Origin of the sequence: Streptomyces sp. NPDC047515 (assembly GCF_040643055.1) — a bacterium.
In the GTDB taxonomy this organism is placed as follows: domain Bacteria; phylum Actinomycetota; class Actinomycetes; order Streptomycetales; family Streptomycetaceae; genus Streptomyces.
Genome location: NZ_JBEYTM010000009.1, coordinates 54459 through 166966 on the forward strand (window position 1 = coordinate 54459; position 112508 = coordinate 166966).

Consider the following 112508-nt stretch of genomic DNA (forward strand, 5'->3'; position numbering starts at 1 on the left):
CAGCGGGTCTCGGCGACCTGGCCGTCGTCGTCCTGCTCGCCACGCTGCTGCTTCTGCGTCCGCGCGGACTGACCGGGAGGCTCGCGTGAGCACCGCCACCGAGACACACGACGACCGCACGGGCGACCGGCACACGGCCGTGCCGGCCGCCGGGAACACCGCCCGGCTGCTGCGCCGCTGGTGGCCCGCCGGCGCGCTGCTGCTCCTCGTCGTCGCGCCGTACAGCGCACTTCCGCTGCCGGGCCTCCTGGACGGCCCGCTCGGCAGCCCGGGAAGTCTGCAACTCCTGGCCACCTGCCTGCTGTTCGGTGCGCTGGCGACCGGATACGACCTGCTGCTCGGCCGCACCGGGCTGCTCTCCTTCGGGCATGCGCTCTACTTCGCCGCGGGCAGCTACGCCACCAATGTGTTCCTGCTGGAGGCGGGCCTCCCGTTCGCCGTCTCCGCGCTGCTGGGCCTCTGCTCCGGGATCGTGCTCGCACTGGTGCTGGGATCGGTGAGTCTGCGGGTCACCGGCATCGGCTTCTCCATGGTGACGCTGGCCTTCGCGCAGGCGTACTCGATCCTGGTCTCGCGCAACCCCGGCGGCCTCACCGGCGGCGAGGAGGGGCGGGCCGCCCCCGCCGATCTGCTGCCGTCCGGGCTCGTGGGCATCGAACACACCGCGAACCTCTACTGGGTGGCGCTCGCCTACCTCGTCCTCACCCTCGCCGTCGTGCACTGGGCGGTCCGCTCCCCCACCGGCCGCGTCTGGGAGGGGATCAGGGAGAACGAGCGCCGGGTGGAGGTGCTGGGGCTGAAGCCGTACGGCTTCAAGCTGACGGCCTTCGTCCTGGCGGGTGCGCTGGCCGCACTCGGCGGCCTCGTCCACCTGCTGCTCACCGGCGGCTCGACCCCGCAGACGACCACCTCCGACTTCACGCTGTCCCTGCTGGTGATGGTGGTGCTGGGCGGATCGGGCACCCGCTGGGGCCCGATGGTCGGCGGCATCCTCTACACCTGGGCCGATCACCGGCTCGGCGATCTGGCCGGGTCGGGCGCGGTCGCCGACCTGCCCGCGGTGCTACGGGTGCCGCTCTCCCAGCCGCTGTTCCTGCTGGGTGTGCTGTTCGTGGCCGTGGTACATCTGCTACCCGGCGGCCTGGCCCGGCTGCCGTCCCGGCTGGCCGCGGTTCGCCGCGGGCCCGCCGCCACCGAAACGCTCCCGGCCGAGCAGGCCCGGAAGGAGAACGGACGCCCGTGATTCCGTACGAAGAGATTCAGGTCCCCGTGACCGGGGGCGAGCTGACGGTACTGCGGTGGCCGGCCGGTGATCCGGGCGCGCCGACTGTCGTCGCTTTGCACGGCATCACGGCCAACGCGCTGTCCTGGGCCGCGGTGGCGAGGCGGCTGGCGGGCCGCCTCACCCTGATCGCCCCGGATCTGCGCGGCCGGGCCGGGAGTTCGGCCCTGCCGGGTCCGTACGGGATCGCCGCGCACGCCGATGACGCCGCCGCACTGGCCGGGGCGCTGGGCCTGGACCGGGTGGTGCTGGCGGGCCATTCGATGGGCGCGTTCGTGGCGGCGCTGGCCGCCGTACGGCATCCGGAACGGTTCGGGCCGCTGCTGCTCGTCGACGGCGGCATCGGCTTCCCCGCCCCCACCCATCTCTCCCCGGACGAACTGATGACCGCCGTGATCGGCCCGGCCATGGACCGGCTGTCGATGACCTTCCCCGACCGGGCCGCCTACCGCTCGTTCTGGCAGGCGCACCCCGCGTTCGCGGGTGCCTGGTCGGCCGAGGTGGACGCGTACATCCAGCGCGACCTGACCGGGGACGAACCCGCCATGCGCTCGACCTGCCGGATCGAGGCGGTACGCACCGACGGCATCAACCTCTTCGACGAGGAGGTGCTGACGGCGGTACGGAGGCTGCCGGCCCCGGCAACGCTGCTGTGGGCGCAGCGGGGACTGATGGACGAGGAGCAGGGCCTGTACGACGAGACCCGCCTAGCGGCGGCCGGTCTCGGCGAAACGGAGGTGACGCCGGTGCCGGTACGGGACGTCAACCACTACACGCTGCTGACGGGCGACAGGGGCGCCGACGAGATCGCCCGCCGCCTGCCGGCTCTGTCCGGGGCCCCGAGCGCGTCCGACGTCACCGCCCCGACCGGGATCTGAGCCCCCACGGACCCACCCGTGCGGGACCCGGCCCCACCATGCGGCATCGAGCCCGTCCGGTGGGGCAGGACATCGTTCCGGCCAGTCGGCGGTCGAGGACATCACGCCGGAACCGGAACCCGCACCGGGCACCGGGCTGCCGCTACCGCTCCCGACCGCCCGCCAACCGATGCAGACGCAGGGCGAGTTGGATCTCCAGCGCCCGCCCCGGCTCGTTCCAGTCCCGCCCCAGCAGCACCTGCACCCGGTCCAGGCGCTGCACCACCGTGTTGACGTGTACGTGGAGTTCGTCCTTGGCGCGGATGAGACTGCCCCCGGAACCGAAATAGGCGCCGAGGGTCCGCACGAGCTGCGTGCCGCGCTGCGCGTCGTACTCCAGCAGGGGTCCCAGCGTCGCCGCGACGAACCCGTCGACGTTTTGGCCATTGCCCAGCACCACGCCCAGGAAGCCGAGTTCGTCGACGCACGCGCCTTCTCCCGTACGCCCCAGGACCCGCATGGCGCGCAGACAGCGGGCGGCCTCCCCGTACGCGGAGGCCAGTTCCCGGGCGCCACGCGCCGGTCCGGTGGCGGCGACGGTGACAGGGGCCTGGATCAGCTGCCCGAGCTGGGCGGCGGCCGAGCGCGCCGCGTCACCGGCGGCCGGGGCGGGGTCGCCGCTCGCTATCAACAACACCACGTTCCCCGCGTGTTCGGCGCTCGCCCCATGGATGTCCCCGCCGAACAGATAGCGCATCGCGGCGGGGGCCAGCCGCTCCCGGGTTCCGCCCTCGGCCACCAGCAGCAGGTGCGGGCGGTCGAGGTCGATGCCGAGGCGCCGGCCGCGTTCGGCGAGTCCGGCCGGGTCGCGGTCCGGGTCGGTCAGCAGGTCGGTGATCAGCTCGCCGCGGACCCGGTTCTCGGTCTCGGCGACCGTGCGGCGCAGCAGCAGAAGGAGCCCGGTGACGACCGAGGCCCGTTCGAACAGCCGCCGGTCGGAGTCGTCGAGCTGTTCGCGCCGGTGCAGGACCAGACCGGCCAGGAGTTCCTGTCCGGCGAGGACGGCACAGATCCACCGGCCGTCGCGGTGCACGGCACGGGCTCCGGTGCGGGACGCCTCGGCAGTCTCGGCCAGCCATCCGGCGTCCGTGCTGTCGGCGGCGAAGTCCGCGCCGTCGGGCCGGACCGCCGCCAGGAGCCGGCCGCCCGGGTCGTGAATGGTGAGCGGGGAGTCCAGCAGCCCTGCAACCGCCTCGGCGACGTCCTTGACGTCACGGCCGCGCAGGACCAGGTCGGTCAGCCGGTCGTGGGACTCCTCGGCCCGCCGCATGGCCGCCGAGTGGGCCCGGACGGCCGCGTTCGCCTCGGCCAGCTCGGCGTTCGCCCCGGCCAGTTCGTCCAGGGCGGACCGGGTGTCGGCGAGAGCGCGGGCGGTGTCGATGGCGATGGCGGCGTGTGCGGCGAGGGAGCACAGCAGGGCGACCTCGTCGGGGCTGAAGACGCGGGGCGCGCGGTCGGCCGCGAAGAGGACGCCGATGACCTTTCCCGTACCGCCGCGGCTGGAGCCCAGGAGCAGCGGCACGCCCAGGATGGCGACGAGCCCTTCGTCCAGCACCCCGGCGTTGATGTTGCGGGTGTGGTGGAAGCGGTCGTCGGTGCGGTAGTCATGGGTCGCGTACGGGCTCGCTGTCTGCGCCACCAGACCACCGAGCCCATGGCCGAGCTCCAGCCGCAGCCGCTGGAAGAGCACCGACACCGACCCGTCGGTGACCCGCATATAAGTGTCCCCCGCCTCCTCGTCGGGGAGCGTGAGATACGCCGTGTCCGTGCCCAGCAGCATCCTGGCCCGGCGGACGATCGCCTTCAGCACCTCGTCCAGGTCGCGGGAGGCGGCGAGATCCCCCGCGGTGTCGAAGAGCGCGGTGAGCTGGAGCTCGCGGCGCCGGTGCTGCCGCAGGGCGCCCCTGATCCGCAGGGCGGTGGCGGTGGCCCGCTCCACCTCCGCCAGATCGCCCGCGGGCACGCCGGCAGCCCGCGCCTGCGAGGAGACGGCGCCCAGTGCCTCGGCGGGGGCGTCGTCGGCCAGCAGATCGAACAGGCGCCGCAGATGGGGCGCGGCGGAGGCGGACGGTTCAGACATGGGCGGCCAGCGTTCGTAGGGGGCGGAAGGTCAGTTGGCGGTCCAGCCGCCGTCCATGGAGAGCGAGGTGCCGGTGATGTGCCCGGTTCGCGGTCCGCAGAGCCACAGCACGGCCTCGGCAACCTCGTCGGGTTCGATCAGCCGCTTGATCGCGCTGCGCTCCAGCATGATCCGGCCCACCACCTCCGCCTCGGAGATGCCGTGCGTACGGGCCTGGTCCGCGATCTGGTTCTCGACCAGGGGGGTGCGTACGTACCCGGGGTTCACGCAGTTGCTCGTCACCCCGTGTTCCGCCGCTTCGAGCGCGACCACCTTGCTGAGTCCCTCCAGTGCATGCTTGGCCGTCACATAGGCCGATTTGTAGGGGCTGGCCCGCAGTCCGTGCACGGACGAGATGTTGACCACGCGCCCCCAGCCGCGTTCGTACATGCCCGGCAGGGTCCGGCGCAAGATGCGGAACGGGGCTTCCACCATGACGCGCTGGATCAGCGCGAAGCGGTCCGGCGGGAATTCATGCACGGGGGCGACGTGCTGCAGCCCGGCGTTGTTGACCACGATGTCCGCGTCCGCGGGCAGCGTGTCCACCGCCTCGGGCACCGACAGATCGACCACCCACGCCGTCCCGCCGAGCGCCTCGGCCAGGTCCCCGGCGGCGCGGGCGGCCTTGTCCACCACATGGACGTGGGCGCCCGCGGCGGCCAGGGCCTGTGCGCAGGCCCGCCCGATACCGCTCGCACCACCGGTCACCAGGGCGGTGCGGCCGGCGAGGGGCCGGTCTGCGGGTGCCGGCGAGGAGCCGGTGGCGGGCGACGGGACGGTGAGCGGGGCGGCGTGCACGCCTGGCCCGTGGTCCGGGCTCTGAGGAGTCTCCATGGTCGTCACCGTAAGGAGACCGAAGCCCACGTCACACGGGGTCGGTGCACACACCGGCGTACTCCGGCATGGTGGCGGCGTACATGGTGCGAGCCCGGTCGGTGGCCGTCAGTGAGCCGCGTCCAGCGCCGCCCGCTGCTCCGCGGTCAGCTCCAGGTCCACCGCGGCCAGGCTCTCGTCCAGCTGCGCGACCGAGGAGGCCCCGACCAGCGGGACGAACGGGATGTCGCCGCGGCAGAGGTGCAGGAGGGCATGGTGGGTGCCGGGGCCCCGCCGAGACGAGACGGGGGGGCAGGGCGAGTCCGTCGCGTACCGCCGGCTCGTGCCCCGGCCCGAGGTCAGCCCGCCGCCTCCACCGCCCGTCGTGCCTCGGCCACCACTTCGGGGTCGGTGACGAAGTGGGTGTCCTGCTCGGCCGACGCGCCCCCGGCGCCGAGCGGTATCCACTTGCCGCCGCGCCGGGGCAGCGCCCGCGCCTTGGCGGAGAGGTGGACAGCGGCCACGCCGACTGAGGTCAGGGCCGGGATGTCGGCGGGGCGCACGCCGCCGCCGGCCATCACCTGCACCCCGGGTGCGGCGGCGGCCATCGCGGCGATCGCCGCCAGCCCGTCGGCCGCGGCGGGAGCGCCGCCCGAGGTGAGGACCCGGGTGAGACCGAGTGAAGGCAGCAGTGCGGCGGTGGCCACCGGGTCGGCGGCCTGGTCGATGGCGCGGTGCAGGGTGATGTCCACCGGGCGGCCCGGGGCGCGGGCCGCTTCGGCGAGCCGGGCGACCGCCACGGTGTCCAGGGCGCCGTCGACGGTCAGCGCGCCGATCACCACACCGGAGGCACCGGAGGCGATGACGGACCGCACCTCGGCGGCCATGAGCTCGATCTCCTCCGCGTCATGGACGAAATCGCCGGGCCGGCACCTGACCAGCACCTGCACCGGCAGCCCTTCCGCGGCGACCGCCTCCACCAGGGCTGCCGACGGGGTCAGGCCGCCCAGCTCCAGGGCGGCGCAGAGTTCGACCCGGTCGGCGCCGTGCTCCCGGGCGGTCCGGGCGCCGGCCGGTGAGGTGACGGCAATCTCCAGGGCGGGGCGCGCGGTCACTCGTCGTTCCCGGTCAGCGGCTGGTCGGAGGCGGAGATGATGCGGGCCGACAGATCCGGGTCGGCCATCTCGCGGTCGAAGGGGAACATCGGGCGGCGGATGCGGTGGTGGCCCAGGCGCACCAGGTCCTGGTCCACACCGCCGGGGGTGAGCGCCATCTTCCACCCGACCGACATGTCGAAGAGTTCGGGCTCCAGGTAGCCGATCTTCACGATCACGATGTCGGCGCCGCGCGGGTCGAGGTCCAGGTCGGTGAAGTCGTGCTCGTGGTGGTAGGGCTTGCGCAGCTCGGTGAGGATCGCGTACACGCTGCCGACCCGGATCACGACCTCGGTCCGGGCGTCGCGGTCGCCGTGCCGGATGGCGTGCACCGTGCCGGTCAGGGTGACCGGGCCCGCGTGCCGGTCGTCCACCTCGGCGCCGGCGGTGACCGTGACGGTGGCGCCGACCCCCGCGGCGACGGCGGTCTCGACCGCGGCCGGTCCGGGCACCGAGGCGTAGACGACGGTCGGACCGTCGTCCTTCTGGAACTCCGGGCGGGCCAGCAGCCGGGTCAGGCCCCAGGTCACGTCACCGGCGCCGCCGGCGGTCGGGTTGTCCCCGGTGTCGCTGATGAAGTACGGGCGCTGGCCGGAGTCCAGGGCCTCGTCCAGGATGCCGTCGAAGGTGCCGGTCGGGGCGACGAAGTCGAAGTCGTCGCGGGCCTTCCAGAAGCCCTGGGCCAGGCGCTCGGCACCGGCCGACACGGCGGCCCGGTCGGTGCCGGTCACCACCACCACGGCGCGGTTGCGCGGTTCGTCGGCCCAGGCGTAGCCGACCCATATCGCGGCGTCGATCACGCCGTCCGTGGCCTCGACCTCGTCCACGGCCGCGTACACGCTCCTGGCCGGCTCGATCCGGGTGGAGGTCTGCTCGCCGGCCAGCAGCACCGGCACCGGCACCCAGGCCTTGACCGGGCGGGGCGCGCCGGAGACCAGCAGGTCCACCAGGTTGCGGACGGCCCGCTCCTTGGTCTCCATGTGATCCTCGTGCGGGGCCATCCGGTAGCAGGTGATCAGGTCGCTGCCGTGGGCGAGTTCGCGGGAGACGTTGCCGTGCAGGTCCATCGAGGTGGAGATGATCACGTCGGGGCCGACGGTGGCGCGGATGCGCTTCAGCAGCACCGCCTCGGCGTCGTCGACGCCCTCCACGGTCATCGCGCCGTGGATGTCGTACCAGAGGCCGTCCGGCCGGGGAAGCGCGGCGAGCCGTTCGATCAGCTCGTCGGTCAGCTCGGCCCAGGCGGCGGCGGTGACGGTGCCGCCCGGCAGCGACTTGCCGACCAGGGCGCCGTGCCAGTCGGCCGCCTCGCGCAGTTCCTCACCGGGGGCCAGGAAGGGGTAGCGGTCCAGCACTTCGGCGCCGCGCGAGGGGTGGAAGGCGGCGGCCTGGGTGCGAGCGGGGGAGAAGGTGGACGACTCGATGCCGAGTCCGGCGATGGCTATGACCGGGCGGGCTGCGGCGGTGCGGGATTGCGACATGGCTCCTCGTAGGGGTGGGGCGTCAGACGTGACGGGGCGCTGGGGTGCTGAACCGGTCGGCGGCGCCGACCTCGCTCAGGGCGCGGGCCAGGGCGCGCTGCAGGGCGAACTGCCCGGCGCCGACCAGTCCGGCGTCGGCGCCGAGGCCGGCCCGCTCGATGGTGAGGTGTTGGGTGACGAGCGGGTGGCAGCTCTCGTAGAGCTGGCTGCGCACGGCGGCGACGAACGGTTCCAGGGTGGAGAGGATGCCGCCGAGGTAGACGGCGTCCGGATTGAAGAAGTTGACGTTGGCGGCGAGCACTTGGCCGAGGTAGTCGCCGGCCCTGCGGACCGCGCGGGTGGCCTCCGGGTCGGCGTCCATGGCCAGCCGGGCCACATCCTCGGGGCTGCTGACGTCGGCCCCGCGCTCGCGCAGGATGCGGACCAGGGCGGCACCGGACGCCACGGTTTCCAGGCAGCCGGTGTTGCCGCAGGAGCAGGGGGTGTCGGCGCCGGCGTCGATCCGGATGTGGGTGATGTCACCGGCCGCGCCGGTGCCGCCCCGGTAGAGGCGTCCGTCGACGATGACGCCGGCGCCGATCGCGGAGCCGATCTTCACCATGATCGTCTGCCGGTGCTCGGCAGGCCGTACGGTGTGCTCGCCGACCGCCATGCAGTTGGCGTCGTTGTCCACGGCGGCCGGGACGCCGAAGCGTTCCTCCAGCCAGGCGGTGACCGGGAAACGGTTCCAGCCCGGCATCCGCGACGGCAGGACGACCGACCCCGACGCGATGTCCACCGGCCCGGGCAGCGAGAGCCCGACCCCGCGCAGCCGACCACGTCCGCGCTGCTCGGCCAGCGCCTCGAGGGTCTCGGCGAGCCGGGGCAGAGCCGCCTCGGGGCCGTCGGCGATCACGAAGGGGACGGTCGAGACATCGGTCAGACCGCCGCCGGGCAGCACCACACCGATCCGGGCGTGCCGACTGCCGAGGTCGGCGGCGACCGCGAACTCGTCGTTGCTTCCCAGTCTCAGCACTTTGCGGGGGCGCCCGCCGGTGGAGGACTGGGTGCCCTCCTCGGCGATCAGCCCGCGCTCCACCAGATGGGCCACGGTGAGAGAGATGGTGGAGGCGGCAGCCCCCAGCAGGCCGGCGAGTTCGGCGCGTGACGAGGCCTGGCCCGATGCGACGAGTTCCAGGACCCGCGCGGCGAGAGCTGGAGCGCCTTTTGCGGCCCTGCGGTCCCATGCACTTATTTCAGTCATGTACGAAGTAACTTCCGCAACGGTGGGTGTGGCGAAGACAATACGCCCGCGCTCGGCGCGGGGGAACAGCTTCGCGAAGGAAGTAGGCCCTACCTGAAACCCATTCAATCCACCCAAATGCCCCTAATGGAGAGGAGCGATCGAGGCGAGAGGGCTTTTGTCAGAGGTGCAGTAACTTACTTTTTACTAATTCTTGTTTGTTTCTTCGGCGTGTCCGGCGTTAGCTGTCGTGAACGCAGTGCCGGTCCCGGACATACGGGGTCCTTTCACTCTGAGGAGAGTCATGTTCCTTGCTCACACGGCGAACAGCCGCCGCTGGGCCCTTGTCGCGGGCGCCGCTGTCACCGCGGGTGCTCTGCTGGCCGGTTGTTCCGGGGGCGGCACCTCATCGTCGTCCGCCTCCGGCTCGTCGGACACCATCAACTACGCGCTGCCGGCCAACTTCACGCCGAACTGGATCCTCCCGGTCGGTACCGCCGCGCACCTGAACACCAACAACTCCTCCATATCCCAGTCCCTCTGGGAGCCGCTGATCGCGTACGACGGCTCCACCGGCAAGGTCGGCTGGAACAAGGACAACTCGCTCGCCACCGCCGCAGACTTCGCCAAGGACAGCAAGAGCGTCACGATCACGCTCGGCGACCGGCACTGGAGCGACGGCAAGCAGATCACCTCCCGCGACGTGGAGTTCTGGTTCAACCTGGTCAAGGCCAACAAGGCCGACTGGGCCAGCTACAGCCCGGGCAAGGCGCCGGACAACTGGACCTCGCTGAAGGTCGTCGACGACACGCACTTCACCATCACCTTCGACCAGGCGTACAACCAGCAGTGGATGCTCGCCAACGAGTTGAGCATGATCCGCCCGATGCCGCAGCACGTCTGGGACAAGACCAGCGACTCGGGCAGCGTGTCGGACCTCGACCGCACCGCGGCGGACGCCAAGAAGGTCTGGGCGTACCTGAACGACGCCGCCAAGAAGATCTCCGGTTACGCCACCGACCCGCTCTGGAAGACGGTCAGCGGCCCGTACACCATCAAGTCGTTCTCCACGGCCGGCAAGGTCCAGCTGACGGCCAACGCCAAGTACGACGGCGTCGGCAAGGCCAACATCAAGACCGTGAACCTGCTGCCGTTCACCACCACGGACGCCGAGGAGAACGCGCTCCGGGCAGGCACGGTCGACTACGGCTACATCAACGCCACCAACCTCAGCCAGGAGTCGTCCTTCACCGCCAAGGGCTACACGGTGAAGCCGTGGTCCGGCTGGGCCATCACGTACATGCCCTACAACTTCAACAACCCGGCCATGGGCGCGGTGTTCAAGCAGCTCTACGCCCGCCAGGCGATCCAGATGTCGGTGGATCAGACCACCCTCTCCAAGGTCGTCTTCAACGGCACCGCGGTCCCCACCTACGGCCCGATCCCGCAGGGCCAGAGCTCGTCCTTCGTCTCGTCGGAGCAGGAGAACAACCCGTACCCGTTCTCCACCTCCAAGGCGAAGCAGCTGCTGACCGACCACGGCTGGACCGAGCAGAACGGCACCATGGTGTGCACCGCGCCGGGCACCGGCGGCAACCAGTGCGGCGCCGGCGTGGACAAGGGCACCAAGTTCCGGATGCAGGTGCTCTCGCAGTCCGGTTCGACCGTGACCGACAACATGATGAGCGCCCTGCAGTCGTCGTTCGCCAAGACCGGCATCGACTTCACCATCAAGACCGCCCCGGTCAACTCGGTCCTCTCGCAGGCCGGCCAGTGCAAGGCCGACCAGGCCGGCTGCAAGTGGCAGCTGTCGTTCTTCGGCACCGCGGGCAGCTGGTACTTCCCGGCCTACCCGAGCGGTGACTCGCTCTTCGCCACCGGCGGCGGCTCCAACTTCGGCAGCTACTCCAACTCCGCCGTGGACAAGCTGGTCACCCAGACCACCACCTCCGCCTCCGACGAGGCGGTGCAGAAGTACAGCGCGGCCCTGGCCAAGGACCTCCCGGTCATCTGGCTGCCGGAGCCGGACTACCAGGTCTCCGTGGTCAAGAAGGGCCTGGGCGGCTTCGCCCAGGACTCGCTCGCCAACTTCCACCCCGCCATGTGGAAGTGGACGACCAAGTGAGCCCGGCCGGTGACCCCGCGTACCACTGAGCCGAAGCGACCGGAAAACACATGAGCACTTCCTCGTACCTGATCAGGCGAGTCCTCCAAGCCGTCGTGGTGATCGTCATCGTGACGATCGTGGTCTTCGGTCTGCTGCACGCCCTGCCCGGGGGTCCCGCTCGCGGGATCCTCGGTCCGCAGGCCACGGCGCAGCAGATCGCGTCCTTCAACCACGAGCAGGGCCTCGACAAGCCACTTCCCGTGCAGTACTTCTACTACCTGAACCAGCTGCTGCACGGCGACCTCGGAACCTCGTACACCCTCAATGAGCCGGTCTCCCAGCTCATCACCGAGCGGCTGGCCAAGACCCTGCTCCTCACCGCCCTGTCGGCGATCGTCGGCCTCGTGCTGGCCATCCCACTGGGCATGTGGCAGGCCGTCCGGCGCAACAAGCCGGTCGACTACGTCATCACCACGCTGAGCTTCATCGCCTACTCCACGCCCGTGTACTTCCTCGGGCTGATCCTGGTGCTGGTGTTCAGTCAGGCGCTGCCGTGGTTCCCGTCCCAGGCCCCGCAGGGGGACACGCTCGCCCAGGTGTTCTCCGAACCGCAGGCGCTGGTGCTGCCGGTCGTCGCCGGTGCCGCCTCGATGATCGCGGTGTTCAGCCGCTACATGCGGGCGGCCACCCTGGAGAACCTCTCCGAGGACTACGTCAGGACGGCGCGGGCCGGCGGTTCCCGCTCCCGCGCCATCCTGTGGCGGCATGTGTTCCGCAACTCGCTGACGCCGGTGGTCGCCATGCTCGGCTACTACGTGCCGGTGCTGTTCGGCGGCGCCCTGGTGGTCGAGCAGCTCTTCAACTACCCCGGTATGGGGCTGCTCTTCTGGACCGCCGCGCAGTCCTCCGACTACCCGGTGCTGCTGGGCTGCGTGCTGGTCATCGCGACCGCCACGGTGGTCGGCACGCTGCTCGCCGACATCGTCCAGCGGATCATCGACCCCCGAGTGAAGGCAGGCCGGGCATGAGCGCCGCCATCCAGCCGGGCCAGGTGCCCGGCACGGCCACCGCCGTCGCCACGGCGTCCGGCTCCCGCCTCGCCGTCCGGCGCTTCCTGCGCAACCGGCTCGCCGTGGTCGGGCTCGGCGTCGTGGTGTTCTTCTTCCTGCTCTGCTTCGCCGGTCCGCTGGTGTACTCCACCGACCAGACCCACACGATGCTCCAGCAGGTCAACCTCGCCCCCAGCGGTTCGCACTGGCTCGGCACCGACGCGGTCGGCCACGACGAGCTGGGCCGACTGATGTACGGCGGCAAGGTGTCGCTGATCGTAGGCCTCGCCGCAGGCGTCCTGGCCACCGTGATCGGCACCCTGTGGGGCGCCGTCGCCGGCTACGCGGGCGGCTGGGTCGACGCGGTCATGATGCGGATCGTGGACGCGGGGATCGCCATCCCGGCGCTCTTCATCCTGCTCGTGGTTTCCGCCATCACCACCCCGGGCCTGACCGGACTGATCGTCATCCTGGGCTTCGTCTCCTGGCTGGTGCCGTCCCGGCTGATCAGGGCTGAAACGCTCTCCCTGAAGAACCGCGACTACGTCCTGACCCTGCGAGCCATCGGCGGGACGCACGCCCGGGCGATCACCCGGCACATCCTGCCGAACTCGGTCTCGACCATCATCGTCGCGGCCACCTTCCAGATCGCCGACGCCATCCTGCTGGTCGCCTACGTCTCCTACCTGGGCCTGGGCGTCCAGCCGCCGGCCACCGACTGGGGCGGCATGCTCTCGGCCGGTCTCACCGCCGCCTACTCCGGCTACTGGTGGCTCATCCTGCCGCCGGGCCTGGCCATCATCCTGGTGGTGTGGGCGTTCAACGCGATCGGGGACGGACTCCGCGACGCATTCGATGTGAGGGGACGCGGATGACCGCCACCCAGGGCTCCGCCGCCCCGCCGGCCGGGCCGATTCTCGAACTCGACGACCTCGGTGTCGTCTTCGCCACCGAGACCGGCGAGGTGCCGGCCGTCCGGGGTGTCTCCCTGCACGTCCGCCCCGGCGAGACGCTCGCCCTGGTCGGCGAGTCGGGTTCCGGCAAGTCCACCATCGCGCTGGCCGCGATGGGCCTGCTGGCCGGCAACGCCCGTGCCACCGGCAGCGCCACCATCGCCGGCAACCAAGTGGTCGGTGCCCGCGAGGCCGATCTGGCGGCGCTGCGCGGCCGGACCGTCTCCATGGTGTTCCAGGAGCCGGCCACCGCGCTCGACCCGCTGACCCGGATCGGCAGGCAGATCGCCGAGGTGATCCGCAACCACCGCAAGGTGTCCGCCAAGGAGGCCGCCGCCGAAGCCGTCGAACTCCTCCGCAAGGTCGGCATCCCCGAGCCGGAGAGGCGGGCCACCGCCTACCCCTTCCAGCTCTCCGGCGGACAGCGCCAGCGGGTGGTCATCGCCATGGCCATCGCCAACGAACCGGCCCTGCTGATCGCCGACGAGCCGACCACCGCGCTGGACGTCACGGTGCAGGCCGAGATCCTCGACCTGCTGCGCCGGCTCGCCGTCGAGACCGGCACCGGCGTCCTGCTGGTCACCCACAACATGGGCGTGGTCGCGGACTTCGCCGACCGGGTCGCCGTGATGTACCACGGCGAGATCGTGGAGACCGGACCGGTCGAGGACGTACTGCTCCGCCCGTCCCACGAGTACACCGAGCGGCTGCTGGCCGCGGTGCCGCGGCTGTCGGTCGCCGAGGCGGGCCGGCCGGCCGCGCCGGCCGCCGCCGACCGCCCGGACACCGAGCCGGTGGTCGAACTCCGCGGCATCTCCGTGGTGTTCGGCCGTGGCAAGGGCGCCGTGCGCGCCCTTGACGGGGTCTCGCTCGCCGTCTACGCCGGGGAGACCCTGGGCCTGGTGGGCGAGTCGGGCTCCGGAAAGTCCACCGCATCCCGGGTCGCGCTCGGGCTGATCCCGCCGAGTTCCGGCACCGTCTCGCTGTTCGGCACCGACCTCGGCCGCACCCGGTCCCGCGCCCGCCGGGCGCTGCGGGCCGGTATCGGCGTGGTCCTCCAGGACCCGGTGGCCTCGCTGGACGCCCGGATGACGGTCGGCGAATGCATCGCCGAGCCACTCAGGGTGCACCGCCGCGAGCTCTCCGCCAAGGACCGCCAGAACAAGGTCGCCGACGTCCTCGACCGGGTCCGGCTGCCGCGTGAACTCGCCCGGCGCGCCCCCCGGGAGCTGTCCGGCGGGCAGCGCCAGCGGGTCAGCCTGGCCCGCGCCCTGGTCCTGGAGCCCCGGCTGCTGGTCGCCGACGAGCCCACCAGCGCGCTCGACGTGAGCGTGCAGGAGGCGGTGCTCGGAGTGATCTCCGAGCTCCAGCACGAGCTGGGCTTCGCCTGTCTCTTCGTCTCCCACGACCTGGCCGTCGTACAGCACTTCGCGCAGCGCGTCGTGGTGATGCGGGCCGGCCGGATCGAGGAGCAGGGCCCCACCGGGGCAACCCTGCTGCACCCGGAGACCGACTACACCCGTCGGCTGCTGGCCGCCGTGCCGGTGCCCGACCCGGTGATCCAGCGCGGCCGCAGAGCCGAACGTCTGGCCACCCTCGCGGCCGGCCGGATGGAGGCGCAGGTATGAGCATTCGTGACCGTACGCTCTTCGCCGGAGTGGACATCGGCGGCACCACGACCCAGGTGGTGGTCTGCGCCGAGGACCTGACCGTACTGGACCGCGCGGAGGTGGCGACCCCGGCGGCCGACGGCGGCCGGGCCATGATCGGCGCGGCCCTGGCCGCGCTGGCCCCGCTGCTGGAGCGCACCCCCGGCCGGCTCGCCGGCTGCGGGGTCGGCGCGGCCGGCGTGGTGGACTCCGCCACCGGCCGCATCCTGGTGGCCAGCGACTCCTTCGCCGGCTGGGCCGGCTTCGCGGTGACGGACGCCGTCGAGGAGGCACTGGGCGTCCCGGCGTTCCTGGACAACGACGTCAACGCCTTCCTCTACGGGGAGGTGTCAGGCGGCGCCGTGCGCGGCGAGTCGGACGTCCTCGGGATGACGCTGGGCACCGGGGTCGGCGGCGCGCTGTGGACCGGCGGCGCGCTGTTCGCCGGGCCGCACGGGGCGGCCGGCGAGATCGGGCACATCCCCGGCTTCGGTGATCTGCTCTGCTCGTGCGGCGGCCGGGGCCATCTGGAGACCCTGGCCTCCGGCCGTTCCATCGGCGCCCGTTACGCGGACCGCACCGGCCGCCGGCTGACCGCCCGCGAGGTCGCACAGGCCGCCGGCCGCGGTGACCAAGACGCCCTCGCGGTGTACCGGGCCGCCGGTGCCGGGATCGCTCGGGCGATCGTGATGACAGCGGGCGTCGTGGACATCACCACGGTGGTGGTCGGCGGCGGGGTCAGCCGCGCCTGGCCCTTGCTGAACCCCCTCATCCTGGCGTCGCTGGCCGCCGACCCGCCGGTCAGCGGCCACCCTGTCCGGCTGGTCAGGGCCGCCCTGGGGGCCGACGCCGTACCGGTCGGCGCCGCGGCACGGGTGCGACAGGAACTCGCCACGAGGGTCGAGGTCTGAGGAGGCCGGCCGCGGGTCCCGCACCTACGCTCCGCTGGCTGTCGGGCCCGGGTACGCCGCGGCATCGGAGCAGGCTCTTTTGCCGCGCCTCGATGGCGGACAGCCCACGCGTACGGGCCTGCGGCATGGAGTGCGTGTGAGGCCGAACGGCGATGACGGCGGCGTACATGGTGCGGGCCCCCGCCGGGGGCTGTCGGTCGGCCGCGTCCGGGGCGATCGGGGCACCGGGGCTGTCGGCGGGCGACGTCCAGGGCGATCGGGGCACCCGTCCGAGGCCGTCAGTGGGCCGCGTCCAGCACCGCCCGCTGCTCCGCGGTCAGCTCCAGGTCCACCGCGGCCAGGCTCTCGTCCAGCTGCGCGACCGAGGAGGCCCCGACCAGCGGGACGAACGGGATGTCGCCGCCGATGAGCCAGGCCAGGACCACCTGGTTGACGGTCGCCCCGGTCTCCTCGGCCACCGCCCGGAGCGCCGCCTGCCGGACAGGGGTGCCCGAACGGTCGAAGTCCGGGCCCAGCGGCTTGTCCGCGCGGACGTAGGCCCCGGCCAGCAGCGGGGAGTAGGCCACCGGCACGAGCGAGGGCTCGTCCCGCAGATAGCTGAGCAGGTCCCCGCCCGCCACGCCCACCTGGCCGTCGGGGGAACGCAGGCTCGGCGCGTCCGTGCGCCGGCGCAGATAGGTGTGGTGGTACTGAAGGACGTCGTACCCCGGCAGCCCGGCGTCCGCCGCGATCCTGCGGGCGCGTTCCACCTGCCACGCCCAGTGGTTGCTCACCCCGAGCAGGCCGACGGTGCCTTCGGTGACCAGTTCCGCGAAGGCCTCGACGGTCTCCGTCATCGGCACGCTCGGGTCCTGGACGTGCGCGTAGAGCAGGTCCAGCTTGTCCACGCCGAGGTGCTCCCGGCTGCGCTCCGCGGACTCCCGTATCACCTCGGCCGAGAGCCCTTCGACGCCTTGGGAGAATTCGGTGGCGGGGACGTTCGGCCGGGCCCCGAGCTTGGTGGCGATGACGATCTCGTCCCCGACACCGCGGCTGCGGCGCCAGCGGCCGAGCAGCCGCTCGCTCTCCCCGCCCCGGGTGCCGTTGATCCAGAACGCGTAGTTGTCGGACGTATCGATGAAGGTTCCGCCGGCCTCGGCGTACCGGTCGAGGATCGCGAACGACGTCGCCTCGTCGGTGCGTGTGCCCATCAGCATCGCGCCGAGGCTGAGCACACTCACCTCCCGACGGGTGGCGGAGTCGGTGCCGATGGTGCGGTAGCGCATGCGGGTCCTTCCCCAACTGCCCGTACCTGTGCGGGCGTCGACGGGAGTCTGCATGGTGGAGCGCACTCCATGTCAACGGGCGCAAGAGCGGCGGCGCACACAGCCACGCGCGGGGAGTGTCCGCCGGGCCCATGGGCGCGGCGGACGGCGGCTCATAGCGTCCGCCCCGCACTCGCCCGCACCGGACGGCCGCCACGTCCGAACCGCCCCACAGGGAGGCACCCGTGCGCCCATCGACTCTGCGACGCCTGCTCCGGCGCGTCGCGACCACGGCCGCCCTCGTGCTCGTCACGGCGACGCCGAGCACCGTCGCAGCCGGACAGCCCGCCGCTGCCGCCGGCGGTCTGCAGCAGGTCACCGGCTTCGGCTCGAACCCCGGCAACCTCCAGATGTACGAGTACGCCCCGGCGGGTCTGGCCGCCGACGCACCGCTGGTGATCGCCCTGCACGGCTGCACGCAGACCGCCGACACCTACTACACGAACTCGGGCTGGCCGAAGTACGCCGATCTGTGGGGCTTCGCCGTGGTCTTCCCGCAGACCACGTCCGCCAACAACGCGCTGTCCTGCTTCGGCTGGTTCGACCCGGCCGAGGACACCAGGGGCAGGGGCGAGGCCGCCTCGATCGTGCAGATGGTCGAGTACGCGAAGCAGCAGTACGGTTCGGACGCCCGCCGGGTGTACGTCACCGGCCTCTCGGCGGGCGGCGGCATGACGGCCGACCTGCTGGCGGCGTACCCGGACGTGTTCGCGGGCGGCTCCGTGGCCTCGGGCCTGCCCGCCCAGTGCGCGACGAGCCAGTCGGCCGCGTCCGGCTGCCAGACGGGCCCGCAGAAGCTGACGCCCGCGCAATGGGGCGACAAGGTACGCGGCTCCTACCCCGGCTACTCCGGCCCCTGGCCACGCGTGGCGATCTGGCAGGGCACCTCCGACTACACGGTGTACCCCGCCAACGCCACGGCCCTGCGCGACCAGTGGACGGACGTCTGGGGCATCGGCCGGACCCCGTCGTCCACGGACTCGCTCCCCGGGAACACGACCCGCAGCGTCTACGACGACGCCTCCGGAAGGCCCGCCGTGGTGACGTACTCCGTCTCCGGCATGGGCCACGGACTGGCGGTGAATCCGGGCTCGGGCACCGACCAGTGCGGTACGACCGCCGCGTACTTCCTGAGCGCCATCTGCTCGACGTACCACACCGGCGTCTTCTGGGGCCTGGACCAGGGCGCACCCGGCGGCGGCGAGCAGCTCCCCGCCCCGTCCGGTCTTCAGGTCGCGTCCGTCACGGCGAACAGCGCCTCGCTGTCCTGGAACGCGGTCCCGGGCGCGGCCTCCTACACGGTCCACCGCGACGGCACGAAGGTCGCCTCCCCCGCCTCCACGACGTACACGGACACGGGACTCACGGCCGGTACCGCCTACCGGTACACCGTGACGGCCGTGGACGGATCGGGCACGTCCGGTACCGCCTCACCACCGGTGACGGCGACCACCACCGGCTCCGCACCCGCGCGGTGCTTCACGGCGACGAACTACGCGCATGTGACGGCGGGAAGGGCGCAGACCACGGGCGGGTACGTGTACGCCAACGGCTCGAACGAGAACATGGGCCTGTACAACGTCTTCGTCACGCACACGCTGAAGGAGTCACCGGCGGGGTATTTCGTGGTCGCGGACAGCGGGTGCGCGGCCCGTTGAGCCGTATCGATCCGTGACCGAGCCGGGATCGCGGGGCGGGGACAGCATGACCGCGCCGGGCGATCCCGTCGACATGACATCGTCGTTCTCACTCGCGACTTCCCGAACACGGATTGCACCATTCTCGTCGTAGGCGGATTCCTTTCGCGCCTATCAGGACTACCGGCGATCACATCCTTCGCTGTCGCCCGACGCCGGTGTCCACCCCGTTCGATCCCTCGCGACGGGGGTCAAGTCGGCCCAGAAGCCCGCACACTTCGCGAACTCACGGCCGACTATCGGTACATCGGTATCGAAATCAGCAAACTCACCATTGAGGAGACCGTTTCACGGAGGAAGGCCGCGCGTTCCGGGACCCGCGGCCTCCGACTTTCGGCTTGTTTTGCGTTTATTCACGTTCGCGTGCGCGACGGTGCGTGACACCCTTGGGCGGTGCTGCTCACGGATCAGGAACACCGCATCGAATTGCGCCCGCTGCGCTATCAGTTCCCGGCGGTCATCGGCGACCGGTACGACGACAACTGGCTGGTCGTCGAAGGTGAGGTGACCACGCCCGAGGCCAGTTGGTCCTTCACCGACCCGTGCCTGCTGACCGGCGAGGCGCGTCAGATCTCCCCGTGGCTGCGCGCGGCCGGTGGGGAGACGCTGACGGGCACGCTGCCGGATCTCGCCTTCCTGGAGCCCGTCCTGTCCTTCAGCCACGCCGCGGGGGACCACGGCGCCGGGGCAGTCCGCGTGCACCTCTCCTACGAGGCGTCGCCCGCGTGGCGGGACGGCGACAAGGGCGTGGACGAGTACGTCATCGAGATCAGGACCAGCACCGAGGAGCTGCACCGGGCCGCGGACGAATGGGACCGCCGCCTGGCCCCTTTCCCCTCCCGCTGATCCGGGCGCACCCACCCGTTTCCGGGCCGGCTCGGAGGCCATTTCGCGCGCCCGCCGGGGGTTACGGGACAGCCCTTGGAGGAGCTCACAAAATGCGAGCCCGGCGCCCATTTTGTGAGCTCCTCTCAGTCCTCCGGCGGGAAGACGACCTCCCCCGAGCCGATCAGCGTGATCGCGATCGCCTCGACCGGGCATCCCTCGGCCGCCGCCAGCACCTGCTCGTTGGCGTCGGTCTCCGGGGCCGACGGACGGGACTGCCGGGCGGAATCCAGCGCGAATCCTCCCGGGGCGTGGTTCACGCACATTCCGGAACCGATGCAGACCCCGCGGTCGACCTCCACGGCCCAGCGGTCCCCCATCACGCCCCCTCGTATCCGGCCGGCAGATGAATCATCTTGTGCTCGAAGTACTCGGCGTATCCCTCGGGCCCGAACTCCCGTCCCAGGCCGGAGTTCTTGTAGCCGCCGAAGGGGCCGAGCATGTCGAGGCTGAAGGTGTTGACGCTGTACGTGCCCGTCCTGACCCGGCGGGCGATGTCGATGCCGCGCTCGGTGTCGGCGGTCCAGACGCTGCCGCTGAGGCCGTAGTCGGAGTCGTTGGCGATCCGTACGGCCTCGTCCTCGTCACCGTACGGCAGGAGGCAGATGACGGGACCGAAGATCTCCTCGCGGGCGACGCGCATGGAGTTGTCGACGTCACCGAAGAGGGTCGGCTCCACGTACCAGCCCCGGTCCTGGGACGCCGGACGGCCGCCGCCGGTGAGGATCTTGGCGCCCTCGTCCTGGCCGATCCTGATGTAGTCGAGCGACCGCTGCTGCTGGCGCCGCGCGACGAGGGGGCCGAGTTCGGTGGCGGGGTCGAGCGGGTCACCGACCTTCAGTGCGCTCGCGGCGGCGGCGAACGCCTCGGCCGTCTCGTCGTAGCGGGAGCGCGGGACGAGGATGCGGGTCTGCGCGACGCACGCCTGGCCGTTGATCATCCAGGCGAAGGGAACGATCCCGGCGACGGCCGTCTCCAGATCGGCGTCCGGGAGGATCACGGCGGCGGACTTGCCGCCCAACTCCAGTGTGACGCGGGTGAGGTTGCGGGAGGCGACCTCCATCACCCGCCGCCCGGCGGCCACGGACCCGGTGAACGACACCTTGTCCACGCCGGGGTGCCCGACCAGGTACTCGCTGACCTCGCGGTCGGAGGGCAGGATCGACAGCACCCCCTCCGGCAGCCCGGCCCCGGCGGCGATGTCGGCCAGGATGTAGGCGTCCAGCGGGGATTCGGGCGAAACCTTGAGCACGGCGGAGCAGCCGGCGAGCAACGCGGGCGCCAGCTTCGCGGCAGCGGTGAACTGCGGAACGTTCCACGGCACCACGGCCGCGACCACCCCGACCGGCTCCCGGCGCACCAGCAGCGGCCCGAGAGCCCCGTCCCGGCGCTCCTCGTACGGGAAGGACCGGGCGACGGTGATCGCCGCGTCCCACACCATCATCGCGGCGAGCGCCTGCACCATGACGCTCGACGTGTACGGGGTGCCGTTCTGCGAGCTGATGACCCGGGCGATCTCCTCGTACCGCACGGCGAACGCGTCCTTGATCCGAGTGATCACCGCGATCCGCTCGTCCAGGGTCATCCGTGGCCAGGACCCCTCGTCGAACGCCCGCCGGGCGGCGGCGACGGCCCGGTCCACATCCCCCTCGCAGGCGTGCGGCACCCGGCCGATGACCTGTTCGGTGTGGGGCGACACGACCTCGATGGCATCCCGGCCCAGCGGATCGACCAACTCCCCGCCGATGAACAGTTTTCCGTGTTCGACAAGCTCGGTCATGGCTGCTGCCTCCCGCGACCCGGCACGTTACCTGACTCTGTGTCAGAACTGATACCAGTTCCAGTTCCAGGAGTCCACGACTTCGACGGCGCGCACGACCGGACGGCCGTCGTCGCGCCGCCGGGGGTTTCGCGGCACGCCCGTCGCTTCCCCGGTGCGCCGCGCGGGTAGGGACGAGGACGACCAGGTCCCTCACTCACCGGTTCCAGAAGTTCCGAATTCCACCGGCTCAGAAAGGGAAACACGTGCACACCCCGTCCCGCACCGAACCGAATCACCCATCCACCTCCAGGCCGAGTACCTCCGAACACCCCCTCGTGGGCGCCTGGTTACTGAGCACCGTCGCCATCATGGACGCCTCCGGCCACACGCTCGAACACCCCCTGGGACAGACTCCGACAGGACTGATCACCTACACCGCCGACGGCCACATGTCGGTGAGCATGCTGAACCCGGAGCCCGAGCCCTCCCCGGAGGAGGGGACGGCCGGGCCGATCGACACCGCGACCCTGTTCAGGACTTCTCCGTACCTGGGGTACGCGGGCACCTACGAGGTGACGGGCGACCTGGTCGTCCACCATCTGCAGATGGCGTCCCTGCGCCCGTGGGTCGGCACCACGCAGGAGCGCCGGTGGCGGGTGGAGGGGGACCGATTGACCCTGGTCCCCCCGACCGAGGGAACCGGCGACGGCTCGCGCACCCCGCGACTCGTGTGGCACCGGCCGGCCGCGGACGCCGCATGAGCGACGAGTGATCCGGGGTCACCGGCCGGACGGCCGGTGACCCCGGATCCTCCGCCCGGCGCGGCCGTCCCGCGAGCCGGTGGCGGCCGCCCCCCGGTCTCGTGCGCGTCGAACTCCCCGGGCACGCAGGGCAGATGGGCGTACGGACAGATGGTCGACCAGGGCTACTACTGAAACAAGTTCTCGTTACAGTGGGCGCGGTGCGCCGGATGTCCGTGCGTCCGGTGCGCCGACCATGCCTCGACGAGAGATGGGGAGCCCATGACGCAGGTGACCGACCATGGCGGGGGCGTGCACAGCATCAAGGTCCCCATCCCGGACAATCCACTCGGCCACACCCTCGTCCATGTCCTGGACACCGATAGCGGGCCGGTCCTGATCGACACCGGCTGGGACGATCCGGAGGCGTGGGACACCCTCACCGCCGGGCTCGACGCGATCGGTACGGGCATCGGCGACATCCACGGGGTGGTCATCACCCATCACCACCCCGACCACCATGGCCTCTCCGGTCAGGTGCGCGAGGCATCCGGGGCCTGGATCGCCATGCACGCGGCGGACGCCGCGATCGTGCGCCGCACCCGTGAGGCCCGGCCCGGCACCTGGCTGTCGTACCTCCTGACGAAGCTCACCGCCGTCGGTGCGCCCCAGGAGCATCTCGCGCCGCTGCGGGCCGCGGTCGAGGACGGTCGGATGCGCACCCTGCCGGGGCTGCGGTCCGCGCTCCCGGACCGGGAGATCGTTCCGGGCGAGCTCCTCGGCCTGGCGGGCCGCGAACTGCGGGCGATCTGGACTCCGGGGCACACGCCCGGTCATGTCTGTCTGCATCTGGAGGAGGAGCACCCGGGGAATCTGCCGGGCCGGGGACGGCTGTTCTCGGGGGATCATCTGCTGCCGGGGATCAGCCCGCACATCGGGCTGTACGAGGATCCGGACGCCGCGCCGGGCACCATCCCATCCGCCGGAGGAGACCCCATCGGTGACTACCTCGGCTCGCTGGAGCACATCGGCCGGCTCGGCGTGGCGGAGGTGCTGCCCGCCCATCAGTACGCGTTCACGGACGCCGCGGGGCGCGTACGGGAGCTCCTGGACCATCACGAGGAACGCCTCACCGGGCTGCTCAAGCTGCTCGCCACACCGCTCACGCCGTGGGAGCTGGCCGAGCGGATGGAGTGGAACCGGCCGTGGGAGCAGATCTCGCACGGTTCGCGGAACATCGCCGTCTCGGAGGCCGAGGCGCATCTGCGGCGCCTGGTCAGGCTGGGGCGCGCGGAGGCGGTGGCGGGGAGCGAACCGGTGACGTACATCGCGGTGTGAAGGGCGCGGCATCGCGGTGCGAAGGGCGCGGCCGGCCACGGGGCAGGGGGCTCGTCCGTCTTCTCCCCGGCACCCGGGCTCCCGCACGGGCCGGGCTCCCGGCGAGCGCGGTGGAGGCGTCTCCCGTCGGGGCCCTCGGGGCCGCGACGAGCCGGCCCGCCCGTCCCGCGGGGAACGAGCCTTTGGGACGGCCCCGGGACGGCCCCGGAACCCGTCCGGCCCCGCCCGGTAGAGTGTGCGGGTCGTCATCATGCCCGTTCAGGGGGAAGCCGGTGCGAATCCGGCGCTGACCACGCAGCCGTGAACCGTCGTCGCAGACGGTGAGCCGGAATGCCCTGTCCTCGGTCGTGACCGGCTCGCGACCACCGGAACCCCGGTGGTCGGCACCGTCGAGGTATACGGAGCCGGAGCCTGGTGCCTGAGCGTGCCTGTGCCCGGTTCCCCGCAGGAGAGGCCCCGCCCGCCATGACCGTACGCCGCAGCGCGGCAACGCTCGCCGCCATCGCCACCGTGCTCTGTGCGGCCGCTGCCCCGGTCGCGGTGGCGGCGCCGTCCCCCTCCCCCTCGCCGTCCGTCGCCCTGCCGTCCGGGCTGTACGGCACGAAGGACCCGACGTACGACGGTGTCTGGCGGCAGTCGCTGGCCTTTCTCGCCCAGCGGCTGGAGGGCGTCACGCCCGCCACGAAGTCGGTGGACTGGCTGATCGCCCAGCAGTGCGGCAACGGCGCCTACGCCGCGTACCGGCCCGACGTCTCCCAGCCCTGCACCGAGAAGACCGTGCTGGACACCAATGCCACCGCGGCCGCCGTCCAGGCGTTCGTCGAGGTGGGCGGGCACCGGGACACCGTGAACAACTCGGTCCGCTGGCTGAAGTCGGTACAGAACGAGGACGGCGGCTGGGGCTACACCGCCGGTGCGCCCAGCGACGCCAACTCCACCTCGCTGGTGATCGGCGCCCTCGCCCGGCAGGGCCAGCGGCTCGCGGACATCACCACTCCGAACGGCAAGACCCCCTACTCCCCGCTGCTCGCGCTCGCGATCCCGTGCGGCGGCAAGGACGGCGGCGCCTTCGCCTACCAGCCCGACAAGGCCGGCAAGCTCGCCGCCAACGCGGACGCCACCGCCGCCGCCGTGCTCGGCACGATGGGCAAGGCCCTGGCCGTCGGGAACAACGCCTCGGTCAAGGGGACCAGCTGCCACCCGGGGTCCGGACTCACGCCCGAGCAGGCCGCCCAGAACGGCGCCCACTACCTCGCGAACGCCCTCGCCACGAGCGGCCACCTCGACCTGCCCCCGATGCCCGGCGCCGCCGACACCACCCCGCAGCCCGACTTCGGCAACACCGCGGACGCGGTCGTCGCCCTGTCCGCCGCGGGCCACCAGGACAAGGCCGCCAAGGCCGTGGCCTGGCTGAAGAAGAACTCCGGCCCCTGGGCCGAGCAGAACGGTCCCGCCGCCTACGCGCAGCTGGTCCTGGCCGCGCACGCGACCGGCGCCGACGCCCGTGACTTCAACGGCGTCAACCTGGTCGACCGGCTGAACGCCACCGGCCCCACGCCCGCGGCCGTCACGACGCCCGACCCGTCCACCGACACCGGGTACGAGGCCACGGAGAAGGACCAGGTGCACAGCGGCGACGATGTGATCGGTGGCGTGTGGTGGTTCATCGGCATCGGCCTCGTCGTCGCCGCGGCCGCGGCCTTCCTGATCAGCGGCCGGCGCAAGAACCGGCAGCTGTGAGGCGGGCGGGAAGGGCCACCGCGCTGCTGGTGGCCCTGGGTGCGGTCCTGGCTGTCCTCGGCACGGGGACGGCCCAGGCGGCCGGATACCGGTACTGGTCGTTCTGGGAGGGCTCCGGCACCGGCTGGACGTACGCCACCCAGGGCCCGTCCCTGGTCCGGCCCGACGACGGCACGGTGCAGGGCTTCCGGTTCTCCGTGAGCGAGGACTCCCAGGACTCGGCGAAGCCGCGCCGCTCCCCCGACTTCGCGAAGATCTGCGCGGACACCCCGGCCGAGGACGGCACCAAGCGGATCGCGCTGGTCATCGACGCGGGCACGGCGGCGGACGCCCCGGCCGGCGAGACGCCGCCCGCGCCGCGCACCGCGTGCGCGCGGGTCGCCCCGGACGCCAGCACCGCCGAGGCGCTCGCCTCGGTGGCCAAACCGCTGCGGTACAGCAGCGACGCGCTGCTCTGTGCCATCTCCGGCTATCCGGGCTCGGGCTGCGGCGAACAGGTCTCGGGCGACGGACCCGCGAAGCCTTCCGCGGCGGCGTCCCCGGGCGCCTCCGCCCCCGCTGCCGCCTCCGCCGGTTCGAGCGGCTCCGGTGGCGGGCCGTCCGCCGGGGTGCTCGTCGGTGTCGGCGCCGTTCTCGTCCTCGGCATCGCCGCAGTCGTGCAGGCCCGCCGCCGCCGCGGATGACCGCCCCGACCAGCGGCCGGGTGACCGGCGCCACCGGCACCGCCCGGCCGCCCCGGCCGCTGCGCGCCCCCGGGGCGACCCGGAGCAACGCCCTGCCCGCCGGGGCCTGGTGGCTGTGGGCGCTCGGTCTCGCCACCGCCGCGTCCCGGACCACCAATCCGCTGCTGCTCGGGCTGCTGGTGGGGGTCGCGGGCTATGTGGTCGCGGCCCGTCGCACGGACGCGCCGTGGGCCCGTTCGTACGGGGCGTTCATCAAGATCGGGCTGTTCGTCGTCGGTGTGCGGCTGGTCTTCTCGGTCTTTCTCGGTTCGCCGATCCCCGGCACGCATCCGCTGTTCACGCTCCCCGAGGTGCCGCTGCCCGACTGGGCGAAGGGCGTCAGGATCGGTGGCCGGGTCACCGCCGAGCAGCTGGTCTTCGCGCTGTACGACGGGGCGAAACTGGCGACCCTGCTGATCTGCCTCGGTGCGGCGAACTCGCTCGCCAATCCGGCCCGGCTGCTGAAGTCGCTGCCGGGTGCGCTGTACGAGGCGGGGGTCGCCGTCGTCGTCGCCATGACGTTCGCGCCGAACATGGTCGCCGATGTGGTGCGGCTGCGCACCGCGCGGCGGCTGCGGGGCCGTCCGACCGGCGGCGTCAAGGCGGTGCTCCAGATCGGACTGCCGGTCCTGGAAGGCGCGTTGGAGCGGTCGGTCGCGGTGGCGGCCTCGATGGACGCGCGCGGATACGGGCGCACGGCCCAGGTCCCGCCCGCCGTCCGGCACACCACGAACGTCCTCACGCTCGGCGGGCTGCTCGGGGTGTGTGCGGGCACGTACGGGCTGCTGGCCGCGCAGGGCGCGGTGTACGGACTGCCGCTGCTGATCGCCGGGCTGGTCGCCGCGACGGCCGGACTGCGGCTCGGCGGCGCCCGCTCGGTCCGTACCCGCTACCGGCCCGACCGGTGGGGCGGACGCGCCTGGCTGGTGGCGGGTTCGGGGGTCGCCGTGGCCGTGGCGATGATCTGGGCGGGCGGCGTCGACGCGGCGGCGCTGCGGCCGGGCGTCGTACCGCTGGCCGCACCGGTGCTTCCGCTGTGGCCCGCGGCGGCGGTGCTGATCGGGCTGCTGCCCGCCGTGGTGGCGCCCGTGCCGCCCCCGGTGGGCGCCCCGCATTCCAAGGAGAGCCAGTGATCCGGTTCGAGCATGTCTCGGTGCAGTACGAGGGGACGGAGCGCCCCACCCTGTCCGGGGTCGATCTGACCGTCCCGGAGGGCGAGTTGGTGCTGCTCGTCGGCCCGTCCGGGGTCGGCAAGTCGACGCTGCTGGGCGCCGTGTCCGGTCTGGTTCCGCACTTCACCGGCGGCACGCTGAGCGGCCGGGTCACGGTCGACGGGCGCGACACCCGTACCCACAAACCACGCGAACTCGCCGATCTGGTCGGCACGGTGGGTCAGGACCCGCTCTCCCACTTCGTCACCGACGCGGTCGAGGACGAGCTGGCGTACGGGATGGAGTCGCTGGGCCTGGCCCCGGACGTGATGCGGCGGCGGGTCGAGGAGACCCTCGACCTGCTGGGTCTGGCCGGTCTGCGCGACCGGCCGATCGCCACGCTCTCCGGCGGCCAGCAGCAGCGGGTCGCGATCGGCTCGGTGCTCACCCCGCACCCGAAGGTCCTGGTCCTCGACGAGCCGACGTCCGCCCTGGACCCGGCGGCGGCCGAGGAGGTCCTCGCCGTGCTCCAGCGGCTGGTGCACGACCTCGGTACGACGGTCCTGATGGCGGAGCACCGGCTGGAGCGGGTGGTGCAGTACGCGGACCAGGTCGTCCTGCTGCCGTCACCGGGCGCGGCACCGGTCATGGGCGCGCCCGTGGACATCATGGCCGTCTCCCCCGTCCACCCGCCGGTCGTCGCGCTGGGCCGACTGGCGGGGTGGGAGCCGCTGCCGCTCTCGGTCCGCGACGCCCGACGCCGGGCGGCCGGTCTGCGCGAGCGGCTGGCGTCGGCACAGCCGCCCGCCGCGGCGTCCGGATCGGCCGGGGCCGAGGTGGCTCCGCTGCCCGCCGTCCCCGCACCCGCGCGGCGCGGCGCCCTCGCCCGGCTGCTGGGCCGCGGCGCCCGGACCACCACCACCGTTCCCGGTCCCGTGAGCGACGCCCCGGCCCGGGTCGAGCGGCTCGGCGTACGGCGCGGGCCCGTCGAGGCACTGCGCGGGGTGACTCTCACCGTCGCCCCCGGCGAGACGGTCGCCCTGATGGGCCGCAACGGTGCGGGCAAATCCACCCTGCTGGCCACGCTCGTCGGCATGGTCGAGCCCACCACGGGCACCGTCCTGGTCGGCGGCCGGACCCCGCACCGCACGCAGCCGCGCGAGATGGTGCGCCGGGTCGGGCTCGTACCGCAGGAGCCGCGCGATCTGCTGTACGCGGACACGGTCGCCGCCGAGTGCGCCGCGGCCGACGCCGACGCGGGCGCCGCGGCGGGCAGCTGCCGGGCCCTGGTCTCCGAGCTGCTGCCCGGTGTGCCGGACGACACCCACCCCCGTGATCTCTCCGAGGGCCAGCGGCTCGCGCTCGCCCTGGCCGTCGTGCTCACCGCGAGGCCCCCGCTGCTGCTCCTGGACGAGCCGACCCGGGGCCTGGACTACGCGGCGAAGGCCCGGCTGGTCACGGTTCTGCGCGCGCTCGCGGCCGAGGGCCACGCGATCGTCCTGGCCACGCACGATGTGGAGCTCGCCGCCGAGCTGGCGCACCGGGTGGTGATACTCGCCGACGGGGAGGTCGTCGCGGACGGGGAGACCCGGCAGGTGGTGGTCTCCTCCCCGGCGTTCGCCCCGCAGACCGCGAAGATCCTCGCGCCGCAGGATTGGCTGACCGTGGCGCAGGTGCGTCGCGCCCTGGGAGCCGGGGCATGAGCGCAAAGGCCGGCGAGAAGGGCCGCACCCCGGACCGGCGCCCGGTACGGCCGATACGTCTGGGGCCGCGCGCGATCGCCGCGCTCGTCCTCATCAGCGCGATCGGCGTGGTCGCGTTCGGCTGGCCGCTGCTGGCCGGCGCGGACTCCGCTCTGGCGCACTCCCAGGACGCGCCGTGGCTGTTCGCCGCGCTGCTGCCGCTGCTGGTCGGCGTGGTCGTCGCGATGATCGCGGACTCCGGTCTCGACGCGAAGGCGGTGGCGATGCTGGGGGTGCTGGCGGCGGTCGGCGCCGCGCTGCGTCCCCTGGGCGCGGGCACGGCGGGGCTGGAGCCGATGTTCTTCCTGATGGTGCTGAGCGGCCGGGTGCTCGGGCCCGGCTTCGGCTTCGTGCTCGGCTCGGTGACGATGTTCGCGTCCGCGCTGCTCACCGGCGGGGTGGGGCCGTGGATGCCGTTCCAGATGCTGTCGATGGGCTGGTTCACGATGGGCGCGGGCCTGCTGCCGGGGCCGGACCGGCTGCGCGGGCGGGCCGAGACGCTGATGCTCGCGGTGTACGGGTTCGTCGCGGCGTTCGCGTACGGCACGGTGATGAACCTGTACGGCTGGACGATCGTGCCCGGTCTCGGTTCGGGGATCTCGTTCCACCCGGGTGACCCGCTGACGGAGAACCTGGTCCGCTTCCTCGCGTACTGCACGGCGACCTCGCTCGGCTGGGACCTGGGCCGGGCCGTACTCACCGTGGTGCTGACCCTCACCATCGGCCCGACGCTGCTGAAGGCGCTGCGCCGGGCCACGCGCCGGGCCGCCTTCGAGGCCCGGGTCACATTCGACGCCTCCGGTGAGTGAGGACTCCCACAGGGCGTTGGTCCTCCACGAAGCCGGGTAGTAGCCGCGCCGCGTCTGGCCCTCGGCGTCACCCCGGCCATGGCCGCACCGGCCACCGCGCCGACGGTCCTCGCGGCAGGCGCGCAGGACACGGCCAAGTCGTTGATCGGCGACGCCGCGCAGTTCCAGTGCTTCAGCAGCATCGTCCAGCGCGAGAGCGGCTGCAACCCGAGCGCGACCAACGCCTCATCCGGCGCGTACGGCCTCGTGCAGGCCCTGCCCGGTTCGAAGATGGCCTCCGCGGACGCCGACTGGAGGACCAACCCCACGACCCAGATCAAGTGGGGCATGGACTACATGAAGTCCCGCTACGGCAGCCCGTGCGCCGCCTGGTCGTTCTGGCAGGCCAACCACTGGTACTGAGCCGGCGGCTCCTGAGCCTTCCGAAGGCCCCGACCACCGGTCGGGGCCTTCGCCACGTCGTAGGACTGCTTCAAGACTTGCCGAATGCGCTAGTTCATATAACTTGGCGAGCTTAATTACTCGTTGGTCCATCTAGGCGCATTTTGCTTGGCCGTCCGTTCCCGACAGCCGCCGGAGCGTTGTCACCTACGTGGAACCTCGTGAATTCTGGGATCGGCACACCGTCCTGGCGGAAGCTTTCTGTGCCAGCGACGAACGTATGCGTCAGGCACAGGCGTTGCTGGACGAGGCGCAGGCCGAGCGCAGCAGAACACTCGCGGCATTCGCCGTCACGGTCGGCGACGACGGCTCGATCGCCGACTTGATGGGCCTGAACGAACGCGAGGTGCGATTAGCACGTCGCACGGTGGGCCGAACCGACGCGCGGTCACTCGCCGAGGAACTCCTGAAGCCGACCCCGCCAGCGCCGCCGGAGCCGGTGGACGAGCCCCCTGTCGTACCCGAGATCCCGTTGCCGCACCCGCGTGACGAGATGATCGTCCCGCCACCGGACATGGCACCGCCCGCCCCCGCCCCTGCCCCCGCACCGCCCGTCGAGGTGGAGAACACGGTCTACTGGTCGCCCAGCATGGACTCCGTGCTGCTGTGGAGCTGGGAGTCCGGCCTCGACCTGCAGACGGTCGCCGCCGAACTCGGCCTGGAGGTCCGGGCGCTGCTGATGCGCGTGCAGGAACTCGCCAACGACGGGCTGCTCACGCTCGCGACCCCGGTCGCCGAGGTGAGCCGGTCCGGGCGGCACCGCCGCCACCACGAGGAGGCGTACGCGGCACTGTTCAGCCCCACGGCCACCTTCCCCACCCACGTGCCGTACTGAGCGGGCGCGCCCGCCCGTCACCCCTCACGGCGTGGATCCGGCCGGGACCCCGGCCGGCTCCGCCCCCACCGGGACCGGGTTCAGTGCCGCGCGGCGACCGTGTCGAACCAGCGCACGATCTGGGGCCCCGACTTCATGTACGTGGTGTTGTGGTCGGTCGCCCCCTGGTCGACCACCCGGGCCTCCACACCGCGCGCCGCGAGGTCGGCCGCGCAGTTGCGGGCGTTGGCGATCGGCACATCGGTGTCGCCCGACGAGGAGTACAGCCGCACGGGCACGTCCGGCTTCCAGGCGCAGTTGCCGTCCTGGGCGCGCACCGCGGCCAGCAGGGCACCGGTGGGGTGCTGGACCTGCCGGTAGTAGTCGTCGGTGAGCAGTTCCTTCAGCGTGCCGGGCAGCGCCGGGATGATCTGCTCCTCGAAGTGGTTGGTGTCGAACAGGTCCTCGACGATTCCCGCGTACGGTTCCCGGAACGCTTCGGAGGGGTCCTTGTAGAGCGGGTGGAGCCTGTTCTGCGCGGTGAGGAAGTACGTCATGTAGAAGATGCCGCTGATGTCGTTGACCCGGCCGTCGAACAGGGCCGGCATCTCGGCGTACTCGATGTCGTACGGCCCCGAGACGGGGGCGAGGGCGCGGAGCCTGAAGTGCCGGTCGGCCCCGTTGTCGAGGGCTCTGCCCAGGGCCATCGCGACCTGGCCGCCCTGGGAGAAGCCGCTCGCGTACACATCGCCGGTGAGCGGACGGTTCAGCCGCTGCGCCGCGGTGCGGGAGGCCCGCAGCATGTCGACGGAGGCGGTGACGGCGGACTTGGTGTCCATGTACGGGTGGCGGCCCGGCCCCTTGCCGAGGCCGAGGTAGTCGGGGGCGGCGACGGCACGGCCCGCCGAGGCGTGGAGATAGGGAGCGAAGCGGCCGAAGTCGTCGCCGACGGAGGGCGCGTAGTCGCGGTGGGCCATCGTGCCGTGGGTGTCGGAGACCACGTCCAGCCGGTGCGGGCCGCCCTTGGGAAGGACGAAGAGACCGGTGGCCGTGGTGGGGGTGCCCTGCGGGGTGACGGTCCGGTAGGTGAGGCGGTAGGCCCGCAGGCCGTGACGGACGGTGTCGGTCGCCATCCCCCCGGAGGCGAGGAAACGGGCGACGTCGGCGCGGCCGAGGTCGGCCACGGGGGTGAGGGACAGGAGGTCCCCTCTGTCACGTGCCGTGACCGTGTGGGAGGACTCGGCTGCGTCGACGGGCTGCTGGGCGACCGCGGGTGCGGTGCCGAGTGCGGCCAGGACCACCACGGTGGCGGCGGCCAGTGCGCGGCGGGCGGTGCGGCGTCGCTTGTTCCAAGTCGGCTGGTTCGTCACGCTGTTGTTTTCCATGCCCATGACGCTATGCAGCGGCGCGCGGCACGAACATCGGCCTGGGCCCCCGACCGGAGGTACACCTGACGACACCCCGGCCAGGGGTCTTCCCCATCGGTGCGGTGTCAAAGCGGCCGAATCCTGGCCGTCGGCTCGACATCGGAGCGGCTGAGCCCTTTTGTCGGTCCGGCATCACAGCCGCCGAGCTCTGCGCGTCGGCTCGGCGTCAGAGCCGCTGGATGATGGTGCCCGTCGCCAGCGCACCGCCCGCACACATCGTGATCAGCGCGAACTCCTTGTCCCTGCGCTCCAGTTCGTGCAGCGCCGTGGTGATCAGCCGGGCGCCGGTGGCACCCACCGGGTGGCCGAGCGCGATGGCCCCGCCGTTGACATTGACCTTTTCGAGGTCCTGCCCGAAGACCTGGACCCAGCTCAACACCACGGAGGCGAAAGCCTCGTTGATCTCGACGATGTCGATGTCCTTGAGCGACATCCCGGCCTTGCCGAGCACCGCGCGGGTCGCGTCGATCGGTCCGTCGAGGTGGAAGTGCGGGTCGGAGCCGACGAGTGCCTGGGCGACGATCCGGGCGCGCGGCTTGAGCTTGAGCGCGCGCGCCATCCGCTTGGACGCCCACATGATCGCGCAGGCGCCGTCGGATATCTGGGAGGAGTTGCCCGCGGTGTGGATCGCGGTGGGCATGACCGGCTTGAGCCGGGCGAGACCCTCCATCGTGGTGTCCCGCAGCCCCTCGTCCCGGTCGACCAGACGCCACATGCCCTCTCCGGCCGCCTGCTCCTCCTCGGTGGTCGGCACCTGGACCGCGTACGTCTCCCGTTTGAACCGTTCCTCGGCCCAGGCGACGGCCGCCCGCTCCTGCGAGATCAGCCCGAGCGAGTCGACGTTCTCCCGGGTCAGGCCGCGGTTGCGGGCGATGCGCTCGGCGGCCTCGAACTGATTGGGCAGGTCGACGTTCCACTCGTCGGGCCAGGGCTTCCCCGGTCCGTGCTTGGAGCCGCTGCCCAGCGGCACCCGCGACATGGCCTCGACACCACAGCTGATGCCGATGTCGATCACTCCGGCCGCGACCATGTTGGCGACCATGTGCGAGGCCTGCTGCGAGGAGCCGCACTGGCAGTCCACGGTGGTGGCGGCGGTCTCGTACGGAAGGCCCACGGTGAGCCAGGCGTTGCGGGCCGGATTCATGGACTGTTCGCCGGCGTGGGTGACCGTACCGCCGATGATCTGTTCGACGCAGTCGGCGTGGATGCCGGTGCGACCGAGGAGTTCCCGGTAGGTCTCGCCCAGCAGATAGGCGGGATGCAGATTGGCGAGCGCGCCTCCGCGCTTGCCGATGGGGGTGCGTACGGCTTCGACGATGACGGGTTCCGCGGCCATGAGCTCGTCCTCTCCTCGCCCTTCCGCAGGGGCGTCCCGGCGCCCGCGGAGGGAACTAGTACGCGTTCTAGTTATTCGAGCAGTCTTATGAGCCTTACCCCGGGTATGCAAGGGTCTTGCACGCACCTTGCGCCCGCTTCATACCTGCCTCACCCACTCTTCACGCAACAGATCGGGCCACCCCTCTTGCCAGTTGTAAAACTCGTTACTACGTTTCGGGCAACTTCTGATGGGTCGTCAGGCATCGTTCGGGCGGCTCTCGGACCGACCTGGAGTTGCCGATGCCCTGCCCCCATCTGCCCGAAGGGTTCGACTTCACCGACCCCGACCTGCTCCAAGCCCGCATTCCGCACCCGGAGTTCGCACAGATGCGGCAGACCGCACCGGTCTGGTGGTGCACCCAGCCGGCCGGTATCTCCGGTTTCGACGATGAGGGCTACTGGGTCGTCACCCGGCACGAGGACGTCAAGTACGTCTCCACCCACCCCGAACTGTTCTCCTCGCACACCAATACGGCGGTCATCCGCTTCAACGAGTCGATCAGCCGCGACCAGATCGACGTCCAGAAGCTGATCATGCTGAACATGGACCCGCCCGAGCACACCCGGGTCCGCCAGATCGTCCAGCGGGGCTTCACACCCCGGGCGATCCGCTCCCTGGAACAGGCCCTCCGCAGCCGCGCCCGCTCGATCGTCGAGACGGCTCTCGCCTCCGCCGACGACGACGGTTCGTTCGACTTCGTCACCAACATCGCCGTCGAACTGCCGCTCCAGGCCATCGCCGAACTCATCGGCGTACCGCAGGAGGACCGGTCCAAGATCTTCGACTGGTCCAACAAGATGGCCGCGTACGACGATCCCGAGTACGCGATCACCGAGGAGGTCGGCACCGAGGCGGCCATGGAGATCGTCTCGTACTCGATGAACCTGGCGGCCGCCCGCAAGGAGTGTCCGGCCAAGGACATCGTCTCCCAGCTGGTCGCCGCGGAGGGACAGGGGAATCTCTCCTCCGACGAGTTCGGCTTCTTCGTGATCCTGCTCGCCGTCGCCGGGAACGAGACCACCCGTAACGCCATCAGCCACGGCATGCACGCCTTCCTCACCCACCCCGATGAGTGGGAGCTGTACAAGCGCGAGCGGCCGGAGACCACCGCCGAGGAGATCGTCCGCTGGGCCACTCCCGTGGTCTCCTTCCAGCGGACCGCCACCCAGGACCTCGAACTCGGCGGCCGGCACATCAAGAAGGGCGACAGGGTCGGGCTGTTCTACTCCTCGGCCAACAACGACCCCGAGGTCTTCGAGAACCCGGAGGCCTTCGACATCTCCCGCGATCCCAACCCCCACCTCGGCTTCGGCGGCGGCGGTCCGCACTTCTGCCTCGGCAAGTCCCTCGCGGTGATGGAGATCAACCTGATCTTCAACGCGATCGCCGACGTGCTGCCGGACCTTCGACTGGTCGGCGACCCGCGGCGGCTGCGTTCGGCCTGGCTCAACGGGATCAAGCAGCTGCAGGTCAGCACCGCCGCACGCGGTGCGGGCGTCGGCATTGCCGGGGACTGACGGCCCTTCGCCGGCTTCGGACGGCGGGGGCCGCCTCCCTCACGCCCCGGCCCCCGCCGTCCGTACCGGAGCCCTGCCCGAACCCCCACGCGGAACAAGCACATCTGCGCGTGGATCATGGCGGGAATGCACGCTCTGCTCTCCGCCTTCGCCCCCATCTGGATCCTCACCGCCATCGGCTGCGCGGCCGGCCGCAGCGGCCTCCTCGGTGTCCAGGCGGAAGCGGTGCTCGGCCGGTTCGTCTTCCATGTGGCCATGCCCGCGGCCCTGTTCGCCATGGTTTCCGGGGCACGGCCGGCCGACTTCGCCAACTCGTCGATGGTGGCCTTCGCGGCGGGTACGACGCTGGTCTGCGGTCTCGGCTTCGTGGCGGCCGGCCGGTTCTTCGGCCGGGGCACGGCCGACCGGGCGATCGGCAGTATGGCGGCCGGCTACGTCAATTCCGCCAATCTCGGCATCCCGGTGGCGATCCAGGTACTCGGTGACGCATCGTTCGTCGCCCAGATCATCCTGTTCCAGGTGCTGTTGGTCTCTCCCCTGATCCTGACGCTGCTGGACGCGGGCACGGGGCAGGGGCCGGGGACGGGTACCCGAAAGGGCGTCGTGTTCCGGCGGATGCTGACCATGCCGGTCCGTAACCCCGTCATCATGGCCTCGCTGCTGGGTGTCGTCGTCTCCGCGCTCGGACTCCGGCTGCCGCACGCCCTCGCCCACTCCTGCGATCTGCTCGGTGCCGCCGCGGTGCCGACGGCCCTGATCACGCTGGGCCTCTCCCTGAACGGCCGTCCGGCGACCGACGGTCCGGCGACGGAACCCGCGAAGGGCGGTGCGCGCGAAGAAGGAGCGGGGCGTGCGGGGCATGCACCACGCACGCGGCGTGCGGAGGTCGTGGTGGCGGTCGCCCTCAAGACGCTGGTCCAGCCCCTGACCGCCTTCGTCGTCGGCGGCCCGCTGCTGCGTCTGCCGGACCATCAGCTGCTGGCCGTCGTGCTCTGCTCGGCGCTGCCGACTGCTCAGAACGCCTTCATCTACGCCCAGCAGTACGGCCTGGACACCCGACTGGCCCGCAACTCGGTGGTGGCCTCGACAGTGGTGTCCATGGCCACGCTGTCGCTTGCCACCTGGGCCCTGGGGTCGGCCCCCTGAGCCGTTCGAGTGGCGGACCGGAGTGGATGGACGGATGCTGGTCGAGCGGCGATCCATGCCGAAGGCGTCGGGGAACGACGGGTTCGTCCCCCGCACCCCTTCGGCACCTCGAGGTACCGTCCCCGGACGGCACTCCTCCCGGGCCCGGTCACCTGCGTTCGCTGCCCACCACGTCGCCGCTCGGTCTCTCGGCCGCAACTGGAACCGCCAGGTCGTCCAGGGGTTTTGCCGCCGCCGGCACGGTCGGCGACCGCAGCTTCCGGGGCCCCGACAGCATGTAGGTCAGTCCGAAGCCGAGCGCGACGACGGCAGCGCCGCCCACCGCGTCCAGCACCCAGTGATTGGCCGTGGCCACGATCGCGGAGACCGTGAACAGCGGGTGCAGCACCCCCAGCGCCTTCATCCACGTCTTCGGGGCCAACATGACGACGACCACTCCGCACCAGAGCGACCAGCCGAAATGCAGCGAGGGCATCGCCGCGTACTGATTGGTCATCGAGGTCAGCGTTCCGTAGTCCGGCTTCGCGAAGTCCTGGACGCCATGGACCGTGTCGATGAAGCCGAGCCCCGGCATCAGCCGCGGCGGGGCCAGCGGGTAGAGCCAGAAGCCGACCAGCGCGAGGAGTGTGGCGAAGCCGATGGAGCTGCGGACCCAGCGGTAGTCCGCGGGACGCCGCACGTACAGCACGCCGAGGACCGTCAGCGGCACGATGAAGTGGAACGTCGAGTAGTAGAAGTCGAAGAAGTCCCTCAGCCAGACGACCTCGACGACCGCGTGGTTGGCCCAGTGCTCGATGTCGATGTGGAGCCACTGCTCCAGGGAGTGGATCTGGCGGCCGTGGTGTTCTGCGGTGCCGCGGCCGGCCGTCGCCGCGAGCCTGACCTCCGCGTACGCGGAGTACACGACCCTGATCAGCAGCAGTTCCAGCAGCAGGTTGGGGCGGCTGAGCACCCGCCGCCAGAACGGCAGCAGGGGGACGCGGCTCCAGCGGGCCGGAGCCGGGGCGGCGTGGTCCGCGGGGATCGGCTGCTGCCAGTACGGCGAGGTGCGCGACAGGAACGGTGCGGCACAGGCCGCACCGAGCGCCGCGAGCAGCAGGGCGTTGTCGCGTACGGGGAAGAGCACCGCCATGCCCGGCAGCAGCATCTGCGCCGGCAGCGTGATCACGAGCACCACGACCGCCGGCCACATCAGCCGGTCGGAGGCCCGCTTGCCGACCCGGCCGACCACGGCGAGCAGCAGCCACAGCAGCTGGTGCTGCCAGGCAGTCGGGGAGACGGCGACGGCGACGCAGCCGGTCACGGCGACAGCGAGGAGCAGCTGCCCGTCGTGCGCGTACCGTACGGCGCGGCGCAGTCCGAGACAGCAGACGACGGCGGCGAGCACCACGAACAGCACGATCTCGAACGGTCCCGTCAGTCCGAAGCGGAGCAGCGCGCCGTGCAGGGACTGGTTGGCGAGGCTGTCCGGGTTGTCGCCGAGCCCGGTGCCCGCGACGTGGTGCACCCAGTAGGTCCACGAGTCGCGTGGCATCGCGGCCCAGGCCAGCGCGGTGCAGGCGGCGAACGCGGCGCCGCCGGTCACGGCCGCCCGTCTGCGGCCGGTGAACCAGAGCAGGACCGCGAAGAGCAGCACGGTCGGCTGGAGCGCGGCCGCGAGGCCGATCAACAGACCCGAGACGCGTTCTCCGCGCACCGTGAAACAGGCCAGCAGCACCAGCAGGACCGGCAGGATGCTGGTCTGCCCCAGGTGGAGCGCGTTGCGGACCGGCAGGGAGAGCATCAGCAGGCTGATCGCGACAGGGGCGGCCAGCAGAGCGGTGCGGCGGGTGACCGGGCCCGGCAGCGCGCGGGCCGCGATCATGCCCAGGGCGGCGACGAGCAGCAGCGAACCGAAGGTCCAGGCGACGCCCAGGCTCTGTTCCGCCGCCCTGGTCAGTGGCTTCAGCACCAACCCGGCGAACGGCGTGCCGGTGAACCGGTCGGTGTCGTACAGCGAGCCCGTGACATGCAGGACACCGTTCTCACCGATCCAGGTCTCCAGGTCGGTGAGCCGCTCGCCCGGCGGCTGCCGCAGCACCACCGCCATCTGCCGTACAGCCAGTGCGGCCACAACGATCCAGAGCAGAGCCCGAGCAGCCCTGATCCTCGCCCCCGTCGCCGCGTCTCCGCTCACACTGTGCTCCGCATTCGCCACGCTGCGCCGACCCTCCCGCCGTTTCGATATCCGTCCCTCGACCTGGGCGTGCTGTGAAACCTTCGCATTGCGCTATGAAGTAGACACAATCCACCCCCTCTTCGCCTGACTGTCGCCCTCCTTTCCCGAAAGAATGTCCGGAAGGGCACACCGGTCCGGCGACCGTGCCGGAACCGGGCCGATGGTTCCCACGTCCTCCCCCGTGTTCGTCGATCACGGGGGAGGAAGACGGGACATGCGGTGCACAGGCGGGAAGCGGAGCGCTGGGGACGAGGGGCGCTCATGGGCGGTGCGTACGCTGTCGCTGGTGCTGATGCTGGTGTCGTTGCAGCTGGGATCGCTGATCAGCCCGGCGTACGCGTGCGGCTGCGGTGCGATGGTCCCGAGCAGGACGACGCAGGTCTCGGTCGACCGGGAGACATCGGTGGTGGACTGGGACGGCCGTACCGAGCAGATCGTCATGCGGCTCACGGTCCGCGGAAACGCCCCCGAGGCGGCCTGGATCATGCCGGTACCGCACCGGGCGAGCGTGGAGCTCGGTGATCCGTCACTCTTCTCCGAGCTGACCACCCTGACCGCGCCGGTTCAGGCGACCAGGCACTACTTCTGGCCGCGCTCCGGCGACTGGCCCTTCGCCGGTTCGGGGGACGGCGCGGACCGGGTCGGCGGACCTTCGGCGGGCGCCCCGCCGGTCCAGGTGGTCGGCCGGGAACGGCTCGGCCCCTTCGCCGTGGCGCGACTGGCCGCGACCGACCCCGAGGCGCTGCAGAAATGGCTGGAGGACAACGGCTTCGAGCTGCCGGCGAACCGGTGTTCCTCACCGCGATCGAGCAGTCGGTCCCGCGCCCGGAGCGGATCGACGGCGATCACGAACTGCGCGCGGCCGGGGCCGACACCCCGTACCGGACCATGGTGTACACGGACAGGCTGCTGACCGTGGGCGGCGTCCCCGTCTTGCTGTCGCTGCTCGGGGCCGTACTGGTGGCGGCCGGGGCGGCGCTGCTGGTGCTGCGGGTCCGGCGGCGGCCGGTGGTGCCTCCGCCGTCGGTCGTGGTTCCGCCGCCGCTGGCGTGAGTGCCCGCCCGCAATCCGAACGCTTGCGTGTGGAGTGAAGCGCCGGCTCCGTCGATCCGCCTCGCCGTCGATCCGGTCGACTCCGGCCTGTATCTCCCTGTGGCCCCCATCCCGCTTATCCGTTCGATCTCGTGTTCCCGCCCGCGTCACAATGACCGCCATGACCTGGACCACGGCCCCCGAGCCCTTCGACTCCCCCGACGCCGCGCTGCTGCGCCGTGACTACTACGACGAGGTCGCCAGCCGCTACTGGGGGCGGCCCGCGACCGCCGAGGAGATCGACGAGGGGCTCACCGACGACGGCGCCGACCGGCTCGTCCCGCCCACCGGACAGTTCGTCGTCGGCCGGTTCGGCGGGAAGCCCGCGGCCTGCGCCGGACTGCTGGTGGTGGACGCGGACATCGCGGAGCTGACCCGGGTGTTCGTGCGCCCGGAGTTCCGCGGCACGGGCGGCGGCGGACTGCTCCTGGCGGCCGTCGAGAGCGCGGCGCGCGGCTTCGGCGTACGCACGGTCAGGCTCGACACCCGCAACGACCTCGTCGAGGCACGGGGGCTCTACTCCAAGCACGGCTATCGGGAGGTCCCGGCGTTCCACCGGCGCCAGTACGCGGAGCGCTGGTTCGCCAAGGACCTCCAGCTCCAGGGCAGGCCGTAGCGGCTCAAGCAGGCCACGCGGGTCCGGAAGAGCCGCTCAAGCAGGCCAGGCGGGTCCGGCCGCGTGGTCCCGCCTCGGCTCGGGGCTGTGGGGCCGTTCCCTGCTCGACCCGTTCGTCTCGGCGGTCAGCTCCGCCACGAGTCCGACCAGGTCGGTCGGCCGGTCCGGCCCCCACCAGTCGCCCAGCAGCTCGGCCATCGACTCCTCACGGGCCTCCGCGAGCTTCACCACCGCTTCCCCACCGGTCTCGGTGAGCACCAGCTGCACGCCTTCGCGGCGGACCAGCCCGCGCTCCTCCAGTTGCCGTGCCGCCTCGTTGATCACCCGCAGCGGCACCGGGGCGGCCTCGGCCAGCGCGGCCGGCTCGACCGTACCGTGGCGCTTTATGCGCAGCAGCATCCAGCTCGCCGCGGGCACCAGGTCGTACCCCGCCCTCGCGGTGATCTTCTCGTAGACCTCGCGACGCCCCTCGCGGGTGGCGAGCACCGAGAGAGCTCGGGCGCATTCGTCGTACGAGGACCGCTCGACCGGGTTCGACGCCAGGGTCTCGCTGGGCTCCGGGGCGGTCACCGAACCGCGCAGCTTGTCCTCCTTGAGGAACCAGGCGAAGACGAAGGCGACCAGGACGACGGGTGCCGCGTACAGGAACACGTCGGTGATCGAGGTCGAGTACGCGTGCAGGATCGCGGGCCGCAGCGCGGGCGGCAGCCGGCCGATGGCGCGCGGGTCGGCGGCCAGCCCCTCGGCACTGGCCCCGGTGGGCAGGGTGCGGCCGGCCAGCGCCGCGGCCAGTTTGCCGGTGAGCCGGTTGGTGAAGATCGTGCCGAAGACGGCGACACCGAACGAGGCGCCGATGGAGCGGAAGAAGGTGGCACCGGACGTGGCGACACCGAGGTCCTCGTACGTGACGGCGTTCTGCACGACCAGGACGAGAACCTGCATCACCAGGCCGAGGCCGGCCCCGAAGACGAAGAAGTAGACGCTCATCTCCAAGGTGCTGCTGGTCTCCGTGAGCCGGTGCAGGAGCTGCAGGCCGATCGCGGTGACGCCGGTGCCCGCGATCGGGAAGATCTTCCAGCGGCCCGTGCGGCTGACGATCTGCCCGGACACGGTCGAGGTGAGAAGCAGACCGGCCACCATCGGGAGCATGTGCACACCGGACATCGTCGGCGTGATGCTGTGCACCACCTGCAGGAACGTCGGCAGATAGGTCATCGCGCCGAACATCGCGAAGCCGACGACGAAGCTGATGACGGCGACGAGGCTGAAGGTCCTGATCCGGAACAGCTTCAGCGGGATGACGGGCTCCGCGGCGCGGCGTTCCACGTACACGAAGGCGATCAGCAGCAGCACGCTCAGCGCGGCGAGAGCGACGATCTGTGGCGAGCCCCAGGCCCAGGTGGTGCCGCCGAGCGAGGCGACGAGGACCAGGCAGGTGGCGACGGAGGCGATGAGGAAGGTGCCGAGGTAGTCGATGGTGCGCTGCGTGCGGTGGACCGGGATGTGCAGCACGGCGGCGATCACGAGGAGCGCGACGACGCCGATCGGCAGGTTGATGTAGAAGACCCAGCGCCAGCTGAGGTGCTCGGTGAAGAACCCGCCGAGAAGCGGCCCGAGGACGCTCGTCGTACCGAAGACCGCGCCGAACAGACCCTGGTACTTGCCTCGTTCGCGCGGCGCGACGATATCGCCGACGATCGCCATCGAGAGCACGATGAGGCCGCCACCACCCAGGCCCTGAAGGGCCCGGAAGCCGATGAGCTGCAGCATGTTCTGGGCGATGCCGCAGAGCGCCGAGCCGATGAGGAAGATGACGATCGCGGTCTGGAAGAGCTTCTTGCGCCCGTACTGGTCGCCGAGCTTCCCCCAGAGCGGGGTCGCGGCGGTCGACGCCAGCAGATAGGCCGTGACCACCCAGGAGAGGTGTTCCAGGCCGCCGAGGTCGCTCACGATGGTCGGCAGCGCCGTGGAGACGATGGTCTGGTCGAGTGCGGCCAGGAGCATTCCGAGGAGCAACGCACCTATGGCCACCATGACCGACCGCGTGGAACGGCCTTCACCGGGGGCCGGAGTCGCGGCCGGGGGGCTCAGGTGCTGGGCCATAGAACATCTCCTCGGGTCCACTACATCCCCATCCTGGCCGTTCCGCACGGTTATGGCCTGCCGAGCAGAACCCGAGAGGACCGGCCCGGACGGATCGAGAGGGACGGTCAGGCCGAACCGGTACCCATCGGGATGAACCTGAGAGGAACGGCGGGGGCGGGCCGGGTGCGGGCGTCACGGTACGGCACGGATACCGCATTTCGGTACGGCATTGGGCATCTCGACGGTGGACTGCATAATCGCAGGCAGTTCAAGGGGAGGGGCCCACAATGACCGGACATATGTGCCCGGAGTGCGGTATGGACAGAAGACCGCCGGACGAGAGACGGAGACCCGGCGGGGAACCGACCGGAAGACCCGGGTCCGGACACGGCTGCACGTGCGGGGAGCGGGGGGCGCAGCGCAGTGACGAGCAGCGGAGAGCCGCCGAGCGGCAACGGGCCGCCGAGCAGCGACGGGCCGAGCGGTCGACGGCCGACAGGGCGGAGATCGCGGCGGCAGAGGACTTCGATCCGCTACGGATCCGGCCGTACGTGGCACTGGGGGTCGACGAGACTCCGGCCACCGACGACGAGCCGCAGCGGCGGGACTCGCACCACCACCCGATGGAGGACGCGGCCACGACGATGCCGCTCCTCCTCGGCCGGCAGGCGGCGGGGCCGCCGCCGGACGCCGCCGGAGCGGCGGCAGCGGGCGGCACGACGGCCGCGTGGCCGCGCCGCGCACCGGGCTCGGCATACTCCCCCGCACCCGGGTCCACACCGGCCTCGGCGCCGGCCTCCGCCGCACCCTTCGCGCCCGACGTCGATCCCGTTCAGCCTCGCCGACGAAGCCCCTTCGCAGCACTCGCCGTGGCTACGGCCGTGATCGCGGTGGTGGGCACGGCGGCGTTCGCAGGGGGCCTGTTCGACGGAAGCGGCAACGGGGACGCCGACGTGGATACGGCCCTGCCGACCACGGTGGCGAGCGCCCCCGAGGCAAGCGTCCCGGCGAAGGCGTCGGCACCGGCCTCCGCGTCGCCCCCGCCCTCCGCTCCGGCATCCACGTCACCATCCACGCCCGCCTCCACACCTCCCTCGGGGAGCGCATCACCGTCGCCTTCCGCGTCCGCCACATCGCCGCCCACCACGACCCCGACCCCACCCCCGGCGTCCACGCCACACCCGAGCCGTCCGGCGTCGGTCGCACCGCCCGCGCCACCGGCCGGCCCCACGCTCCTCCCCGGCGACCGGGGACCCGAGGTCGCCGAGCTGCAGCGTCGACTGGAGGAGATCTGGCTGTTCCACGGGCGGGACGACGGCGACTACACGGGGCAGGTCGAGCATGCCGTGAGCGTCTACCAGTCGTACAAGGCGATCGAGGGCGATCCGCCGGGGGTGTACGGGCCCCGCACGCGCCGCGCCCTGGAGGCGGAGACGACGGGACGGGGACGCTCCTGACCGCCACGCCGGAAGGCCCCGCCCGACACGGAATTGGCTTTCCGGGACGGGTTTTTGTATCGTGATGGAACAAAGTAGCCTCCGCCCGCCACCCCCTGACCGGCGGGCGAGGCTGCTTGTTCTCTTTCGCGTGCTTTTGCCCCCCGCGCCCTGGAGCCCGCCCATGCCGGCCACCGTCCTCACAGCCCGCGCCCTGCTTCTCGGCTAATCCCCTGTAGCACTTTCAGGCGATGCACGGTGCTCACCCCATGGGTCCGGCTCGCACACCGGATGAAACTCAATCCGGCTCGTGGCTCGCGCGTAGCCTTCGCGTTCTACCCGGTAGACGGCCACACGCCGTAGCAGCTGCCGAAGAGCGCCGCTCCGCTCGCTGGGGTTGATGGTGTCCCATTCGTCCAGCAGCCCGACGATCAGCGGCTCATAGTCGGAGACGTCAGGCGTGGCCTCGATGACGGCAGATTTGGTGAGCAGTTGCTCGGCTGTCTCGCGTTGGGCCTTGATGCGGTCGCGGGCCGCCTCATAGACGCCGGGCAGGCAGCCGCCTGGGCTCACGGCGCGGTCCGCCCGAAGCCTCGCCAGTCCATCTTGGAGCTTCACCAACTCCCCTTGCAGCCGGGCCCGCTCGCAAGCCGCACGGGCCCGATCCTTGGCTACGTCGCGTCGTTGACGGGGGATGGTCGGCGCTGCGGCGTCGACTCCTTCGGCCACGGTGTCCGCAAGCCATTTGCGGGTCTCGCGCTCGACTCGCTCTCGGGGGATCGTGCCACCCTTGCACCCAGTGCCACCAGTGCGAATGTAGTAGCTGCACCGGTAGTTGTAGCCGTTCATCTTTCCGTGCTTCGGGCTGACGCCCTGCGACGCCGCCATGCCCTGTCTGCAGTCGCCGTGCCTCATGAGTCCGCTGCGGGCGTACGTCGCGTTCCGCGCGCGGTGCAATGGCCCTGGTCTCCTCCCGATGCTTGAGGTATCGGGCCCATAGATCGTCACCTTCGGCAAAGATGGACGGCTGCGCGCCGGGCCGGAAGGTGTAGTTGGGGCACTTCCACAGGGTGCCGCACTTACACGCGCTGTCGTGAACTCGGAGCAGGCCGGCCGCAAATCCTGAGTCCATGTACTTGCGTAGGGCGCCGTCGTCCCAGAGGTGACCCCGGACGGTTCGGTATCCGGCGGCGTTGAGCCATCTGCCGCCGCGATCTGCCGTGCGCACGGCTGGAGCGAACGCTCCGTGATCGGCCACAAGGAGTGATAGCCGGGCAAGATCGACCCGCGCGGCCCGATCGGCAAGAGCGACGGGCCCGCGCTCACCATGGCGAAGATCCGGGCCCGCGTCGCCGAGCTCCTGGACGCCAAGCCGACCTCGCCGAGCAAGCCCTCGAAGCCGGCCACGCCGAAGCCGTACGCGCCGCCGGTGTTCCCTGCCGGTCTCGCCCCTGGCCGCAAGTCCCCTTCGGCGCGCGGCCTTCAGCGGGCGCTCAAGGCCGCCGGGTACATGTCCGCCGCCATCCCGGAGGCGGACAACTACGGGCCCGCCACACAGGCCGCGGTCGCGCGTTTCCACCAGGCTCACCCCGCCTACCGCGCCATGGCCCTGCCGGTCGTTGAGCAGCTGCTCGCGCGGGTCGGACTCGGCCTGGTCGACGACGAGGGAGGGACGGCCGAGTGAGCACCCCCATCCCCGAAGGGTCGGTGGTCGTAACCCCGACCGAGGTCTACGCCGAGGTGCGCGCGACGCACGACGAGGTCAAGTCGGTCTCGCTCAAGCTGGACGCGCTACCCATCGGCGACCGCGCCCGGACGCTGAATGACCACGAGGACCGCATCCGCACCCTGGAGCGGGCCCGCTGGCCGCTTCCGTCTCTCGCCGCGCTGGTCGGCGTGATCAGCCTCGCCCTGACCCTCTGGCAGTTCTCCCAGCACTGAACGCGCCCCCTGTTCCGGCTACGGCCGGGCAGGGGGCGGTTTCGTGCGTCATGGATCACACGACGCCGCACACGGAAAGGGCCCTGCCCCATACCCTGGCAGTGACGAGCTGGACAGAGAGGGGCAAGGCCATGCCAGATGATGCTACCCCGGACCCATACGCCGACCCGCTTGCTTTCGGGCAACGCATGCAAATCCTTCGTACGCGCCGCGGGCTGTCCCGTCCGGTGGTAGCTGGCCTGCTGGGCATGTCACCTTCATGGGTGAAGCAAGTTGAGACGGGACAGATCGGCATGCCAAAGCTCCCCGTGATCCTGCGCATCGCTGAACTACTACGCGTGCGCAACCTGTCCGACCTGACCGGTGATCAAAGCACTCCCATCGACCTATTCGTTGGCCCAGGGCACTCCCGCCTACCAGCGGTTCGGGACGCGGTCAACGCACTGACCCTCGGCGAGGATCGGCAAGCACCGTCAACGCAGCACCTTGCGGCCCGGCTCGCGAAGGCGTGGGCGGCACGCCATCAGGCGGCGAACCATCGGGAGGTGCTCGGCCAGTTGCTGCCCGACCTGATCCGCGATGCCCAACTGGCTGTGCGGCAGTCGGATTCGGCAGCGGATCGGCGTGCTGCCCAGGCGGTGCTGTCCGAGGTCTACTCGCTCTCCCAGTTCTTCGTGGCGTACCAGCCGGACAGCGCTCTGCTCTGGCGGGTCGCCGAGCGCGGCATGGTCGCGGCACAGGAGTCCGAAGACCCGCACGCGATCGGCCTGGCCGCATGGTTGGCCACCCAAGCGCACCGGGACACCGGGCCGGCTCACTTCGACGCGGCAGACAGTATGACCATGGAGGCGTTGACCTACATGGAACGATTCCTCCCGGACGCCGACGACCGCGTTCATGCCATTGCCGGGGCCCTCCAGTTCGAGGCTGCATACACCGCCGCCTGTCGCGGAGAGAACGGTGCCGCATGGGGATGGTGGGATATGGCGCGGGCCACCGCCCATCGCCTGGGGCGCGGCTACTACCACCCGATGACGTCGTTCTCTCAGGCCATCATGGGCGCCCACGCCGTCACCGTGGCGGTGGAGCTACGGGCAGGCGGGGAGTCCGTTCGACAGGCCGTAGCCGCGGACACGTCCTCGATCCCGTCCCGTCCGCGCCTGGCCCGGCACAGGATCGAGGAGGCCCGCGCGTACCAGCTGGACGGGCAGGCAGAGACGGCGCTCGCCACGCTGGAGAAGGCGCACAAGGCGGCCCCGGAGACGATCAAGTACAACGGGTACGCGCGGCGCATCGTGCTGGAGGAGACGGAGTCAAAGATCCCGGCGAGGCGACAGCGCGCCGCAGCCCTGGCAGACCAACTCGGCTTGCTGGCCGCATAGTTCGAATCCCTGAGCGAGGGGCAGGAATCCTGCCCCTCGTTTGCCGTGGGCGCTCCTACCGTCGTAGCACCGCTTCGACAACCCGGGGGCACCCCATGGCAATGACGATCAAGGTGTATGAGGTGGACCGCAACGGCCGGACGCGCGTCGCGCGCCCCGAGGCCGAGGTCACCCCGCTCAAGACCGCGGAGCCCCGGCTGGCGTACCCGGCCTGTGAGTGCGCGCAGTGCACGAAGGACCACGCATGACCGCCCAGACAAAGCGACCGCCCGCGCCGGACGTCGCGTACCGCGCCTGGCTCGGCCACACCACCACTTGCGCCACCTGCCGCACCGGGGCGTCCTGCCTGACGGCGGTCCGGCTCGGCCGGGCATGGCGGGAGGGCCGCCGATGAACACCGAATCGACCGACATCATCACGCACTGCTGCTGGGACATGCACCCCAAGACCAGTGCGCGCTGCACCCTGGAGCCCGGCCACACGGGCGACCACCGCGACTGGCACACCCGTCCGTCGTGGGACCGCCCCTGTGTCTCGTGGCCCGCCGAGGCCGCACCGCACCAGCCATGAACTCCCGCTCGCGGCTGCTGATCGCGCCGACCAGCCACGGGCGGGCCCACTCGTCGGTGTGCCGGAATCGCGGGCCGCCCCCGCCTAGACTGGCTCGGCCGCCACGGAAGGAATGATCACAAATGCGACCCGCGCGATTCCAGGATTACGTGCTCGACCTGGTCAAGAACACCCCCGGCACCACCCGCGTCCAGACTCTGGCCGAGGCCGGTGACGACAAGCACCCCTACGGCCTGGCCATCGTCACCAGCTCCGGCGAGGCGCGCTGGCAGATCATCGGCCAGCTTGCCGAGGGTGAGAAGCACGGCCAGGCCGACGTCGGCGTGAAGGACACCCCGCCGCCCGCAGGTGAGGCCCCGACGCCCGGCGATCACCCCGAAGCGTGGCTGGCAGCCGTCATCGCGCAAGCCGAATGCCCTGAGATCGCGAGCATCACCCGCTGGTCGACCCGCGAAGGCGAGGAGGACCACCACGGCCTCACCGTGATCTTCCACAACACGGCCAAAATGTTCGTCCGGAAGATCTCCTAGACCTCCACCCGGCCGGCGGCCGGGGCGGAGTGCACCACCTCTATCAGCACCATCCCCATCAAGGAGGAACTGATATGTGCGAGACGAACCCCGGCCACCGCTTCGACCCCGGCCAGTGCGCGGGCTCCTGTCCCCTCTGCGGAGCAGGCGTAGGCAGTGAGCCCGGCACGCCGACGACCATTCACCAGGTGAACGGCACCGGAACCGAGACCTGCCCCGGCAGCGGACAGCCCGCGCTTTAACCCCCGAAACCGCCTCGGTCGGCCGCCCCCGTCGGGGGCTCCGTCGCGTCTCTGGATTGGCCAGAGCAGCACCCTTCTTTGTATCGTGGCGGAACAAATAAGCTACGGCGTAGAGGATGGCCCCGTGCCCAGGTCAGAGACCATTGGTGTTTTTAAGGCGTTGCTCCTGGACATGGACGGCACCCTCGTGAACTCCGACGCCGTCGTGGAGCGCTGCTGGCGGCGCTGGGCGCTGCGGGAGGGGCTCGACCCGGAGGCCGCGCTCAAGGTGGTTCACGGGCGGCAGGGGTACGCCACCATGGCGGCGCTCCTCCCTGATCGGCCGATGGAGCAGAACTACGCGGACAACCGGGTGATGCTCGCCGAGGAGACCGCCGACACCGACGGCGTCGTCCCGGTCGCCGGCGCGCCCGCCTTCATGGACGCGATCGCCGCGCTTCCGCACGCCCTGGTCACCTCGGCCGACGAGGGGCTGGCCCGGACCCGGATGACCGCGTCCGGCCTGCGGATGCCGTCCACCCGCGTCACCGCTGAGTGCGTCGGCGCCAGCAAGCCGGACCCCGAGGGCTTCCTGAAGGGAGCGGCCGAGCTGGGCTTCGCCCCGGCGGACTGCGTCGTCTTCGAGGACTCGGAGGCGGGCATCGCGGCCGGCCGGGCGGCAGGCATGCGCGTGGTGGGCGTCGGCCCGCGGGCCGCGGCGCTCTCACCCGACGCGCACGTCGATGACCTGACACAGCTCCGGGTGGAGGCGGCGGCCGACGGTTCGATCCGGCTGCACATCAGCGCGCGATAACCCCTGCCCGGCGGACGTCAGTCCCGGTGCAGCCGCCCCCGCGCCACCAGTTCGAGCACGACCGCGACGGCCACCGCCTGCACGGCCATCAGCGCGACCAGCACGAACAGTTGCACAGCTCCCGCCTGGACCGGTGAGGCGCCGCCCAGCAGCATGCCCACAAAGGCGCCCGGCAAGGTGACGAGCCCGACCGTCCGCGTCTGATCGAGCCCAGGCAGCAGCGCGTCCGCCGCCGCGGGCCGGGCGATCTCCAGTCTCGCGTCACGGTCGAGCAGCCCGAGCGCCATACCGGCCTCCACCTCCCCGCGCCGGGTCGTCAGCTCGTCCAGCGCCCGCCGCCCGCCGAGCACGGTCGCGGTCAGCGCACCTCCGATGAGGATGCCGGTCACCGGGATCAGCGCGAGGCCCCGGAGCGGGACGAGTCCGGTGAGGAGCAGCAGGGCGATCACCGGCGCGCCCCCCGCCCCGATCGGCAGAGCCGCCCACCACCAGGTCTGATTGCGGGTGACCCGGCGCCCCGCGGTCACCGTCGCCACGGCGTACATCAGCGCCACGAACGCGAGCAGCGGCGGCAGCGAACGGACCACCCAGCCGATGAGCAGGGAAACCGCGGCGAGTTGGACCGCGGCCCGCAGTCCGGCCAGCAGGATCTCCCGCGACCGGCCGAGCGAGGCCAGCGCGGCGACACCTGCCGCCGCCGCGAGCAACAGGGCGAGGACGACCCCGAGCGTGACGTTGACCGATAGCAGCACGCCGTAACCCTACGACCGGCCCCGGCTCGGCCGGAACCGCAGCCAGGGCGCGCACGGACCATACGCCAACCGGCTTTTGGCATCGGCCGGTTGCCGAAGCGTCAGCACATACGCCCGCTCAGATGCAGACATACGCCCCCATTGCTCCAGCCCCGTTCGTCAGAACTCTTGATGTGACGTGCCCATGTCGCCACTCTGTTACCTGGCGCCCACCCCACGGAAACCCGGCGCCGTCACGATGGCCGGGCCTCACAGGTCCCCCGTCCAAGGTCCCCCCACCCACAAGGAGTTCGCATGTCAGGTGTCTACGCGCGTCGCATCGCCGTCCTCGCCGCATCCGCCGCCCTCGCCGCGACAACCGGCCTGCTCACCGCCCCCACGGCCCAGGCGGCCATGCCCACCCCGGTCTCGGCGTCGACCGCCCGCACATATCTGAGCCAGTTGACCGTCTCCGCCGAGGGCTCGTCGACCGGCTACAGCCGCGACAAGTTCCCGCACTGGATCACCCAGTCGGGCACCTGCAACACGCGTGAGGTCGTCCTCAAGCGGGACGGCACGAATGTGACGCAGGACGCCAGTTGCGCGGCCGTCAGCGGCAGTTGGTACTCGGAGTACGACGGCGCCACCTGGACCGCCGCCTCCGATGTGGACATCGACCACATGGTCCCGCTCGCCGAGGCCTGGCGATCGGGAGCGAGCAGCTGGACCACCGCCCAACGGCAGGCGTACGCCAACGACTTGACACGTCCGCAGCTCATCGCCGTCACGGACAACGTCAACCAGTCCAAGGGCGACAAGGACCCGGCCAAGTGGCTGCCCCCGCTGACCTCGTACCGCTGCACCTACGTGCGCGCGTGGGTGCACGTGAAGCACTACTACAACCTGAGCGTCGACTCGGCCGAGAAGAGCGCCCTGCAGTCCGTCCTGAACAACTGCTGAACACGGCGGCCTTGAACAACCACTGAAACCCTCGGCGGGCACCGCACCGGACACCACGCCGAACGCCGAACCGAGCAGCTCGGCGAGGTCGGCGAACGGGTCGGCGAACAGGTCGGCGAGGGAGCGTGAAGCCGAACAGCCTGCCCCACCCCCGCCGTTCGTGGCCGGGCAGGGATCCGTGCACACCGCGCGGCTCCCTACCCGTACGCGGGAACGACACGATGGCATGCAGCGACCGGGACCGGCCGGGACCACCGCCTCCGGTACGTCACCCCCTGGACACGCCGACCGGGAGGCGCTTCGAGCGGGGGCGCACCGGCCTCACCGGAACGCCGCGCCCGCGACCGGGCAGCGCGCCGATCCCACCGGAACGCCGCGCCGCGTCATGTCGCCACCGAGCCGGACGCGCAGCGGAGCGTACGCGCTGGAGCCACCGGAGTGTTTTCGGCCGAGTACGGCCGCCGGCGAAGGGCCCCTCTCGCGGCCCGCGCGCTCGACGAACGGCGGCGATCGGCACTCGACGCCGATGAGGTCCACCGGACGCGCGAGGAGACCTCCGCCGACCCCGGTTCGTACCGCCGCCCCCTGATCGACACCTCGCGCCGCGCTCCCCTGCCGCCGCGCGCCCACGGCACGGCGCAGCGGAACGCCTCGCGGCGCCGGAGCGAGCACGGCGGGCGCGGGCCCGAGGGATGACGGCCGGCTCCGGCGAGGAGCCCCGCCAACGCTCCCACCTGGAACATCGGACACTCTTCCCCGGCTGCTTCCAGTAACCGACGGATCCGGTCCGGCGACAGGACCGGGAGGCCGGCCCACCCTGCGGCGGTTTGCGCGCTGTCGGGCGGTGTGCACCATGCGTACACCATGGAGCCCCCGCGCTCCCCGGGGCATCCGGCGGCGCCCCCGAAGCACGCGCCCCTCGGCTGACCTGCCCCCCTCGCGCACAACTCGGCCCCCAAGCCGCCCAGCACCGCCTTCCTCCTTGGCCATCAGCCGGCCGACGGCGCCTCGGCCGGCTGTCAGCACGGCACGGGAGCGCAGGCACGGCTGCGGCAGGCCTCCGCAGGGCGGCGTACCTCGGTTCGACGATCTCCTCACGCCGCCCGCCCTGCGTGGCCGGAAAGTTGCGCTGCCATTGGTTCAGGCCATGGCAACGAAGGAAAGTGCGCAGCTGGAGACGGTGTCGACGCGGACACCGGCCGACAACCACAGGGCAACTTTCAGCCAGTCGCCAAAATGTTGAACTTGCAAGCATGGGTGAGGTTTCCCTAATCTGTGGCACTCAATCGGTTCACGTCCCCACCAGACCGAAGGAGCCCTCCCCCCATGCACGCACGTTTGAATCAGGTTCAGCCCTATGCCCTCGGCCTGTTCCGGATCGTCGTAGGCCTGCTCTTCGCCTGCCACGGCGCCGCCTCGCTCTTCGGCGTCCTCGGCGGTGCGATGGGCGGCGGCTCCATACCCACCGGAACCTGGCCCGGCTGGTACGCGGCAGTCATCCAGCTCGTCGGCGGCGGCCTGGTGGTGCTCGGCCTGGGCACCCGCATCGCCGCCCTCATCTCGTCCGGCTCCATGGCGTACGCGTACTTCAAGGTCCACCAGCCCGAGGCGCTCTTCCCGCTGCAGAACGGCGGCGAGCCCTCCGCCGTCTACTGCTGGGCGTTCCTCCTGCTGGTCTTCACCGGCCCCGGCGCGCTGGCCCTCGACCGGCTGTTCGGCCGGGGCGGCGCGGAGCGCGGCGAGCAGCGCGCGCACGAGCAGGCACCGGCCGTGACCGTCTGACACCCGGGAAGCCCGCGACAGCCGGCAGCCGCCCGACGGCCACGACAGCCGCGACGGACTGATCCGTACAGGCCCCGGTCCTTCCGCCCATGGGCCGTTCCGCACACGGTCGCCCCTCACGCTCGCGAGCCGCTCGGCACACGACGAACCCCGCCCGCAGGCCCCTTCACGGACAGCACATCCCTGGCCGGTGGCCCGTAGCTCACGTACGCCCGGAACCCGGGCTTCCCATTTCCGGGCGTACGTGACCTTCCCAACATTGCGCGTATTTGTAGATCACCGGATGAGCGTCAGGCGTACGCTGTACAGCTGGCCCTGCCGCTCCTGCCGCTCCCCTGCGACGTCGCGGCGTTGTTCCGGATCGGGGAGTAGTAGGTGCTTGAGAGTGTGGGTGCGCTGACCGGCAGCCCATGGATCTATGCCGTGGTCGCCCTCTCGGTGCTCCTGGACGTCTTCCTGCCCTTGCTGCCCAGCGGGGTGCTGGTGATCACCGCTGCCACAGCCGCCGCCGCCGGTTCGACGACCGTCGCCGGGGCAGCCTCCGCGTCACGCGCCGCCGAGCAGGTGCCCGAGGTCCCCTCGCTTCTCGCGCTGGTCCTGTGCGCGGCCGCCGCCTCGGTCCTCGGCGACCTCGTCGCGTATCGGCTGGCCTGGCGCGGCGGCGAGCGTCTGGACCGGGCCATAGCCCGCTCCCGCCGCCTCACCTCCGCGCAGGAACGCCTCGGCGCCGCCCTCGCCCGGGGCGGCGGCATCCTCGTCATCATCGCCCGCTTCGCCCCGGCAGGGCGCTCGGTGGTCTCCCTGGGCGCGGGCGCCGCGCATCGCAAGGCGAAGGAATTCCTGCCCTGGTCGGCCCTTGCGGGCGTGGCCTGGGCCGGTTACAGCGTGGGCCTCGGCTACTTCGGCGGCCAATGGCTCGGCGCGACCTGGGTGGGCACGGCCGTCTCGGTCCTCGCCCTGTTCGTGGCGGGAGCCCTGGCCGCGTACGTCATGCGCCGCCCGGCCGCGGCGGCGGCCGCCCAGGCATCGGCGACCGCGACGGCCACTACGGCGTCGGCGTCCTGACCGCACCCCGTATCTCCAGACCGTCCAGCAGCCTGGCGGTCGCCTCGGCGATCTCGTCGACGGCCCGGTCGAACACCTCCTGATTGTGCGCGGCCGGAGCGCGGAAGCCGGACACCTTGCGTACGAACTGCAGGGCGGCGGCCCGGATCTCCTCCTCGGTGGCCTCTTCGGGCAGGACGGGCGGGCGAAGGGTCTTTATGCTGCGGCACATGCCTCCAGTGTGGACCGGGCCACTGACAACAGCCGGGACACACGTCGGCCCGACGGCCGCGACGAACATGGGTCGACGGACGGGACGGGCATCGGCCCGAAGCCTTCGCCACCCCGCCACTCCGGCACCCCGCCTCATCGCCACCCCGCCTCATCGCTCCGTTCGCCGTGAGCCGTTCCCTCCCCCGGTCCGTTCGAGGGCGGGGATCTCGTACGTACCGTCGAGGATCTCCGGCCCGGGCTCGTAGAGCGCGAGCACCGGCCGGAAGTCCCCCTCGGGCGCGGGCAGCCAGTTCGCCGCCGCGGCCCGGTCGGCCGGCCGCTCCCGCTGGATGTGGATCGTCAGCGAACCGTCCTCGCCGTGCACGAGACCCGGGGCGCGGTCACCGATCGAGTACCTCCCGAGCGGATTCCCGACCAGGCGGTGGTCCGGCACGTCATACATCGTCAGGGACCAGAACGCCCCGACCGGGGGCTGCCGGTCGAAGCGCAGCACATAGGAGTGGGCTCCATTCAGCCGCTCGCCGTCGGCGTCGCGCAGGGTGTGGGCGTACACCGCCTCGTAGCCGTGGACACCCCACAGCCAGGTCCGTGCCGCCACCGCCCTGGTCCGGTAGGAGCTCTCCCGGTCCTCGATCCGCCACTCCGGTGAGTCGAGGGCCCCGACACCGTATTGGTCGAGGTTGTAGTCGAAGAGGTGCGGATCCGTCTCCCAGCCCCCGCCCTCCGCCGAGGACCGGCCCGCCTCCTCCACCTGCGCCCTGCCCCGGGCCAGGCCCTCGGTCAGTACGCGCACGAGGACGGGGTCGGCGGACACGTACGGCGACGGCCCCTCCTCCAGCAGCCCCAGCGGCTGGAACCGGTCCTGGTACGCCCGGTCGGCCGCGGACGGCGGAAAGTCGGCCATCCAGACCCTGAGCTGTTCGAAGAACCGCAGCGGCTCCGGTACGTCGGGGTCGGCTGCCGGGAGACCCGTGCGGTGGGTGCCCGGTTCGACATGGGTGAGGGTGAGCTGTGCCTGGAGCGCGCGGACCCGGCCCATGTCGTCCGGGCCGTCGCAGACGTTGCGGCCGATGACGGAGACGACGGAGGTCGGAGCGTCGATCACGCCGCGCACCGATCCGGGCACGCTGCCCGACCAGCCGGGCGGCGCGACGAGCCAGTCCCCGGCCTCCGTGCCGGTGGCACGGTGACCGACGTACGCGAAGTTGTTGGTCCAGGCATCCACGAACTGGAGCACGTAGTACGCGCCATCCGTGTCCGGGACATGGAGCAGCACCGGCCCGCCTGAGAGGTCGAGATGGGCGACGGAGTGGACCGTGTCGTGGTCGACGGTCACGCACGCTGTTCCGAAAGACGCCTGTTGCCCGGAGTGGGCGAAGTGGTTGAAGGGGGTGGGCGGCAGCGGCCCGATGCCCGTGTGCATGAAGTCCTCGACCGTCGAGAGGTCATGGACCAGCGGACAGCCGTAGACGTACGCCTCGGCGGCAAGGGCGACAAGTTCTTCCGTGGTCTCCTCCGGCACTGCGGTCCTCCCCCTCACTCGCTCAGGGTGCGGATCGGAACGGAGCAGCGGGGCGTCCTGGAACAGGCCCTGGAGCAAGTCCTGGAACCGCGGGCCGCCCTGGGCCGACTGCCGTGCGCGAGGGCCGAGTCGGGCCCGTACGCCCGGACGGCAGCGACGAAGGGCCGTCCGGGCAGGAGCAGTCGGCACCCCGTGGTGCCGCGATCGGCATCGGCACCCACTCAGATGACCGCCTTCAAGTCCTCCGTGCACAGGGCCCAGATCACGAATGTGTCGATGGCGATGGAGATGACCGCCCAGATCGGCTGGTACGGCAGCCACATGAAGTTGATGACCAGGCTGATGGCGGCGATCACCACACCCGTGCCCCGGGCCCAGGTGGCGCCCTTGAGGATGCCCCACCCGACGGTTCCGAGCAGGATGCCGAGAATGAGGTGGATCCATCCCCACGCGGTCACGTCGAACCTGAACGTGTAGTTGCTCATGCGCGCGTAGACCTCATCGGACGCGAGCCCGCTGATGCCCTTGATCACTCCGAAGACGCCGTCGACGAGCAGCAGCACGCCGGCAAACATGATCCCGCCGGCCGCCCAGGGGTTGATGTCCTCCTGGTCCGCGGAACGGGTCGGGCCGGGCGTGGACGCTGATTGTGCCATGGGGACTCCTTGGCTGAGGCGGGACTGCCGGAACAGAACCGACCCTGCGTGGCGCGCTGCGGCACGACCACCCGGACGCACCCGTACGGGTGACGTCCCCGAACGCGCGACGGTACGGCGTGGCAGCCGCACGTCGCGCGGGAACCCGGTACCGCAGGACCCCGGTACTCGAACGGCCGGGACTACGAGGCCGGGAGCCGCGACACCTTCGCCACCCGGCGGGTGGCCTTGCCCGGGAACTCGTCGTTCGCGGGCGCACCGCCCTCCGGGACCCCGGCCGACGGCGGCACCGACGCGTTCGGCGAGGGGCTGCTGACCGGACTGGGGCGGCGGGAAGCCGTACGCAGCTCCCCCATGGGACGGTGCGAAGGTGAGGGAGACACGTGACGACCTACCGGGCTTGAGTCTCCCCTGACGCGAACTGGGGCTGGACCTCCCCACGATCCGCAAGATCGTGGACCGGGAGCTCTCGCTCCCCGAGGTCGCCGCGGCTCACGCCGAGGCGCTGACGGCGCAGATCCGCACGCTGCGCACGCTACGCGCGGTGCTCACCGCGGTGGCCAGGCGCGGGTCCACGCCCAAGGAAATGGATCTCATGCACAGCCTGGCCCAGCTCACCGAGGACCAACGCCGAAACCTGATGGGCGAGTTCCTCGACACCGCGTTCGGCGGCCTGGACGCGGCCGGCGAGTTCACCGGAATCATGCGCTCAATGACCCCGGAGCTGCCCGACGACGCCGACACCGAACAGGTCGAGGCCTGGATCGAGTTGGCCGAACTGTCGCAGGATCCCGAATTTCGGGCCGTCGTACGCCGCCTGGCCGGACACCACGCGGCCATGTGTGCCCAAGGAGGTCCGACCGGCCCGCGCCGCGACCCGGCGGCGACGGTCCGCGATCACGTCGCCCCGGCTCTGGAGGCCGGCCTCGCCCCGACCTCGCCCCGGGCGGACCCGGTCGTCGAGGCGGTCATGACCCGGTACGCGCACGATGTCGCCCACCTCGACGACACCGACCTCCGCCATCGGCTGCTGACCGTGCTGGAGACCGCGAACGACCCTCGTCGCCTGCGGTACGCACAACTGCTCGCGGTGATCAACGCCTGGCCTCCCCCGCCGGACGACCCGACACCGGCCTTCACCTGGTTCACCGAGGCGTTGCGCGCCCGGCTGCCGGCGTAGGCGCGCCACGCACGCCACACCTCTGATGCGGTCGCACCAGGCCGAACCTAGACTGACGGAGGCTCGAAATGTCCTGAATGAGGGAGATATGCAACATGGCCAAACGAGGAAACAAGCGCCGCGCCCGCAAGAAGAAGAACGCCAACCACGGCAAGCGCCCCAACGCCTGAGCCGACCGAGCGAGCAAGCAGGCAAGCAGCCGAAAGGGCGCGGCCTCCGCGCCCTGCAGGTGCCCACATCCTGCAGGTGCCCACACCCTGCACATGTCCACGCCGTGCACATGTCCATGCTCTGCGGGTACTCGGTGCCTTACGGGTACTCGGCCTCCTCCAGTTGTCCGTGCGCTGCAGGTCCCCGGGCCTACGTCTTCCACGGCACAGTCACCGCAACCTCTTCCACCGGCGCCGCCACCTCCTGTGGATTGCGACTGCGCTTCTCGCCCTCGGCGGCGGCCTCACCCTCGCTTTCTTGCAGATTGGGCAGGCCGAGGGCCGTGCGTCCGAGTCGGCGGCTGAGGCGGACCGCCGCGGCAACGCCGTATCGACGCTCGCCACGGATGTGCGGACGCTGCGCGCGCAGATCAAGGCCGGCGGCGAGACGCCGGCGGCCCCGGATCCGGGCGACGCGGTCGCCGATCTGTCCGCCCGAGCCGAGGCGCCCGTACCGGTCCCTGGCCCGCCGGGACCGCGAGGTGTGAAGGGCGACCGCGGACCGGCGGGGCCGAACCTGGGCGTCCACGCCCTCGCGCCGCCCCGACCGGCCGGTACCGCCGATGGCCGGTACCGCCGCGATCGGGGCGGTTGTGCATCTGCCGGCCGCCGCCATCGAGGAGGGCCGGGACCTGTCCTCGATGAGCGGCATCCCGGCCGACAGCTCCTACCGTCTGCTGCCGACCTGACGGCCCGGCCTCACCTCAGGTGCCGGCCGAAGAACCGGTCCCCATCCTCCACCTCGAACCACGGGGTACCGACGTGTCCGCCCAGATTGACGTGCAGCGTCTTCTCCTTGCTGCCGAAGGCGTCGAACAGGTCCAGGGCCCGCTGCCGGGGGTTCCCTTCGTCTCCCACTGCAGCAGGAACAGCAGCGGAACGGTGACCTGCCGGGCCTCCTCGCGCTGGGCGCGGGGCACGTAACCCCCGGCGAAGAAACCGGCGGCCGCGATGCGCGGCTCGACCACCGCCAGCCGAATGCCGACGGCGGTCCACCCCGAGTACCCGACCGGGCCGCCGATCTCGGGCAGCGCAAGGAGGACGTCCAGGGTGGTCCGCCAATCCGGGACCGCCTTTTCGACCAGCGGGCCGATGAAGGACTCGAAGATCTCATCGACCGGCTCGCCGGCCTGCATCGCCCGGCGAAGGTCGGCGCGAGCCTGCTCATCGACGGCGGAACGGGGCCGGTCGCGCCCGTAGCAAGTGGCCCGCTGCACTTCGAGGTACCCGGGCGTCCGGCGGCAGGCGTTGCCCCACGGCAGGTCGTCGTCGACCGAGGACAACAAACCCGTCCGCCTGGTCGATGAGGTGATCCACTGCGTTTCGGTCACCGATGAGGCTGGCCCCGTGCGCCTGCTGCTGAAGGGACATCACGCGAACCTTCGGGGCAAGGCGTCCGGCGTCGTCAAGGGCGGCCTCGCATAGGTCGATGACCGCCGGCCCGTCGCCGAGGTCGGTTCGCACCTGCGCTTGGTTGACAAGGCTGTACCCGATGAGGTGCGGGTCCCTGGACCGCATCGTAATTTCCTGCGTGACGCCACGCCAGAATGCGGCGCCGTCCATGTCTCCGGCGTCCTGATACAACCAGCCGACGAGCGCAGCGTATGCCGCACCGACCCGCAGGAGACCGCGGCGGGTCTCGCCCTTTGCCGAGCGGACCGGCTTGTCGATGAGCTGGTACTGCGCGGACACGGTGCCGATCAGGTCGTGAGGGCCAAGGAACATATCGGCCCGGTAGTGGCCCTCCAACTGCTGCTGGAAGTAGTCGATCAGGGCAGGGTCAACGTGCTGCGGCGCAACCGGTCCCGCAATGAGCGCGGCAGCGGTGACGGAGCCGAAAGCTTGGCGGCGCACCTGTTCCTCTTCATGGTGCTCGGGCCGGATCCAGCCCGGCGGAGTCGTGAAGCCCAAGTCCTCCGGCCAGCGACCGAGTGCGTCGTGAATGACGATCGCGGCGCCGGCCACCCGGGTCGGCCGCCCTCCCAGCGTCGCCAGGTGCGGGCCGAGACGGTGAACTGGTGGTCGTCGAGCAGCTGTTGCCCGTGCTCGGTAATGCTGGCCGCGGCTGACTCGATGGTCCGCCATCCCGCGCGGAGCCGTGCGGCGCGTAACGCGTCGTTGCGGCTCATGGGACCAGTCTGAGGTGTCATCGTCCGCGCTCCCGGCCATGGCCGCTACGTGGCCACGCATGGCCATGCGGCGACCTATTACCTACCCGACGTGCACACACATCATCAGGATGTGACGGCGGGACGTACAGCGAACTGGCTGAATGCCCCTCAATCGACGTAGGCCGGGGACCGACATGGCAATGACGATCAAGGCGTACGAGGTCGACCGCTACGGCAGAACGCGCGTCGTGCGCCCCGAGGCCGAGGTCACACCGCTCAAGACCGTGGAGCCCCGGCTGGCGTACCCGGCCTGTGAGTGCGCGCAGTGCACGAAGGACCACGCATGACCGCCCAGACAAAGCGACCGCCCGCGCCGGACGTCGCGTACCGCGCCTGGCTCGGCCACACCACCACTTGCGCCACCTGCCGCACCGGGGCGTCCTGCCTGACGGCGGTCCTGCTCGGCCGGGCATGGCGGGAGGGCCGCCGATGAACACCGAATCGACCGACATCATCACGCACTGCTGCTGGGACATGCACCCCAAGACCAGTGCGCGCTGCACCCTGGAGCCCGGCCACACGGGCGACCACCGCGACTGGCACACCCGTCCGTCGTGGGACCGCCCCTGTGTCTCGTGGCCCGCCGAGGCCGCACCGCACCAGCCATGAACTCCCGCTCGCGGCTGCTGATCGCGCCGACCAGCCACGGGCGGGCCCGCCCTCAATCCGAGGGCAACGTCCACTACAGGAGGAAGCACATGACCATCGCGTCAGGGCGTCCCGTGGGCACCACCGACCCGGCCACGCTCGTCGACCCTGAGGTGATGGAGCGGCTCGCCGCCCGTATCGCCAAGGACCACCCCGAGCACAACATCGCCACCGCGCGCCGCATCGTCGCGCAGACCGCCGCGTTCCTCGCCACCGGCGCCCAGCGCCCCGGCCTGGAGCTGTCGCCGAGCAAGCTTGTCGATGTCGGCTGGCACACCTGGATCCTCCACACCGTCGACTACGCCGCGTTCTGCGAGCAGGTCGCCGGACGGTTCATCCACCACGCCCCCACCGCCGAGGGTGAGGGCGCCGAAGGCAGCGCCGAGGCAGAACGCCAGCGCACCCTCGAAGCCGTGTCCGGCGCAGGATTCCGGATCGACCCCGATCTGTGGCCCGTAGCCGCCATCATGGGTGACTGCTCCCAGTGCCACGCGGGATGCACCGACAGCCCGAACAGCGGCAAGAAGCAGTAGAGGCGCAACCACCCGCCAGCCGCCCGGACTCACCACCGGGCGGCTGGCCCATGAACGGAGCAGCGTGACAGAGACCAAGGCGTGGGACACCTACTCGAAGCGAAAGCCGGAACGCCGCGCGACCAACGCGGCCGGGGAAACCACCTGGTTCAACTGGACCCAGTACCCCGACCACGGCCCCGGCGCCGAGGTGCTCGGCGTCGGCCCCGGAAGCGCCGTCCTGGAACTGGGCTGCGGCAAGGGCGGCAACCTGGCGCACATCACCACCCTCGGCGCCCGCGCGGTCGGCTTCGACATGTCCCTCGCCCAGATCAAGGCCGCCGACGCACGATGGACCGACGCCGGCATGGTGCTCCACCGCACCGAGGCAACCCGGTTCCTCGAAGACAGCGGCGAATACTTCGACGCCGTGTTCTCCGTGTTCGGCGCCGTCTGGTTCACCGACCCGGAAGTGCTCCTGCCCTTGATCCGCAAGCGGCTGCGGCCGGGTGGCGTCCTCGCGTTCTCACACCGGCCCGCGATCGAAGGCTGCTACGGCTGCCAGGCTTCGTACATCAACCGGTCCGAGGATGAGGACCCGCTCGTCGTGAAGCGCTGGGACTACGAACCCGAACGCTGGGAAAAGATCCTCGCCGAGCAGGGCTTCACCACAGCATCCGCCAAAGTTCTGCCGGCCCCGCCTGGCCCCAGAAAGGTCGGCACCCTGCTCGTTCGGGCGCATGCCTGACGGGCTGAGGTCACTCCGTACGAGGTCGGCGCGCGGTACACCGATCGCGTCGGCGATACGGATCAGGGTGTCGATGCGTGCTGAGGAATGTTCATCTTCCTGGGGATGTGGCATCCATGTGGCATCGATCATGGAAACAGCCCCCCGGCCGATGCCGACCGGAGGGCCCATTTAGGCTTTCACCTGCGGTTTCCTACTGTGGGCGCGGACGGTTTCGAACCGCCGACATCTGCTTTGTAAGAGCAGCGCTCTACCCCTGAGCTACGCACCCGTGGATGAGGCAACAGCGTACATGGCCCACGGCCCACGGTCACAAACGGTTCCGGGGTGGTAGTGGGCGGGAGGCAAGGGGCCTGGGGCGGCGTGGGTGGGCCGGGTGGGTTTCCGGGGGATATCCCCACCCCTTTTCCGGTAGCCGTCCCGATTCTGGCCGGTGGCCGGGCTGCGTACGGTGAAGCCCACACCGTCGGGGACCACCCGTCGTACGACCTGGGGGAAAGATCATCGTGGCACTCCGTACCCGCACTCTCATCGCGTCCGGTGGGGCCGTGCTTCTCGGGCTTGTCCTCACCGGCTGCGGCAGTACGGACTCCGCCGACGCGCCCGCCGAGCACAAGTCGTTCGCCCTCAGCGGGAAGACGCTGACCATCCGCTCCGCGCACACGTCCCTGGAGCTCGTGCCCGCCGATGTGCGGAAGGTCGAGGTGACGCGTCGGGTCGACGGCTGGGTGGTCTTCGGGAACGGGCCCGATCCCAAGTGGACGATGCAGGACGACACGCTCACGCTGCGGGTGAAGTGCAAGGCGATCATCAGCGACTGCGCCTCGCAGCACCAGGTGAAGGTGCCGCGCGGGGTGGCTGTGATCGTCAAGGGCGACAACGGGAAGGTCGTCGCGTCCGGCTTCGACACGCCCCTCACCCTCCACTCCGACAACGGGAAGGTGACCGTCCGGGATTCCAGCGGGCCGCTCAAGCTGGAGAGCGACAACGGCGCCGTCGTCGCCGAAGGGATCTCGGCCACGTCCGTGTCGGCGCGGTCCGACAACGGCATGGTACGGCTGGGGTTCACCTCCGTGCCTGATCTCGTGGAGGCCGAGAGCGACAACGGAGGGGTCGCCATCGATCTGCCTGGCGGGTCCGTGAGGTACGCGGTGAGCGCCACCGCCCGTAACGGAAGCACCTCGGTGGACGCACCGCGAAGCGATGACAGCACCCACGTGGTGAAGGCCCACAGCGACAACGGCCGAGTCACGGTGCGAAGCGTGAACTAACCGGCCCGTGTGTTCGTCCTACCTGGTGGGAGAATGATCCGGGCAGGGCGAATCGGCACGGGAGAGGGATGTGACGGCGACACACGCGCAGCCACAGGCGAGAGCGGGTGGGAGTTCCGCCGTCGGGAATGCCCCTGCCAGGGATGTCGCTGTCAGGGACGTCGTTCTCAGGAACATGAGGGACGACAGGAACGTCAGGGGTGTCAGAGGCGCCCAAGGTGTCAGGGGCGTCGGGGATGTCCTCCTGCTGATGTTGCTGCCCGTGCCGCTGCTCGCCGCCGCGTTGCCCGCCTCGTTCGCCGGGGGCGGTACGCGGCGCTGGTTCGGCGGGCGCGGGGAGAGTCAGCGCGCCGAGGCACAGGCCGCGAAGGACGCTGCCGCCGCCGCTTTCTACGAGCTGGACACGGCTCAACGCGATCTGCGGATCTCGATCGAGACGATCACCGCGGTGGACAGTTCGCCCGGTGCGCGCAAGGCCGTGGACGACTTCGCCGCTCTCGGGCGGCGGATCGACGAGGCCAGTCGTATGTACATCACCGCGGTCGATGCGCACGACCTGGACCGGGACGATCTGGAACCGGCGGTCGCGGCTCAAGCCAGGACCGAGCTGACCAAGTCCAAGGACGAGCTGGTACGGGTCAAGGGCGAGCTCGACCGCTTCGCGCAGGGCCTCGGGCCGCTGCTGGGCGACGCGGAGAAGCAGCTCGCCCGGCTCGCGCCCGCCGTGGAGCGAGCCCGGCAGGCGCTTCTCGGTGCGAGCAACGCTCTCGACGCGGTGCGGGCGTCCGGACTGCGAGCGGACGATCTCGCCGCGCGGCTGGCCGCCCTGGCTCCTGAACTGACCAAGCTCAACCAGGGCGCCGGCCGGCACGGTGTTCCGGAAACCTTGCAGCGCGCCGACCGAGTGCTGCGCGATGCCGAGGCGGTACGTGCGGAGGCCGCCCAGCTGCCCGAGCGGGCCGCCGAGATCGATCACCGGCTGGTGTCGTTGCGGACCCGTGCCCAGGCGCTGACGACCCGGGCCGGCTCGGTGGAGCCGGTGCTGAGCGAGCTGCGGCGGCGCTTCTCGGCGGCGTGCTGGCAGGACCTGCAGCCGGTGCCGGAGCAGGCGGCGACCAATGTGCGGCAGGCCGAGGAGAAGCTGAAGGAAGCGGCCAGGGCGCGGGACGAGCAGCAGTGGGCCGACGCGACGTCCCGGCTGAGCACGGTCCGCGCCCTGCTGAACGCCACGGACGAGGCGGTGTCCGCGGCCGGTGACCGGCTGCACCGGCTCAACGACGTGGCCAAGGACCCTCAGCAGGAGATCCAGCGGACCCGCTTCGCGATCCGGGACGCCCAGCGCCTGGCCATGGCGGGGCGCAACACGCCCGATCCGCGCCATGCCCGCCCGCTGGACGACGGTGTGGCCCGGCTGGAGCGTGCCATCGCCGGACTGGAGGGGCGCCACCCGGACTACTGGCATTTTCTGACCGAGACCGAAGCCGTGCGTCGGACGGCTGCGCGGGTGGTCTCCGAGATCCGTGAGGAGCGCGGGGCGGGCGGCTGATGTGCGGGCGGGTCGGCCAGGGCGTCCCCGATGTGCCGGGCCGGGCTCCGCGGCCACGTGCCGGGCCGGGCTCCGCGGCACTTCTGATGTGCGGGGGCAAGGTCGTGGGCGGATCCTGGTAGTACGCCCGAAGGAGACCGGAGACCGACATGGCCACCCACGCGCTGCACGCCACCGGACGACACACCCCCCGACGCCGCCGTACGGCCAGCCAGCTCGACAAGCACCTGCCGATCGACCACCGGCTCAGCAGCGTCTACCGCGTCGGGGCGGGGCTGATGGGGCTGGTGCTGCTGGCCTTCGGGATCCTGGGACTGATCGACGAGATCGGTTTCTTCAGCACCGGCGGCGCCACTGTCGCGGGCCTCAACACCAACGGCGCCCTCAGCGTCCTGTCCATCTGCGTCGGCCTGTTGCTGTTCATCGGGATGGTGATCGGCGGCAACTTCGCCTCGACGCTCAACATGGTTCTGGGCATCGCCTTCATCCTCAGCGGTTTCATCAATCTCGCGCTGCTCGGAACCGGCTACAACTTCCTCGCCTTCCACCTCCAGAACGTGCTGTTCAGCTTCGTGGTCGGCCTGATGCTGATGGTCTTCGGGATGTACGGGCGGGTCAGCGGCGGCCTGCCCCACGACAACCCGTACTGGCGGTCCCGCCACCCCGACGAGGTCGAACGGGAACTGCGGATGGTCCGGAAGGCGACGAACGCGTCGATGCCGGTCGTTCGCCGTCGCTGACCCGCCCGACCCGCCCGCCCGGCTCCCTCGCCCGACCCGCCCAACCCGCCCGCCCGGCTCCCTCGCCGGCCGGTGCCGGATAGCCTGGGCGCATGCCTCGTTACGAGTACCGCTGCCGCTCCTGCGGAGACACGTTCGAACTCAGCCGCCCGATGGCCCAGTCCTCGGATCCGGCCTCTTGTCCCGCCGGGCACGCCGACACCGTGAAACTGCTCTCCACTGTGGCCGTGGGTGGTTCGTCCGCCAAGTCCGCCCCCGCCGCCCCGTCGGCCGGTGGCGGAGGGGGCGGTGGCGGCTGCTGCGGCGGGGGTTGCTGCGGCTGAGAGCCGGGGCGGGCCTTGGGAGTCGAATCAGCAGGCCGCCGGACCGCAGCGCAGCGCAGGGCGGCCGGCCACCGGGCTTCGGCTCCGTGCGGCACAAGAAGCGCAACACCGTCGGAAGCGTGACACCGTCGGAGCGCCACACCGTCGAGCGGGCGGTCGACAAGCTGCAACAGTTCCGGGGCCGTCGCCACCCGGTACTGCAAGCGCGGGTACGTCTACCCGGGCACCGTCACCGCTGCCGCGGTCATGATCGGAGGCTCTGGCCCGCCCACTCCCGCAGCAGTCCCTCCCGTTCCGCCTTCCGAGGGGACCCTCCCTCCCAGGCGCGGCCCCACTCCGACATCGCTGCCAGCGTTGTGGCCATCGTTGCGGCGCCCTCCGTGAGGCGGGACAGGAGGGCGCGGGAGAGGTCGACCTCTGTCGGGGAGTAGCCGACGGCTGCGGCCACGTAGGTCGCCAGCTCGTAGTCGCCGTCGCGTGATTCCACGCACACCGTCATCATCGCCGGGGCCTCGTCCACCCGGCCCGGGCCCATGGGCAGAGCCAGGTTCACCACCGTGCCCAGAGCCAGGTCCTTGACCGCGCCGACCTGCCGCTTCAGGGACTTCACGGGGACGTCCGCCACCGTCAGCGCACGCACGTCCTCCCACAGGTGGAGGCCGGACTGTCTGTCGCCGAGGGCCACCACGCCCTCGGGGGTCAGGCGTACCCCGGGAGCCAGACCGGACGGCTTCGCACCCACGTACACGTCGCCCTCGACGATCCAGAACAGGCCCACCATGGCCATGGATTGCTCACTTCTCCCGACGGCGGCGCGGCCGCCGTGTCACACATCAAACGATCAGGCCGTCCTCCGCAACTCGCGAAGGAGCCGGGAAGTTCCCGCTTCCCGTCCCACACACGCCCCTAACCGAGGGATGTCTCTCCGACCGCCTCGGGCCCCGATGCCTGGCACGGGAGCTCGCTGTCCTGTTGCCATACCCGCTCGTTCGGTCTGCGGCTTGCAGAGCTGTCCGACGGGCCATGTGACGGGCCATGTGACTGCCTTGTCGGGCTGTTCCTTTGCCACCCGCGAGCCGGCCACCCGCCGTCCACTCAAGATCATAAAGCGTACAGAATGACCCGTATGCCTATATCGAACACCCCGAAGACGGCAACGGTCGACGACGCTCAACTGGTCAGCCGCGCCCTACCCCGTGCGTTCGACGACGACCCCATGATGCGCTGGTTCTTCCCCGACGATTCCTCTCGCGAGACGGGGGCTGAGCCGTTACTTCACCACCCTCTTCACCCGGCAGTACGCCCACCACGGCGTGTGCGAGCACACCGACGCTGCGGCCGCCTTCTGGGTGCCGCCGGAGGGGCAGGAAAAGGCCGTTCCTGACGCGGAGACCATCCAGGAGCTCCAGAACATCCTCGGCGACCGGGCTCCGCTGTTCCGCGACGCCGTGGAGGCAGCGGCCGAGCACGCACCGACGGAATCCCACTGGTACCTGGCAGTGATCGGTGCCGACCCGGCCGCCCAGGGCCAAGGGCACGGAGCCGCCCTGCTGCGCTCGGGGCTGGCCAAGGCCGACGCGGCGGGTCTGCCCGTCTGCCTGGAGTCCTCCAAAGCGTCCAATCTCCCCGTTTACGAGCACTTCGGCTTCACCGTGCGCAAGGAGATGCGACTGCCGGGAGGTGGTCCGATGCTGTGGGCCATGCGGCGCGAACCCCGCCGTCCGGCCGACGCCTGAGGACCGCCCGGCCGACGCCTGAGGACCGTCCGGCGGGCTCTTGACGGACCCACGACCGCATCTCGGCAAGGGTGACCGCGCCGTGGAAGACGTACGCTCTCCTGTCGTACCCGGTCGCCACGGTGCGGTCACCACGGCGCGCACACGCCTCAGCGCTTACGGGACAGCGTCAGCCCGTCCGACACGGTGAGCAGCACGCTGTCCATCCGCTGATCGGCCGCCACGTGGTCGTTGAACTCCTTGATCGCCGCCGCTCCGCCGGTCGCCCGCGGGTCGGTCACCCCTCCGTGGAAGAGCACGTTGTCCGTGACGACGAGACCGCCCTGGCGCATGCGGGGCACCAGCTCCTCCCAGTACGGGATGTAGTTGCCCTTGTCCGCGTCCAGATAGGCGAGATCGATGTGCGGCTCGGCCGGCATCGCCCGCAGGGTGTCGAGCGCGGGGGCGATGCGCAGCTCGATCCGGTCGGCGACGCCCGCCTTCTCCCATGCCTGCCGACCGTAGGCGGTCCACTCCTCCGAGATGTCGCAGGCGATCAGTCGCCCGTCGGCGGGCAGCGCCTGGGCCATCGACAGGGCGGAGAAGCCGGTGAACGTCCCGACCTCCACGATGTGCCGGGCCCCGGTCAGCCGGACGAGAAAGGCGAGCAGCGGTCCCTGTTCCTCGGCCGACTGCATGCCCGCATGCTCGGGCAGGCGGGCGTACGTGGTCTCGACGAGCTCGCGCTGCACCGCGTCGAGCGGTGGATTGTGCGCCAGCATGTACGCGTACAGCTCGTCCGTGATCTTGGTTTCGTTGCCCTTGGTCATCGCATGCTCCTCGTCGGTCCTGCCGGGCCCGCGCCGCCCTGTCCCTGCATGCTGCGAGGAGCGCGGGCGAGAACGCGGTGACTGTAGTCGCTGATCATCACCGGTACGCGGGACCGGGCGCGCGTCGGGCGCGCGTCGGATCCGGAGCAGCCACGGATCGGCGCGTGTCCGTGGGGGGTCGGAACACCTGTCCCTGGCCCTGGCCCGAAGCCCGCAGGAAGTGCCGCAGGATTTCCTCTCCCGCCGCCACACCGTGCCCGGCCGTCACCTCGACATGCGGGGCGCTCCAGCCGGTGTCGGCGAGTTCACCGTGGGCCGGGCGCCAGGCGCGGTCGGCGGCGAGGAGCAGATCGGCGTCGAGGAGGCTGTCACCGGCGGCGAGGGTGAGCGTGGCGCCGGTGCGCCGGGCGACCTCATTCATGGCGGCGCTCTTGGTGAGCGGACCCGGTACGGCGTAGATCTTGCGGCCCTGGAGGGAAACCGTCCAGCCTCGGGTCTCCGCCCACTCCCCCAGTTCCTCGACCCAGCCCTCGGGCAACAGCGGGCGTTCGACGACGAGATAGGCGAAGAGGTCCTCGGCGACGCGCTCCTTGAGCAGCCAGGCGGGGTCGGCCGCCGCCAGGAGATGGGCGCGGACCTCGGCGAGCGAAGCGCATTCGTCGGCGAGCCTGCGGGAGACCCGCGTGTGCCAGTCGGGGTCGGATTCACCGTCGACGAGAAGGTGTCCGCCGTTGGCACAGATCGCGAACCGCGGTGCGGGGCCGGGGAGATGGATGCGCCTGTACTGCTCGCGGGTGCGGGTGGTCGTCGGGACGAACATCGTGGAGCGGGCGAGCCCGTCGAGCAGTGTCGCGGCCGTCTCGGTCAGGTAGGAGAGCGGCTTGCGATCGTACACCTCCACGCAGAGCAGCCGGGGGGCCTCGGCGTCCGGCAGGGGGAGCTGGAGCGCCGCCGCCGAATAGATGAGAGTGCGGTCGAGGTCACTGGCGACCAGTGTCACAGGGGCGGCGGGAGCGGGCGGCGTGGCAGGGGCGACCCCGGTGCCAGTCGCGGGCGGTGTCGCCGGGGCCGCCGGTACGGCCGAGGCCGCCGGGCTCGCCGGGGTGGCTCGCGGCGTCGACGTCGCCGTGATCACCGGAGCAGTCGCAGTCGCCGGAGTGGCCGGGGACGTCACTTGGACTCCACCGCCTTGCCGTTCGCGCCCGTCGCGCCCCTGGTGTACTTCGGGTGGATCAGACCGACGCAGGTGTAAGGGAGTCCGTCGACCTCCTCGACCGGGACGCCCCGCTGGTCGGCCAGCAGACGGATGTGCTCAAGGTCCGCGCCCGCACCGCGCTTGGCGAGGATCTTCCACGGGACGCGGCGCAGCAGTACGCGGGTCGTCTCGCCGACACCCGGCTTGACCAGGTTCACATCATGGATTCCGTACTCCTCGCTGATGCGCTCCACGGCGGCCCAGCCCTCCCAGGTCGGGGCGCGGTCGACCGCAAGCAGCTCCTTCACCTCGGCGTCCACGGCGTCGACGACCTCGTCGAAGTGGGCGGCGACGGTGTCCTGGAAGTGGCCGGACACATCACTGTCCGCAAGCTCCCGGTAGAACTTCGCACCGTGGAAGTCGTCGGGGCCGACCAGGTCGGAACGGAGGACGGTCCGCGAAATCAGCCCGGACACGGTGGAGTTGAGGCAGGCGGACGGAATGAGGAAGTCCGCGCGGGTGCCATAGGTACGGACGCAGCCGCCGGGGTCCGCCAGGACCGCGATCTCGGGGTTGAAGCCGTCGAATCCGGCGAGCGCCGCGGACAGTTCACGGGTGATCGCGCCCTTGCCGGTCCAGCCGTCGACGAAGACGACATCCGCCGGATCGTGGTGGGCGGCCAGCCAGCGCAGGGCGTTGGCGTCGATGCCGCGGCCCCGCACGATCGAGACGGCGTAGTGCGGCAGGTCGAGCCCGTGCCGCTGCCGGGCCCAGCGGCGCATGAGTACGCCTACGGGGGTGCCGGCCCTGGCGAGCGAGACCAGGACGGGGCGGGGGGTGCGCTCGGCGAGGACCGTCTCGGTGACGGTGCCGACGGCGCGGGCGACGCGGGCGGCCGACAGATCCAGCGCCGCCTTGAACAGGCCCTGGTACTGGGCGGACGGCTGGTACTCGACGGGCAGCGACTCGGCGTAGTGCGCGCCCCCGCTCTGTATGGCCTCCTCGCGCTCCTCGGTGGGCGCCTCCAGTTCGACGTCGGAGAGGTCCTGGAGCAGCCAGCCGACGTCGTCCGGCGCGTAGGAGGAGAAGGCGGGGCCGCGGAGGGGCTCGGGCAGCATGGGGGGTTCCTGCCGTTCGGGGGCGTACGGGGTGAGGCCCGACGCGGTGCGTGAGGCGGCGTACGACGGGACGTACGAGGGGACGACGACGAGCAGCACATGGTCGGTGTGGGCGTCGAGCTGCGCCAACAGGCCGTCGGGGGCGTGGAGTTCGGGGGTGTCGGCGGTGGAGTCGACGACCACGACCACGGCGTCGAAACCGGCGCCCGCGACGTTGTACGCGTACCGGTCACCGGGTCCGTCGGCCGGATTGTCATGGGCCGGGAAGACCAGCCGGGTGCGTATCGCATAGCCGGGGTCGTCCACCGCGAGGACGGGGGAACGTGTGGTGGTGGAGTACCGCACCTCGCTGCCGGTGTGGTCCTCCAGGGCCGTGCCCAGGCGCAGGGGCGCGTACATCAGCTCCTCGAAGCCGAGGACAAGTACGCGTCGGGTGTCACCCAGTGCTGCGGCGATACGGGCGGCCATGGCCGGAAGGGCCGGCTCCAGGGCGGCCCGGTGGGCGGGGGTGAAGCCGTGCCGTCCGCCGTCGGGCACACCGGCGGGCCACTGGAGGTCCACCCGGGTGCAGAAACCGCGCCCGGGTTCGACGCCCGCTTCCGGGGCGGCGGAACCGGCTGCCGAGGGAACGGCGGCACCGGTTGTGACGCCCGCCTCCGGGGCGGCGGAACCGGTTGCCTGCGACCTTGCGAAGGCCGTCGCTTCGGTGGCCACCTGCTCCGGGCTCACCGGACCGGCCGGTCCCGGCCTCGCGGAGCCTGCCTCCTCCTGTGCGGCGACCAGCGCCTGGCCCTTCTCCAAGACGCCCTCAGGGAGGGTGAGGCTGCCCGAGCTCCTCGTCACCAGGTCGACGCGTGCGCCGGTCTCCGCGGCGAACTCGGTCAGCCGCCCGTGGTCGGCCGCCGACCGCATGTCCACCAGGGCGACGACGACGTACCGGCTCCGGGGGTACCGCTCGTGCAGCGCGCGGATGGTGTTGAGCACGGTGTTGCCCGTGGAGAACTCGTCGTCCACCAGCACCAGCGGCGCGCCGGCGCTCAGACCTGTACCGGCGCCCGGATCCGTGTCCGCACCCGCGTGCACCTCTGCGCCCGCACCCGCACCGGCTCCTCCGCCTGTCGGGCCGCAGTCGCCCGCCAGCAGAGCCGGGTTCTCCGGGAGCAGCAGATGGGAGGTGGCGTGCGAGTGCGACTCCTCGAAGCCTCCCGCGCGCTCCACGCCCTCGACGGGGCGGCGCGTCGAGTGGAGGTACGGAGCCACCCCGAGCCCGTCGGCGACCGCGTGTCCGAGACCGGTGGCCGTCTCCGCGTAACCGAGCACCACCGCCCGGCGTGCCGCGGCGTCACCGAGGAGTTCGCGCACCCGTCGGCCGAGTTCGAAGCCGGCGGCGTACACCACGGAGGGCTTCTGCGGCACGTGCTTGCCGAGCACGTTCGACACGAGCAGATGGGCCCGCTTGGGGTTGCGGCGCAGGGCGAGGCCCAGCAGCTCCCTCAGCTCCTTGTCGCCGTCGGGGCTCCCGTCGCCGACCAGCTCGACGCCCAGCCGCTCCGCCACCCAGTTGCCCGACCACACCACGTTCACTGCCTCTTTCCCTGCTGCGCGCTCGCTCATCGAGACACACCCGTTCCGCGAGACACACCCGTCCTGCGGAGCTCACTCACCCCATGGAGCCGACTCGCCCAGCGGAGCCCTCTCGCCCCTTGAAACCCGCCCACTCCCCGAGCCGCGCTCATTCCGCGAGGCCCGCGGCCAACAGCTCCACGAAGCCGACGTCCTCCCTCGCCACGCCGAAGACCTCGGCCCGCTGCAGGGTCCGCTCGGCCCAGGCGCGGTGCGGCTTCACCTCATTCATCTTGTTCGTGTACGCCGAGCGCATGACGCCACCGCCGTCACGCTCCGGGCGCAGGATGTCCTGTGCGTCGCTGAACTCCTCATGACTGACCACGGACAGCGCATGCACGGGCGCGACGTGTGACGGATGGATGCAGGTCTTGCCGAGCAGGCCGTTGGCCCGGTCGAGCTCGATCTCGCGCAGCAGGCCGTCGAGGTCGTGCTCGATCAGTGCCGTGCGCAGTTCCTCGGCCCGCCCCTCCAGGAAGGGGCTGCGGCGCAGCTGCGGTTTGAACATGCGCTCCTGGAGCCGGAAGTACTCCCACACCGGCCCGGTGATCGTGAAGCCCGTGCCGTCCGCCCGGCCCAGGACATTGACCACGTCACCGATGACGGCGGCGACGATCTGTACGTCGTACGCCGTCATGTCGGGCGCCCTGCGGAGCCCGTACGCCGAGCAGAAGTCGGTGACGCCGAGCCGCAGCGCGAGGACCCGCTCGCGGTACTTGTCGACGGTGCGGGCTATTCCCCGGAGCGCTTCGCCACGGGTCTCCAGATGCAACAGCTCGGGCGATTCGAGAACGGGCATCGCGAACAGGCGCTGCCCGCCCACCGTCTCGGCGTTGGCGAGTGCCTCCAGGTACGGTACGCCGCGTTCTTCGGTGAACTTCGGAAGTACAAAACCAGACAACAATCGGACGGTGCGACCGAGCCGGCCCACCAGGTCCACTATCTGGCCCGGCTCCCGGACCCGGATGAAGAGCAGGGGCACATCGGCGCCGCGCGCATCGAGGTCGGCGAACTGTCTGACCAGGTTCTCCTCGGCACCGACGACCTCGGAGTCGTCGATCGAATCCTCCAGGCACAGCACCATCGAGACGACACCGCGCCCGACCTGCTTGATGACGTCGTCAGCAAGCCTCGGCCTGGTGGCAGGGCTGTACAGGGTCGCTCCCAGAGCGGCCGAAAGCACGCGGGCCGGTGAGTCCGCGCGGAATTCGCACGGCTCCTGGAAGAACAGACCCTCTCTCGCAGCGGGCGCTATATGCCCGAAATGACGCATGTGATTCCCCGAACTGCCTGACGGGCCGGACGACGTATGGCCGGTAATAGTACGTACGGACGGGTGTCAACAGTTCCCCGCAGGCATGAATTCCGGGTAACTCGTCCATTTCCCGACGGGTCCATGTACTGCGGACGACACGGTTCCGACGCGGTTCCGACGCACCGCCGGGACACGCGGTACGCCCCCCGCGTTGTCCGCGCGGGCAGCCGGCAGGCAGGATGACGGGCATGACGCACGCGATGGTGAAAGGCTCGAACGTCCCTCTGGACGCCTTGGCCGTACGGGCCGTGCTGCGCTGGTCCCCGGGCGCCGGGGTTCCGGATGTGGACGCCTCGGCCCTGTTGCTCGGAGTCGGTGGCCGCGTGCGCTCGGACGAGGACTTCGTCTTTTACAACCAGCCCCGTCACCCCTCCGGCCTGGTACGACGGCTGCCGAAGCGCAGCGTCCCCGAAGGGCTCACGGACAGCATCGAGGCCGACCTGGGCGCGCTCGACGCCTCGGTCGAGCAGGTGGTCGTCGCCGCGTCCTCCGACGGAGCCGCATTCGCTCAGGTGCGCGATCTACGCATCCTGCTGTACGACGCGGCCTCGGCGGACGGGGATCCACTCGCCGTCTTCGATGTGCGGCCGGAGACCGGCGAGGAGACGGCGATCATCTGCGGCGAGCTCTACCGGCGCGGCGATGGCTGGAAATTCCGGGCCGTGGGCCAGGGCTATCCGACCGGTCTGGTGGGTCTGGCGACCGCCTTCGGCATCTCGGTCGACGAGTCGGAGGCCGCGGCGGAGCCCGATCCTTCTCCCTCTCCCGTTGCGGCGCCCCCGTCTGCGGTGCCGCCCGCGTTTCCGCCGCCCGCGCCCCCGTTCCCGCCCGCACCGGCCCCCGGCCCCGGCTCCCAGGCCACGGTCCAGCACCAGCAGCCGGCCTACGGACATCCGGAGCCCGCGGTGACCCCGCCGGCTCCGCAGCCCGCATACGGGTATCCGCAGCCGGCTGCCGCTCAGCCCGCCTACGGCTATCCGCAGCCGGCCGCGGCCGCCGCGCCCGCCCCCGACCCGAATTTCGTGCTGCCGCCGCAGGGGCCGCAGTTCATACGGTCCTGAGGCAGCCCGACGACAACCGAGGGGCGGCCCCGCGACGGCCGAGAGCCGACGCCATCTGCCGCCCCGAGCCGCCCGCGGCCACGCCCCCGTACCGCCGACGGTCCGGCGCGCCGCTCAGGCCCTGGACTTGTAGCCGCGCCCCCACTGCATGCCCCAGCCGTACAGCCGGTCCAGCTCCGACTGGAATCCGTACACGAACTTCACCTCGCGCCGCACGATCAGGTCGTCCTTGACGTTCTCCACCGTGAACACGGCGCAGGAGCGGGCCTCCGGGGCGTGCTCGTCGAGTTCGATCTCGATCCGCGGGCCGTTGCCCGGGTAGAGCGTCACCTTGGCGTGCGTACGGTCGAAGGCCGGCGTCTGGTCGTAGATGTAGACGAAGAACAACAGCCGCTTGATCTGGTCGTGCTGGTCGAGATTGACGTAGACGGTCTCGCCCGACGGCGCCCCGAAGCGGTCGTCCCCACTGAGCCGGATGTACGGCGGTGCGTTCAGGTCGCCCATGAGGTTGCCCAGCGGCTGGACCACGCCCTTGGTGCCGTCCTTCAGCTCGTACATGCAGCCCAGGTCCAGGTCGACGTTGACCACGCCCTGGGTGTGCGCCTGGACCACGTCGGGCTTGAAGAGGTTCATGGGCCGCAGCAGCCGGCCGCTCTGCCGCGATCTGCCCTCGATGTCCGACGTACGCATCCGCCAGGAGAGGTTGACCCGCAGATTGCCGGTCAGCGCGCCCTGTTTGGTGAGCGAGACCGTGGCGTGCCGCTTGGAGAGCACGATGGAATTGGTCGACGCGCTGCCCGACTCGAACTGTGCCTCACGTCGCGGCCACAAGCTGTCCCAGAACGCCATCCCCAACCCCCACACCTATCGGTAGAAAAAGTTCCCCGGCCCCGCGGCCGTCCCGTGCGTCGCACAGGTCACCCACATCACTGCGGGGCGGCCGCCGGGCCGGGTCCCGGTGATACCGGAGAACCGTCGCCGTGCGGACCGCCCCGCTGAGAGCGTTCCTCAATTCCCCCCGGGTCACACCCCGGACGGATATTCCTGCCGGGTCACACCCCGGACGGAACCTCTTCCCTGGAATCCGCGTCGTCGCCCCCGCCCGCGGCCTCCAGCGCCTTGTTGCGCCGGACCGAGGACCAGAAGGACCAGGCGATCAGCACGACGCCGACGAGCCCGGTGATGATCTCGTTGATCTGGTACTGGATGGTGACGAGGAGAATGACCGCCAGCGCGCCGATGGCGTAGTGGGCGCCGTGCTCCAGGTAGACGTAGTCGTCGAGCGTGCCCTGACGGACCAGGTAGACCGTCAGTGAACGGACGTACATGGCGCCGATACCGAGGCCGAGGGCCATCAGCACGATCTCGTTGGTGATGGCGAAGGCGCCGATGACACCGTCGAACGAGAAGGAGGCGTCGAGCACTTCCAGGTACAGGAACATGAAGAACGCGGCCTTGCCGGAAAGCGCGATCGCGGACATCTTCTTGCCGCTCTTCCTGGCCTCCTCCTCGGCCTCGGCCTCCCGCTCCTCCTCTTCCTCCAGTCTGTTCTCGAAGAAGCCCGAGAGACCGCCGACGATGAGGTATGTGATCAGACCCGCGACTCCGGCGAGCAGTACGGTCTCCGCCTTGTCCGCGTGGCCGCCGCCGTGCTGGTGCGCGTTCGTCGCGAAGGTCAGGGCCGCGATCAGCAGCACGATCAGCGCGATGCAGACCGACAGCATGTCGACCTTGCCGAGCTTGGCGAGCGGGCGCTCGATCCAGCGCAGCCACTGGATGTCACGCTCCTCGAAAATGAAGTCGAGGAAGATCATCAGAAGGAACATGCCACCGAAGGCGGCAATCGCCGGGTGGGCGTCCGTGACGAGTTGCTGGTAGCGGTCGGGCTGGTTGAACGAAAGATCGACCGCTTCGATCGGACCCATCTTGGCGGTGACGGCCACGATCACGACGGGGAACACCAGCCGCATGCCGAAGACCGCGATGAGCACGCCGACCGTGAGGAAGATCTTCTGCCAGAAGGCACTCATCTTCTTCAGGATCCCGGCGTTGACCACCGCGTTGTCGAAGGACAGCGAGATCTCCAGGACGGAAAGGATCGCGACTACGCCGAGAGCCTGCCACCCTCCGTAGAACATCGCTGCGACCAGGCCGAGCGCGGTAATCGCGAACGACCAGCCGAAGGTTTTCAGAAGCACTGGCTACCTCATCGTGTATGAACGGGTCTCCCCCGGGTGAGTACGGGGCTCCCCCGCGCCGTGCGCGGCTTTACGAAACGTTGACCCCGAAGTCTAGAGCGATACCGCGCAGTCCCGACGCGTACCCCTGTCCCACTGCACGGAACTTCCACTCGCCGTTGTAGCGATAGAGCTCGCCGAAGATCATCGCGGTTTCCGTCGACGCGTCCTCGGTGAGGTCGTAACGCGCGAGCTCCTGGCCGTCCGCCTGGTTGACCACGCGAATGAACGCATTGCCGACCTGGCCGAAGGTCTGCCCCCGGTTGTCCGCGTCATGGATCGAGACCGGAAAAATGATCTTGTCGCAGTGCGCGGGCACCTGAGTGAGGTTCACGATGACCGACTCGTCGTCGCCCTCGCCCTCACCCGTGAGGTTGTCACCGGTGTGCTCCACGGAGCCGTCGGGGCTCGTGAGGTTGTTGTAGAACACGAACCATTCGTCGCCGAGCACCCGGCCCGACTGGCACAGCAGCGCGCTGGCGTCGAGGTCGAAGTCGGCCCCCGTGGTGGATCGTGCGTCCCAGCCGAGCCCGACCAGCACCTGGGTGAGGTTGGGTGCGGCCTTGGAGAGGGAGACGTTGCCTCCCTTGGCGAGTGTGACGCCCATGGTGTGTCCTCCCCGAGTCGATGAACCGTCTGTTGAGCCGGCGAGCCGGCGAGCCGGCTTTGAGCGCGTCCGGCGCCGCACAGGGTGCGGCGCCGGACGGGATGCATGCCTACGTGACCCGGGTCGCTCCTCGACGGCTCGGCCCGGCCGCGCCTTCTCAGACGTTGACGCCGAAGTCCTGCGCGATGCCGCGCAGCCCCGAGGCGTATCCCTGACCGATGGCACGGAACTTCCACTCCGCCCCGTTGCGGTACAGCTCGCCGAAGACCATGGCGGTCTCCGTCGAGGCGTCCTCGCTCAGGTCGTAGCGCGCCAGCTCGCTGTTGTCGGCCTGGTTGACGACGCGGATGTACGCGTTGCGCACCTGGCCGAAGCTCTGCTGGCGGGTCTCGGCCTCGTAGATCGAGACCGGGAAGACGATCTTGTCGACGTCGGCAGGAACGCCGGACAGGTTCACCTTGATGACTTCGTCGTCGCCCTCGCCCTCACCGGTGAGGTTGTCACCGGTGTGCTCGACGGAGCCGTCGGGGCTCTTGAGGTTGTTGAAGAAGACGAAGTTGCCGTCGTTGCCGACCTTGCCCTCCGCGTTCGTCAGCAGGGCGCTGGCGTCGAGGTCGAAGTCACCACCGGTGGTGGTGCGGGCATCCCAGCCCAGACCGACGACGACCGCGGTCAGGTTGGGCGCGGCCTTGGTCAGCGAGACGTTGCCGCCCTTGCTGAGGCTGACTCCCACGAGTCCTCCCATTGGTTTCTTTGGGGGCCGGCGGGCGCCGGCGCCTCCACGTTGCGTTGGCATCCGATGAACGAGTGGATCCTAGTGACCGGTTCCCGGCCAAAGCAGGCTTTTGGCCGGGACGCCCGCAGATCCGCCGCTCGCGGGTCAGAGCGCGTCGAGCGCCTTGATGTAGTCGTTGAGGTCCCGTGCGTCGGGCAGGCCGTTGACGACGGTCCAGCGCACCACGCCCTCCTTGTCGATGATGAAGGTGCCGCGCACCGCGCAGCCCTTCTCCTCGTCGAAGACGCCGTACGCCCGCGAGGTCTCGCCGTGCGGCCAGAAGTCCGAGACCAGCGGGTACTCAAGGCCTTCCTGCTCGGCAAAGACACGCAGGGTGTGGATGGAGTCGTTGGAGACGGCGAGCAGCTGCGTGTCGTCGTTCTCGAACTTCGGCAGCTCGTCCCGGAGCGCGCAGAGCTCACCCGTGCACACGCCGGTGAAGGCGAACGGGTAGAACAGCAGCACGACGTTCTTCTCGCCGCGGAAATCCGAGAGCTTCACGGTCCGGCCGTGGTTGTCCTTCAGCTCGAAGTCCGGGGCCTTGGTGCCGACCTCGATCGCCATGAGACGCGTCCCTTCGCTACGTTCACCGGGCTGGGCTGTCCGGGTGGCTCCCACCCTACGCAGGGCCCGCAGCAGGCCACGCAGCGCCCGCGCGGGGCGTCCTGCGCCTCACCCGCCCGCCCGGACGCGGGGCCTCGCCCCGTGCGGGCCGGCGGCCGTGCAGGGGGGCGGGCATCGGCAGCCGTACCGCGCGGAAGGCTTCGGCCACGCGGAAGGCCCCCGGTGGCTCGTGCTCATGCCAGTCGGGGGCCTTCGGGGCGAATGGGTGGCGAATGCCGTTCAGCGCTTGGCTCGGGCCGCCTTCGGTGTGACCAGACGGCTGCCCGTCCAGTCCTTGCCCGCATTGATGCTCTTGGTCTGGGAGAGACCGGCGGTCTGCGCAGACTCGTTGATGTCGCTCGGTTCGACGTATCCGTCACGGCCGGTCTTCGGCGTCATCAGCCAGACCGCGCCGCCGTCCTCGATCAGACCAATGGCATCCACCAGCGCGTCCGTAAGGTCGCCGTCCTCGTCGCGGAACCACAGCAGGACGACGTCGGCGACGTCGTCGTAGTCCTCATCGACGAGTTCCTGGCCGATAGTGGCCTCAATGCCCTCACGGAGCTCCTGCTCGACGTCGTCGTCGTAGCCGATCTCCTGGACCACCTGTCCGGGCTCGAACCCCAGGCGTGCTGCCGGGTTGGTCCGCTCCTCCGCGTGGTCCGCGGTCGCGCTCACGGGTTGCCTCCTGATCATGTTTCGGAAAATGCTTCAGCCACGCGCGTGCGCGGGGCGTTGGCCGTAGTCCACACGGGAGCGGCGGATCGCGCAAGTACCCAGCGTCCGAGACCGCCTAAACGGTGACGTTCCCTGCCACGTCGCCGCGCTGTCGGCAGGTCCCCTGCGGGGGCCGCGCTACCGTCCACACCCTTTACGTCCTTCCACAGCTTATGCCGTTTCGGTCCGCCATTCGGAGTCGAACATCCTTTGGGAACGCTTGGACGGGTTGGGCGTATGGTTGCGGTTTGGACCAGCCCATCCCCGCGCTCCGGACGTGATGTCTCGCAACACGGCGGTTACCCCTCGGTAGAGATGACGTTTACGCCCTCGCGGTACACGATGGTGATGGCGTACATGCATACACCTCGGGGGCATGTCCTCCCGTGGCCAGGCCCTGTAGAGCAGCACCGAACAGCGAAGGAACAGCGTGGCTTCCGGATCCGATCGCAACCCGATCATCATTGGCGGCCTGCCCAGCCAGGTCCCGGACTTCGATCCCGAAGAGACCCAGGAATGGCTCGACTCGCTCGACGCCGCGGTCGACGAGCGAGGCCGTGAGCGGGCCCGTTACCTGATGCTCCGGCTCATCGAGCGTGCGCGCGAGAAACGCGTCGCCGTGCCGGAGATGCGCAGCACGGACTACGTGAACACGATCGCCACGAAGGACGAGCCGTTCTTCCCCGGCGACGAGGAGATCGAGCGCAAGGTCCTCAACGCGACCCGCTGGAACGCGGCCGTGATGGTGTCGCGTGCCCAGCGTCCGGGGATCGGCGTCGGCGGCCACATCGCCACCTTCGCCTCCTCGGCCTCGCTGTACGACGTGGGCTTCAACCACTTCTTCCGGGGCAAGGACGACGGTCTGGGCGGCGACCAGATCTTCTTCCAGGGGCACGCCTCCCCGGGCATCTACGCCCGCGCCTTCCTGCTCGACCGGCTGAGCGAGGCACAGCTCGACGCCTTCCGCCAGGAGAAGTCGAAGGCGCCGAACGGTCTGTCAAGCTACCCGCACCCGCGGCTGATGCCGGACTTCTGGGAGTTCCCGACGGTCTCGATGGGCCTCGGCCCGCTCGGCGCCATCTACCAGGCCCGGATGAACCGCTACATGGAGGCGCGCGGCATCGCCGACACCTCCAAGTCCCATGTCTGGGCCTACCTGGGCGACGGCGAGATGGACGAGCCCGAGTCGCTCGGCCAGCTGTCCATCGCCGCCCGTGAGGGCCTGGACAACCTGACCTTCGTGGTCAACTGCAACCTGCAGCGGCTCGACGGCCCGGTGCGCGGCAACGGCAAGATCATCCAGGAGCTGGAGTCGCAGTTCCGGGGAGCCGGATGGAACGTCATCAAACTGGTCTGGGACCGCTCCTGGGACCCGCTGCTCGCGCAGGACCGCACGGGCATCCTGGTCAACAAGCTGAACACCACGCCGGACGGCCAGTTCCAGACGTACGCCACCGAGTCCGGCGCGTACATCCGTGAGCACTTCTTCGGGGACGACCCGCGACTGCGCGACATGGTCAAGGACATGACCGACGACCAGATCCTGCACCTGGGCCGCGGCGGTCACGACCACAAGAAGGTCTACGCGGCCTACGCGGCGGCCAAGGCCCACAAGGGCCAGCCGACGGTGATCCTAGCGCAGACGGTCAAGGGCTGGACCCTGGGGCCGAACTTCGAGGGCCGCAACGCGACCCACCAGATGAAGAAGCTCACGGTCGAGGACCTCAAGCGGTTCCGCGACCGGCTGCACATCCCGATCACCGACAAGCAGCTGGACGAGGGTTACCCGCCCTACTACCACCCGGGCCGCGACTCGGAGGAGATCCAGTACATGCACGACCGCCGCAAGGGTCTGGGCGGTTACGTCCCGACCCGTGTGGTGCGCGCGAAGCCGCTGGTTCTCCCCGAGGACAAGACCTACGCGACCGCGAAGAAGGGTTCGGGTCAGCAGTCGATCGCCACCACCATGGCGTTCGTCCGCATCCTGAAGGACCTCATGCGGGACAAGGAGATCGGCAAGCGCTTCGTGCTGATCGCGCCCGACGAGTACCGCACCTTCGGCATGGACGCCTTCTTCCCGAGCGCGAAGATCTACAACCCGCTCGGCCAGCAGTACGAGGCGGTCGACCGCGACCTGCTGCTCGCGTACAAGGAGTCGCCGACGGGTCAGATGCTGCACGACGGCATCTCCGAGGCCGGCTGCACGGCCTCGCTGATCGCCGCCGGTTCCGCGTACGCCACGCACGGCGAGCCGCTGATCCCGGTGTACGTCTTCTACTCGATGTTCGGTTTCCAGCGCACCGGTGACCAGTTCTGGCAGATGGCCGACCAGCTCGCGCGCGGCTTCGTGCTGGGTGCGACCGCCGGTCGTACGACGCTGACCGGTGAGGGTCTCCAGCACGCGGACGGCCACTCGCAGCTGCTCGCCTCGACCAACCCGGGCTGTGTCGCGTACGACCCGGCGTTCAGCTATGAGATCGCGCACATCGTCAAGGACGGTCTGCGCCGGATGTACGGCGGGACTCCCGAGGAGAACGAGGACGTCTTCTACTACCTCACCGTCTACAACGAGCCGATCCAGCACCCGGCCGAGCCCGAGAACGTGGATGTCGAAGGCATCCTCAAGGGCGTGTACCGCTACAAGGCCGCCGAGCGGGGCGAGATCCCGGCCCAGATCATGGCGTCCGGTGTGGCCGTCCCATGGGCGGTCGAGGCGCAGCGGATCCTCGCCGACGAGTGGAACGTCCGGGCGGACGTCTGGTCGGCGACCTCCTGGAACGAGCTGCGCCGCGAGGCCGTGGACGTGGAGCGGTACAACCTGCTGCACCCGGAGGAGGAGCAGCGCGTTCCCTACGTCACGCGGAAGCTCTCCGGCTCGGAGGGCCCGTTCGTGGCGGTCTCGGACTGGATGCGTTCCGTGCCGGACCAGATCGCACGCTGGGTGCCCGGCGCGTACCAGTCGCTGGGTGCGGACGGTTTCGGCTTCGCCGACACCCGTGGCGCGGCCCGCCGGTTCTTCCACATCGACGCGCAGTCGATCGTCCTCGCGGTGCTCACCGAGCTCGCGAAGGAGAACCGGATCGACCGTTCGCTGCTGAAGCAGGCGATCGACCGGTACGAACTGCTGAATGTGACCGCGGCCGACCCGGGCGCGGCCGGCGGCGACGCGTAAGCACGGCGGATCACGGCCGAAGGGCGGCGGAACCAAGGGTTCCGCCGCCCTTCGGCGTGTCCTGTCAGTTCTCCCAGACCTTGAAGGCCCTGATCTGGTACGGGGACCGGGGCACCCAGGTGCCGCCGCCCGGGTAGGTCTCGAACTCGCCGGTCTCGGCGCACTCCGCGGACTGGTACGTGGTGACCGGCCGGCCGGTGCGGTTGGCGAGCGCCTGTGCGTTGCCGCCCTTCGGCAGCGGGACGCAGCTGTCGATGTCGATCGTGGACAGTTCATGGATCTGCCGGGCGCCGGTGAAGTCCGGCTTCGCCCAGAGGCAGAGCTGCCCGCTTCCGCAGGCACCGGGCCGGGCGGGCGCGGAGTGGGGCGCGGTCCGCGGGATCGCGGAGTGGGCGGTGGCGCGCGAGCTCGCGGAGTGGGCCGCGGTCTGCGGGATCAGGGCGGTTGCGGCCAGGGCGGCGGCAAGAATGGTCATGCGCATGGAAATCGACCCCCGTGGTGGTGCGAATCAGTTGCACGCACCCTGACCTGCGGGGCAGCGTCCGGGGAAGGGGTCGCGGGCCACACCACCCGGATAGGCGACAGCCCCGCCGGACGGGTCCGGCGGGGCTGTCGTACGCGCCGTGTTGACGCCGTGGCGGCGTCGTGACGGGCGATCAGATGTGACCGGCGCCCGCGCCCGCCCCGGCATTCGCACCGCGCTTGGTGAGCGTGGCGACCAGCGCGGCGACCACCGCGACGATGCCCGCGACCATGAATGCCGTGCTCATGCCTGACACGAACGTGTCGTGTGCGACGCCCGCGATCTTCCCCGCGACCTCCGGCGGAACGTTCCCGCCCACCGGCGGGATGCCGACCTCGACGGCAGAGGAGGCCTGGTCCATCTTCTGCGGGCTGAGCGGCGGAAGCTCCGCAGCCTTCCAGTTGTCGGGCAGCTTCGAGCTGACCTGCGAGGCCATGACCGCGCCCAGCACCGCCGTACCGAGGCTGCCGCCGACCTGCATGGCGGCCTGCTGCAGACCGCCCGCGACGCCGGAGAGCTCCATCGGGGCGTTGCCGACGATGACCTCGGTGGCGCCGACCATCACCGGGGCGAGGCCGAGACCGAGCAGACCGAACCAGATCGACATGGTCAGGGTGCCGGTGCCGGTGTCCAGCTGGGACATGCCGAACATGGCCACCGCCGTGCACACCATGCCGCCGACCAGCGGGACCCGCGGGCCGAACTTGGTGATCAAGGCGCCGGCGAGCGGCGAGGCGACGATCATCATCCCGGTCAGCGGCAGCAGATGCAGACCGCTGTCGATCGGGCTCAGACCGTGCACGTTCTGGAGGTAGAAGGTGACGAAGAACAGCCCGCCCATGAAGGCGAAGGCCATCAGGACCATCAGGACCGCGCCCGCCGACAGCGGCACGGACCGGAACATCCCCAGCGGGATCAGCGGCTCCCTGACGTTCTTCTGGGAGAAGGCGAAGACCACGAACAGGACCACGGCGGCGCCCAGGAAGCCGAGCGTCCTGTAGTCGCCCCAGCCCCACTCCGAGCCCTTGATGAGTGCCCAGATCAGGCAGAACATCGCCTGCGACAGCAGCACGATGCCGCCGACGTCGAAGGAGCGCGGCGCGTTCTCGGCGCGGTGGTCCTTGAGGATCACCAGGCCCAGCAGGAGCGCGATCACGCCGACCGGCACATTGATGAAGAAGACGGACTGCCAGCTGACGTGCTCGACGAGCACACCGCCGAGGATCGGTCCGCCCGCGGTCGAGGCACCGATCACCATGCCCCAGATACCGATCGCCATGTTCAGCTTCTCGGCCGGGAAGGTGGCGCGCAGCAAGCCGAGCGCGGCGGGCATCAGCAGGGCGCCGAAGAGGCCCTGGAGCACCCGGAACACGATCACCAGCGCGACGCTGTGGGAGAGGCCGATGGCCCCCGATGCCGCGGCGAAGCCCACGACTCCTATGAGGAAGGTCTGGCGGTGGCCGAACCGGTCACCGAGCTTGCCCGCGGTGATCAGGGAGACCGCGAGGGCGAGCATGTAGCCGTTGGTGATCCACTGGACGTCGGCGAGCGATGCTCCCAGGTCCTTCTGGATGGCGGGGTTGGCGATCGCGACGATCGTGCCGTCGAGCGCGACCATCATCACGCCGATGGCCACGGAGAAGAGCGTCAGCCAGGGGTGGCCGCGCAGCCCCTTGGCAGGTGCGGGCACGGCGGTGTCCCGCGGCTCCCGCGACGCCTTTTCGACGGTGGTCTGACTAGTCATGCCCGGGAGATTAGTGTCAGCCTCTGACAGTTGACAAACCATTTCACTAGTCAGTGACTGTCACGTAGCTCACAGGTACGCTGAGCTGGAAAAAGCAGGAAAGAGGACCACTTCAGTGACCGATGGGCAGCGGGCCGTGCATCCGACCGGACGGTGCGGACGGCCGACCGGACTGCGTGAACGGAAGAAGCGACGCACTCGGGACGCCCTGCTCCACGCCGCCCTCGATCTTTTCATCACCCAGGGGTACGAGGAGACCACGGTCGACCAGATCGTCGACGCGGTCGAAGTCTCCCAGCGCACCTTCTTCCGCTACTTCGCCAGCAAGGAGGAGGTCGCCTTCGCCATCCAGAAGATGGTGGAGTCGCACTTTCTCTCGGAGCTGCGCCGACGCCCCGCCGCGGAGGCCCCGTTCGAGGCGATGCGCCGCGCGGTCCTCTGTGCCTGGAACAGCATCGGTGAGGCCATCGAGGCGATCGTCACGGTCGAACTCCACATGCGCACGTACCGGATGATCGAGTCGACGCCGTCGCTGCTCGCCGCCCACTTGCGGCGCAGTATCGATCTGGAGAACCAGATCGCCCTGCTCATCGCCGAGCGCGAGGGGGTCGACGTGGAGACGGACCCCCGGCCGAGGGTCGCCGTGGCGGCGTTCAGCGGGGTGATGCGGGTCACCGGGCAGCTCTGGGGGCAGGGGCACGACGCCAGCGTGGACTCGCTGCGCGCACTGACCGAGGTGTACCTGGATCAGCTCGTACCGGCGCTGGCCGGGAACTGGCGGGCGGGGGCCGACGCCGGGTCCGGGTAAAGCCATGGAGGCTCCGTCCGATGTGCTGTACGCCTCAGTGCCACGACATGACCGACTTCACAACAGCCGTGCCCCGGCGGCCATATGCGACGCTCCGAGGGCGCTCCGCGCGCCTGAGTGTGCGTGCCGCACCAACACAGCGTGAGACAACTGGCCTTGAATTCCCGGCAGCCTGGTGATGTGCGTCACCCCCTTCACGGCTGTCGCCGCGCGTCTCCTAATGTGGGCCGGAGTGACTACCTTCGACTCCTCCCCCACGCTCACCGCATGGCGCGCGCTGCTCGCCGTCGCGGTCGTGTTCGTGATGCTGGCGACCACGGGCTGGACCGCCGTCCGCCACCAAGGCACCGACGAGCCACGCGCCCTCGCACTCGCCTCCTGGGCACGGGGCCACGTGGCCGGGCACGCGCTGCCCGACGTCGACGCGCCTGCGCCCCGCCTGGCGCAGTTCTTCGCCTCGCTCACGGCCGCACAGCGCACCACCCTGGCCGACAAGTACCCCTTGGTCGTCGGCAATCTGAACGGCGCCCCGGTCACCCTGCGGTATCACGCCAACGAGCGGGCCCTGGTGGCGGCACGGACAGTCGAACGGCAGCGCATGCACGACTCCAGGCTCTCCCCGGACGGCCGCGCCGAGGCGCTCCGCCGGATGGACCGTTTCGACTCCATGCTCACCCGGGGCCGGCAGATCCTCGCATTCGACCCGTCCGGAAAGGGCCGTGCGGCGGAGGTCTTCGGCGATCTCGACCGGGCCCAGCGGGTCTCCGTGATCGTCCCCGGCGTCGACACCAATCTGCTGACGCTGGAGCGGTCCGCGCCCAAGGTGAACGCCGCCCCCGTCGGCATGGCGAAGACGCTGTACGCGGCGGAGCGCGCCGCGCGCCCCGGCACCCGGACCGCCGTCATCGCCTGGGCCGACTACACCACGCCCGCCGGAATCGGCGTGGACGCGGCCCTGGGGAATCTCGCCGAGCGCGGGGCGGTCCGGCTGAACGCCCTGGTGGGCGCGCTGCCCGGGAACGCGCCGGTCTCCCTGTTCTGCCACAGCTACGGCTCGGTGCTGTGCGGTGTCGCCGCGCATGAACTGCCGTCCAGGGTCACCGACATCGCGGTCGCGGGCAGCCCCGGCATGCGCGTGGAGAACGCCGGGCAGTTGCACACCCGGGCCAGGGTGTGGGCGACGCGGGACCACGGCGACTGGATCGAGGACGTACCGAACCTGGAGCTCGGCGGACTCGGTCACGGGGCCGATCCGGTCGACCCGGGCTTCGGCGCACGCATCGTCTCGGCGGGCAACGCGGTCGGGCACAGCGGCTATTTCGAGCCGGGCACCGCGAGCCTCAGCAACTTTGCCGCCATCGGCGTGGGGGCCTACGGCTCGGTGAGCTGTGCGAGCTCCGACAGCGCCTGCAACGAACAAATCAGCGGCAGCCAGGAGCTCGTCCTGAAGATCTGAGGGCTCAGCCGCCGCAGCCGACCGGAAATTGCGGTTTACGCCGAGGGGGGACGTGCGGGCAAGTGCCGCATACGATGAGGCACATGGGTGATGTGCTGGCCGGAATTCATGCCACCTGGGAGTTCGACACCGACTCCGTGCTCATCCGCTTCGAACGGGGTATACGCACGCCGAAGCTCTTCCAGAGCCTGCGTGAACGCCGCGTCCCGCACGCGGCGCTGTCGTCGGTGACGCTGACCCCGGGCAAGCGGGGCACGGTGGTCCTGCACGCGGTGCCGAGACCCGGTGCCGACCCGTTGCTGGAGGCCGCGGCCGGGCAGCTGAAGGACGGCTGCGATCCGTACCGGCTGGTGCTGCCCGCCGAGCGCGAGACGCTCGCCGAGTACTACGCGGACGAACTGCGCGCCCTGCTCCCTCCCGACGCCGCGGAGCCCGCCGAGCGGTTCCTGGTCGCGGCCCCCGAGGCGCCGATGCAGTTCAAGGCGTACGACGGCCGGGCCGGCTTCGACGGGGAGCGGATCTCGTTCCGCTGGTTCTGGACGGGCGCCTCCACGGCGAAGTGGAAGGCCGGTGACCAGACGTTCGTGGTGACGGAGCTGAGCGGCGTCGAGTGGCGCTCGCCGGAAGCCTTCGACGGCTATCTGCGGCTGGTGCCGAGAGGCCTGGAGGGTGCGGCTCCGGGACCGGGCAGCGGCCTCGCCATGAGCGCCGGCTCCGGCGTGACCGCGGGCGCGGACCCCGGCGCGGGGCTCGGCACAGGCACGCGGCGCAGCGCGCAGCCGACGGCTCCCCACCCCACCCGGGCCGACCAGGACCCCGCCGCGGTGATCTTCGGCCTCGGCTACGGCCCGGTGCACGAGTCGCTGCCGTTCGCCGCGGCCGTACTGGAATCCGTACGCAGGAAACAGCCGGCGCCCGCCGCGCAGACCGCCGTCCTGGTGGGCGCGGGGCGGCGCGATCCCGCGGACATCGCGGAGCGGATCCGGCACCTCGGGGAACTGCACCAGGCGGGGCTGGTGACGGACGACGAGTTCAGCGCCAAGAAGGCCCAGTTGCTCGCCGAGCTGTAGACGTCCGGCGCCCGACGTCCGGGGTCCGACGACCAGGGTCCGACGTCCGGGGTCCGACGTCCGGAGTCCGGCCCGCCGGTAGTACTCCCGTACGAGAAACCCGGCGGTGGACCGGAACCCCGGTATGACGCCGCCGGGCCGCGCCCCGCCTACGCTGAACGAGCCATGCCCACTTCCCCGCCCCCCATGCCGTCCACACCGCCCCGCACGCCCCCGCCACCGCCCCAAAGACCCCCGCCGCCCGTCGACGGTCTGCTGAGCGCCGCCCGGCGCAATCTGCGCGACCTCGCCCACGGGCTGTCCCACCCGTCCCATCCCGCGACACCCCTCCTGGCGAACGCGCCGAGGCGGTGGCAGCGGCTGCTGCCGTACGGCGTCGTCCTCGCCCTCGTCGCGATCTTCGTCCCGGTCACGATCAATGTCCTGACCGTCAAGTACGGCGTGAACGGAGGGCTGGCGGGAGCTCTGGCCGTCGCGCAGGCGGCGCCGCTCCTGATGCTGGCGCACCGGCCGCTGCAGGCGTGGTGGATCATCTTCCCCGCCGACATCCTGGGTGCGGCCGCGTTGCTCGGGTATCCGGTCGGCACGTTCGCCATCTGGCCGTGGCCCCCGCCCACTCTGATCGGCTATCTCTTCCTGCTGCTCGCGCTGGCCCTGCGCGAGACCCGGCGGACCCTGGCCTCGGTCTGGGTGGCGACGGGCGCGGCAAGCCTGGCCCTGCACCTGATCGCGCCGGAGCGCAGCAACGGCAGCGCGCTGCTGCTCGTGGTCCTCGGCGCGGTGGTCCTGGTGATCGGCGCGGCGCTGCGGGAACGGGGCGACGCGCAGCGCCGGCTGGCCGAGCAGGAGACCATCAGCGAGGCCGAGCGGGCGCAGCGGACGCTGCTGGAGGAGCGCACCAGGATCGCCCGTGAGCTGCACGATGTGGTCGCGCACCACATGTCCGTCATCACGGTCCAGGCCGATTCCGCGCCCTACCGGATCAACGGGCTGCCCGAGGAGGCGGTCGAGGAGTTCGGCGCGATCGCGGCGAGCGCACGGGAGTCGCTCACGGAGATGCGGCGGCTGCTGACGGTGCTGCGCAGTGAGGGCACCGAGGGCGAGCGGGCCCCCCAGCCGGGGCTCGACCGGGTGCAGCAGCTGGTGGAGGCGACGGTACGGGCGGGGCTGCCGGCCGAACTGTCCCTGGCCGCCGATGTGTCGGACGTACCGCCGGCGGTGGATCTGTCGGCGTACCGGATCGTCCAGGAGGCCCTGGCGAACGTGGTCCGGCACGCACCCGGGGCGCGGACCCGGGTGTCGATCACGTCCGACGGCGAGCACCTGACCGTGCTGGTGGTCAACGACCGGGCGGAGAAGCCCGGTTCGCCGCTGGAGACGACCGGAACCGGGCACGGCCTGGTCGGCATGCGGGAACGCGTACGGTTGACGGGCGGCACGCTCGACACCGGACCGCTGCCCGACGGCGGCTTCCGGGTGGCGGCGCGGCTGCCGCTCGCCCCCGTTCCGCCCCCGACCTCGGAGGACTCTTGACCATCCGCGTGATCATCGTCGACGACCAGGCCATGGTGCGGGCGGGGTTCGCGGCACTGCTCGCGGCACAGAGCGACATCGACGTGGTCGGCGAGGCGCCGGACGGGCGCCAGGGCATCGACGTCAGCCGCAGGGTCCACCCGGACGTGGTCCTGATGGATGTCCGGATGCCCGAGATGGACGGGCTGGCGGCAGCCCGTGAGCTGCTGAACCCGCCCGCGGGCGTGGTGCACCTGCCCAAGGTGCTGATGCTCACCACGTTCGACGTGGACGACTACGTGTACGAGGCGCTGCGCGCCGGGGCGTCCGGCTTCCTGCTGAAGGACGCGCCCCCGGCGGATCTGATCTCGGCGGTACGGGTGGTCGCGGCGGGCGAGGCGCTGCTGGCGCCGTCCGTGACCCGGCGCCTGATCGCCGACTTCGCCCGGCAGGGGCCCTCCGGGGCGGCCCGCAGCGGGCAGGCGCTGCGGCTGAACGCGCTGACTCCGCGCGAGCGGGAGGTGCTGGAGCTGATCGCGCGGGGGCTGTCCAACCAGGAGATAGCCGCGCGGCTGGTGCTGGCCGAGCAGACGGTGAAGACCCACATCGGACGGGTGCTGACCAAGCTGGATCTGCGGGACCGCGCGCAGGCGGTGATCTTCGCGTACGAGGCGGGAGTGGTGGTACCGGGCGAGCAGTAGGGGGCTCTCCCCCGCCCACCTCTCCGGCAGTCCCCCCGTACACCCCCTACCCCGGTAGCACCCCGAACTTGGCCCCCTGGTGCGACGTCCGCGCACCCACTCCCTTCCTACCTTCCTCTCCGTCGCGCCGAACGGCGCGCGGGAGCCGGGTCAGCCGGAGAGGGAGGGCGGGATGCGCCGTTACGCGAGGACTCTGGTCGCGGTCGCGCTGGCGACCACCATGGTGGCGGGGACGGCCGGCTGGGCGTCCGGGAACGCGCAGCAGGCCCTGACCGGGCCACCCCCCGGCACGGCGGCCTGGCGCGCGGATCAGGTACTGGGGCGCGAGCTGCCGGACCCGGAGCGGACCACTCCCGCCGAAGTGAGCCGCTTCTTCGGGGGGTTGACGGCGGCACAGCAGCAGACCCTGGTCGTACGGCACCCGCTCGTCGTCGGCAATCTGGACGGCGTACCCGTCGCCCTGCGCTACCGGGCCAACGCCCGTTCCCTGCGCGCCGGTCACGACCCCAGGTACGCGCATCTCACCGGACCGGGACACCGGCAGATCCTCGCCTTCGACCCGCGCGGACGCGGTCAGGTCGCCGAGGTCTTCGGGGACTTGAGCACCGCGCGTCATGTGGCGGTCGTGGTGCCGGGTTCGGACATCGACGCCGGGACCTTCGACCGTACGAACGATGTGTACGGCACTCCGGCGGGCATGGCGAAGTCCCTGTACGCGGAGACCGGACGCGGCAGCGCCGTCGTCGCCTGGGCCGGGTACACCACTCCCGTGGGCATCGGCATCGACGCCGCGACCGGCTCGCTCGCCGAGGCGGGGGCCGGCCGGCTGACCCGGTTCGTGGACGGGCTGGCCGCCGACGGCGTGCCCGCGCCCGCCGTGTTCTGCCACAGCTACGGCTCCGTCGTGTGCGGCCTCGCCGCGTCCCGGCTGCGCGCCACGGACCTGGTCGTCCTCGGCTCGCCCGGGATGCGCGCCGACGATGTCGCCGACCTGCACACCGACGCCCGGGTCTGGGCGGCCAAGGACGCCACGGACTGGATCGACGACGTACCGAACATCGAGGTGGCGGGCCTGGGCCACGGCCCCGATCCGACCGGCCCGGGGTTCGGCGCACGCCGCGTGCCGGCCCATGACGCCCACGGGCACACCGGCTACTTCGCCCCCGGCACGGACTCGCTCCGCGCCTTCGCCTCGATCGCGGAGGGGGAAGCCCGATGAGCCTCACCATCCTGGCCGCGCGCATCGACGCGCGTACGCCCGCCCATCGCGACCGTGCCATCGACGGCCTGCGCGCCCTCGCCCTGCTCGCGGTCCCGACCGGCCACTGGCTGCTCGGCGGCTTCCGCGTCGACGGCGACGGCGCGCTGCACAATGCCAGCCCGCTGTCCACGTTCGGCGGGCTCGCCCCGATGAGCTGGGCGCTTCAGATGCTGGGCATCTTCTTCCTGGTCGGCGGGTACGCCTCCGTGCTCTCGTACCATCGCAGGAAGTCCACCACCGGCGTCTGGCTGCGCGGACGCGTCGCCCGCCTCGGCAGGCCGGTGCTCGGGGTGACCGCCGTCTGGGCGGCGATGATCCCGGTGCTGAGCGTGCTCGGCGTGCCCGGCGACACCCTGCGGACCGGGTCGACGCTGGTGATCCAGCCGCTGTGGTTCGTCGGGGTGTACACGGTCGTCACGGCGCTCACCCCGTACTGCGTCAAGGCCGCGCGGAAACTGGGCGGTTGGGCCGCCGTGCCGCTGCTCGGGTCGGTCGCCGTCATCGACTTCCTGCGGTACGGGCCGTTCGCCGACGCCATGCCGTCCTGGCTGAGCGTGCTGAACATCCTTCCGGGCTGGCTCTTCGCTTACCAGCTCGGCGTCTCCTGGGGCGAGGGCCGCATCGGCAGGCGCGGCGCCCGGCTGTTGCTGATCGGCGGGACGGTGTTGTTCGCCGCGCTGCTGCTCGCCTTCCACTACCCGGCGTCGATGGTCGGCGTCCCGGGCGAGGCGCGGACGAACTCGCACCCGCCGTCGCTGCTCGTCCTGGCGCTGGCCGCCGCGCAGAGCGGTGCGGCGATCCTGCTGGCGGACCGGATCGGCCGACTGCTGAGCAGGCCGCTGCTGTGGGCGCCGGTCGTCGTCATCAACCTGTCCGCGATGACGATCCTGTGCTGGCACCAGACGGCGATGCTGGCCGCGGCGGTCCCGGCGTCGTTCGCCGGTGCGGTACCGGGGCTGACGACCGGGCCCGACACGGTCGGCTGGATCCTGGCGCGCATGGCGTGGCTGCCGGTGTTCGCGGGGCTGCTGGTGCTGATCGCCCGGTACACGCGCCGGTTCGAGGCCCCGTGGCAGACCGGTACGCGTGCGGCGAACGCCCGCCGGGCGGTGGCGGGCCTGCTGGCGACGGGGTTCGCGATGTACGCGCTGGGGCTGGCGTAGGGGTGCGGGGCCGGGAGACCCGGCCCCGCACCCCTACGCGAAAACGACTACTCCCGCGCGGCGGACGTCGAGCTCATGTCCGGGTACCGGTCCCCCGCCACCTGCCCGGCGATCGGCTCCAGCAGCGCCAGCTCCTGGTCCGTCAGCGTGAGCCGGGTGGCGGCCACGTTCTCCAGCAGCCGGCTGCTCTTGCGGGTGCCCGGGATCGGCACCACGGTCAGGCCGTGCACCTGGGCCCGCTGCTGCACCCAGGCGAGCGCCACCTGCGCGGCCGACACTCCATGCGCCGCCGCGATCTTGTGCACGGGCTCCAGCAGGGCGGCGTTCGCCTTCGCGTTGTCGCCCGTGAAGCGCGGCTGGAACTGGCGGAAGTCGCCCTTCGACAGGTCCTTGGCCGCGTCCGTGAACGCCCCGGTCAGGAAGCCGCGGCCGAGCGGCGAGTACGGCACGACGGTCACCCCGAGCTCGACGGCGGCGGGCACGGCGCTGCGCTCGACGTCCCGGCTGAAGAGCGACCACTCGGACTGCAGGGCGGCGATCGGATGCACGGCGTGCGCCTCGCGCAGCTCCGCACCGGTCACCTCGCTCAGCCCGAGCTGCTTGACCTTGCCCTGCCGCACCAGCTCGGCCATCGCGCCGACGGATTCGGCCAGCGGGACGGCCGGGTCGCGGCGGTGCATGTAGTAGAGGTCGATGACGTCGGTGTTCAGCCGGCGAAGACTGTCCTCGACGGCCCGGCGGATGTACGCGGGGTCGTTGCGCACGCCCCGGTAGTGCGGGTCGTCGTCCTTGCGCTCGATGGCGAACTTCGTGGCGAGGGTGATCTCGTCCCGGTGCGCCCCGACGAACGGGGCGAGGAACTCCTCGTTGGCACCGAGACCGTACACATCCGCGGTGTCGAAGAGGGTGACGCCCGCCGCCAGCGCCGTCTCCAGCGTCTCGCGGGCGGAGGACTCGTCGGTGTCCCCGTAGAACTCGCTGATGCCCATGCAGCCGAGCCCCTGCACACCGACCTGCGGGCCGCCGTTGCCGAGCTCCACCGTGGCGATCTTGTTGTCAGTCATCAGGCACAGGGCCTTTCCGGTGCCCGTCGGGCACTCGCATAGAAGTCGATCTTGTGGTCGAGGACGGCGAGGGTGTCCTGGAGCTCCGCGATCCGCGTCTTCACGTCGCGGCGGGTCGCCTCCAGCAGCTCCTGGCGTTCCTCGAAGGTGTGCTCGCCCTCGCGCAGCAGCTCCGCGTACCGGACCATGTCGGCGACCGGCATCCCGGTCAGCCGCAGCTTGCCGACGAAGGCCAGCCAGTCCAGGTCACGGTTGGTGAAGCGGCGCTGACCGGTGTGCGACCGGTCGACATGCGGCATCAGCCCGATCCGCTCGTACCAGCGCAGGGTGTGCGCGGTGAGCCCGGTGAAGGCGACGACCTCGCTGATGGTGTAGCGGTCCTGCCCCTCGGGGCGCGGATGCGCCCTGGGCGCCGCCGCGCATACGTCCGTCCTTGCGGAAGAGCTCTCCATCACCGTCATGACCTCCACGCTAGAACCTTGGAGTGCACTCGAAGCAAGCGCAAACGGTGACGGATTTCGGGGCGGTCAGGCCGACCGAAGTGACGGATGCCCTCGCGGGCGCCGACCGGCGGTGCTCGGCGCCGCCCTGCCCGCACTCCGGCAGCTCACGGGAAGCCGCCACGGCAAGCCCGCCCGCGTCCGGCAGGCCGTCCACGGCGTGGCCCGCCAGGGCTCCGCGCCCCGCCTCAGTCGGGCGCACACCCCCGCAGCATGTACGCGATGACATCGTCGAGCCCCTCTTCGACCACCCCGAGGGGAAGCATGCTGCTCACGGCCAGATCGGCGAAGCCGTGCAGGGTGGTGAACAAGGGCTGACTGATGCGTTCCGCCGGCCCGTCCCGCACCTCTCCCCTGCGTTGCCCCTCCGCGATCAGTTCGAGAGCCAGTTCACCCACCTGTCGCCCCGCCGCGATCAACTCCTCGGACGCCGCCGGGCCGTGCTTGACCGAATACATGACGTCGAGCAGTTCCGCACCGCCGGTGGCGAAGTCCACGTAAGCATGGGCGAGCGCGCCGAGCCTCTCGGCGAAGCTCTCGCCCACGGACACCTGTGAAGCGACGAGCGTCTCACGGAGGCGGGCGAAACCGTCCAGCGCCAGCGCGTCGAGCAGGGCCTGCTTGTCCTTGAAGTGCCGGCTCGGCGCGGCGTGACTGACCCCCAGATCGCGGGCCAGCTCCCGCAGGGAGAGCGCCGCGACCCCCTTCTCCCGGAGCGTCTGTTCGGCGCGAACCAGCAGCGCCGCGCGGAGGTCTCCGTGGTGATAACGACGAGTCTGCATGGCCCCACCTTAACCCCTATGTAACCGGTGGCTACATTGTTGGCATTGACAGCATTGTTGTCATCGCCTACATTCACGCCATGGTCAATACCCGAAAACCGAACGCAGTAGATATTCCGGACCAAACCGGCCGCACGGCCGTGCTGACCGGCGCCAACAGCGGCTTCGGCCTCGCGGTCACGGCGGCCCCGGCCCAGGCCGGGGCGCATGCCGTTCTCGCAGTGCGGGACGCCTGACACACCGGACCGCGTCGCGCACCTCCCCGAAGCGCCCTGCGCCAAGCCAGCCCTCACACCACACCCATCGATTCAGCTCGGAGCAAGACATGAACTACGCGGACTCCCTCTCCTCCCAACTGGCCGTCGTCACCGGCGCCTCCTCCGGGATCGGTACCGAATTCGCCCGGCAGTTGGCGCGCCGCGGCGTGGACCTCGTCCTTGTGGCCCGCTCGCAGGACCGGCTGGAGGCACTCGCGTCGACGCTGAGCTCCCAGTACGGGGTGAAGGTCACGCCGGTCGTCCTCGACCTGTCGCGGCCCGACTCGTCCGAGCGCCTCGTCCGCACCCTCGACGAGATGGGCGCCGTCGTCGACGTCCTCGTCAACAATGCCGGTTTCGCCTCGCACGGCGACCTTGCCGCGGCCGACCCCGAGCGCATGGAAGCCCAGGTGCAGCTGAACGTCGGCACGCTTGTCGGCACCACCACCCGCCTCCTGCGCGGGATGGTCGAGCGCGGTCGCGGCAGCGTCATCAACGTCGCCAGCACCGCCGGATTCCAAGCCGTGCCGCACATGGCGGTCTACTCCGCGACCAAGGCGTTCGTCCTGTCCTTCACCCGTTCCCTCTGGGGCGAGACCCGGGGCACCGGAGTGGCCGTCCTGGGGATCTGTCCGGGCGCGACCGACACCGCGTTCTTCGACGTGGCCGGCGACAACGCCTCGGTCGGCTCACGGCGCACACCCCAGCAGGTCGTCGACACGGCGCTCTCTGCGCTCGGCGGCCGGAAGGCGACCGTCGTCGACGGCGGCGGCAACGCCCTCGTGGCCCGCGCCGTAAGCCGCCTGCTGCCGGAGCGCCCCCTGATCCGCATCGCGGAGCGGAGCGTGCGCCCCGGCTCGCGCTGAACCAGGGCCGCCGCGGTGGCGGAAGCCCCGACTCAAAAGAGCCCGTACGTCTCCTACTAGGCTCGTACGCATGCAGAGCCTGGCGATGATCGACAACTGGCCCGTCCCCACCGCGGCTGCGGCCGTCGTACGAGCGGACGGCACGGTCGTCGGTACGCACGGCCCGACCGCACACCGCTTCCCGCTCGCCTCCGTCACCAAGCCGATCGCGGCCTACGCGGCGCTGGTGGCGTACGAGGAGGGCGCGGTCGAGCTCGACGAACCGGCCGGGCCCGAGGGTTCCACCGTCCGGAACCTGCTCGCGCACACGAGTGGCCTCGCCTTCGACGAGCACCGGACGACGGCCGCCCCCGGCATCCGGAGGCTCTACTCCAACGCGGGCTTCGAGGTCCTCGGCGACCACATCGCCAAGGCCACCGACATCCCGTTCCCGGAGTACATACGCCAGGCGGTGCTGGAGCCGCTGGGCATGACGTCGACCACGGTGGACGGCTCGCCCGCCAAGGACGGTGTCTCGACCGTCGACGATCTCGTGCGGTTCGCGGCGGAGGTACAGGCACCCCGGCTGCTCGACCCGCGTACGGTCCTCGCCGCGCAGACCGTCGTCCACCCCGGTCTGAAGGGCGTACTGCCGGGTTACGGCCACCAGAACCCCAACGACTGGGGGCTCGGCTTCGAGATCCGGGACCACAAGTCGCCGCACTGGACGGGCAGTTCCTCGTCCCCCGCGACCTTCGGGCACTTCGGCCAGTCCGGCACGTTCCTGTGGATCGATCCGGCGGCCGGGGCGGCGTGCGTCGCGCTCACCGACCGGGCCTTCGGCCCGTGGGCGGTCGAGGTGTGGCCGCCGTTCACGGACGCGGTGCTCGCGGAGCTCCGCTCCGGCCGCTGAGAGCCGTCACCCGTCGGCCGCTTTCGTGGCCAGGCACTCGAACCACACCGTCTTGCCACCGCCGTCCCGGCGCGGTTCCGCGCCCCAGCGGTCGGTGACGGCGTCCACCAGGACCAGCCCCCGCCCGCCTTCGTCGAGTACATCACCCAGGGCGACGCGGGGCAGTTCCGGGCAGCCGTCCGCGACCTCGACGCGCACGCCCCCGGCCGGCAGCAGGAAGATGAGCGTCTGGCAGCGGCGGCCGGGGACGTGCCGTACGACGTTGGCGATCAGCTCGGTGAGCGCCAACTCCGCGGCGTCGGCGACGTCGAGCAGATCCCAGGCGGTGAGGTAGAGCCGCAGGATGCGGCGCAGATGCCGGGCCGAGTGCTCACCGATCGCGAAGTCGGCGCGGTAGGTCGCCTCCAGCAGATCGTCGGCCTGCGGCTCAATTACGTGATTCATGTCACCAGAGTGCAGCGTTGTGATTACGCTCGGCTACGTACCGAACTGAACGCCGTGAGGTGTTGAACGCCGGAGGTGCCCTGCCGTGCCCAACGTCCAGACTCTCGACCCCAGCGCTTCCCCGTTGGATTACTACGGCTGGGAGCTGCGCCGCCAGAGAGAGGCCAACAACCTCAAACAGGGGCAGCTCGGCGACATCATCTTCTGCACCGGCTCGCTGATCGGCCAGATCGAGACGACGAAGAAGCTCCCCACCCGCGACTTCTCGGAACGGGTGGACGCGGCCCTCGGTACGGGCGGGGTGTTCTCGCGGCTGATCGGTCTGGTGCTGCGCAGCCAACTGCCCACCTGGTTCCAGCCGTACGCCGAGATGGAGTCGTGCGCCGCCTACATCTCCACGTACCAGGCGCAGTTGGTGTACGGGCTGTTGCAGACGGAGGAGTATGCGCGGGCCCTCCTCGGTGTCGACCACCCAAGCAGGGTCGACGAGATGGTGGCAGCCCGAATGGAGCGCCAGCGGATCCTGACGGGCGAGACGCCTCCCGCGTTGTGGGTCGTCCTGAGCGAAGCCGCACTGCTCCAGGAAGTCGGCGGACGCGAGGTCATGCGCGCACAACTGGCGCGGCTGTTGGACTTCCGCGACGACCCCTGGGTGCAGATCCAGGTGCTTCCGTTTTCCGTCGGCCAGCACACGGGAATGATGGGGTCGTTCAACCTGCTCAGGTTCGAGGACGACCCCGACCTGTTCTACGTGGAGAGCTACGACCAGGGTCATATGACGGCCAATCCGCAGGTGATCAAGGAACGTTCGGTCGGCTACGCTCGCTTGCAAGCCACAGCCCTCTCCCCCGAGGACTCGGCGACACTGATCGCTCGTGTGATGGAGGAACGCTATGGGGACCAGCCATGACCTGACCGGAGCACAGTGGCGGAAGTCGACGTACAGCGGCACCAACGGCGGCGAATGCGTCGAGTGCACCGTCACCGGCGGCGCGGCCTGGCGCAAATCCAGTTACAGCGGCACCAGCGGCGGCGACTGCGTCGAGGTGGTCGACGGTCTCCCCTGCGCCGTCCCCGTCCGCGACAGCAAGAACCCGGACGGGCCCGTCCTGACCGTCGGGGCGGACGCCTGGCAGAACTTCGTGGACGGGCTCCGCTGAAGTCGCCGCAAGGCACGTACGACAAAGGGGGCTCGGGACGACCGCTGGTCGCCCCGAGCCCCCTTCCGCTCCCCGTGGTACGCGGGCTCCGCCAGAGCGCACGCCCGCAGGATTGTCAGTGGTGCCCCCTACGATCGTTCCCGTAGCTGTTCCAGCCGTGCGGTAAGGCGATCAGGGGGTATCACGATGGGTACGTCACCAGCGCAGGTGCGTGCGCCCGAGCCGACGATTGCGCCGATCACCTCACTCGCCTCGCGGGTCCTGAACGGGGACATCGTTTTACCGAAATTCCAGCGGGCGTTCGTCTGGACCCCGCAGCAGATCCTGTACCTGCTCGACTCGGTGCGCCGCAACTACCCCATCGGCAGCCTGCTCATGTGGCGCACCACGGCCAAGCTGGCCAGCGGACACGAGATCGCGGGGCTGGACACGGTGCCTCAGCACGAGGGCGCCCCCGTGCACTACGTCCTCGACGGCCAGCAGCGGCTCGCCAGCCTGGTGGGTGCGCTGCACGGCTCCGGGCCGATATGGGAGATCGCGTACGACCTGGAGCGCGAGGAGTTCCTGCATCTCACGGAGGAAGCTCCGACCGGTCCTCACATCATGCCGGTGCGGCATCTCACTTCGGTCGGCGCGATGATGTCGTGGATTCGGCGGGACAACCCGAATGACGAACTCCAGCTTCGTGCCGAGGCATTGAGCGAGCAGTTCAACCAGTACCAGGTACCGATCGTGACCCTCCTCGACGTCTCCGAGGAGGACTCCGCCCGTATCTTCGAACGGATCAACAGCACGGGCACGTCCATGGACATCGTGGACCTGATCCGGGCCGGCACCTGGTCGAAGGACTTCGACCTCAAGGACGAGATCGAGCAGTTGCTCCTGGTCCTCGACGCCAAGAAGTACGGCCGGGTCGATGCGAAGACCATGCTGCGTACGATCTCGGCAGCGGCCGGTTTCGGTTTCTCCACCAAGTCCATCCACGAGTTGCGGAGTCTCCAACGGCAGCAGCTCCAGGAGGCCGTCGCGGAGGCGGGGAAGGCGGCAGCACGGGCCGTGGACTTCCTCGCCACCCAGATCGGCACCCCGCAGGCCGAGGCGCTCCCCTACTACAACCAGTTCGCGGTCCTGGTCGAGCTGTTCAGGCAGCTGCCCAAGCCGACAGCCGCCCAGTATGACGCGGTGACCAGGTGGTTCTGGCTGACGGCGAGCGGCGAGCACTTCAAGGGCTGGCGCGAGTCCCAGATGGGACCAGACCTGTCAGCGGTCACAGAGTTCGCGGCCGGCCGTTCGGCAGAGATCGAGACGGATGCCGCACTGCCCCGGAACGTCCTGTGGCAGCGTGCGCAGTTCTCCCGGCAGAACGCACCCAGCAAGCTCCTGGTCCTGCTCATGTCGTACGAGAAGCCGCTCGACCTGAACACGGGCCGGGTCATCGACGTGGCCGACGCGCTGTCCTGGCAGAACGGGAAGCAGTTCCACCACTTCTTCCCCCGCGCGTACTTGAAGAAGGAGGGAGCGAAGGCGGGCAAGGACAATGTCTGCGGCAATCTGATCATGCTCAGCGCGATCACCAACAACTGGATCTCCGACCGCCGCCCCTCCGACTATCTCAAGGACCTTGCCGACTGGCACGGCGAGGACGTTCTGCGGGCCCGGCTGCGCACGTGCCTGATCGAAGAGGCTGCCTATCAGGCCGCGTTGCGCAACGACTACGACGGCTTTCTGCGGGCCCGTTCGGAGACGCTGCACCGGCGCTTGATGGAACTCATCGGATCAGCGGCGGGGAGCAGCGGGGGCGGCGAATCGTCCCTCCCGACGCCTGATGTGGAGCCCGACCCTCCCGTAGTCGCCGGAGCTGACGACGTGGAACCGGTCGACCGCGACTCGGTGGACTGAGGGGGTGCGGGGCGGTGCGCATGCAGGACGTACCGGCTCCGGACCGGCCACGGGAACGGCTGCTCGCACGGGGCGCGGAGGCACTGTCCGACCGTGAGCTGCTGGCGCTGTTACTGGGGGCCGGCGTCCCCGGTCAGGATGCCGTGGAACTGGCCGGGCAGCTGATCAACCGGCACGGCGGGCTGTACGCACTGTCCCGGCTTCCCGCGCACGAACTGGCGGCGGGCCTGGCCGGGATCGGCCCGGCGAAGGCGGCGCGGGTCGCGGCGGCGTTTCAGCTGGGCCGACGTGTCGCGGCGCCTTCACTGTCCGCCCGCCAACAGGTGGACGGATCAGCCGACTTGGCAGCCGTCGCCGCACCCCTGCTCCAAGGCCTGCGTCATGAGCGCGTGGTCGTGGTCATCTGCGACGGGGCGGGCACGGTCCTCCGCACGAGCGTCCTCACGGAGGGTGCGACGGATCGCAGCCTGCTCCCGGTCCGCGACGCGCTCGCCCTCGTCCTCGCGGCGGGCGGCGCGTCCTTCGGGGTGGCGCACAACCACCCCACAGGTTGCACCGCCCCCAGCGAGGCCGACCGCCGCGCCACGACCCGCCTTGCGGCGGGTGCTGCGGCGGTCGGCCTGCGCTTCCTGGACCACGTGGTGGTCACGGACGGGGGGTGGCGGCGGGTGCCGCCCGAGTGAGGGCGTCTACAACCGCCCTGAGAAGGCGGCGTCCAGCAGGGTGCGACGTAGGACGGCAAGCTGCTCCACCTGCGCCGCGCCTCCGTCGGTCACCTTGCGGGCGAGGGTGAGTTGCTTGGCAATGCGCCGCTGCTCGGGCAGACCGGGGAGGGGCACTTCGGTGGCCAGCAGGCGCCCCACGTTCACCCGCTGCCGACGCGAGCCCATGCCGGTGCCTTGGTCCTTGAGACTGTCGTGAAGCCCGCGCCACCGTGCCAAGTGAGTTACGTATTCGACGTCGGCGACCTCGGGATCAATGTCGAAGGTGGGGAACTCGTGCGAAACGTGGACTCCGGCGAAGTCGTCCGTGACGACCGCAAGGGAGCCCTCCCATCCGAACAGCTTGCTGTAGACGAACTGATCCTTGTGCAACCTGTTGTAACGCGGATATTTTGTATCGCTGCCGTTGATAACCGGGCGCAGGAATAGACCCCGTCCCCGATTGAGGATGCCTGCGGTCCGATAGCTGGCATCAGGGTCAACAGCGACGAAATCACTGCTTTCCTTCAGCGCCTTCGAGAGCGGCGCATTCCGTTCAACCGAGCGGAATAGCGCGTCCGCGTGCTGTAGGGTCAGGCTCCGCGAATGCTCCTTCGTGCGAGTCACCTGCTCAATACCCATGGCTGCCGCGTCGAGCTTGTCGGCGACCCGGCGCTGCTCAGCCAGCTCGGGCAGACCTACCCGCTTGCCGCCAAACGTCTTGATACCGAGTGTCCGGTTACGCCCCGCCGACCCCGGAGACGCCTGGCGGATTACGTCGAGCCCCGGCCCGCCGTAGAAGTACGGAAGCAGATAGCGCGCGTCGGCAATCTCTTTGTTCACGAGGTAGGTCATGAAGCGATGCGAGCCGATCATGCCCCGCTCAGCCTCGGAGGCCATCGCAACTGCCCCCTCCCACCCAAAGACGTTGCTGAAAACAAGATCGTTCGGTTCAATCCTGAACACCTTTTTGGCGGCGATCTCATGACCAGGGACGGGCTCCTTGTGAAAGATCCCATTACCGAAGGAACGGATACCGATCTCGCGGTACTCCTTGTCCGCCTCGGGGAGAACTGGCCGCCGGACCAGGGTGATCACGTCGTCCACGGCGTAATCGATGAGAGCCGGAGTCATCGCTCCTCACCCAGCCCTTCACGCAGCTCCTTCAGCAACCGCAAAATCTCCGTCTCCGTCTTCACCAGCTCATCCACCAGCTCTTCCGGCGTCCGGTGAGCCAGCTCGTCACCCACATGCGGGTTGGCGATGTCGAGGTTGAAGCCGGAGGCGACGATGTCCGCAGCCGGGACGACCCACGCCTGTTCGCCCGCCTCGCGCCCTTCGCGCTCCTTGCCGCCCCACCAGTCCACGCAGGGCTGGAACTCCTCGATCCGCATCGGCTTCGTCTTGGTGTAGCCGCGGCGGCCCTCCGGCAAGGGGACTTCGTAGAACCAGACCTCCTGTGTCGGACCGGTCTTCTCGAAGAAGAGGATGTTGGAGGGGATCTGGGTGTAGGGCGCGAAGACGCCCTGCGGCAGGCGAACGACCGTGTGAAGGTTGCAGTCCTTCATCAGCTTCTTCTTGATCTTCGCGCCGATGGAGTTCTCCCCCGTCGCGAACAGGCTGCCGTTCGGCAGAACGATCGCGCACCGGCCACCCAGCTTGAGCTGGTCGAGGATCGAGTACAGAAAGAGCCAGGCCGTCTCCTGGGTACGGAAGCCGTCCGGGAACGCCTTGACGACTGTGGATTCCTCCTCGCCGCCGAAGGGCGGGTTGGTGAGGACCACGTTCACCTTGTCGGCGGCGTTGGAGTTCCGCATCTCCAGGAGCGAGTTGCCCCTCCGAAGGTGCGGCGCATCGATCCCGTGCAGCAGCAGGTTCATCGAGGCCAGCAGGTACGGGAGCGGCTTCTTCTCGATGCCCCGGATGTCCGCGTGCAGCCGCTTGCGCTGGGTGACCGTCTTGACCCGGTCCTTCAGCTCGTCGTACGCCTGGACCAGGAAGCCGCCCGTGCCGCTCGCAGGGTCGAGGATCGACTCGTCCAGTTCGAGGAAGGACTGCTGGACCATGAAGCGGTTGACCGGGCGCGGGGTGTAGAACTCACCGGAGTCGCCGGCCGCGTCGCGCATCTCCTTGAGGATCGACTCGTAGACGAACGCCATGGTGTGGATGTCGTCGGTCGAGACGAAGTGGATCTGGTTGACGATGTTCACGAGGTCCCGCAGCAGTGTGCCGGACTGCATGCGGTTGACGACGTCCTGGAAGATGGTCGAGATGACGTTGCGCGGGTCCTCCGCGTCGTCGCCGACCAGGCCCGCCAGGTACGGGATGAGCTTCTCGTTGACGAACGACTTCAGCTCGTCGCCGCTGAAATCGGGGTCGGTCGCCCAGTCCTCCCAGCGGTAGGGCTCTTCGATGGCCCGCCGATAGCCGTCCGGGTCCAGAGCCTCGCCCTCCTGCTCGACGCGCTCGTCGAACGCTTTGAGGAAGAGCAGCCAGGAGAGCTGGGGCAGCCGGTCCAGGTCACCGTTCATCCCGGCGTCCTTACGCATGGTGTCGCGCGCGGACTTGATCAGGGACGCGAGGCGTGTCCGGGAGGTGCCGGGGGACTTCTCCGCCGTTTTCTTCTTGGTCGCTGCCATGTCGGCTCAGCCGGTCTTTCTGTTCGAGTTGGGAAGAGGTACGTGGTTGCGTGGCTCATCGGCGAGGGCCGTCGCCCACAGACCACGCACCAGCGTGAGTGCCGCGTCGAGCGTCGGCGGAATTTCTGTGGTCAGCTCTCGCGCCAGCTCCGGGTAACTGTCGCTCCACCGGGGTGGCGGGTCCGGCAGTTCGTCCGGGACATCGTGTGTGGCGCGTACCGCGAAGACGTGCCGTACGACGTCCACGAGCGCGGCGTCGGCCGGTAGACCGTCCTCGGTCAGCAGCACCAGGTCCACCAGGTCCTTGACTCGCGTGTTGGGGCGGTCACCGTAGTCACGGGTGAAGGCATGCAGTTTCTCCGCGAAGTGCTGGCGGCGGTCCACAGCCTCGATCGCAAGCTGCGGAGTCCCGGCGAAATCAAGGGTGTTGGGGAGTGGGAGGCGTTCCGTCCGGGCGATCTCCTCGCCCCGGTCCACCACGTCCACCCGGACGCCCGCGAACAGCTTCCCCGCGAGGTGGGCCTCGACGGAGAACCGCCAACCGCCCCGCCCTATCGTGTCCGCCTTGAGCGGCGCGGGCGCGCCGACGCGGAAGCGGAACCCGTCGTTGTCCAGGTCGGCGGCGAGAGCGTCGATCAACAGCTCCCGTACCTCGTTCCCGTCCGCACCCGAGCCGTCCTCAGGGCGCAGCGCCACGTCCAGGTCCTTGGTGGTACGGGCCCGCCCCGTGAGCCGGAACTCCATCACCGCGCCACCCTTGAGGACCCAGCCACCCGCCGGGTCCTCGGCAAGACGTGCCGCCACGCGGTCGAAGACGACCAGGCGCCGGCGGCGGGCCAGGTCGGTGCCGGACTCGTCGGCGTCCTGCTTCAGTCGGGCCTCCAGCGCCCGACGCAGGGCGGTGGCGTCGCGGTATCGGCCGGTCACGACATGGCCCCAAGTGCTCGCTCCACACCCAGCTCCGCGCGCGGGCCCAGAAGTTGGGCTGCGTGCAGCAGCTTGCGGCGGGTGACGATGCCCTGCTCCAGCGCCTCGGCCACGGCCCCGTCGAGGACATCCTGGTCGTCACCGTCTGCCGCGCACTCCACAAGGGCGCGCAGCGGCGTCGTCACCCGGTACCCCATCCGGTCCTCCACATCCGAATCCGCCAGCGTCGCGCGGTGCATGATCACCGCGTCCGACTTCTGCCGGAAACCGGGTGGCACGGTGAGGTGGATTCGAGACGGATTGGCCGTGCCGAGGTCGTGGGCCGCGAGGGCGGTGGCGTGCGAGACCACCGCCCTCCCTTTGCTCCACAGGGACCAGCGCACCAGTTGCTCGTCCCCCTCGCCCGGCAGGTCGGAGAACTCTCTGAAGCGGTAGAGGGCGCGATCCACCACGAGCCAGTTGCCGTGCTGGGCGTGGTAGCGCTGAGCCTGGTAGGAGTACCCGGCATCCCGCGCCTGCGCGGCTGTGAAGTAGCCGCGTTGGTCGGCGGCGGTACGCCAAAGCGCCGCTCGGCTGTCCGTACGATCTCTGAGCACCGCCCCACCGTAACATCGGAGCAAAACTCAAAGACCACTTTAGTTTTGCGACAAACGTTCGCGTCAAACTAAAGCCATCTTTGACTTAGACGACCGAAAGGAGTCGACCTGCCAGCTGATCGATGGCCTCGTGCGCCTGCCTGGCCCCGCCGAACCGCGCTGCCAGGTCCACCACCCGGCCCATCGAGTCGAACGGCGGCACCTTCAGCGTGTCCACCTTCAGCTGCGGAGAGCCCGCCTCGGCGAACTTCACCAGCATCGCCTCCAGCACCTCACGGGCCTGCTCCCCGAACGAGTCCATGAACTCTTCGTGCTCGCGCCGGAACCAGGTGAGCCGCTCGTCCCGGCTCACCACGGCGAGACCCTCCCAGGCTGCGCTGACCAGCAGGTCCACCGGGTCCACATCAGGCTTGCCCAGTTCCTCGGGCAGTTCCTCCACGTCGATGTCAGCCTCCCGGAGCGCCTCCATCAGGACAGCACGGCTCTTGGCCTGCGCCCAGCGCGTACGCAGCTGAGTCGGATCCAAGTCGAGTTCAAGTACCTGGTTGTGCACCCACTGCTCGACGCTCACCAGCCGCATGGTCTGACCGTCGTCGGCGAGCTGATAGCGCCGCTCACCCATCTTGTAGACGTCGACGTCGCGCACCCGGTACCGCTTGCCGCGGGCCTGGATGCGGTCAACCTCGTCCGGGTCGGTCACGGTATCGCCGTCCGCTCCGAACGATCCGCTGTCCTGCTCCTCGTACTCGGCCTGCGGCTCGGCGACCGACTCCTCGTCGTCACCCACGTTCTCAGCAGGCGGAGTGATGTCTTCGACATCCACCAGCTCGCCCTGCTCGTCGGCCGTCTCCTGGAGCAGTTTCAGGGGCGGGCCGTCAAACGCCTTGTCCTCGAAGAGTCGGGTCGCCTCCACGAAGTCGATGATGTCGAAAGATTCCTTGCCGATCTCCGGGCACAGCCGGGTGCCACGCCCGATGACCTGCTTGAACTCGGGCATGGAAGCCATCCGGCGGAACAGCACCACGTTTCGCACGGCGGGCAGATCCACCCCTGTCGACAGCAGTTTGGACGTCACCGCGATGACCGGCTGACTGGAGTCCGCTTTCCGGAACTCCTCCAGGGACTCACCGACATGAGGCACGTCGGCACTGGTGATGCGTTTGACGAAGTCCGGCAGTACGGAGACCTCCTCGGAGGCCGTGTTGTGCAGGGCGGTCCGCATCCGGGCGGCGTGGTCGTTGTTCTCGCAGAACACCAGCGTCTTGCCCAACCGCCCGTCCTCCGCGTTCTTACGGAGGTAGTCGATGAGGTAGCGCGCCGCCGTCTCGGTCCGCTCCAGGATCACCATGACCCGCTCGAAGTCCTTCGGCCCGTAAAGGTCGCGGGGGATCTCCCGGTCGTAGACGTCCTTCTTTCCCGGCTCCGGCAAGTAGCCCTCGACATCCACGTTGAGCCGGACCCTGCGCACCCGGTACGGAGAGAGGAAACCGTCCTCGATGCCGTCCCTGAGCGAGTAGGTGTAGACGGGATTGCCGAAGTAGTCGAACGTGTCGGTCTTCTTGCTTTCGTCGGTGATCGGTGTGGCGGTCAGTCCGATCTGCACAGCCGGCTCGAAGTGCTCCAGCACTTTGCGCCACCGCGAGTCACTGCTCGCGCTGCCCCGGTGACACTCGTCGACGATGACAATGTCGAAGTAGTCCCGCGGGTACTCCCGGAACAACTCCCCCTGAGCCTCCCCATGCTCCAGGGATTGATAGAGCGCGAAGTAGATCTTCCGGCCACGCTTGGCCTCGCCTCCACCGATCTTGTGAACGTCGTCCTCACCGAATACGGGCAGGAAGTAGCGGTCCTTGGGGTCGTCGACCAGCATGTTGCGGTCGGCAAGGTAGAGCACGCGAGGCTTGCGTCCTCCAAAGGCTCCCGGAGCTTTGGAGAGGCGGGCAACCAGCTGAAGGGCGAGCATGGTCTTGCCCGTCCCGGTCGCCAGAACCAGCAGGATGCGGCGCTCGTCGCGGGCGAGCGCGGCAAGCGCCCTGGTGATGGCGACCCGCTGGTAGTAGCGCGGGCGCTTCACCGTGTTGTCGGTGTTGCGGAGGGTGTAGTCGTACGGCGCGGACATCAGCTGCTCGCCCGCCTCGGTGCCGCGAACACCCTGATCGCGCAGGAAGCGCGCCCACAAGTCAGCGGGCGAGGGAAACCGCTCGACGGGCCGGATGACCGGCTTGTCGCCGCTGAAGTCGATCTCTACAATGTTCCGCCCATTGGTGGCGTATGCGAAAGACAGCCCCAGCTTGAGCGCATACCGCCGTGCCTGTTCGACCCCGTTCTCCTCGCTGAGCCGGTAGCGCTTGGCTTCCACGACGGCGATCGGCACATCAGGGACGTACTCCAACACATAGTCGGCGGCGAGCGCCGCCCCCCGCTTGTGACGCCTACGGGTCGGCACCAGCCGACCGTCATTGATCCGGTACTGCGAACGGATCTGCTTGTCGCCCCATCCCGCGGCCCTCAGCGCAGGAAGGACGAAGCGCTTGCAGGTCTCGTCCTCGTTCATCTTGTACGCGTCAATCCCCATGGGTACAGATTTACTCCATGGGACTGACAGCGAGAGCCGATCGACGAGATTTGGCGCACTGGCACCGCCCGCTCAAGTACCGAACTCCCGTATCAGTGGCTCCGCCTGAGTGACTGCGACAGCCTCAAGGCCCCTGGCGCCTGTGATGCGGGTGGCGTCCTCCAGCCCCAACTCCTCTTCGTTCAGCCACACCTCTCCTCATTCGAGGTGAACTCAGGCCTTCGAAGCGTCAGATACAACTGCGTCTCGGACTCGGCGGCCTTCGGACACTTCGGCCAGTCCGGCACATTCCTGTGGATCCACCGGTCGCGGGCGCGGCATGCGTCGCCCTCACCGACCGGGCCTTCGGCCCGTGGGCTGCGGAGGTCTGGCCGCCGTTCACTGCGGAAAGGTCCTGGGGAGTGGCGCGCACGCGCTACTCTCCTCGGCCATGGCCGACATAGTCCGCGCTACCGTCTCCGACGTCCCGGCGCTCGCCGCCGTACTCGCCAGTGCCTACGCCGAGGACCCCGTCTGGTCCTGGCTGATGCCGCACGACCGGGACCGGCGGCTGCGGCTGCTGTTCACCGCGTATCTGGCCCAGCAGGTCCCGGCGGGCCGGGTGTGGACCGATCCGGACCACACGGTGGCGGCGGTGTGGGCGGAGCCCGGGAAGTGGAAGCTGCCGGTGAGTTATCTGCTGCGCAACGCGGGCACGCTCCTGCGGGCGGGGCGGGCGCAACTGCCGCGGACCGGAATGCGGTTGCTCGCGCTGGAGCACCGCCACCCCGCCGCCCCCGCGCACTGGTACGTCGAGTACATAGGCACCCACGCCGACGCGCGCGGTACGGGGCGCGGGTCGCAGGTGCTGGGCGGGCTGCTGGAACAGGCGGACGCGGACGGGCGGCCGGTGTTCCTGGAGTCGAGCAACCGCCGCAACCTGGCCTTCTACCGGCGCCACGGCTTCGCGGTGCAGCAGGAGATGTCGTTCCGGTCCGGGCCGCCGATGTGGTCGATGTGGCGCCGGGACGCGGACCGGTAGCGCTTCACCGACGAGCGGGCCCGCCGCCCACGGCTGTGCGGTGGTTGCGGACGAGTGCGGCGGCCCGTGCCGGTGTCCCGCCCGCAACCACGCGGTCATTCACCATCATTCACCGGAACGCCCTCGTGGGTCGCGCCGGCGTCCCCGAGCCGGCCCTCGTCACTTCCGCCAGAACAGGTGGTGCGTCACGCCGCTCGGGCTGGGCACGACCTCCAGGTGGTACCGGTCGAGCAGCTCGTCGGGGGACTCCCAGAGCCGCACTCCGGATCCGAGCTTCACCGGCGAGACCGCCACATGCATGGTGTCGACGAGGCCGGCGTCGAGGAACTGCCGGATGGTGGTGGCTCCGCCGCCGAGTCGGACGTCCTTGCCCTGTGCCGCTTCCCGCGCCTGCTCAAGGACCGTGGCCGGGTCGCCGTCGACGAAGTGGAACGTGGTGTCGGAGAGCGTGAACGAAGGACGCCGGTGGTGGGTCATGACGAACACCGGAGTGCGGAACGGGGGCTCGTCCCCCCACCAGCCGCGCCACTCATGGTCCTGCCAGGGCCCGCGCTGGGGCCCGAACTTGTTGCGGCCCATGATCTCGGCACCGATGTTGCGGTCGTAGTCCCGGGTGAAGTGGTCGTCGAGGCCCCGGCTGCCCCCGGGGTCGGTACGCATCGGCCAGCTCGCCGTGGCGCCGGCCCAGGCGAACAGCCTCTCGGGATCGGCGTGACCGAACGGACTCTCGAAGCTCTGGTCCTCACCGGCACCGATTCCGTCACTTGAGACGCTGAAGTTCTGGACTCTCACTAGCTGAGCCACGTGTTCCTCCTGTGTTGTCGTGAACGGTGGTGAGACTCTCCGGGCCGGGAAAACTCATCGCCGCGCCGTGACCGACCTGAATTCGGGCTGCCGGTGGTCCTGCCGGCTCAGGCCGACAGTTCCCAGATCAGCACCTCGGCCGCCCCGGCCGCCACCAGCTCCAGCCCCTCCTCGCCAGTGATCCGCGCGGCGTCACCCGGTCCCAGCTCCTCGTCGCCGATCCCCACACGCCCCGCCACCACGTGGACGTACACCCGCGCCCCGTCCGGCACCGCCGTGCGTTCCCCCGCGGCCAGTCTGCGGACGTGCAGCATCGCACCGGCCGCCGGGAGGGCGTACGGGGTGGAGTCGGCAATGCCGGGAACGATCGTGTACTCGGGCTCGCCGCCCGGTTCGAGCGGCGCCAGCCACATCTGAAGGAACGTCAGCGAACCGTCGCCGTCGTTGCGTTCGACGTGACGGACGCCCGCGGCGGCGCTGAGGTGCTGGAGGTCCCCGGCCCGTACGACCGTGGCGTGACCGGTGGAATCGCGGTGGGTCAGCTCGCCCTCGACGACCCAGGTGACGATCTCCGTGTGGCTGTGCGGGTGCTCGTCGAAGCCCGCACCGGGGGCGAGCCGCTCCTCGTTGCAGGCCAGGACCGCGCCGAAGCGGAGGTTGTCCGGATCGTAGAAGGCGCCGAACGAGAAGGCGTGCAGGGACTCGATGCCGGCGGCCTCGTCCCCGCCCGTGAAGCGGTCGTCGGAGCGCTGAACGGATATCACCCGTCCACGGTAGCCCGGCGCGGGCCGCCCGGGGCCGCCCCCGTGGGCCCGCGGCCCTCCGCGCTCCCGCGACTCCCCCGCCCGCTACCCGGCGCCACGACCCGCGACGGCCCCGGCCCTCCGTGCACGTGGTCCGATAAGGCAGTCTTGTGTCCGTGCCCCGACCCGATCCTGAGCAGCCCGCTGCGAACGACGCCCACCTGCATGCCGCGACCCTGAAACGGCTGGAGCAGTCCTCCGGCCGCCTGGCCGCCAACGCGATCGCCCGCATGGACGAGACGCTGCCGTGGTACCGGGCGATGCCGCCGGAGAACCGGTCCTGGATCGGCCTGGTGGCCCAGGCCGGGATCGCGGCGTTCACCGAGTGGTTCCGGCATCCGGAGACCCCGCAGGCCATCTCCACCGATGTCTTCGGCACGGCTCCGCGCGAGCTGACCCGGGCGATCACCCTGCGGCAGACCGTCGAGATGGTGCGGACGACGATCGAGGTCATGGAGGCCGCGATCGAGGAGGTCGCCGCGCCCGGTGACGAGTCGGTGCTGCGGGAGGCGCTGCTGGTCTACGCGCGGGAGATCGCGTTCGCGACCGCCCAGGTGTACGCGCAGGCCGCCGAGGCGCGCGGCGCCTGGGACGCCCGGCTGGAGTCGCTGGTGGTGAACGCGGTGCTGTCCGGCGAGGCCGACGAGGGTGCCGTCTCGCGTGCCGCGGCGCTCGGCTGGAACTCCCCCGAACACGTCTGCGTGGTGCTCGGTACGGCCCCGGACGGCGACAGCGAACTGACCGTGGAGGCGATCCGCCGCGCCGCCCGGCACGCGAAGCTCCAGGTCCTGACCGGGGTGCTCGGCAACCGACTGGTCGTCATCGCGGGCGGCAGCGACAACCCGCTGCACGTCGCGAAGGCGCTGATCGGCCCGTACGCGGCGGGCCCCGTCGTCGCCGGGCCCGTGGTGCCCGATCTGCTGGCGGCCACCCGGTCCGCGCAGGCCGCGGCGGCCGGGCTGAAGGCGTGCGGCGCCTGGCAGGACGCCCCGCGGCCGGTGCTGGCCGACGATCTGCTGCCGGAGCGCGCGATGGCGGGTGACCCCGCCGCACGGGACCAATTGGTGGAGGAGATCTACAGACCGCTGGAAGAAGCGGGTTCTGCCCTCCTGGAGACGCTGAGTGTGTATCTGGAGCAGGCGAGCAGTCTGGAGGGCGCGGCGAGGATGCTCTTCGTCCACCCCAACACCGTGCGCTACCGGCTCCGACGTGTGACAGACGTCACCGGATGGTCACCCTCCGACGTCCGCTCGGCGTTCACTCTGCGAATCGCCCTGATTCTGGGGCGCCTGGCCGCCAGGGATCCGCAGTCCTAGACTTTTGTCGGACATCAACAATTCCCCATACGGTTCTTCGTCCCTGTCCCCACGGGCGTTCCGGACCGATCACAAGAGAGAGTGTGAGGGTGCTCGTACTCGTCGCTCCCGGCCAAGGCGCTCAGACGCCCGGCTTCCTGACTCCCTGGCTCGACCTCCCCGGTGCCACCGACCGCATCGCGGCCTGGTCCGACGCCATCGGGCTCGATCTCGCCCACTACGGCACCAAGGCCGACGCGGAGGAGATCCGTGACACCGCGGTGGCGCAGCCGCTGCTGGTCGCCGCGGGTCTGCTGTCCACCGCCGCACTCAACGCATCGCCCGACATCGTCGCAGGTCACAGCGTTGGGGAGATCACCGCGGCCGCTCTCGCCGGAGTCATCGGCGACGAGGCGGCGCTGCGTCTCGTCCGTACGCGTGGGCTCGCCATGGCCGACGCCGCCGCGGCCACCGAAACCGGTATGGCGGCGCTGCTCGGCGGCGACCCCGAGGTGACGGTCCCTCACCTGGAGAAGCTCGGGCTGACTCCGGCGAACGTCAACGGGGGCGGCCAGATCGTCGCCGCCGGCACCGCCGCGCAGATCGCCGCGCTGACCGAGGACAT

The 112508-nt window shown here is 70.5% G+C and carries 107 protein-coding genes, 1 tRNA gene, 7 pseudogenes and 1 riboswitch (2 of these 116 cut by a window edge); of the genes and pseudogenes, 68 read left to right on the plus strand and 47 right to left on the minus strand.

Annotated elements, in window-relative coordinates; genetic code table 11:
- The 3 genes in view from ABZ826_RS10175 to ABZ826_RS10185 are tightly spaced (each overlapping or abutting the next) and all read left to right on the plus strand, a layout consistent with a single transcriptional unit that may run on beyond the window.
- Window positions 1-89 carry the 3' end of a branched-chain amino acid ABC transporter permease gene (locus tag ABZ826_RS10175; protein ID WP_361445107.1) on the plus strand. 799 nt of this gene lie to the left of the window's left edge, so only the last 89 of its 888 coding nucleotides appear in the window; the start codon falls outside the window, past its left edge; it ends in the stop codon at window positions 87-89.
- A complete protein-coding gene (locus tag ABZ826_RS10180) occupies window positions 86-1243 on the plus strand; it encodes a branched-chain amino acid ABC transporter permease (protein WP_361445110.1) in 1158 nt (385 codons plus the stop codon). Before ABZ826_RS10175 ends, ABZ826_RS10180 begins: the two co-directional genes overlap by 4 nt.
- The gene (locus tag ABZ826_RS10185) at window positions 1240-2160 is read left to right on the plus strand and encodes an alpha/beta hydrolase (RefSeq protein WP_361445113.1); all 921 of its coding nucleotides are present in this window, start codon (window positions 1240-1242) and stop codon (window positions 2158-2160) included. Before ABZ826_RS10180 ends, ABZ826_RS10185 begins: the two co-directional genes overlap by 4 nt.
- Window positions 2161-2302: 142 nt before the next feature.
- Here the strand turns inward: ABZ826_RS10185 and ABZ826_RS10190 are convergent, their stop codons facing one another.
- From ABZ826_RS10190 to ABZ826_RS10215, 6 genes and pseudogenes are all read right to left on the minus strand, one after another.
- Window positions 2303-4279 (minus strand): GAF domain-containing protein, encoded by a 1977-nt coding sequence (locus ABZ826_RS10190; RefSeq protein WP_361445116.1) that lies wholly within the window; start codon window positions 4277-4279, stop codon window positions 2303-2305.
- A gap of 30 nt (window positions 4280-4309) precedes the next feature.
- On the minus strand, window positions 4310-5152 hold the full coding sequence (locus ABZ826_RS10195; protein ID WP_361445119.1) for a 3-hydroxybutyrate dehydrogenase: 843 nt from the start codon (window positions 5150-5152) through the stop codon (window positions 4310-4312).
- A gap of 108 nt (window positions 5153-5260) precedes the next feature.
- A pseudogene (locus ABZ826_RS10200) lies at window positions 5261-5383 on the minus strand (aldo/keto reductase); the annotation flags it as partial.
- A 107-nt stretch (window positions 5384-5490) separates the two neighbouring features.
- Entirely contained in the window at window positions 5491-6246 is a 756-nt protein-coding gene (locus ABZ826_RS10205; RefSeq protein ID WP_361445122.1) for a copper homeostasis protein CutC, read from the minus strand.
- Window positions 6243-7766, minus strand: a complete 1524-nt coding sequence (locus ABZ826_RS10210; protein ID WP_361445125.1) for a M81 family metallopeptidase — start codon at window positions 7764-7766, stop codon at window positions 6243-6245. The genes ABZ826_RS10205 and ABZ826_RS10210 overlap by 4 nt, the downstream gene beginning before the upstream one ends.
- Window positions 7767-7788: 22 nt before the next feature.
- Window positions 7789-9009, minus strand: coding sequence for an ROK family protein (locus ABZ826_RS10215; protein ID WP_361445128.1), 1221 nt, complete (start codon window positions 9007-9009; stop codon window positions 7789-7791).
- Between the two features lie 283 nt (window positions 9010-9292).
- Between ABZ826_RS10215 and ABZ826_RS10220 the strand changes: the two genes are divergently transcribed.
- From ABZ826_RS10220 to ABZ826_RS10240, 5 genes are read left to right on the plus strand one after another with little or no spacing between them, the layout of a single operon-like run.
- Window positions 9293-11113 carry a peptide ABC transporter substrate-binding protein gene (locus ABZ826_RS10220; RefSeq protein ID WP_361445131.1) on the plus strand — a complete coding sequence of 607 codons (1821 nt, stop codon included), beginning with the start codon at window positions 9293-9295 and terminating at the stop codon, window positions 11111-11113.
- A 50-nt stretch (window positions 11114-11163) separates the two neighbouring features.
- Window positions 11164-12123, plus strand: coding sequence for an ABC transporter permease (locus ABZ826_RS10225; RefSeq protein ID WP_313938753.1), 960 nt, complete (start codon window positions 11164-11166; stop codon window positions 12121-12123).
- Window positions 12120-13019, plus strand: coding sequence for an ABC transporter permease (locus tag ABZ826_RS10230; RefSeq protein WP_361445135.1), 900 nt, complete (start codon window positions 12120-12122; stop codon window positions 13017-13019). Before ABZ826_RS10225 ends, ABZ826_RS10230 begins: the two co-directional genes overlap by 4 nt.
- The gene (locus ABZ826_RS10235; protein WP_361445138.1) at window positions 13016-14725 is read left to right on the plus strand and encodes an ABC transporter ATP-binding protein; all 1710 of its coding nucleotides are present in this window, start codon (window positions 13016-13018) and stop codon (window positions 14723-14725) included. Before ABZ826_RS10230 ends, ABZ826_RS10235 begins: the two co-directional genes overlap by 4 nt.
- On the plus strand, window positions 14722-15657 hold the full coding sequence (locus tag ABZ826_RS10240) for an ROK family protein (protein ID WP_361445141.1): 936 nt from the start codon (window positions 14722-14724) through the stop codon (window positions 15655-15657). The genes ABZ826_RS10235 and ABZ826_RS10240 overlap by 4 nt, the downstream gene beginning before the upstream one ends.
- Before the next feature lie 278 nt (window positions 15658-15935).
- Here the strand turns inward: ABZ826_RS10240 and ABZ826_RS10245 are convergent, their stop codons facing one another.
- Window positions 15936-16922: an aldo/keto reductase gene (locus ABZ826_RS10245; RefSeq protein ID WP_361445493.1), complete on the minus strand. Its 987-nt coding sequence runs from the start codon at window positions 16920-16922 to the stop codon at window positions 15936-15938.
- Between the two features lie 224 nt (window positions 16923-17146).
- Between ABZ826_RS10245 and ABZ826_RS10250 the strand changes: the two genes are divergently transcribed.
- The gene (locus ABZ826_RS10250) at window positions 17147-18619 is read left to right on the plus strand and encodes a PHB depolymerase family esterase (protein WP_361445144.1); all 1473 of its coding nucleotides are present in this window, start codon (window positions 17147-17149) and stop codon (window positions 18617-18619) included.
- Between the two features lie 432 nt (window positions 18620-19051).
- Complete coding sequence (locus ABZ826_RS10255) at window positions 19052-19504, plus strand: hypothetical protein (RefSeq protein WP_361445147.1); 453 nt, start codon at window positions 19052-19054, stop codon at window positions 19502-19504.
- Between the two features lie 125 nt (window positions 19505-19629).
- Here ABZ826_RS10255 and ABZ826_RS10260 read toward each other — a convergent pair whose 3' ends face one another.
- On the minus strand, window positions 19630-19863 hold the full coding sequence (locus ABZ826_RS10260; RefSeq protein WP_361445150.1) for a ferredoxin: 234 nt from the start codon (window positions 19861-19863) through the stop codon (window positions 19630-19632).
- Window positions 19863-21323 (minus strand): aldehyde dehydrogenase, encoded by a 1461-nt coding sequence (locus ABZ826_RS10265; protein ID WP_361445153.1) that lies wholly within the window; start codon window positions 21321-21323, stop codon window positions 19863-19865. The genes ABZ826_RS10260 and ABZ826_RS10265 overlap by 1 nt, the downstream gene beginning before the upstream one ends.
- 317 nt (window positions 21324-21640) lie before the next feature.
- Here ABZ826_RS10265 and ABZ826_RS10270 point away from each other — a divergent pair, with 317 nt between their 5' ends.
- From ABZ826_RS10270 to ABZ826_RS10310, 9 genes and pseudogenes are all read left to right on the plus strand, one after another.
- Window positions 21641-22066 carry a lipocalin-like domain-containing protein gene (locus tag ABZ826_RS10270; protein ID WP_361445156.1) on the plus strand — a complete coding sequence of 142 codons (426 nt, stop codon included), beginning with the start codon at window positions 21641-21643 and terminating at the stop codon, window positions 22064-22066.
- A gap of 261 nt (window positions 22067-22327) precedes the next feature.
- Window positions 22328-23383 carry an MBL fold metallo-hydrolase gene (locus ABZ826_RS10275; protein WP_361445159.1) on the plus strand — a complete coding sequence of 352 codons (1056 nt, stop codon included), beginning with the start codon at window positions 22328-22330 and terminating at the stop codon, window positions 23381-23383.
- Window positions 23384-23605: 222 nt separating this feature from the next.
- A riboswitch (cobalamin riboswitch) is annotated at window positions 23606-23741 on the plus strand.
- A gap of 107 nt (window positions 23742-23848) precedes the next feature.
- The gene (locus ABZ826_RS10280) at window positions 23849-25123 is read left to right on the plus strand and encodes a prenyltransferase/squalene oxidase repeat-containing protein (RefSeq protein ID WP_361445162.1); all 1275 of its coding nucleotides are present in this window, start codon (window positions 23849-23851) and stop codon (window positions 25121-25123) included.
- Window positions 25120-25806 (plus strand): SCO2322 family protein, encoded by a 687-nt coding sequence (locus ABZ826_RS10285; RefSeq protein ID WP_361445165.1) that lies wholly within the window; start codon window positions 25120-25122, stop codon window positions 25804-25806. Before ABZ826_RS10280 ends, ABZ826_RS10285 begins: the two co-directional genes overlap by 4 nt.
- On the plus strand, window positions 25803-26978 hold the full coding sequence (locus ABZ826_RS10290) for an energy-coupling factor transporter transmembrane protein EcfT (protein ID WP_361445168.1): 1176 nt from the start codon (window positions 25803-25805) through the stop codon (window positions 26976-26978). The genes ABZ826_RS10285 and ABZ826_RS10290 overlap by 4 nt, the downstream gene beginning before the upstream one ends.
- On the plus strand, window positions 26975-28699 hold the full coding sequence (locus tag ABZ826_RS10295; protein WP_361445171.1) for an ATP-binding cassette domain-containing protein: 1725 nt from the start codon (window positions 26975-26977) through the stop codon (window positions 28697-28699). Before ABZ826_RS10290 ends, ABZ826_RS10295 begins: the two co-directional genes overlap by 4 nt.
- Window positions 28696-29547, plus strand: coding sequence for an ECF transporter S component (locus tag ABZ826_RS10300; RefSeq protein WP_361445174.1), 852 nt, complete (start codon window positions 28696-28698; stop codon window positions 29545-29547). The genes ABZ826_RS10295 and ABZ826_RS10300 overlap by 4 nt, the downstream gene beginning before the upstream one ends.
- Before the next feature lie 72 nt (window positions 29548-29619).
- A pseudogene (locus ABZ826_RS10305) lies at window positions 29620-29949 on the plus strand (transglycosylase SLT domain-containing protein); the annotation flags it as partial.
- 259 nt (window positions 29950-30208) lie between these two features.
- Window positions 30209-30823, plus strand: a complete 615-nt coding sequence (locus tag ABZ826_RS10310) for a hypothetical protein (protein ID WP_361445177.1) — start codon at window positions 30209-30211, stop codon at window positions 30821-30823.
- An 80-nt stretch (window positions 30824-30903) separates the two neighbouring features.
- Here the strand turns inward: ABZ826_RS10310 and ABZ826_RS10315 are convergent, their stop codons facing one another.
- Together ABZ826_RS10315 and ABZ826_RS10320 are read right to left on the minus strand one after the other, a co-directional pair.
- On the minus strand, window positions 30904-32193 hold the full coding sequence (locus tag ABZ826_RS10315; protein WP_361445180.1) for an alpha/beta hydrolase: 1290 nt from the start codon (window positions 32191-32193) through the stop codon (window positions 30904-30906).
- 202 nt (window positions 32194-32395) lie between these two features.
- A complete protein-coding gene (locus ABZ826_RS10320) occupies window positions 32396-33565 on the minus strand; it encodes a steroid 3-ketoacyl-CoA thiolase (protein ID WP_361445183.1) in 1170 nt (389 codons plus the stop codon).
- A gap of 281 nt (window positions 33566-33846) precedes the next feature.
- On the opposite strand from ABZ826_RS10320, the gene ABZ826_RS10325 reads away from it, so the two are divergent.
- Window positions 33847-35124, plus strand: coding sequence for a cytochrome P450 (locus ABZ826_RS10325; protein WP_361445186.1), 1278 nt, complete (start codon window positions 33847-33849; stop codon window positions 35122-35124).
- Window positions 35125-35250: 126 nt separating this feature from the next.
- On the plus strand, window positions 35251-36270 hold the full coding sequence (locus ABZ826_RS10330) for an AEC family transporter (RefSeq protein WP_361445188.1): 1020 nt from the start codon (window positions 35251-35253) through the stop codon (window positions 36268-36270).
- 148 nt (window positions 36271-36418) lie between these two features.
- On the opposite strand, the gene ABZ826_RS10335 is transcribed toward ABZ826_RS10330, so the two are convergent.
- Entirely contained in the window at window positions 36419-38467 is a 2049-nt protein-coding gene (locus ABZ826_RS10335) for a bifunctional glycosyltransferase 87/phosphatase PAP2 family protein (protein WP_361445191.1), read from the minus strand.
- Between the two features lie 313 nt (window positions 38468-38780).
- On the opposite strand from ABZ826_RS10335, the pseudogene ABZ826_RS10340 reads away from it, so the two are divergent.
- Window positions 38781-39541, plus strand: a pseudogene (locus ABZ826_RS10340) (DUF2330 domain-containing protein).
- 160 nt (window positions 39542-39701) lie between these two features.
- Window positions 39702-40196 carry a GNAT family N-acetyltransferase gene (locus tag ABZ826_RS10345; RefSeq protein WP_361445194.1) on the plus strand — a complete coding sequence of 165 codons (495 nt, stop codon included), beginning with the start codon at window positions 39702-39704 and terminating at the stop codon, window positions 40194-40196.
- Window positions 40197-40232: 36 nt separating this feature from the next.
- Here the strand turns inward: ABZ826_RS10345 and ABZ826_RS10350 are convergent, their stop codons facing one another.
- Window positions 40233-42299 carry an MDR family MFS transporter gene (locus ABZ826_RS10350; RefSeq protein WP_361445197.1) on the minus strand — a complete coding sequence of 689 codons (2067 nt, stop codon included), beginning with the start codon at window positions 42297-42299 and terminating at the stop codon, window positions 40233-40235.
- Between the two features lie 299 nt (window positions 42300-42598).
- Here ABZ826_RS10350 and ABZ826_RS10355 point away from each other — a divergent pair, with 299 nt between their 5' ends.
- Window positions 42599-43738, plus strand: coding sequence for a peptidoglycan-binding domain-containing protein (locus ABZ826_RS10355; protein ID WP_361445200.1), 1140 nt, complete (start codon window positions 42599-42601; stop codon window positions 43736-43738).
- Between the two features lie 204 nt (window positions 43739-43942).
- Here the strand turns inward: ABZ826_RS10355 and ABZ826_RS10360 are convergent, their stop codons facing one another.
- Entirely contained in the window at window positions 43943-44566 is a 624-nt protein-coding gene (locus ABZ826_RS10360; protein WP_361445203.1) for a hypothetical protein, read from the minus strand.
- A gap of 343 nt (window positions 44567-44909) precedes the next feature.
- Here ABZ826_RS10360 and ABZ826_RS10365 point away from each other — a divergent pair.
- From ABZ826_RS10365 to ABZ826_RS10400, 8 genes and pseudogenes are all read left to right on the plus strand, one after another.
- A pseudogene (locus ABZ826_RS10365) lies at window positions 44910-45401 on the plus strand (peptidoglycan-binding domain-containing protein); the annotation flags it as partial.
- A complete protein-coding gene (locus ABZ826_RS10370) occupies window positions 45398-45658 on the plus strand; it encodes a hypothetical protein (protein WP_361445206.1) in 261 nt (86 codons plus the stop codon). The pseudogene ABZ826_RS10365 and the gene ABZ826_RS10370, both read left to right, overlap by 4 nt.
- A 131-nt stretch (window positions 45659-45789) precedes the next feature.
- A complete protein-coding gene (locus tag ABZ826_RS10375; protein ID WP_361445209.1) occupies window positions 45790-47040 on the plus strand; it encodes a helix-turn-helix domain-containing protein in 1251 nt (416 codons plus the stop codon).
- A 101-nt stretch (window positions 47041-47141) separates the two neighbouring features.
- Window positions 47142-47288: a hypothetical protein gene (locus tag ABZ826_RS10380; RefSeq protein WP_361445212.1), complete on the plus strand. Its 147-nt coding sequence runs from the start codon at window positions 47142-47144 to the stop codon at window positions 47286-47288.
- The gene (locus ABZ826_RS10385) at window positions 47285-47434 is read left to right on the plus strand and encodes a hypothetical protein (RefSeq protein ID WP_361445215.1); all 150 of its coding nucleotides are present in this window, start codon (window positions 47285-47287) and stop codon (window positions 47432-47434) included. Before ABZ826_RS10380 ends, ABZ826_RS10385 begins: the two co-directional genes overlap by 4 nt.
- The gene (locus ABZ826_RS10390; protein WP_361445218.1) at window positions 47431-47610 is read left to right on the plus strand and encodes a hypothetical protein; all 180 of its coding nucleotides are present in this window, start codon (window positions 47431-47433) and stop codon (window positions 47608-47610) included. Before ABZ826_RS10385 ends, ABZ826_RS10390 begins: the two co-directional genes overlap by 4 nt.
- Before the next feature lie 122 nt (window positions 47611-47732).
- Complete coding sequence (locus ABZ826_RS10395; RefSeq protein WP_361445221.1) at window positions 47733-48140, plus strand: hypothetical protein; 408 nt, start codon at window positions 47733-47735, stop codon at window positions 48138-48140.
- Between the two features lie 384 nt (window positions 48141-48524).
- Window positions 48525-49175: an HAD-IA family hydrolase gene (locus ABZ826_RS10400; protein WP_361445496.1), complete on the plus strand. Its 651-nt coding sequence runs from the start codon at window positions 48525-48527 to the stop codon at window positions 49173-49175.
- A 17-nt stretch (window positions 49176-49192) separates the two neighbouring features.
- On the opposite strand, the gene ABZ826_RS10405 is transcribed toward ABZ826_RS10400, so the two are convergent.
- A complete protein-coding gene (locus tag ABZ826_RS10405; protein WP_361445224.1) occupies window positions 49193-49927 on the minus strand; it encodes an ABC transporter permease in 735 nt (244 codons plus the stop codon).
- A 294-nt stretch (window positions 49928-50221) separates the two neighbouring features.
- On the opposite strand from ABZ826_RS10405, the gene ABZ826_RS10410 reads away from it, so the two are divergent.
- From ABZ826_RS10410 to ABZ826_RS10425, 4 genes are all read left to right on the plus strand, one after another.
- Window positions 50222-50866, plus strand: coding sequence for an HNH endonuclease family protein (locus tag ABZ826_RS10410; protein WP_361445227.1), 645 nt, complete (start codon window positions 50222-50224; stop codon window positions 50864-50866).
- A 438-nt stretch (window positions 50867-51304) separates the two neighbouring features.
- Window positions 51305-51562: a hypothetical protein gene (locus ABZ826_RS10415; protein WP_361445230.1), complete on the plus strand. Its 258-nt coding sequence runs from the start codon at window positions 51305-51307 to the stop codon at window positions 51560-51562.
- Window positions 51563-52192: 630 nt separating this feature from the next.
- Window positions 52193-52648, plus strand: coding sequence for a DoxX family protein (locus tag ABZ826_RS10420; protein WP_361445233.1), 456 nt, complete (start codon window positions 52193-52195; stop codon window positions 52646-52648).
- Between the two features lie 375 nt (window positions 52649-53023).
- Entirely contained in the window at window positions 53024-53713 is a 690-nt protein-coding gene (locus ABZ826_RS10425; RefSeq protein WP_361445236.1) for a VTT domain-containing protein, read from the plus strand.
- Here ABZ826_RS10425 and ABZ826_RS10430 read toward each other — a convergent pair.
- The 4 genes from ABZ826_RS10430 to ABZ826_RS10445 all read right to left on the minus strand — a co-directional run bounded on the left by ABZ826_RS10430 (window position 53694) and on the right by ABZ826_RS10445 (window position 56460).
- Complete coding sequence (locus ABZ826_RS10430; RefSeq protein WP_351075848.1) at window positions 53694-53924, minus strand: DUF2277 domain-containing protein; 231 nt, start codon at window positions 53922-53924, stop codon at window positions 53694-53696. The two genes, ABZ826_RS10425 and ABZ826_RS10430, sit on opposite strands and share 20 nt — an antisense overlap.
- 150 nt (window positions 53925-54074) lie before the next feature.
- Entirely contained in the window at window positions 54075-55448 is a 1374-nt protein-coding gene (locus ABZ826_RS10435; protein WP_361445239.1) for a DUF1254 domain-containing protein, read from the minus strand.
- A 221-nt stretch (window positions 55449-55669) separates the two neighbouring features.
- Complete coding sequence (locus tag ABZ826_RS10440) at window positions 55670-56104, minus strand: hypothetical protein (protein WP_361445242.1); 435 nt, start codon at window positions 56102-56104, stop codon at window positions 55670-55672.
- 182 nt (window positions 56105-56286) lie between these two features.
- Window positions 56287-56460, minus strand: coding sequence for a hypothetical protein (locus ABZ826_RS10445; protein ID WP_361445245.1), 174 nt, complete (start codon window positions 56458-56460; stop codon window positions 56287-56289).
- A 98-nt stretch (window positions 56461-56558) separates the two neighbouring features.
- Between ABZ826_RS10445 and ABZ826_RS10450 the strand changes: the two genes are divergently transcribed.
- Window positions 56559-57284, plus strand: a complete 726-nt coding sequence (locus ABZ826_RS10450; protein WP_361445247.1) for a MerR family transcriptional regulator — start codon at window positions 56559-56561, stop codon at window positions 57282-57284.
- A gap of 360 nt (window positions 57285-57644) precedes the next feature.
- Here the strand turns inward: ABZ826_RS10450 and ABZ826_RS10455 are convergent, their stop codons facing one another.
- On the minus strand, window positions 57645-58022 hold the full coding sequence (locus ABZ826_RS10455) for a hypothetical protein (protein ID WP_361445250.1): 378 nt from the start codon (window positions 58020-58022) through the stop codon (window positions 57645-57647).
- A 34-nt stretch (window positions 58023-58056) separates the two neighbouring features.
- On the opposite strand from ABZ826_RS10455, the gene ABZ826_RS10460 reads away from it, so the two are divergent.
- On the plus strand, window positions 58057-58182 hold the full coding sequence (locus tag ABZ826_RS10460; RefSeq protein WP_361445253.1) for a hypothetical protein: 126 nt from the start codon (window positions 58057-58059) through the stop codon (window positions 58180-58182).
- A 10-nt stretch (window positions 58183-58192) separates the two neighbouring features.
- Here the strand turns inward: ABZ826_RS10460 and ABZ826_RS10465 are convergent.
- Together ABZ826_RS10465 and ABZ826_RS10470 are read right to left on the minus strand one after the other, a co-directional pair.
- A pseudogene (locus ABZ826_RS10465) lies at window positions 58193-58683 on the minus strand (alpha/beta hydrolase); the annotation flags it as partial.
- Window positions 58658-59458 carry a hypothetical protein gene (locus ABZ826_RS10470; protein WP_361445256.1) on the minus strand — a complete coding sequence of 267 codons (801 nt, stop codon included), beginning with the start codon at window positions 59456-59458 and terminating at the stop codon, window positions 58658-58660. The gene ABZ826_RS10470 and the pseudogene ABZ826_RS10465, both read right to left, overlap by 26 nt.
- 340 nt (window positions 59459-59798) lie before the next feature.
- Here ABZ826_RS10470 and ABZ826_RS10475 point away from each other — a divergent pair, with 340 nt between their 5' ends.
- The 5 genes from ABZ826_RS10475 to ABZ826_RS10495 all read left to right on the plus strand — a co-directional run bounded on the left by ABZ826_RS10475 (window position 59799) and on the right by ABZ826_RS10495 (window position 61572).
- Window positions 59799-59951: a hypothetical protein gene (locus ABZ826_RS10475; RefSeq protein WP_361445259.1), complete on the plus strand. Its 153-nt coding sequence runs from the start codon at window positions 59799-59801 to the stop codon at window positions 59949-59951.
- Entirely contained in the window at window positions 59948-60097 is a 150-nt protein-coding gene (locus tag ABZ826_RS10480; protein ID WP_361445262.1) for a hypothetical protein, read from the plus strand. Before ABZ826_RS10475 ends, ABZ826_RS10480 begins: the two co-directional genes overlap by 4 nt.
- Window positions 60094-60273 (plus strand): hypothetical protein, encoded by a 180-nt coding sequence (locus ABZ826_RS10485; RefSeq protein WP_361445218.1) that lies wholly within the window; start codon window positions 60094-60096, stop codon window positions 60271-60273. The genes ABZ826_RS10480 and ABZ826_RS10485 overlap by 4 nt, the downstream gene beginning before the upstream one ends.
- An 89-nt stretch (window positions 60274-60362) precedes the next feature.
- Window positions 60363-60845 carry a hypothetical protein gene (locus tag ABZ826_RS10490; protein ID WP_361445265.1) on the plus strand — a complete coding sequence of 161 codons (483 nt, stop codon included), beginning with the start codon at window positions 60363-60365 and terminating at the stop codon, window positions 60843-60845.
- 64 nt (window positions 60846-60909) lie between these two features.
- Window positions 60910-61572, plus strand: coding sequence for a class I SAM-dependent methyltransferase (locus ABZ826_RS10495; RefSeq protein ID WP_361445268.1), 663 nt, complete (start codon window positions 60910-60912; stop codon window positions 61570-61572).
- Between the two features lie 199 nt (window positions 61573-61771).
- On the opposite strand, the gene ABZ826_RS10500 is transcribed toward ABZ826_RS10495, so the two are convergent.
- Window positions 61772-61843, minus strand: a tRNA-Val gene (locus tag ABZ826_RS10500).
- A 235-nt stretch (window positions 61844-62078) separates the two neighbouring features.
- Between ABZ826_RS10500 and ABZ826_RS10505 the strand changes: the two genes are divergently transcribed.
- From ABZ826_RS10505 to ABZ826_RS10520, 4 genes are all read left to right on the plus strand, one after another.
- Entirely contained in the window at window positions 62079-62843 is a 765-nt protein-coding gene (locus tag ABZ826_RS10505; RefSeq protein WP_361445271.1) for a DUF4097 family beta strand repeat-containing protein, read from the plus strand.
- A gap of 175 nt (window positions 62844-63018) precedes the next feature.
- Window positions 63019-64389, plus strand: coding sequence for a hypothetical protein (locus ABZ826_RS10510; RefSeq protein ID WP_361445274.1), 1371 nt, complete (start codon window positions 63019-63021; stop codon window positions 64387-64389).
- Window positions 64390-64538: 149 nt separating this feature from the next.
- Window positions 64539-65129 (plus strand): DUF4383 domain-containing protein, encoded by a 591-nt coding sequence (locus tag ABZ826_RS10515; protein ID WP_361445277.1) that lies wholly within the window; start codon window positions 64539-64541, stop codon window positions 65127-65129.
- Window positions 65130-65221: 92 nt separating this feature from the next.
- Window positions 65222-65452 carry a zinc ribbon domain-containing protein gene (locus ABZ826_RS10520; RefSeq protein WP_361445280.1) on the plus strand — a complete coding sequence of 77 codons (231 nt, stop codon included), beginning with the start codon at window positions 65222-65224 and terminating at the stop codon, window positions 65450-65452.
- Between the two features lie 244 nt (window positions 65453-65696).
- On the opposite strand, the gene ABZ826_RS10525 is transcribed toward ABZ826_RS10520, so the two are convergent.
- A complete protein-coding gene (locus ABZ826_RS10525) occupies window positions 65697-66239 on the minus strand; it encodes a hypothetical protein (protein WP_361445283.1) in 543 nt (180 codons plus the stop codon).
- 339 nt (window positions 66240-66578) lie between these two features.
- On the opposite strand from ABZ826_RS10525, the pseudogene ABZ826_RS10530 reads away from it, so the two are divergent.
- Window positions 66579-67188: pseudogene (locus ABZ826_RS10530) on the plus strand (GNAT family N-acetyltransferase).
- Window positions 67189-67337: 149 nt separating this feature from the next.
- On the opposite strand, the gene ABZ826_RS10535 reads toward ABZ826_RS10530, so the two are convergent.
- The 4 genes from ABZ826_RS10535 to ABZ826_RS10550 form a co-directional block, all read right to left on the minus strand.
- The gene (locus tag ABZ826_RS10535; RefSeq protein ID WP_361445286.1) at window positions 67338-67997 is read right to left on the minus strand and encodes an O-methyltransferase; all 660 of its coding nucleotides are present in this window, start codon (window positions 67995-67997) and stop codon (window positions 67338-67340) included.
- Between the two features lie 97 nt (window positions 67998-68094).
- Complete coding sequence (locus tag ABZ826_RS10540; protein WP_361445289.1) at window positions 68095-68997, minus strand: HAD family hydrolase; 903 nt, start codon at window positions 68995-68997, stop codon at window positions 68095-68097.
- A 170-nt stretch (window positions 68998-69167) separates the two neighbouring features.
- The gene (locus ABZ826_RS10545) at window positions 69168-71924 is read right to left on the minus strand and encodes a phosphoribosyltransferase (protein ID WP_361445292.1); all 2757 of its coding nucleotides are present in this window, start codon (window positions 71922-71924) and stop codon (window positions 69168-69170) included.
- Window positions 71925-72042: 118 nt separating this feature from the next.
- Window positions 72043-73206, minus strand: coding sequence for an HpcH/HpaI aldolase/citrate lyase family protein (locus ABZ826_RS10550; RefSeq protein WP_361445295.1), 1164 nt, complete (start codon window positions 73204-73206; stop codon window positions 72043-72045).
- Between the two features lie 230 nt (window positions 73207-73436).
- Between ABZ826_RS10550 and ABZ826_RS10555 the strand changes: the two genes are divergently transcribed.
- On the plus strand, window positions 73437-74309 hold the full coding sequence (locus ABZ826_RS10555) for a TerD family protein (protein WP_361445297.1): 873 nt from the start codon (window positions 73437-73439) through the stop codon (window positions 74307-74309).
- A gap of 114 nt (window positions 74310-74423) precedes the next feature.
- Here ABZ826_RS10555 and ABZ826_RS10560 read toward each other — a convergent pair whose 3' ends face one another.
- From ABZ826_RS10560 to ABZ826_RS10585, 6 genes are all read right to left on the minus strand, one after another.
- Complete coding sequence (locus ABZ826_RS10560; protein WP_361445300.1) at window positions 74424-75158, minus strand: Tellurium resistance; 735 nt, start codon at window positions 75156-75158, stop codon at window positions 74424-74426.
- A gap of 203 nt (window positions 75159-75361) precedes the next feature.
- Window positions 75362-76507, minus strand: coding sequence for a DUF475 domain-containing protein (locus tag ABZ826_RS10565; protein ID WP_361445303.1), 1146 nt, complete (start codon window positions 76505-76507; stop codon window positions 75362-75364).
- 70 nt (window positions 76508-76577) lie between these two features.
- The gene (locus tag ABZ826_RS10570) at window positions 76578-77153 is read right to left on the minus strand and encodes a TerD family protein (protein ID WP_361445306.1); all 576 of its coding nucleotides are present in this window, start codon (window positions 77151-77153) and stop codon (window positions 76578-76580) included.
- Between the two features lie 157 nt (window positions 77154-77310).
- On the minus strand, window positions 77311-77886 hold the full coding sequence (locus ABZ826_RS10575) for a TerD family protein (RefSeq protein ID WP_361445309.1): 576 nt from the start codon (window positions 77884-77886) through the stop codon (window positions 77311-77313).
- Window positions 77887-78033: 147 nt separating this feature from the next.
- Entirely contained in the window at window positions 78034-78492 is a 459-nt protein-coding gene (locus tag ABZ826_RS10580; RefSeq protein WP_189541777.1) for a peroxiredoxin, read from the minus strand.
- A gap of 279 nt (window positions 78493-78771) precedes the next feature.
- Window positions 78772-79209: a DUF3052 domain-containing protein gene (locus ABZ826_RS10585; RefSeq protein WP_351075805.1), complete on the minus strand. Its 438-nt coding sequence runs from the start codon at window positions 79207-79209 to the stop codon at window positions 78772-78774.
- Between the two features lie 469 nt (window positions 79210-79678).
- On the opposite strand from ABZ826_RS10585, the gene aceE reads away from it, so the two are divergent.
- Window positions 79679-82420 (plus strand): pyruvate dehydrogenase (acetyl-transferring), homodimeric type, encoded by a 2742-nt coding sequence (aceE, locus tag ABZ826_RS10590; RefSeq protein ID WP_361445313.1) that lies wholly within the window; start codon window positions 79679-79681, stop codon window positions 82418-82420.
- A 64-nt stretch (window positions 82421-82484) separates the two neighbouring features.
- Here the strand turns inward: aceE and ABZ826_RS10595 are convergent, their stop codons facing one another.
- A complete protein-coding gene (locus ABZ826_RS10595; RefSeq protein WP_361445316.1) occupies window positions 82485-82901 on the minus strand; it encodes a peptidase inhibitor family I36 protein in 417 nt (138 codons plus the stop codon).
- Between the two features lie 175 nt (window positions 82902-83076).
- Window positions 83077-84687: an MFS transporter gene (locus tag ABZ826_RS10600; protein ID WP_361445319.1), complete on the minus strand. Its 1611-nt coding sequence runs from the start codon at window positions 84685-84687 to the stop codon at window positions 83077-83079.
- A 115-nt stretch (window positions 84688-84802) separates the two neighbouring features.
- Between ABZ826_RS10600 and ABZ826_RS10605 the strand changes: the two genes are divergently transcribed.
- The 7 genes from ABZ826_RS10605 (at window position 84803) to ABZ826_RS10635 (ending at window position 92658) form a co-directional block, all read left to right on the plus strand.
- A complete protein-coding gene (locus ABZ826_RS10605; RefSeq protein ID WP_361445322.1) occupies window positions 84803-85495 on the plus strand; it encodes a TetR family transcriptional regulator in 693 nt (230 codons plus the stop codon).
- A gap of 232 nt (window positions 85496-85727) precedes the next feature.
- Window positions 85728-86951, plus strand: coding sequence for an alpha/beta hydrolase (locus ABZ826_RS10610; RefSeq protein ID WP_361445325.1), 1224 nt, complete (start codon window positions 85728-85730; stop codon window positions 86949-86951).
- Window positions 86952-87034: 83 nt separating this feature from the next.
- Entirely contained in the window at window positions 87035-88021 is a 987-nt protein-coding gene (locus ABZ826_RS10615; protein WP_361445328.1) for a DUF4429 domain-containing protein, read from the plus strand.
- A 186-nt stretch (window positions 88022-88207) separates the two neighbouring features.
- Window positions 88208-89554, plus strand: a complete 1347-nt coding sequence (locus ABZ826_RS10620) for a sensor histidine kinase (protein ID WP_361445499.1) — start codon at window positions 88208-88210, stop codon at window positions 89552-89554.
- The gene (locus ABZ826_RS10625; protein WP_361445332.1) at window positions 89551-90234 is read left to right on the plus strand and encodes a response regulator transcription factor; all 684 of its coding nucleotides are present in this window, start codon (window positions 89551-89553) and stop codon (window positions 90232-90234) included. Before ABZ826_RS10620 ends, ABZ826_RS10625 begins: the two co-directional genes overlap by 4 nt.
- 172 nt (window positions 90235-90406) lie before the next feature.
- Window positions 90407-91453 (plus strand): alpha/beta hydrolase, encoded by a 1047-nt coding sequence (locus ABZ826_RS10630; protein ID WP_361445335.1) that lies wholly within the window; start codon window positions 90407-90409, stop codon window positions 91451-91453.
- Window positions 91450-92658, plus strand: a complete 1209-nt coding sequence (locus ABZ826_RS10635) for an acyltransferase (protein WP_361445338.1) — start codon at window positions 91450-91452, stop codon at window positions 92656-92658. The genes ABZ826_RS10630 and ABZ826_RS10635 overlap by 4 nt, the downstream gene beginning before the upstream one ends.
- A gap of 47 nt (window positions 92659-92705) precedes the next feature.
- Here the strand turns inward: ABZ826_RS10635 and ABZ826_RS10640 are convergent, their stop codons facing one another.
- From ABZ826_RS10640 to ABZ826_RS10650, 3 genes are all read right to left on the minus strand, one after another.
- Window positions 92706-93722 (minus strand): aldo/keto reductase, encoded by a 1017-nt coding sequence (locus tag ABZ826_RS10640; RefSeq protein WP_361445341.1) that lies wholly within the window; start codon window positions 93720-93722, stop codon window positions 92706-92708.
- Window positions 93722-94183 carry a MerR family transcriptional regulator gene (locus ABZ826_RS10645; RefSeq protein ID WP_361445344.1) on the minus strand — a complete coding sequence of 154 codons (462 nt, stop codon included), beginning with the start codon at window positions 94181-94183 and terminating at the stop codon, window positions 93722-93724. Before ABZ826_RS10645 ends, ABZ826_RS10640 begins: the two co-directional genes overlap by 1 nt.
- A gap of 227 nt (window positions 94184-94410) precedes the next feature.
- A complete protein-coding gene (locus tag ABZ826_RS10650; RefSeq protein ID WP_361445347.1) occupies window positions 94411-95004 on the minus strand; it encodes a TetR/AcrR family transcriptional regulator in 594 nt (197 codons plus the stop codon).
- A gap of 80 nt (window positions 95005-95084) precedes the next feature.
- Between ABZ826_RS10650 and ABZ826_RS10655 the strand changes: the two genes are divergently transcribed.
- The 3 genes from ABZ826_RS10655 to ABZ826_RS10665 all read left to right on the plus strand — a co-directional run bounded on the left by ABZ826_RS10655 (window position 95085) and on the right by ABZ826_RS10665 (window position 97019).
- On the plus strand, window positions 95085-95240 hold the full coding sequence (locus tag ABZ826_RS10655; protein ID WP_361445350.1) for a hypothetical protein: 156 nt from the start codon (window positions 95085-95087) through the stop codon (window positions 95238-95240).
- A gap of 89 nt (window positions 95241-95329) precedes the next feature.
- The gene (locus tag ABZ826_RS10660; protein ID WP_361445353.1) at window positions 95330-96127 is read left to right on the plus strand and encodes an SDR family oxidoreductase; all 798 of its coding nucleotides are present in this window, start codon (window positions 95330-95332) and stop codon (window positions 96125-96127) included.
- A 70-nt stretch (window positions 96128-96197) separates the two neighbouring features.
- A complete protein-coding gene (locus ABZ826_RS10665; protein ID WP_361445356.1) occupies window positions 96198-97019 on the plus strand; it encodes a serine hydrolase domain-containing protein in 822 nt (273 codons plus the stop codon).
- A gap of 6 nt (window positions 97020-97025) precedes the next feature.
- Here ABZ826_RS10665 and ABZ826_RS10670 read toward each other — a convergent pair whose 3' ends face one another.
- The gene (locus ABZ826_RS10670; protein WP_361445359.1) at window positions 97026-97463 is read right to left on the minus strand and encodes an ATP-binding protein; all 438 of its coding nucleotides are present in this window, start codon (window positions 97461-97463) and stop codon (window positions 97026-97028) included.
- 85 nt (window positions 97464-97548) lie between these two features.
- Between ABZ826_RS10670 and ABZ826_RS10675 the strand changes: the two genes are divergently transcribed.
- The 4 genes from ABZ826_RS10675 to radC all read left to right on the plus strand — a co-directional run bounded on the left by ABZ826_RS10675 (window position 97549) and on the right by radC (window position 101205).
- Window positions 97549-98373: a helix-turn-helix transcriptional regulator gene (locus tag ABZ826_RS10675; RefSeq protein WP_361445362.1), complete on the plus strand. Its 825-nt coding sequence runs from the start codon at window positions 97549-97551 to the stop codon at window positions 98371-98373.
- Window positions 98357-98623, plus strand: coding sequence for a DUF397 domain-containing protein (locus ABZ826_RS10680; RefSeq protein WP_361445365.1), 267 nt, complete (start codon window positions 98357-98359; stop codon window positions 98621-98623). The genes ABZ826_RS10675 and ABZ826_RS10680 overlap by 17 nt, the downstream gene beginning before the upstream one ends.
- A gap of 186 nt (window positions 98624-98809) precedes the next feature.
- A complete protein-coding gene (locus ABZ826_RS10685) occupies window positions 98810-100522 on the plus strand; it encodes a DUF262 domain-containing protein (protein WP_361445368.1) in 1713 nt (570 codons plus the stop codon).
- 20 nt (window positions 100523-100542) lie between these two features.
- On the plus strand, window positions 100543-101205 hold the full coding sequence (gene radC, locus ABZ826_RS10690) for a DNA repair protein RadC (protein ID WP_361445371.1): 663 nt from the start codon (window positions 100543-100545) through the stop codon (window positions 101203-101205).
- A 6-nt stretch (window positions 101206-101211) separates the two neighbouring features.
- Here radC and ABZ826_RS10695 read toward each other — a convergent pair whose 3' ends face one another.
- The 5 genes from ABZ826_RS10695 to hsdR all read right to left on the minus strand — a co-directional run bounded on the left by ABZ826_RS10695 (window position 101212) and on the right by hsdR (window position 107960).
- The gene (locus ABZ826_RS10695) at window positions 101212-102357 is read right to left on the minus strand and encodes a hypothetical protein (RefSeq protein ID WP_361445374.1); all 1146 of its coding nucleotides are present in this window, start codon (window positions 102355-102357) and stop codon (window positions 101212-101214) included.
- Complete coding sequence (locus ABZ826_RS10700; RefSeq protein ID WP_361445377.1) at window positions 102354-103862, minus strand: class I SAM-dependent DNA methyltransferase; 1509 nt, start codon at window positions 103860-103862, stop codon at window positions 102354-102356. Before ABZ826_RS10700 ends, ABZ826_RS10695 begins: the two co-directional genes overlap by 4 nt.
- Window positions 103863-103868: 6 nt before the next feature.
- On the minus strand, window positions 103869-104789 hold the full coding sequence (locus ABZ826_RS10705; protein ID WP_361445380.1) for a nucleotidyl transferase AbiEii/AbiGii toxin family protein: 921 nt from the start codon (window positions 104787-104789) through the stop codon (window positions 103869-103871).
- Window positions 104786-105385: a hypothetical protein gene (locus ABZ826_RS10710; RefSeq protein WP_361445383.1), complete on the minus strand. Its 600-nt coding sequence runs from the start codon at window positions 105383-105385 to the stop codon at window positions 104786-104788. The genes ABZ826_RS10705 and ABZ826_RS10710 overlap by 4 nt, the downstream gene beginning before the upstream one ends.
- Window positions 105386-105470: 85 nt before the next feature.
- On the minus strand, window positions 105471-107960 hold the full coding sequence (gene hsdR / locus ABZ826_RS10715; protein WP_361445386.1) for an EcoAI/FtnUII family type I restriction enzme subunit R: 2490 nt from the start codon (window positions 107958-107960) through the stop codon (window positions 105471-105473).
- A gap of 255 nt (window positions 107961-108215) precedes the next feature.
- Here hsdR and ABZ826_RS10720 point away from each other — a divergent pair.
- Together ABZ826_RS10720 and ABZ826_RS10725 are read left to right on the plus strand one after the other, a co-directional pair.
- Window positions 108216-108403 (plus strand): annotated as a pseudogene (locus ABZ826_RS10720) (hypothetical protein); the annotation flags it as partial.
- Entirely contained in the window at window positions 108391-108981 is a 591-nt protein-coding gene (locus ABZ826_RS10725) for a GNAT family N-acetyltransferase (RefSeq protein WP_361445388.1), read from the plus strand. The pseudogene ABZ826_RS10720 and the gene ABZ826_RS10725, both read left to right, overlap by 13 nt.
- Window positions 108982-109140: 159 nt before the next feature.
- Here ABZ826_RS10725 and ABZ826_RS10730 read toward each other — a convergent pair whose 3' ends face one another.
- A complete protein-coding gene (locus ABZ826_RS10730) occupies window positions 109141-109785 on the minus strand; it encodes a dihydrofolate reductase family protein (RefSeq protein WP_361445391.1) in 645 nt (214 codons plus the stop codon).
- 107 nt (window positions 109786-109892) lie between these two features.
- Entirely contained in the window at window positions 109893-110549 is a 657-nt protein-coding gene (locus tag ABZ826_RS10735) for a pirin family protein (protein WP_361445393.1), read from the minus strand.
- Window positions 110550-110704: 155 nt separating this feature from the next.
- Here ABZ826_RS10735 and ABZ826_RS10740 point away from each other — a divergent pair, with 155 nt between their 5' ends.
- Entirely contained in the window at window positions 110705-111904 is a 1200-nt protein-coding gene (locus ABZ826_RS10740; protein ID WP_351075729.1) for a helix-turn-helix domain-containing protein, read from the plus strand.
- Window positions 111905-111993: 89 nt separating this feature from the next.
- Window positions 111994-112508: the 5' portion of an ACP S-malonyltransferase gene (locus ABZ826_RS10745; RefSeq protein ID WP_361445397.1), read on the plus strand. The gene runs 400 nt beyond the window's last position; only the first 515 of its 915 coding nucleotides appear in the window; it begins with the start codon at window positions 111994-111996; its stop codon lies off the right edge, out of view.

Bases quoted from the DNA above. Each gene is read 5' to 3' on its own strand.
- ABZ826_RS10190 (WP_361445116.1), bottom strand. From the start codon at position 4,279: ATGTCTGAACCGTCCGCCTCCGCCGCGCCCCATCTGCGGCGCCTGTTC.
- ABZ826_RS10195 (WP_361445119.1), bottom strand. From the start codon at position 5,152: ATGGAGACTCCTCAGAGCCCGGACCACGGGCCAGGCGTGCACGCCGCC.
- ABZ826_RS10210 (WP_361445125.1), bottom strand. From the start codon at position 7,766: ATGTCGCAATCCCGCACCGCCGCAGCCCGCCCGGTCATAGCCATCGCC.
- ABZ826_RS10215 (WP_361445128.1), bottom strand. From the start codon at position 9,009: ATGACTGAAATAAGTGCATGGGACCGCAGGGCCGCAAAAGGCGCTCCA.
- ABZ826_RS10220 (WP_361445131.1), top strand. From the start codon at position 9,293: ATGTTCCTTGCTCACACGGCGAACAGCCGCCGCTGGGCCCTTGTCGCG.
- ABZ826_RS10225 (WP_313938753.1), top strand. From the start codon at position 11,164: ATGAGCACTTCCTCGTACCTGATCAGGCGAGTCCTCCAAGCCGTCGTG.
- ABZ826_RS10230 (WP_361445135.1), top strand. From the start codon at position 12,120: ATGAGCGCCGCCATCCAGCCGGGCCAGGTGCCCGGCACGGCCACCGCC.
- ABZ826_RS10235 (WP_361445138.1), top strand. From the start codon at position 13,016: ATGACCGCCACCCAGGGCTCCGCCGCCCCGCCGGCCGGGCCGATTCTC.
- ABZ826_RS10240 (WP_361445141.1), top strand. From the start codon at position 14,722: ATGAGCATTCGTGACCGTACGCTCTTCGCCGGAGTGGACATCGGCGGC.
- ABZ826_RS10245 (WP_361445493.1), bottom strand. From the start codon at position 16,922: ATGCGCTACCGCACCATCGGCACCGACTCCGCCACCCGTCGGGAGGTG.
- ABZ826_RS10260 (WP_361445150.1), bottom strand. From the start codon at position 19,863: ATGGGGGACCGCTGGGCCGTGGAGGTCGACCGCGGGGTCTGCATCGGT.
- ABZ826_RS10265 (WP_361445153.1), bottom strand. From the start codon at position 21,323: ATGACCGAGCTTGTCGAACACGGAAAACTGTTCATCGGCGGGGAGTTG.
- ABZ826_RS10275 (WP_361445159.1), top strand. From the start codon at position 22,328: ATGACGCAGGTGACCGACCATGGCGGGGGCGTGCACAGCATCAAGGTC.
- ABZ826_RS10280 (WP_361445162.1), top strand. From the start codon at position 23,849: ATGACCGTACGCCGCAGCGCGGCAACGCTCGCCGCCATCGCCACCGTG.
- ABZ826_RS10290 (WP_361445168.1), top strand. From the start codon at position 25,803: ATGACCGCCCCGACCAGCGGCCGGGTGACCGGCGCCACCGGCACCGCC.
- ABZ826_RS10300 (WP_361445174.1), top strand. From the start codon at position 28,696: ATGAGCGCAAAGGCCGGCGAGAAGGGCCGCACCCCGGACCGGCGCCCG.
- ABZ826_RS10310 (WP_361445177.1), top strand. From the start codon at position 30,209: ATGCGTCAGGCACAGGCGTTGCTGGACGAGGCGCAGGCCGAGCGCAGC.
- ABZ826_RS10315 (WP_361445180.1), bottom strand. From the start codon at position 32,193: ATGGGCATGGAAAACAACAGCGTGACGAACCAGCCGACTTGGAACAAG.
- ABZ826_RS10320 (WP_361445183.1), bottom strand. From the start codon at position 33,565: ATGGCCGCGGAACCCGTCATCGTCGAAGCCGTACGCACCCCCATCGGC.
- ABZ826_RS10325 (WP_361445186.1), top strand. From the start codon at position 33,847: ATGCCCTGCCCCCATCTGCCCGAAGGGTTCGACTTCACCGACCCCGAC.
- ABZ826_RS10330 (WP_361445188.1), top strand. From the start codon at position 35,251: ATGCACGCTCTGCTCTCCGCCTTCGCCCCCATCTGGATCCTCACCGCC.
- ABZ826_RS10345 (WP_361445194.1), top strand. From the start codon at position 39,702: ATGACCTGGACCACGGCCCCCGAGCCCTTCGACTCCCCCGACGCCGCG.
- ABZ826_RS10350 (WP_361445197.1), bottom strand. From the start codon at position 42,299: ATGGCCCAGCACCTGAGCCCCCCGGCCGCGACTCCGGCCCCCGGTGAA.
- ABZ826_RS10355 (WP_361445200.1), top strand. From the start codon at position 42,599: ATGGACAGAAGACCGCCGGACGAGAGACGGAGACCCGGCGGGGAACCG.
- ABZ826_RS10360 (WP_361445203.1), bottom strand. From the start codon at position 44,566: ATGAACGGCTACAACTACCGGTGCAGCTACTACATTCGCACTGGTGGC.
- ABZ826_RS10375 (WP_361445209.1), top strand. From the start codon at position 45,790: ATGCCAGATGATGCTACCCCGGACCCATACGCCGACCCGCTTGCTTTC.
- ABZ826_RS10380 (WP_361445212.1), top strand. From the start codon at position 47,142: ATGACGATCAAGGTGTATGAGGTGGACCGCAACGGCCGGACGCGCGTC.
- ABZ826_RS10385 (WP_361445215.1), top strand. From the start codon at position 47,285: ATGACCGCCCAGACAAAGCGACCGCCCGCGCCGGACGTCGCGTACCGC.
- ABZ826_RS10390 (WP_361445218.1), top strand. From the start codon at position 47,431: ATGAACACCGAATCGACCGACATCATCACGCACTGCTGCTGGGACATG.
- ABZ826_RS10395 (WP_361445221.1), top strand. From the start codon at position 47,733: ATGCGACCCGCGCGATTCCAGGATTACGTGCTCGACCTGGTCAAGAAC.
- ABZ826_RS10410 (WP_361445227.1), top strand. From the start codon at position 50,222: ATGTCAGGTGTCTACGCGCGTCGCATCGCCGTCCTCGCCGCATCCGCC.
- ABZ826_RS10420 (WP_361445233.1), top strand. From the start codon at position 52,193: ATGCACGCACGTTTGAATCAGGTTCAGCCCTATGCCCTCGGCCTGTTC.
- ABZ826_RS10430 (WP_351075848.1), bottom strand. From the start codon at position 53,924: ATGTGCCGCAGCATAAAGACCCTTCGCCCGCCCGTCCTGCCCGAAGAG.
- ABZ826_RS10440 (WP_361445242.1), bottom strand. From the start codon at position 56,104: ATGGCACAATCAGCGTCCACGCCCGGCCCGACCCGTTCCGCGGACCAG.
- ABZ826_RS10445 (WP_361445245.1), bottom strand. From the start codon at position 56,460: ATGGGGGAGCTGCGTACGGCTTCCCGCCGCCCCAGTCCGGTCAGCAGC.
- ABZ826_RS10460 (WP_361445253.1), top strand. From the start codon at position 58,057: ATGGCCGGTACCGCCGCGATCGGGGCGGTTGTGCATCTGCCGGCCGCC.
- ABZ826_RS10475 (WP_361445259.1), top strand. From the start codon at position 59,799: ATGGCAATGACGATCAAGGCGTACGAGGTCGACCGCTACGGCAGAACG.
- ABZ826_RS10480 (WP_361445262.1), top strand. From the start codon at position 59,948: ATGACCGCCCAGACAAAGCGACCGCCCGCGCCGGACGTCGCGTACCGC.
- ABZ826_RS10485 (WP_361445218.1), top strand. From the start codon at position 60,094: ATGAACACCGAATCGACCGACATCATCACGCACTGCTGCTGGGACATG.
- ABZ826_RS10490 (WP_361445265.1), top strand. From the start codon at position 60,363: ATGACCATCGCGTCAGGGCGTCCCGTGGGCACCACCGACCCGGCCACG.
- ABZ826_RS10510 (WP_361445274.1), top strand. From the start codon at position 63,019: ATGAGGGACGACAGGAACGTCAGGGGTGTCAGAGGCGCCCAAGGTGTC.
- ABZ826_RS10515 (WP_361445277.1), top strand. From the start codon at position 64,539: ATGGCCACCCACGCGCTGCACGCCACCGGACGACACACCCCCCGACGC.
- ABZ826_RS10520 (WP_361445280.1), top strand. From the start codon at position 65,222: ATGCCTCGTTACGAGTACCGCTGCCGCTCCTGCGGAGACACGTTCGAA.
- ABZ826_RS10525 (WP_361445283.1), bottom strand. From the start codon at position 66,239: ATGGCCATGGTGGGCCTGTTCTGGATCGTCGAGGGCGACGTGTACGTG.
- ABZ826_RS10535 (WP_361445286.1), bottom strand. From the start codon at position 67,997: ATGACCAAGGGCAACGAAACCAAGATCACGGACGAGCTGTACGCGTAC.
- ABZ826_RS10545 (WP_361445292.1), bottom strand. From the start codon at position 71,924: ATGAGCGAGCGCGCAGCAGGGAAAGAGGCAGTGAACGTGGTGTGGTCG.
- ABZ826_RS10550 (WP_361445295.1), bottom strand. From the start codon at position 73,206: ATGCGTCATTTCGGGCATATAGCGCCCGCTGCGAGAGAGGGTCTGTTC.
- ABZ826_RS10555 (WP_361445297.1), top strand. From the start codon at position 73,437: ATGACGCACGCGATGGTGAAAGGCTCGAACGTCCCTCTGGACGCCTTG.
- ABZ826_RS10560 (WP_361445300.1), bottom strand. From the start codon at position 75,158: ATGGCGTTCTGGGACAGCTTGTGGCCGCGACGTGAGGCACAGTTCGAG.
- ABZ826_RS10570 (WP_361445306.1), bottom strand. From the start codon at position 77,153: ATGGGCGTCACACTCGCCAAGGGAGGCAACGTCTCCCTCTCCAAGGCC.
- ABZ826_RS10580 (WP_189541777.1), bottom strand. From the start codon at position 78,492: ATGGCGATCGAGGTCGGCACCAAGGCCCCGGACTTCGAGCTGAAGGAC.
- ABZ826_RS10595 (WP_361445316.1), bottom strand. From the start codon at position 82,901: ATGCGCATGACCATTCTTGCCGCCGCCCTGGCCGCAACCGCCCTGATC.
- ABZ826_RS10600 (WP_361445319.1), bottom strand. From the start codon at position 84,687: ATGACTAGTCAGACCACCGTCGAAAAGGCGTCGCGGGAGCCGCGGGAC.
- ABZ826_RS10615 (WP_361445328.1), top strand. From the start codon at position 87,035: ATGGGTGATGTGCTGGCCGGAATTCATGCCACCTGGGAGTTCGACACC.
- ABZ826_RS10620 (WP_361445499.1), top strand. From the start codon at position 88,208: ATGCCGTCCACACCGCCCCGCACGCCCCCGCCACCGCCCCAAAGACCC.
- ABZ826_RS10630 (WP_361445335.1), top strand. From the start codon at position 90,407: ATGCGCCGTTACGCGAGGACTCTGGTCGCGGTCGCGCTGGCGACCACC.
- ABZ826_RS10635 (WP_361445338.1), top strand. From the start codon at position 91,450: ATGAGCCTCACCATCCTGGCCGCGCGCATCGACGCGCGTACGCCCGCC.
- ABZ826_RS10640 (WP_361445341.1), bottom strand. From the start codon at position 93,722: ATGACTGACAACAAGATCGCCACGGTGGAGCTCGGCAACGGCGGCCCG.
- ABZ826_RS10645 (WP_361445344.1), bottom strand. From the start codon at position 94,183: ATGACGGTGATGGAGAGCTCTTCCGCAAGGACGGACGTATGCGCGGCG.
- ABZ826_RS10650 (WP_361445347.1), bottom strand. From the start codon at position 95,004: ATGCAGACTCGTCGTTATCACCACGGAGACCTCCGCGCGGCGCTGCTG.
- ABZ826_RS10655 (WP_361445350.1), top strand. From the start codon at position 95,085: ATGGTCAATACCCGAAAACCGAACGCAGTAGATATTCCGGACCAAACC.
- ABZ826_RS10660 (WP_361445353.1), top strand. From the start codon at position 95,330: ATGAACTACGCGGACTCCCTCTCCTCCCAACTGGCCGTCGTCACCGGC.
- ABZ826_RS10665 (WP_361445356.1), top strand. From the start codon at position 96,198: ATGCAGAGCCTGGCGATGATCGACAACTGGCCCGTCCCCACCGCGGCT.
- ABZ826_RS10670 (WP_361445359.1), bottom strand. From the start codon at position 97,463: ATGAATCACGTAATTGAGCCGCAGGCCGACGATCTGCTGGAGGCGACC.
- ABZ826_RS10680 (WP_361445365.1), top strand. From the start codon at position 98,357: ATGGGGACCAGCCATGACCTGACCGGAGCACAGTGGCGGAAGTCGACG.
- ABZ826_RS10685 (WP_361445368.1), top strand. From the start codon at position 98,810: ATGGGTACGTCACCAGCGCAGGTGCGTGCGCCCGAGCCGACGATTGCG.
- radC (WP_361445371.1), top strand. From the start codon at position 100,543: ATGCAGGACGTACCGGCTCCGGACCGGCCACGGGAACGGCTGCTCGCA.
- ABZ826_RS10695 (WP_361445374.1), bottom strand. From the start codon at position 102,357: ATGACTCCGGCTCTCATCGATTACGCCGTGGACGACGTGATCACCCTG.
- ABZ826_RS10700 (WP_361445377.1), bottom strand. From the start codon at position 103,862: ATGGCAGCGACCAAGAAGAAAACGGCGGAGAAGTCCCCCGGCACCTCC.
- hsdR (WP_361445386.1), bottom strand. From the start codon at position 107,960: ATGGGGATTGACGCGTACAAGATGAACGAGGACGAGACCTGCAAGCGC.
- ABZ826_RS10725 (WP_361445388.1), top strand. From the start codon at position 108,391: ATGGCCGACATAGTCCGCGCTACCGTCTCCGACGTCCCGGCGCTCGCC.